At 72.7% G+C, this 112326-nt stretch carries 103 protein-coding genes, 10 pseudogenes and 1 riboswitch (1 of these 114 running past the window's edge); of the genes and pseudogenes, 55 read left to right on the forward strand and 58 right to left on the reverse strand.

The genetic code is table 11. The features are described 5' to 3' along the window. Positions 1–351, forward strand: partial view of a hypothetical protein gene (locus AC069X_RS21170; RefSeq protein WP_478730214.1) — the final stretch only. 519 nt of this gene lie to the left of the window's left edge; the window shows 351 of its 870 coding nt (coding positions 520–870); its start codon lies beyond the left edge, outside the window; the stop codon is at positions 349–351. A 32-nt stretch (positions 352–383) separates the two neighbouring features. On the opposite strand, the gene AC069X_RS21175 is transcribed toward AC069X_RS21170, so the two are convergent. Next, positions 384–1334 (reverse strand): amidohydrolase family protein, encoded by a 951-nt coding sequence (locus tag AC069X_RS21175; RefSeq protein WP_478730216.1) that lies wholly within the window; start codon positions 1332–1334, stop codon positions 384–386. Positions 1335–1558: 224 nt separating this feature from the next. Between AC069X_RS21175 and AC069X_RS21180 the strand changes: the two genes are divergently transcribed. Together AC069X_RS21180 and AC069X_RS21185 are read left to right on the forward strand one after the other, a co-directional pair. Continuing rightward, entirely contained in the window at positions 1559–1942 is a 384-nt protein-coding gene (locus AC069X_RS21180) for a hypothetical protein (RefSeq protein ID WP_478730218.1), read from the forward strand. A 105-nt stretch (positions 1943–2047) separates the two neighbouring features. Next, positions 2048–2671, forward strand: coding sequence for a flavodoxin family protein (locus AC069X_RS21185; RefSeq protein ID WP_478730220.1), 624 nt, complete (start codon positions 2048–2050; stop codon positions 2669–2671). A 76-nt stretch (positions 2672–2747) separates the two neighbouring features. Here the strand turns inward: AC069X_RS21185 and AC069X_RS21190 are convergent, their stop codons facing one another. Then, complete coding sequence (locus AC069X_RS21190; RefSeq protein WP_478730222.1) at positions 2748–3110, reverse strand: nuclear transport factor 2 family protein; 363 nt, start codon at positions 3108–3110, stop codon at positions 2748–2750. Here AC069X_RS21190 and AC069X_RS21195 point away from each other — a divergent pair. From AC069X_RS21195 to AC069X_RS21220, 6 genes are all read left to right on the forward strand, one after another. Continuing rightward, positions 3067–3321, forward strand: a complete 255-nt coding sequence (locus AC069X_RS21195) for a LysR family transcriptional regulator (RefSeq protein WP_478730224.1) — start codon at positions 3067–3069, stop codon at positions 3319–3321. The genes AC069X_RS21190 and AC069X_RS21195 overlap by 44 nt on opposite strands. Beyond that, entirely contained in the window at positions 3318–3452 is a 135-nt protein-coding gene (locus AC069X_RS21200; protein WP_478730226.1) for a hypothetical protein, read from the forward strand. Before AC069X_RS21195 ends, AC069X_RS21200 begins: the two co-directional genes overlap by 4 nt. 180 nt (positions 3453–3632) lie before the next feature. Beyond that, positions 3633–4373, forward strand: coding sequence for an IclR family transcriptional regulator (locus tag AC069X_RS21205; protein WP_478730228.1), 741 nt, complete (start codon positions 3633–3635; stop codon positions 4371–4373). A 197-nt stretch (positions 4374–4570) separates the two neighbouring features. Next, the gene (locus tag AC069X_RS21210) at positions 4571–4897 is read left to right on the forward strand and encodes a putative quinol monooxygenase (protein WP_478730230.1); all 327 of its coding nucleotides are present in this window, start codon (positions 4571–4573) and stop codon (positions 4895–4897) included. Positions 4898–4974: 77 nt separating this feature from the next. Further along, positions 4975–5634 carry a hypothetical protein gene (locus AC069X_RS21215; RefSeq protein ID WP_478730232.1) on the forward strand — a complete coding sequence of 220 codons (660 nt, stop codon included), beginning with the start codon at positions 4975–4977 and terminating at the stop codon, positions 5632–5634. A gap of 34 nt (positions 5635–5668) precedes the next feature. Further along, a complete protein-coding gene (locus AC069X_RS21220; protein ID WP_478730234.1) occupies positions 5669–7000 on the forward strand; it encodes an outer membrane protein assembly factor BamB family protein in 1332 nt (443 codons plus the stop codon). A 39-nt stretch (positions 7001–7039) separates the two neighbouring features. Here AC069X_RS21220 and AC069X_RS21225 read toward each other — a convergent pair whose 3' ends face one another. After that, a complete protein-coding gene (locus AC069X_RS21225; protein WP_478730236.1) occupies positions 7040–7414 on the reverse strand; it encodes a hypothetical protein in 375 nt (124 codons plus the stop codon). 189 nt (positions 7415–7603) lie between these two features. Between AC069X_RS21225 and AC069X_RS21230 the strand changes: the two genes are divergently transcribed. The 4 genes from AC069X_RS21230 (at position 7604) to AC069X_RS21245 (ending at position 11068) form a co-directional block, all read left to right on the forward strand. After that, entirely contained in the window at positions 7604–7969 is a 366-nt protein-coding gene (locus tag AC069X_RS21230) for an antibiotic biosynthesis monooxygenase family protein (RefSeq protein ID WP_478730238.1), read from the forward strand. 304 nt (positions 7970–8273) lie between these two features. Then, entirely contained in the window at positions 8274–9065 is a 792-nt protein-coding gene (fabG, locus tag AC069X_RS21235; protein WP_478730240.1) for a 3-oxoacyl-ACP reductase FabG, read from the forward strand. Positions 9066–9258: 193 nt separating this feature from the next. Next, a complete protein-coding gene (locus AC069X_RS21240; RefSeq protein ID WP_478730242.1) occupies positions 9259–9954 on the forward strand; it encodes a class I SAM-dependent methyltransferase in 696 nt (231 codons plus the stop codon). A gap of 184 nt (positions 9955–10138) precedes the next feature. After that, positions 10139–11068 carry a hypothetical protein gene (locus AC069X_RS21245; RefSeq protein WP_478730244.1) on the forward strand — a complete coding sequence of 310 codons (930 nt, stop codon included), beginning with the start codon at positions 10139–10141 and terminating at the stop codon, positions 11066–11068. Positions 11069–11223: 155 nt separating this feature from the next. Here the strand turns inward: AC069X_RS21245 and AC069X_RS21250 are convergent, their stop codons facing one another. Together AC069X_RS21250 and AC069X_RS21255 are read right to left on the reverse strand one after the other, a co-directional pair. Further along, positions 11224–11739 carry an RICIN domain-containing protein gene (locus tag AC069X_RS21250; protein WP_478730246.1) on the reverse strand — a complete coding sequence of 172 codons (516 nt, stop codon included), beginning with the start codon at positions 11737–11739 and terminating at the stop codon, positions 11224–11226. A gap of 204 nt (positions 11740–11943) precedes the next feature. Next, complete coding sequence (locus tag AC069X_RS21255; protein WP_478730248.1) at positions 11944–12498, reverse strand: TetR/AcrR family transcriptional regulator; 555 nt, start codon at positions 12496–12498, stop codon at positions 11944–11946. A gap of 76 nt (positions 12499–12574) precedes the next feature. On the opposite strand from AC069X_RS21255, the gene AC069X_RS21260 reads away from it, so the two are divergent. Continuing rightward, entirely contained in the window at positions 12575–13477 is a 903-nt protein-coding gene (locus AC069X_RS21260; RefSeq protein ID WP_478730250.1) for an SCO6745 family protein, read from the forward strand. Positions 13478–13697: 220 nt separating this feature from the next. Here AC069X_RS21260 and AC069X_RS21265 read toward each other — a convergent pair whose 3' ends face one another. Next, a complete protein-coding gene (locus AC069X_RS21265) occupies positions 13698–14111 on the reverse strand; it encodes a carboxymuconolactone decarboxylase family protein (RefSeq protein WP_478730252.1) in 414 nt (137 codons plus the stop codon). A gap of 54 nt (positions 14112–14165) precedes the next feature. On the opposite strand from AC069X_RS21265, the gene AC069X_RS21270 reads away from it, so the two are divergent. Both AC069X_RS21270 and AC069X_RS21275 read left to right on the forward strand, forming a co-directional pair. Further along, positions 14166–14693 (forward strand): MarR family winged helix-turn-helix transcriptional regulator, encoded by a 528-nt coding sequence (locus tag AC069X_RS21270; RefSeq protein WP_478730254.1) that lies wholly within the window; start codon positions 14166–14168, stop codon positions 14691–14693. Positions 14694–15067: 374 nt separating this feature from the next. Beyond that, complete coding sequence (locus tag AC069X_RS21275) at positions 15068–15673, forward strand: dihydrofolate reductase family protein (protein WP_478730256.1); 606 nt, start codon at positions 15068–15070, stop codon at positions 15671–15673. A 116-nt stretch (positions 15674–15789) separates the two neighbouring features. Here AC069X_RS21275 and AC069X_RS21280 read toward each other — a convergent pair whose 3' ends face one another. Next, positions 15790–16662 carry a helix-turn-helix transcriptional regulator gene (locus AC069X_RS21280; protein ID WP_478730258.1) on the reverse strand — a complete coding sequence of 291 codons (873 nt, stop codon included), beginning with the start codon at positions 16660–16662 and terminating at the stop codon, positions 15790–15792. 324 nt (positions 16663–16986) lie between these two features. Here AC069X_RS21280 and AC069X_RS21285 point away from each other — a divergent pair, with 324 nt between their 5' ends. Both AC069X_RS21285 and AC069X_RS21290 read left to right on the forward strand, forming a co-directional pair. Next, positions 16987–18420: an MFS transporter gene (locus AC069X_RS21285; protein ID WP_478730260.1), complete on the forward strand. Its 1434-nt coding sequence runs from the start codon at positions 16987–16989 to the stop codon at positions 18418–18420. 324 nt (positions 18421–18744) lie between these two features. Continuing rightward, positions 18745–19131 (forward strand): annotated as a pseudogene (locus AC069X_RS21290) (phosphatase PAP2 family protein); the annotation flags it as partial. A 42-nt stretch (positions 19132–19173) separates the two neighbouring features. On the opposite strand, the gene AC069X_RS21295 reads toward AC069X_RS21290, so the two are convergent. The 7 genes from AC069X_RS21295 to AC069X_RS21325 form a co-directional block, all read right to left on the reverse strand. After that, a complete protein-coding gene (locus tag AC069X_RS21295) occupies positions 19174–19869 on the reverse strand; it encodes a response regulator (protein ID WP_478730262.1) in 696 nt (231 codons plus the stop codon). Continuing rightward, positions 19866–21365 (reverse strand): sensor histidine kinase, encoded by a 1500-nt coding sequence (locus AC069X_RS21300; RefSeq protein ID WP_478730264.1) that lies wholly within the window; start codon positions 21363–21365, stop codon positions 19866–19868. Before AC069X_RS21300 ends, AC069X_RS21295 begins: the two co-directional genes overlap by 4 nt. Before the next feature lie 118 nt (positions 21366–21483). Beyond that, the gene (locus AC069X_RS21305) at positions 21484–22461 is read right to left on the reverse strand and encodes a DUF4344 domain-containing metallopeptidase (protein ID WP_478730266.1); all 978 of its coding nucleotides are present in this window, start codon (positions 22459–22461) and stop codon (positions 21484–21486) included. A gap of 106 nt (positions 22462–22567) precedes the next feature. Continuing rightward, the gene (locus AC069X_RS21310; RefSeq protein ID WP_478730268.1) at positions 22568–23074 is read right to left on the reverse strand and encodes a GNAT family N-acetyltransferase; all 507 of its coding nucleotides are present in this window, start codon (positions 23072–23074) and stop codon (positions 22568–22570) included. A gap of 114 nt (positions 23075–23188) precedes the next feature. Beyond that, positions 23189–24490 carry a hypothetical protein gene (locus tag AC069X_RS21315; protein ID WP_478730270.1) on the reverse strand — a complete coding sequence of 434 codons (1302 nt, stop codon included), beginning with the start codon at positions 24488–24490 and terminating at the stop codon, positions 23189–23191. After that, a complete protein-coding gene (locus AC069X_RS21320) occupies positions 24487–29409 on the reverse strand; it encodes a ricin-type beta-trefoil lectin domain protein (protein WP_478730272.1) in 4923 nt (1640 codons plus the stop codon). The genes AC069X_RS21315 and AC069X_RS21320 overlap by 4 nt, the downstream gene beginning before the upstream one ends. A gap of 494 nt (positions 29410–29903) precedes the next feature. Then, on the reverse strand, positions 29904–30890 hold the full coding sequence (locus AC069X_RS21325) for a LysR family transcriptional regulator (RefSeq protein WP_478730274.1): 987 nt from the start codon (positions 30888–30890) through the stop codon (positions 29904–29906). On the opposite strand from AC069X_RS21325, the gene AC069X_RS21330 reads away from it, so the two are divergent. Both AC069X_RS21330 and AC069X_RS21335 read left to right on the forward strand, forming a co-directional pair. Then, positions 30889–31785, forward strand: coding sequence for a hypothetical protein (locus tag AC069X_RS21330; protein WP_478730276.1), 897 nt, complete (start codon positions 30889–30891; stop codon positions 31783–31785). The two genes, AC069X_RS21325 and AC069X_RS21330, sit on opposite strands and share 2 nt — an antisense overlap. 275 nt (positions 31786–32060) lie before the next feature. Further along, the gene (locus AC069X_RS21335) at positions 32061–32429 is read left to right on the forward strand and encodes a 5-carboxymethyl-2-hydroxymuconate Delta-isomerase (RefSeq protein WP_478730278.1); all 369 of its coding nucleotides are present in this window, start codon (positions 32061–32063) and stop codon (positions 32427–32429) included. A gap of 5 nt (positions 32430–32434) precedes the next feature. Here AC069X_RS21335 and AC069X_RS21340 read toward each other — a convergent pair whose 3' ends face one another. The 3 genes from AC069X_RS21340 to AC069X_RS21350 form a co-directional block, all read right to left on the reverse strand. After that, a complete protein-coding gene (locus tag AC069X_RS21340) occupies positions 32435–32854 on the reverse strand; it encodes an SCO4225 family membrane protein (RefSeq protein ID WP_478730280.1) in 420 nt (139 codons plus the stop codon). Positions 32855–33081: 227 nt separating this feature from the next. Further along, positions 33082–33963 (reverse strand): oxygenase MpaB family protein, encoded by an 882-nt coding sequence (locus tag AC069X_RS21345; protein WP_478730282.1) that lies wholly within the window; start codon positions 33961–33963, stop codon positions 33082–33084. Positions 33964–34189: 226 nt separating this feature from the next. Continuing rightward, positions 34190–34792, reverse strand: a complete 603-nt coding sequence (locus AC069X_RS21350) for a TetR/AcrR family transcriptional regulator (protein WP_478730284.1) — start codon at positions 34790–34792, stop codon at positions 34190–34192. Between the two features lie 69 nt (positions 34793–34861). Here AC069X_RS21350 and AC069X_RS21355 point away from each other — a divergent pair, with 69 nt between their 5' ends. Then, on the forward strand, positions 34862–35386 hold the full coding sequence (locus AC069X_RS21355; protein ID WP_478730286.1) for a DUF3995 domain-containing protein: 525 nt from the start codon (positions 34862–34864) through the stop codon (positions 35384–35386). A gap of 9 nt (positions 35387–35395) precedes the next feature. Here the strand turns inward: AC069X_RS21355 and yczE are convergent, their stop codons facing one another. Continuing rightward, positions 35396–36166: a membrane protein YczE gene (gene yczE / locus AC069X_RS21360; RefSeq protein ID WP_478730288.1), complete on the reverse strand. Its 771-nt coding sequence runs from the start codon at positions 36164–36166 to the stop codon at positions 35396–35398. A gap of 61 nt (positions 36167–36227) precedes the next feature. On the opposite strand from yczE, the gene yczR reads away from it, so the two are divergent. Together yczR and AC069X_RS21370 are read left to right on the forward strand one after the other, a co-directional pair. Further along, complete coding sequence (gene yczR / locus AC069X_RS21365; RefSeq protein WP_478730290.1) at positions 36228–37646, forward strand: MocR-like transcription factor YczR; 1419 nt, start codon at positions 36228–36230, stop codon at positions 37644–37646. Between the two features lie 145 nt (positions 37647–37791). After that, complete coding sequence (locus AC069X_RS21370) at positions 37792–38409, forward strand: hypothetical protein (protein ID WP_478730292.1); 618 nt, start codon at positions 37792–37794, stop codon at positions 38407–38409. A 123-nt stretch (positions 38410–38532) separates the two neighbouring features. Here AC069X_RS21370 and AC069X_RS21375 read toward each other — a convergent pair whose 3' ends face one another. After that, complete coding sequence (locus tag AC069X_RS21375) at positions 38533–40008, reverse strand: MFS transporter (RefSeq protein WP_478730294.1); 1476 nt, start codon at positions 40006–40008, stop codon at positions 38533–38535. 315 nt (positions 40009–40323) lie between these two features. Between AC069X_RS21375 and AC069X_RS21380 the strand changes: the two genes are divergently transcribed. Then, positions 40324–40815 (forward strand): VanZ family protein, encoded by a 492-nt coding sequence (locus AC069X_RS21380; protein WP_478730296.1) that lies wholly within the window; start codon positions 40324–40326, stop codon positions 40813–40815. Between the two features lie 22 nt (positions 40816–40837). On the opposite strand, the gene AC069X_RS21385 is transcribed toward AC069X_RS21380, so the two are convergent. The 4 genes from AC069X_RS21385 to AC069X_RS21400 all read right to left on the reverse strand — a co-directional run bounded on the left by AC069X_RS21385 (position 40838) and on the right by AC069X_RS21400 (position 43726). Beyond that, a complete protein-coding gene (locus AC069X_RS21385) occupies positions 40838–41344 on the reverse strand; it encodes an allene oxide cyclase barrel-like domain-containing protein (RefSeq protein WP_478730298.1) in 507 nt (168 codons plus the stop codon). A gap of 157 nt (positions 41345–41501) precedes the next feature. Beyond that, positions 41502–41840, reverse strand: coding sequence for a hypothetical protein (locus tag AC069X_RS21390; RefSeq protein ID WP_478730300.1), 339 nt, complete (start codon positions 41838–41840; stop codon positions 41502–41504). Positions 41841–42014: 174 nt separating this feature from the next. Next, positions 42015–42308 (reverse strand): hypothetical protein, encoded by a 294-nt coding sequence (locus tag AC069X_RS21395; protein ID WP_478730302.1) that lies wholly within the window; start codon positions 42306–42308, stop codon positions 42015–42017. A 455-nt stretch (positions 42309–42763) separates the two neighbouring features. After that, entirely contained in the window at positions 42764–43726 is a 963-nt protein-coding gene (locus AC069X_RS21400) for a LysR family transcriptional regulator (RefSeq protein WP_478730304.1), read from the reverse strand. Between the two features lie 158 nt (positions 43727–43884). Here AC069X_RS21400 and AC069X_RS21405 point away from each other — a divergent pair, with 158 nt between their 5' ends. Together AC069X_RS21405 and AC069X_RS21410 are read left to right on the forward strand one after the other, a co-directional pair. After that, a complete protein-coding gene (locus AC069X_RS21405; RefSeq protein ID WP_478730306.1) occupies positions 43885–44814 on the forward strand; it encodes an NADP-dependent oxidoreductase in 930 nt (309 codons plus the stop codon). Between the two features lie 156 nt (positions 44815–44970). Beyond that, positions 44971–45438: a nuclear transport factor 2 family protein gene (locus AC069X_RS21410; protein ID WP_478730308.1), complete on the forward strand. Its 468-nt coding sequence runs from the start codon at positions 44971–44973 to the stop codon at positions 45436–45438. A 170-nt stretch (positions 45439–45608) separates the two neighbouring features. Here the strand turns inward: AC069X_RS21410 and AC069X_RS21415 are convergent, their stop codons facing one another. Both AC069X_RS21415 and AC069X_RS21420 read right to left on the reverse strand, forming a co-directional pair. Continuing rightward, complete coding sequence (locus AC069X_RS21415; protein WP_478730310.1) at positions 45609–46700, reverse strand: GNAT family N-acetyltransferase; 1092 nt, start codon at positions 46698–46700, stop codon at positions 45609–45611. A gap of 339 nt (positions 46701–47039) precedes the next feature. Continuing rightward, positions 47040–48155 (reverse strand): NAD(P)-dependent oxidoreductase, encoded by a 1116-nt coding sequence (locus AC069X_RS21420; protein ID WP_478730312.1) that lies wholly within the window; start codon positions 48153–48155, stop codon positions 47040–47042. Between AC069X_RS21420 and AC069X_RS21425 the strand changes: the two genes are divergently transcribed. Beyond that, complete coding sequence (locus AC069X_RS21425) at positions 48054–48416, forward strand: winged helix-turn-helix transcriptional regulator (RefSeq protein ID WP_478730314.1); 363 nt, start codon at positions 48054–48056, stop codon at positions 48414–48416. The genes AC069X_RS21420 and AC069X_RS21425 overlap by 102 nt on opposite strands. Before the next feature lie 179 nt (positions 48417–48595). Here the strand turns inward: AC069X_RS21425 and AC069X_RS21430 are convergent, their stop codons facing one another. The 5 genes from AC069X_RS21430 to AC069X_RS21450 all read right to left on the reverse strand — a co-directional run bounded on the left by AC069X_RS21430 (position 48596) and on the right by AC069X_RS21450 (position 53550). Next, complete coding sequence (locus AC069X_RS21430; protein WP_478730494.1) at positions 48596–49480, reverse strand: ABC transporter ATP-binding protein; 885 nt, start codon at positions 49478–49480, stop codon at positions 48596–48598. After that, complete coding sequence (locus AC069X_RS21435; protein ID WP_478730496.1) at positions 49450–50508, reverse strand: FecCD family ABC transporter permease; 1059 nt, start codon at positions 50506–50508, stop codon at positions 49450–49452. The genes AC069X_RS21430 and AC069X_RS21435 overlap by 31 nt, the downstream gene beginning before the upstream one ends. A 35-nt stretch (positions 50509–50543) precedes the next feature. Next, positions 50544–51533 (reverse strand): ABC transporter substrate-binding protein, encoded by a 990-nt coding sequence (locus tag AC069X_RS21440; protein WP_478730317.1) that lies wholly within the window; start codon positions 51531–51533, stop codon positions 50544–50546. Positions 51534–51866: 333 nt separating this feature from the next. Continuing rightward, entirely contained in the window at positions 51867–52310 is a 444-nt protein-coding gene (locus tag AC069X_RS21445) for an acyl-CoA thioesterase (RefSeq protein WP_478730319.1), read from the reverse strand. Positions 52311–52379: 69 nt separating this feature from the next. After that, positions 52380–52604, reverse strand: a riboswitch (cobalamin riboswitch). 184 nt (positions 52605–52788) lie between these two features. Beyond that, entirely contained in the window at positions 52789–53550 is a 762-nt protein-coding gene (locus tag AC069X_RS21450) for a hypothetical protein (protein WP_478730320.1), read from the reverse strand. 183 nt (positions 53551–53733) lie between these two features. On the opposite strand from AC069X_RS21450, the pseudogene AC069X_RS21455 reads away from it, so the two are divergent. Beyond that, a pseudogene (locus tag AC069X_RS21455) lies at positions 53734–53886 on the forward strand (WYL domain-containing protein); the annotation flags it as partial. A 252-nt stretch (positions 53887–54138) separates the two neighbouring features. On the opposite strand, the gene AC069X_RS21460 reads toward AC069X_RS21455, so the two are convergent. Further along, entirely contained in the window at positions 54139–54561 is a 423-nt protein-coding gene (locus tag AC069X_RS21460) for a hypothetical protein (RefSeq protein ID WP_478730512.1), read from the reverse strand. 471 nt (positions 54562–55032) lie between these two features. Here AC069X_RS21460 and AC069X_RS21465 point away from each other — a divergent pair, with 471 nt between their 5' ends. The 4 genes from AC069X_RS21465 to AC069X_RS21480 all read left to right on the forward strand — a co-directional run bounded on the left by AC069X_RS21465 (position 55033) and on the right by AC069X_RS21480 (position 59783). After that, on the forward strand, positions 55033–56043 hold the full coding sequence (locus tag AC069X_RS21465; RefSeq protein WP_478730322.1) for an iron ABC transporter substrate-binding protein: 1011 nt from the start codon (positions 55033–55035) through the stop codon (positions 56041–56043). Between the two features lie 38 nt (positions 56044–56081). After that, the gene (locus AC069X_RS21470; RefSeq protein ID WP_478730324.1) at positions 56082–57602 is read left to right on the forward strand and encodes an ABC transporter permease; all 1521 of its coding nucleotides are present in this window, start codon (positions 56082–56084) and stop codon (positions 57600–57602) included. Between the two features lies 1 nt (position 57603). Further along, positions 57604–58644 carry an ABC transporter ATP-binding protein gene (locus AC069X_RS21475; RefSeq protein ID WP_478730326.1) on the forward strand — a complete coding sequence of 347 codons (1041 nt, stop codon included), beginning with the start codon at positions 57604–57606 and terminating at the stop codon, positions 58642–58644. 257 nt (positions 58645–58901) lie between these two features. After that, positions 58902–59783: a GNAT family N-acetyltransferase gene (locus AC069X_RS21480; protein ID WP_478730328.1), complete on the forward strand. Its 882-nt coding sequence runs from the start codon at positions 58902–58904 to the stop codon at positions 59781–59783. A 149-nt stretch (positions 59784–59932) separates the two neighbouring features. Here AC069X_RS21480 and AC069X_RS21485 read toward each other — a convergent pair whose 3' ends face one another. After that, the gene (locus AC069X_RS21485; RefSeq protein WP_478730329.1) at positions 59933–60706 is read right to left on the reverse strand and encodes a glycosyltransferase family 2 protein; all 774 of its coding nucleotides are present in this window, start codon (positions 60704–60706) and stop codon (positions 59933–59935) included. Positions 60707–60922: 216 nt separating this feature from the next. Between AC069X_RS21485 and AC069X_RS21490 the strand changes: the two genes are divergently transcribed. The 3 genes from AC069X_RS21490 (at position 60923) to AC069X_RS21500 (ending at position 62961) form a co-directional block, all read left to right on the forward strand. Further along, complete coding sequence (locus AC069X_RS21490) at positions 60923–61105, forward strand: hypothetical protein (protein WP_478730331.1); 183 nt, start codon at positions 60923–60925, stop codon at positions 61103–61105. After that, on the forward strand, positions 61102–62304 hold the full coding sequence (locus tag AC069X_RS21495; RefSeq protein WP_478730333.1) for an enoyl-[acyl-carrier-protein] reductase FabV: 1203 nt from the start codon (positions 61102–61104) through the stop codon (positions 62302–62304). The genes AC069X_RS21490 and AC069X_RS21495 overlap by 4 nt, the downstream gene beginning before the upstream one ends. 99 nt (positions 62305–62403) lie before the next feature. Next, positions 62404–62961, forward strand: coding sequence for a PH domain-containing protein (locus AC069X_RS21500; RefSeq protein ID WP_478730335.1), 558 nt, complete (start codon positions 62404–62406; stop codon positions 62959–62961). A 75-nt stretch (positions 62962–63036) separates the two neighbouring features. On the opposite strand, the gene AC069X_RS21505 is transcribed toward AC069X_RS21500, so the two are convergent. Further along, positions 63037–63870 (reverse strand): SDR family oxidoreductase, encoded by an 834-nt coding sequence (locus tag AC069X_RS21505; protein ID WP_478730337.1) that lies wholly within the window; start codon positions 63868–63870, stop codon positions 63037–63039. A gap of 80 nt (positions 63871–63950) precedes the next feature. Here AC069X_RS21505 and AC069X_RS21510 point away from each other — a divergent pair, with 80 nt between their 5' ends. Together AC069X_RS21510 and AC069X_RS21515 are read left to right on the forward strand one after the other, a co-directional pair. After that, on the forward strand, positions 63951–64547 hold the full coding sequence (locus AC069X_RS21510) for a TetR/AcrR family transcriptional regulator (protein WP_478730339.1): 597 nt from the start codon (positions 63951–63953) through the stop codon (positions 64545–64547). A 111-nt stretch (positions 64548–64658) separates the two neighbouring features. After that, on the forward strand, positions 64659–64886 hold the full coding sequence (locus AC069X_RS21515) for a DUF5133 domain-containing protein (protein WP_478730341.1): 228 nt from the start codon (positions 64659–64661) through the stop codon (positions 64884–64886). An 81-nt stretch (positions 64887–64967) separates the two neighbouring features. On the opposite strand, the gene AC069X_RS21520 is transcribed toward AC069X_RS21515, so the two are convergent. From AC069X_RS21520 to AC069X_RS21575, 12 genes and pseudogenes are all read right to left on the reverse strand, one after another. Then, entirely contained in the window at positions 64968–65978 is a 1011-nt protein-coding gene (locus tag AC069X_RS21520) for a hypothetical protein (RefSeq protein ID WP_478730343.1), read from the reverse strand. Positions 65979–66116: 138 nt separating this feature from the next. Then, positions 66117–69341 (reverse strand): SAV_2336 N-terminal domain-related protein, encoded by a 3225-nt coding sequence (locus AC069X_RS21525; protein WP_478730345.1) that lies wholly within the window; start codon positions 69339–69341, stop codon positions 66117–66119. 1 nt (position 69342) lies between these two features. Continuing rightward, positions 69343–70257 carry an AAA family ATPase gene (locus tag AC069X_RS21530; protein WP_478730347.1) on the reverse strand — a complete coding sequence of 305 codons (915 nt, stop codon included), beginning with the start codon at positions 70255–70257 and terminating at the stop codon, positions 69343–69345. Beyond that, the gene (locus AC069X_RS21535; protein ID WP_478730349.1) at positions 70254–72440 is read right to left on the reverse strand and encodes a vWA-MoxR associated conflict system protein; all 2187 of its coding nucleotides are present in this window, start codon (positions 72438–72440) and stop codon (positions 70254–70256) included. Before AC069X_RS21535 ends, AC069X_RS21530 begins: the two co-directional genes overlap by 4 nt. Beyond that, on the reverse strand, positions 72437–73903 hold the full coding sequence (locus AC069X_RS21540) for an esterase/lipase family protein (RefSeq protein WP_478730351.1): 1467 nt from the start codon (positions 73901–73903) through the stop codon (positions 72437–72439). Before AC069X_RS21540 ends, AC069X_RS21535 begins: the two co-directional genes overlap by 4 nt. A gap of 501 nt (positions 73904–74404) precedes the next feature. Then, entirely contained in the window at positions 74405–75556 is a 1152-nt protein-coding gene (locus AC069X_RS21545; RefSeq protein ID WP_478730353.1) for a hypothetical protein, read from the reverse strand. A 201-nt stretch (positions 75557–75757) separates the two neighbouring features. After that, a pseudogene (locus AC069X_RS21550) lies at positions 75758–75967 on the reverse strand (NlpC/P60 family protein); the annotation flags it as partial. Positions 75968–76114: 147 nt separating this feature from the next. Further along, positions 76115–78337 carry a protein kinase domain-containing protein gene (locus AC069X_RS21555; protein WP_478730355.1) on the reverse strand — a complete coding sequence of 741 codons (2223 nt, stop codon included), beginning with the start codon at positions 78335–78337 and terminating at the stop codon, positions 76115–76117. 479 nt (positions 78338–78816) lie between these two features. Continuing rightward, a complete protein-coding gene (locus AC069X_RS21560; RefSeq protein WP_478730357.1) occupies positions 78817–79005 on the reverse strand; it encodes a hypothetical protein in 189 nt (62 codons plus the stop codon). A gap of 169 nt (positions 79006–79174) precedes the next feature. Further along, positions 79175–79807 carry a hypothetical protein gene (locus tag AC069X_RS21565; protein WP_478730359.1) on the reverse strand — a complete coding sequence of 211 codons (633 nt, stop codon included), beginning with the start codon at positions 79805–79807 and terminating at the stop codon, positions 79175–79177. A 269-nt stretch (positions 79808–80076) separates the two neighbouring features. After that, positions 80077–80739 carry a response regulator gene (locus AC069X_RS21570; RefSeq protein WP_478730361.1) on the reverse strand — a complete coding sequence of 221 codons (663 nt, stop codon included), beginning with the start codon at positions 80737–80739 and terminating at the stop codon, positions 80077–80079. Next, a complete protein-coding gene (locus AC069X_RS21575) occupies positions 80714–81895 on the reverse strand; it encodes a sensor histidine kinase (RefSeq protein WP_478730363.1) in 1182 nt (393 codons plus the stop codon). The genes AC069X_RS21570 and AC069X_RS21575 overlap by 26 nt, the downstream gene beginning before the upstream one ends. Positions 81896–82070: 175 nt before the next feature. Here AC069X_RS21575 and AC069X_RS21580 point away from each other — a divergent pair, with 175 nt between their 5' ends. Further along, complete coding sequence (locus tag AC069X_RS21580) at positions 82071–84386, forward strand: MMPL family transporter (protein WP_478730365.1); 2316 nt, start codon at positions 82071–82073, stop codon at positions 84384–84386. A gap of 86 nt (positions 84387–84472) precedes the next feature. Here AC069X_RS21580 and AC069X_RS21585 read toward each other — a convergent pair whose 3' ends face one another. Together AC069X_RS21585 and AC069X_RS21590 are read right to left on the reverse strand one after the other, a co-directional pair. After that, positions 84473–85687 carry a PucR family transcriptional regulator gene (locus tag AC069X_RS21585; RefSeq protein ID WP_478730367.1) on the reverse strand — a complete coding sequence of 405 codons (1215 nt, stop codon included), beginning with the start codon at positions 85685–85687 and terminating at the stop codon, positions 84473–84475. Positions 85688–85748: 61 nt separating this feature from the next. After that, positions 85749–85931 carry a hypothetical protein gene (locus tag AC069X_RS21590; RefSeq protein WP_478730369.1) on the reverse strand — a complete coding sequence of 61 codons (183 nt, stop codon included), beginning with the start codon at positions 85929–85931 and terminating at the stop codon, positions 85749–85751. 238 nt (positions 85932–86169) lie between these two features. Between AC069X_RS21590 and pgfA the strand changes: the two genes are divergently transcribed. From pgfA to AC069X_RS21630, 8 genes are all read left to right on the forward strand, one after another. Beyond that, positions 86170–87198, forward strand: coding sequence for a cell envelope lipid trafficking protein PgfA (pgfA, locus tag AC069X_RS21595; RefSeq protein WP_478730371.1), 1029 nt, complete (start codon positions 86170–86172; stop codon positions 87196–87198). Between the two features lie 264 nt (positions 87199–87462). Continuing rightward, positions 87463–88689: a glycosyltransferase family 4 protein gene (locus tag AC069X_RS21600; RefSeq protein ID WP_478730373.1), complete on the forward strand. Its 1227-nt coding sequence runs from the start codon at positions 87463–87465 to the stop codon at positions 88687–88689. Continuing rightward, the gene (locus AC069X_RS21605; RefSeq protein ID WP_478730375.1) at positions 88682–89431 is read left to right on the forward strand and encodes a class I SAM-dependent methyltransferase; all 750 of its coding nucleotides are present in this window, start codon (positions 88682–88684) and stop codon (positions 89429–89431) included. The genes AC069X_RS21600 and AC069X_RS21605 overlap by 8 nt, the downstream gene beginning before the upstream one ends. Before the next feature lie 22 nt (positions 89432–89453). Beyond that, positions 89454–93743 carry an alpha-(1->3)-arabinofuranosyltransferase domain-containing protein gene (locus AC069X_RS21610; RefSeq protein ID WP_478730377.1) on the forward strand — a complete coding sequence of 1430 codons (4290 nt, stop codon included), beginning with the start codon at positions 89454–89456 and terminating at the stop codon, positions 93741–93743. Further along, positions 93740–95260: a condensation protein gene (locus tag AC069X_RS21615; protein ID WP_478730379.1), complete on the forward strand. Its 1521-nt coding sequence runs from the start codon at positions 93740–93742 to the stop codon at positions 95258–95260. Before AC069X_RS21610 ends, AC069X_RS21615 begins: the two co-directional genes overlap by 4 nt. Further along, the gene (locus tag AC069X_RS21620; RefSeq protein WP_478730381.1) at positions 95257–96051 is read left to right on the forward strand and encodes a class I SAM-dependent methyltransferase; all 795 of its coding nucleotides are present in this window, start codon (positions 95257–95259) and stop codon (positions 96049–96051) included. The genes AC069X_RS21615 and AC069X_RS21620 overlap by 4 nt, the downstream gene beginning before the upstream one ends. A 3-nt stretch (positions 96052–96054) precedes the next feature. Further along, positions 96055–96960: a DMT family transporter gene (locus AC069X_RS21625; protein WP_478730383.1), complete on the forward strand. Its 906-nt coding sequence runs from the start codon at positions 96055–96057 to the stop codon at positions 96958–96960. Next, positions 96957–97163, forward strand: coding sequence for a Trm112 family protein (locus AC069X_RS21630; protein WP_478730385.1), 207 nt, complete (start codon positions 96957–96959; stop codon positions 97161–97163). Before AC069X_RS21625 ends, AC069X_RS21630 begins: the two co-directional genes overlap by 4 nt. Before the next feature lie 151 nt (positions 97164–97314). Here AC069X_RS21630 and AC069X_RS21635 read toward each other — a convergent pair whose 3' ends face one another. Further along, complete coding sequence (locus AC069X_RS21635; RefSeq protein ID WP_478730387.1) at positions 97315–97800, reverse strand: phosphate-starvation-inducible PsiE family protein; 486 nt, start codon at positions 97798–97800, stop codon at positions 97315–97317. Positions 97801–97927: 127 nt separating this feature from the next. Here AC069X_RS21635 and AC069X_RS21640 point away from each other — a divergent pair, with 127 nt between their 5' ends. Then, positions 97928–98296 carry an ArsR/SmtB family transcription factor gene (locus AC069X_RS21640; RefSeq protein ID WP_478730389.1) on the forward strand — a complete coding sequence of 123 codons (369 nt, stop codon included), beginning with the start codon at positions 97928–97930 and terminating at the stop codon, positions 98294–98296. Positions 98297–98354: 58 nt separating this feature from the next. Beyond that, positions 98355–98510, forward strand: a pseudogene (locus AC069X_RS21645) (N-acetyltransferase family protein); the annotation flags it as partial. 5 nt (positions 98511–98515) lie between these two features. On the opposite strand, the gene AC069X_RS21650 reads toward AC069X_RS21645, so the two are convergent. The 4 genes and pseudogenes from AC069X_RS21650 to AC069X_RS21665 all read right to left on the reverse strand — a co-directional run bounded on the left by AC069X_RS21650 (position 98516) and on the right by AC069X_RS21665 (position 101047). After that, complete coding sequence (locus AC069X_RS21650; protein WP_478730498.1) at positions 98516–99460, reverse strand: arsenic resistance protein; 945 nt, start codon at positions 99458–99460, stop codon at positions 98516–98518. A 171-nt stretch (positions 99461–99631) separates the two neighbouring features. Further along, positions 99632–99850 (reverse strand): annotated as a pseudogene (locus AC069X_RS21655) (pyridine nucleotide-disulfide oxidoreductase); the annotation flags it as partial. Between the two features lie 46 nt (positions 99851–99896). Next, the gene (locus tag AC069X_RS21660; protein ID WP_478730391.1) at positions 99897–100691 is read right to left on the reverse strand and encodes an aquaporin; all 795 of its coding nucleotides are present in this window, start codon (positions 100689–100691) and stop codon (positions 99897–99899) included. A 41-nt stretch (positions 100692–100732) separates the two neighbouring features. Continuing rightward, positions 100733–101047: an ArsR/SmtB family transcription factor gene (locus tag AC069X_RS21665; protein WP_478730393.1), complete on the reverse strand. Its 315-nt coding sequence runs from the start codon at positions 101045–101047 to the stop codon at positions 100733–100735. 103 nt (positions 101048–101150) lie between these two features. Between AC069X_RS21665 and AC069X_RS21670 the strand changes: the two are divergent. Further along, positions 101151–101571: pseudogene (locus AC069X_RS21670) on the forward strand (arsenate reductase ArsC). Between the two features lie 259 nt (positions 101572–101830). Here the strand turns inward: AC069X_RS21670 and AC069X_RS21675 are convergent. After that, positions 101831–103789, reverse strand: a complete 1959-nt coding sequence (locus AC069X_RS21675) for an APC family permease (protein ID WP_478730500.1) — start codon at positions 103787–103789, stop codon at positions 101831–101833. A 219-nt stretch (positions 103790–104008) separates the two neighbouring features. Between AC069X_RS21675 and AC069X_RS21680 the strand changes: the two genes are divergently transcribed. Next, on the forward strand, positions 104009–104563 hold the full coding sequence (locus AC069X_RS21680; RefSeq protein ID WP_478730395.1) for a hypothetical protein: 555 nt from the start codon (positions 104009–104011) through the stop codon (positions 104561–104563). A gap of 565 nt (positions 104564–105128) precedes the next feature. Here the strand turns inward: AC069X_RS21680 and AC069X_RS21685 are convergent. After that, the gene (locus AC069X_RS21685; protein ID WP_478730397.1) at positions 105129–105749 is read right to left on the reverse strand and encodes a hypothetical protein; all 621 of its coding nucleotides are present in this window, start codon (positions 105747–105749) and stop codon (positions 105129–105131) included. A gap of 348 nt (positions 105750–106097) precedes the next feature. Continuing rightward, positions 106098–106271, reverse strand: a complete 174-nt coding sequence (locus AC069X_RS21690) for a hypothetical protein (RefSeq protein WP_478730399.1) — start codon at positions 106269–106271, stop codon at positions 106098–106100. A 533-nt stretch (positions 106272–106804) separates the two neighbouring features. On the opposite strand from AC069X_RS21690, the pseudogene AC069X_RS21695 reads away from it, so the two are divergent. Both AC069X_RS21695 and AC069X_RS21700 read left to right on the forward strand, forming a co-directional pair. Beyond that, positions 106805–107588, forward strand: a pseudogene (locus tag AC069X_RS21695) (IS701 family transposase); the annotation flags it as partial. A gap of 119 nt (positions 107589–107707) precedes the next feature. Then, positions 107708–108013, forward strand: a pseudogene (locus AC069X_RS21700) (IS481-like element ISMva2 family transposase); the annotation flags it as partial. Positions 108014–108147: 134 nt separating this feature from the next. Here the strand turns inward: AC069X_RS21700 and AC069X_RS21705 are convergent. Next, a complete protein-coding gene (locus AC069X_RS21705) occupies positions 108148–108435 on the reverse strand; it encodes a hypothetical protein (protein ID WP_478730401.1) in 288 nt (95 codons plus the stop codon). Then, positions 108399–108950 carry a hypothetical protein gene (locus AC069X_RS21710; RefSeq protein ID WP_478730403.1) on the reverse strand — a complete coding sequence of 184 codons (552 nt, stop codon included), beginning with the start codon at positions 108948–108950 and terminating at the stop codon, positions 108399–108401. Before AC069X_RS21710 ends, AC069X_RS21705 begins: the two co-directional genes overlap by 37 nt. Positions 108951–109854: 904 nt before the next feature. On the opposite strand from AC069X_RS21710, the pseudogene AC069X_RS21715 reads away from it, so the two are divergent. Next, positions 109855–110058: pseudogene (locus tag AC069X_RS21715) on the forward strand (hypothetical protein); the annotation flags it as partial. Between the two features lie 598 nt (positions 110059–110656). Next, positions 110657–110935 (forward strand): hypothetical protein, encoded by a 279-nt coding sequence (locus AC069X_RS21720; protein WP_478730405.1) that lies wholly within the window; start codon positions 110657–110659, stop codon positions 110933–110935. A gap of 63 nt (positions 110936–110998) precedes the next feature. Here the strand turns inward: AC069X_RS21720 and AC069X_RS21725 are convergent, their stop codons facing one another. Next, on the reverse strand, positions 110999–111136 hold the full coding sequence (locus AC069X_RS21725; RefSeq protein WP_478730407.1) for a hypothetical protein: 138 nt from the start codon (positions 111134–111136) through the stop codon (positions 110999–111001). A 448-nt stretch (positions 111137–111584) separates the two neighbouring features. Here AC069X_RS21725 and AC069X_RS21730 point away from each other — a divergent pair. Beyond that, a pseudogene (locus tag AC069X_RS21730) lies at positions 111585–111965 on the forward strand (DPP IV N-terminal domain-containing protein); the annotation flags it as partial. Between the last annotated feature and the right edge of the window lie 361 nt (positions 111966–112326).

The raw sequence follows: 112326 nt of genomic DNA on the forward strand, positions 1-112326 counted from the left end.
CGGCAATACGATCGGGCCACATACCAATGGCAGCGCAGCAGGATCCGCGGCCGCTGGCGTGGGCGCAGGCAGGACGGCTCGGCTGAGGCTTTGAAGCATCCCTTCCTGGCCACCGAACCACTTCTCCGGGACATGGTGACGACGCTCGTGGACGGAACGATGTCCGACGGGGAGATCGTGGTCGAGTCGAGCAAGGACTTCGGATTCACCTCGGAGGTCGTGGTGAAGGTGGAGAAACTCGGATTCAAGGTGGGTGGCGCGTTTCGGCGGAAGACGGAATCCCGGTTGGTCGTGCGAGTGGCCCGGGGCAGACGCATCGGTCGGCTCGACCGGACAGGCGGCAGCCGGTAGCGGCTCCCTTGAGGGCCGTCCGGGAGTGGCTGTCAGGTACCGCTCAGGCCGAGCAGACGGGCCGCGTTGGTGTCGAGGATCATCTCCGCTTCCCGCGCTGCGAGCCCCGACCCGCTGATGTAGTCCACGGCTCGCAGGAACGTCTCCCCGTCCTCGTACGGGTAGTCCGTGCCCAGGACGAGGCGTTCCGCGCCGAACGTCGCGGCGGCGGCCACCAGGGCCGGCGGGTGCACATGGCTGACCGTGTCGTACCAGAGGCGGCAGAGGGCCACCGACGGCGGTTCGGGGGTGTGGGGGGATTCGAAGGCGAGGTGGTCGTCGAGGCGCGGGGGCAGGAGCGGCAGCGCTCCGCCCAGGTGTGATGCCAGTATCCGAAGCCGGGGGTAGCGGGCGGGGATCCCGGCCAGGATCAGGTGCGTCATCGCCACCGTGTCCTCCACGGGTGCCCCGACCATCCACGTCATGCCGTGACCGGTGATCAGAGGACTGGCGGCGCCCTCCCCGGCCGGGTGCACGCAGAGGACGGCACCACGCCTGTCGAGTTCCGCGTAGAGCGGCCGGAACAGCGGGTCGGCGAGGGTACGGCCGAGTACGGTCGTGGTCACACCGACGCCGACCGCGCCGAGCTCGTCCAGGGCCCGTGCCGTCTCCTCCAGGGCGGCGTCGAGGTGCGGCAGCGGAACCGCGGCGAAGGCCCGGAAGCGCGTGGGGAAGCGGGCCACCAGCTCCGCGTACGTGTCGTTCACCGCGCGGGCGAGCGCCACCGCGTCGGACCGTCGCTCCAGGTGGGGGCACTGCGGGGCCGGCGACAGCACCTGAAGGCCGATCCCGGCCCGGTCCATCAGCGCGAAACGGTGCTCCAGGTCGGCGGCGGTGGCATCGGCGCCGATGCCCCGTTGGGTACCCGTGTCCGTCTTTCCCAGCCGTTCGAGGCGATCGAGGTACTCCGCCGTCCACAGGTGGGCATGCACGTCGACACGCAAGGACACCACCCTGTCATTGAACGCCGCCCCCGGGGCCGGTGCCAGCCGGTCGCCCGGACGCCGGTCGGCTACGGGGTTCTCCGAGTCCCCGTCCGGCGGTGGCGGGGCGGCGTAGGGTGGGTGCGCACGGATGGCGGGCCGGTGTTCGGGGGTGCGGGCCGGTGGGGCACGGAAACCGGGAATTCCCGGGTGTGTTACCCGGAGGCGGGGACGGGGACGGGGACGTGCTGGACCAGTACCTGGCGGCGTTGGCCGCCCGGTGCGGTCCGGCGGGCTTCGCGGCGGTCGTCTCCGCCGTACGCGACACCTGCGTGATGCTCGCCGAAGGCCATCCCGCGGTGCTGGCGGGCCCGGACGGGGAGGCCTTCGGGCCCGTGATGCAGCGGGAGTACCTGGCGCTCCTGGCCGTGCTGATGACGGGCCGCACCGACCTCGCGGTCATCGACGTCCCCACCCAGGCCGGCGCGCCGGGCTGGGCCGTCGTCGAACCCGACGTCGCAGCCGACCCCCAGGCCGCCGATGCCGTCCGCGACCGCGTGAGCGCCCACGAGACCGAACGCCTGAACACCCTCGAACAACTCCACACCGCCTACGGCTCCACCCCCTGACCCACCGGGTCCGCGTCCGGCCCACCGGCGCGGACCCGACGCGACCACATGTGCCGCATCCTGAGACGCCCCGGTAGAACCCGGTCGCCGGGGCAGGCGGGCGGCATGGAAGCCAACGAAACCACGCCGCTGCGCGCTGTCGCCCTCGTCTGCACCCTGTCCCCGTCCCCGAAGCCGTCGAGTTCCCAACTGCTGGCCGAGCAGACCATGGAAGCCCTCGCCGGCCACGGGGTGAGCGGCAAGGTCATCCGCATCGCCGACCACGACGTCCGGACCGGCGTGGCGATCGACATGGGCGAGGGGGACTCCTGGCCGGAGATCCGCGAGACGGTGCTGGGCACCGACATCCTGATCCTCGCCACCCCGATCTGGCTCGGGCACCCCTCCAGCGTCGCCCAGCGCGTCATGGAGCGCCTCAACGCGGAGATCGGCGAGAGCGACGAGGAAGGCAGGATGCTCACCTACGGGAAGGTCGCCGGAATCTGCGTGGTCGGCAACGAGGACGGTGCCCATCATGTGAGCGCCGAGCTGTTCCAGGGCCTCAACGACTGCGGCTTCACCCTGCCGGCCAACGCCGTCACCTACTGGGTGGGCGAGGCCATGGGGGGCACCGACTACCAGGACCTCGACAAGACCCCGGCGAAGACGGCCGCCACCACCGCCACCCTCGCGGCGAACACCGCCCACCTGGCCCGCCGCCTCACGTACGCGCCCTACCCCCCGTCCTGACCCCGCGTGCCCCGCCACCGCCCTCAGCCGGGCCGTGGCGGGGCGCACGTGTCGCGGCCACGGCCGCCGGCGAGCGTCAGACGTTCCCCTGCCCGGGGTGCCGGGGCGGCGCGCCCGTGAGCGGGGTGGAGTCGACGTATCTGACCTCGTAGACGCGCTCGCTGAACTTCCAGCCGTCGGACGTACGCTGGTAGCGGTCGTGGTAGAGGGCGTAGTTCAGGTGCGAGCCGCCGTTGCGCATCCGCCCGAACTCCTCGATGTGCACGATCCCGACCGCGGTGTCGCCGTCCAGCCGGATGGCGCCGGGGTGGGCCTGCTGCACGAAGAACTCCCACAGCCCCTGTCCCCACGCGAGCCCCGCGCGGATCTCCTCCCGGCCGGTGAACTCCTTCGCGATGTGGGGCCATCGAAGGGTGCCGTCAGGCGTCAGCCAGGCCATCGGCAGACAGGAGCGCCGGCTCGGCGTGACGCTGTTCGACCGCACGAGCCGACGCGTCGCCCTGACCCCGGTCGGCCGACGCCTGCGCGAAGACCTCCAGCAGGCCCTCGACCTCCTCCACGCGGGACTCGCCACTTCTTCCTCCAGCACTGGCTGCGCGAACAGGCGGAGGTGGACGGCGCCCCTGAATCCCTCAGCCTGCGGCTGGTGATCGTCATGAGCGTCGCCCTGGGGCTGCTGGTCACGGCGACGGCAGTGTCGATCCACAAGCCGTGGGGCAAGACCCGCCGCGGCGGCGGCCGCGGCCGCCGCCGCCCGGCGGCCAAGAGCACCCGCCGGTGACGTGCCCGCGCAGCAGCGGCACCGGCTCATCCGCCGCGGAAGGGGGATCGGGGGCGGGACATGGGCCCGGCTCGTCACGACCGTCGCACTGATGCCGACGGGGTGCCTCTTCCGGCAGGGGAGGAGGTGCCCCGTAGGCTCGTGGGGTCCGTCCTGTCGCTCATCCCGGGGGATCCCGCCATGCCGCACGCCGCCGGTCCGCAGTCAGTCGACCGTGCGCTGGAGATCCTGGACGCCGTGTCCGACGCGGCCGGGCCCGTCAGCGCCAAGGCGCTGGCCCGCCGGACGGGATGCTCGCTGTCCACCGCCTACCACCTCCTGGGCCCGCTCACCGCACGCGGTTACCTGGCCCGCACGGCGCGGGGTTACGTGCTGGGGCCGCGCATCCCCGGGCTGCACCGGAGCCTGCTGGAGCATCTGGAGCCCGCTCAGCGCATCACCGACCTGCTGGCCGGGCTGCGCCGTGCCACCGGTGCCGAGGCGTACTACACCGCCTACCAGGGCGGCCAGATCACCGTCGTCGACACGACGGCCCCGGTCACGGATTCCGGGAACCCGTTCACGCCGGGGCGCGAGACCCGGGCGCACGCCACCGCCCACGGCAAGGCGCTGCTCGCGGAACTGCCCCGGCCGGTCCGCCGCCGCTACCTCTCCGAGCACGGGATGGCCCGCCTGACCGATGCCACGATCACCAGCGCCGACCGGCTGGAGGCGGAGCTGTCGCGCGTGCGCGGGCAGGGCTTCGCGATCTCGGTCGGGGAGGCCGACCCCGCGTACACCTGCCTGGCGGTCGTCCTCCCGCAGCCGAGGGAGGACGACGCGGTGCACGCCCTCTCGGTGTCGCTGCCGAGCGGGGAGTTCCGGCGGCGCCCGAGGGAGATCCGCTCCGCGCTCGCGCGGGCCGCGGCCGGCGCTCCCTGACAGGGCCGGGCGGTACGGAGCCTCGCGGCGCGGGGCCGGGCGCACGGAGCCTCGCGGGCGGGCGGCGGGACCCGCGCGGGCCTCTCCCGTACCGGGTCTTCCCGTACCGGGTCTTCCCGTACCGGGTTTTCCGGCTCTGCCGGAATCCCGGCCCGCCGGGGGCACGGGGGCGGCGGCCGCGTGCCAGGCTGGGCCGCATGATCTTCATCGCCGTCAGGTTCGACGTCCGTCCGGAGCACAGCGACAACTGGCTCACCATCGTCGACGACTTCACCCGAGCCACCCGCAACGAGCCGGGCAACCTCTTCTACGACTGGTCGCGCAGCGTCGACGACCCGAACAAGTACACCCTCCTGGAAGCCTTCACCGACGCGGAGGCGGGCGCAGCGCACGTGGCGTCGGAGCACTTCAAGGCCGGCATGGAGACGCTGGCCGGCGCCATCGCCACGACTCCGGAGATCATCCACGTCGAGACGCCGGGCCAGGGCTGGAGCGCCATGGCGGAGCTCTCTCCCCGCGCCTGACCCCTCGTCCGTCCTCGATACTGATCACAGACCGCCACGTACACGACCGAAGTGCCGAACCGACGGGGGATTCCACGGTGGAGCTCCTGCCGGACGACCATGTGCTGGGCGGCATGCGTCCCGTCCTCGAAGCGGACGAGGCCCTCCTGGGGCATGAGCCGCAGGAGGGTTTCGCGGACCGCTGCTGGGTCCTGCACGCGGTCACGGTCGGAGGGGAACGGGCCCGTTGGGGCGACGTGCTGGCGCATGCCGGCAAGCGGCTCGAGGACTGGCAGTACACCCCCTCGTTCCGCGTCTTCGAGGGGCTGGACCTGCCCGGGAGGCGGTACGGCCCGGACCTCGGGGAGCTGGACCCCGACAGCCTGGCCCGCCTGCTCGACGTCCTTGCCCGGCACAGTCCCGAGGGGCCGCGGACGGAGTGCTACTGGGCCCAGGCGGCGATCGAGGACCTGGGCCGCCCCGTTCCGGCCCGCCGGGGCCGGCTGGAGGAGGCCCTCGCCCACCACGCCGCCCGCACACGGCCCGGCCCGGCCGCGGGGCTCAAGTTCCCCGCCCACTGGTGGCCGGTGGAGGGGGCCTGGTTCGTCCTCACCGAGTGGGACCTGAGTGCGACCGAGGTCTTCGGCCCGCCGGCCCTCATCGCCGATCTGCTCGCCGACGAGGGGCTGGACGCCGTGCGCCACCCGAGCATCGCCGAGGTCCAGGGCGGCCTCGCCCGATGGCGCGAGCGGGCGTGACGATCCCCGTCCCCGTACCCCCTAGTCTGCCCCCATGGGCACAACGGGGGGACAACAGCAGGAAGTCGGCCGCCGCCGGGTCCTGAAGCTGGCGACCGCGGTGGTGGGCGGGCTCGCCCTCACCACCTCCGCGTGCGACGTCGCCGGCGGGGCGGCGGAGGAGGCCGGGCCGCAGGTCCTCAAGCCGCTGTGGACCGTGCCCCTGCTGGACGAGGACGGCAGCGCCACGGGTTTCGACCACGCGGTGCCCGTGCACCAGGACGGCGTGCTCTACGTCAGGTCGAAGAAGGGCGGGCTGTACGCGATCGACGCGGCCACCGGGCGCGAGCGCTGGCGCGCCCCGCTGGCCGGCGCCGTCCCCGGCGCACCGGCCGTGACGTCCCGCGCGGTGTTCGTCGCCACGGACGGCGGCGCCGTGCACGCCCTGCGCACCGCCGACGGTGGGCAGATGTGGCGCCAGACCCCCGGGAGCCGCCTGAGCGACCCGGGCGCGGGGGCGGTGTGGACCAGCGGCTCCACCGCCCTGGTCAGCTTTCTGCCGTACACCCACGACGACGATCCCGCCCCGCCGCCCGCGGTGCTGTTCGCGCTCGACACGGCGAACGGCGACCTGCTGTGGCAGACCGAAGCCACGCTGCTGGAGGTGCGCGACGGCCTCGCGTACGTCAACCCGCCGGACGCGGCCCTGACCGCGCTCGACCCGCGCACCGGCGCCGTCCGCTGGTCGGCGCCGCCGGAGAAGCCCGGGGGCCGGTGCACCCTGGACGCCTCCGCCGCGGGACTGCTCTTCGGACGCAACGGCAACGTCGGCACCGGCTCGAAGCTGGTGGCGTACGACCCGCGCACCGGCGGGGTCCGCTGGACCGCACCGGCGGCGCACGCCTCGGCGGCGGTGGCGCACGGTGACGCCGTCTACATCAGCGCGCCGGGCCCGGGCAAGGGCGACGCGCAGCGGCTGCAGGCCTTCGACGCGGCGTCGGGCACGCTCCGCTGGACCGCGCCCGCCTTCTCGACCACGCTCAACGAGAGCCCCGCCATCGCCGTCGACCAGGACGGCGCGTACCTGAGCTGGAGCGAGGACAGCGGCTTCGACGACGACCGCACGACGCTGCGGGCCCATGACGTGCGCACCGGACGTGAAGTCTGGCGCGGCGAGCGCCCCGAGGCCTCCTACGCGGCGGGTACGGCTCCGGGGAACCGGCTGTTCGTCTGTTACCTGCGGGACTGGTACTGCCATGACACCCGCACCGGCAAGGCCCTCTGGCGCGTGAGCGCGGGGGAGAGCACCTCGGGTCCCCCGCCGCTCGCCGCCGGCGGACTGCTGTACTTCGCGAACGAGGCGGGCGTACGCGCCCTCCGCCCCTGATCCCTCCGGCCCGACGGGAAGGCGGGCCACCTCGCCGGATCAGGCGGTCCGCGGAGCGAGCAGTTCGGCCCGGGCCCGCGCCCAGACGGCGTCCGCGTCGAAGGTGTCGGAACTCCAGGTGGCCGACGCCAGTTCGCCCCTGCCGTGGTAGGCCCGCATGATCTCCCGGTGCGGCGGCCAGCCCACGAACCCCTGCAGCGCGGCGTGGTCGCGCCAGACGGCCACGGCCCCGCACCTGCGGCCGAGGCGCTCGGCCCACAGCCACATGCCGTGGGCCCCGTCCAGCTCCGGCCAGCCGGAGGCGAGGCGCCGGGCGGCCCGGTAGATGCCGGGCAGGTCCGTGACCCTGCGGGGCGTGAAGTCGGTGACGCTCACCAGGACGGGGCCGAGAGGGCCGCCGGCCGTTCCGGCCACCCACGAAGACCTCAGAATTTTAGTACGCATGCACTTACGATCTACGTGCGCCTATCAATTGTCAACGCCCGTCGACCCCGACACCACGCCCGCCGCCCGGGAGCACCCTTGACCTCAACAGCACTTGAGGTACCAAGATCGTGCCCAGCGGGGAACACCCGCCGCACGGACAACGGCAAGGAGCGCCTCATGAGCGGCAGCACGGCGGAGTTCGTCTCGATCATCGACTACACGGTGGAGGGCGGTGCGCAGGCCCAGGACGAACTGGTGGCGGCGTTCGCCCCGCTGCTGGAGGAGTGGGTGGCCTTCTACCCCGGATACGTGTCGGCCCGCTTCCACGTGAGCACCGACGGCACCCGGGTCTACAACGTGGTGACCTGGGAGAGCGAGGCGGACTACCGGAACTTCGTGGAGAACTCCGACACCGACGGCCGTATGGCGGCCATAGGCGCTGCGGTGGAGGGACTGACCTCGGGGAGGGCGGAGCCCAGGATGACGGGTGCGCCGACGTACCGCATGGTGCGCCAGGTGGGACCGGCGGCGCCGCGCGGGTGACGGACGACGGGGTGAGGCGTCCGGTCTCGACAGGCCCGCCCGATGCCACCCCCGCCCCGCCTCTGCCGCCGACGGCCGGGCCGAGTCCGTGCCCACGGGGTAATCCGTTCGGGTAGGCCCTCGGCGCCCCGCGGCCCGGCGGCGCCGTGCCGTTCGCGGGGCGGAGACAGGTACGCCTGCCCACCAGCGGGCGACGGCCGGCGTGCGCTCCGGCACCGGTCCGCTAGGGTGCGGCCGCGTAACCGGACCCGGCCGCGGCCGGACGGCCGCAGGACCGGCCGACGGACGAGGAAGCAGGCGAGCCATGAACTCCACCCCCTGGCAGGACCGGTCCGTCGTCGTGACGGGCGGAACACGCGGCATCGGGCGGGCGATCGCGGGCTTCTTCGCCCGCCGGGGCGCGGCGGTGCTCCTCACCGGCCGGGACGCGGCGACGGCCCGCGAGGTCGCAGCCAACCTGGCCCGGTCCACGGGCGGGCGCGTCGCGGGAACGGGCCTGGACCTGCGCGACGCCGACGCGGTCGAAGAGACGGCGGCCGAAGCGGAACGACGCCACGGACACGTCGACATCCTGTGCGCCAACGCCGGGATCTTCCCCGAGAAGCCGCTGCGCGAGATGACCGCGGCCGACGTCGACGACGTCCTGTCGGTCAATCTGCGCGGCTCGATCCTCGCCGTGCGTGCCTGCCTGCCCGCCATGGAACGCGCCGGCCGCGGCCGGGTCGTCCTCACCTCCTCGATCACCGGCCCCACCACCGGCTACAGCGGCTGGTCCCACTACGGAGCGAGCAAGGCCGGCCAGCTCGGCTTCCTGCGCGGCGCGGCCCTGGAACTGGCGCCGCTGGGCATCACCGTCAACGCCGTCCTGCCCGGCAACGTCCGCACCGAGGGCCTGGAGGAGATGGGCGAGGACTACCTGCGGAGGATGACCGCCGCCATCCCCCTGGGCCGGCTGGGGGAGACGGACGACATCGCCCGCGCCGTCGGCTTCCTCGCGTCGGACGAAGCGGCCTTCATCACCGGCCAGACCCTCACCGTCGACGGCGGCCAGACCATCCCCGAATCCCTCGACGCCCTCACCTCCGCCGCCGTGTGACCCGTCGCTCCGAAGCCGTGCGGCCGGACGGCCGCGGGGCGAGTCGTCGTGGCGGGTGACGGCGATGGACGACCGGGGGAGGCCGGGCTTCACCGGCGGGCGCCGCGGCCGGCGCCGGGGGCGTGCGCCGGGACGCATCCTCGATGACACGAAACCGCTCGCGGTCGGCAGCCGTTGACGCGATGCTGTCACGGTGCCTGCAAAGACCGCATACCACGACGAACTCGGCGACTTCTTCGCGAAGCACGCCGACACCAGCCCCTACAACGCACACACCGACAGGCCGGCGATGCTCGCACTGGCGGGGGACGTTGCCGGACTGAGGCTTCTCGATCTCGGCTGCGGGGCCGGACACTACGCGGCCGAACTCCTGGCAAAGGGTGCCGAGGTGGTCGGAGTCGACGGCAGTGCGACCTTGCTGAGGCATGCGCGGAAGCGACTGGGCAGCCGGGTCGACCTGATCACGCACGATGCCGAGAAGCCGCTGGACTTCTTCGACGACGCGTCGTTCGACGGAGTCGTGTGCGCGTTGATGCTCCACCACATCGCCGACCGGCCGCGCCTGCTCGGCGAGCTACGACGAGTCCTGCGGCCTGGTGGATGGCTGCTGGTCTCGACGACCCACCCCACGGCTGACTGGCGGAAGTTCGGCGGCTCGTACTACTGCGAAGACTGGGTCGACCTCCCAGTCGCCGGGGGATCGTTGGCAGTCCACTACCAGCGCATGCCGCTGGAAACGTTCCTGAACGAACTGCTGGCCGCCGGATTCCTGCTCGAAAAGCTCACCGAGCCCCGCCCGGCTCCGGGCCTGCGGGAAACCGACGAAGCGGCCTACGACAGGCTCCACCAGGCTCCGTGCTTCCTTGCGGTCAGGCTCCTGCGGCCCTGACCGCGTGCGATGCCGGCCTGGACGAGACGTTTCCACAACCTCCTGGGCCGCGGCGGGCGGGCTGCGGGCCGGGAGCCCACCGCCCAGGACACGGCGGCGGCGCAGCAACCGGCACCGAACGACGCGGCCCGATCGTGGACTATGCTCGCGACTCGAACACCTTCCCGCATGAGAAGAAGTACCAGTGGACGCAAGGATCACCCGGATCCAAGCCAAACTCGCCCTGCTCCCGAGCACGGAGAAGGCCGCACTCGGCCCCGTGCTCACCGAGGCGCAGGTCTCCGATTTCGAAAGCCTCCACGAGGTCCGGCTGCCAGAGGACTTCCGCCGGTTCCTCACCCGGATCGGCCACGGCGGATACGGTCCCACGTACGGGCTGCTGCCGATGGAGCGGTGGGTCGGGCAGGCCGGCACGGGGCGGCTCGCCGAACCGTTCCCGATCGTGCCCGATCAGCTCGTCCCCGCAGGCCCGGATGCTCGAAGCGAGCTCGCCGAACCGTTCCCCGGCACCATCACGGTCGTCTACCGGGGTTGCAGCGACTTCACGCTGCTCGTCGTCACAGGTCCCGGGCGCGGGCGCTTGGTCGAAGTCAACGAAGACGGCTTCTTCGCTCCCCGCTTCCACACCGACCCCGACTTCCTGTCCTGGTACGAGCGGTGGCTCGACTTCGTCCTGACCGGACACCGGAACCTCCACTGGTTCGCCGACCAGATGTCCGGCGATGAGCCTCAGCTCGCGGCCACCCTCCTGAACGACGAACGCCCGGCGAGGCGGCGAGCCGCCGCCTACACCTTCATCACCCACCCGGCCCCGAGCCCCGACCTGCCCGGAACACTGCTGGAGGCGCTGCACGCGGAGGGTCACGCCGCCGTCAGGGAAACGATCCTCCGCGCACTCGCCGCGCAGGGAGAACACGGCCGGGACCTGCTCACCACCGCACTCGCCGATCCGGTACCCGACGTCCGCTCCCTCGCGGCCATCCTGATGACGACGCGCACTCCCCAGGGGCGGACCCTGCCCGCCCGGCGACGCGAGGCCCTCGGCCGGCACCTGGCGAACGAGACGGACGACGCGGTACGCGACGCCGTTCAGCGCGCACTCGACCTGACGTGACGCCCGGCCCGGGGCCCACGACCGACGGGGAGGCCGCCGGGCCCCGGCCCGGCCGCGACCTGCACCTGGAGCATGCGGTCAGGGGTTGTGCGTACGACGTCCTCGGCTGTCGTCGCCTGTGGCGATGCGGGCGCGCTCGGGGCGCGCCGGCCCGGCTAGTACCAGCGCTGGTTTTCGCCCCAGTGGCAGTCCCACTGGGTGGCGGGGGCGCCGTTGTCGGTGCGCCAGCCGCCGATCTCCAGGCATTTGCCGCTGTTCACGTTGACCAGGGCCACCGTGTAGTCGCTCGTGGCGCGCAGCTGCCACAGCTGGTTGGCCCCGCCGTGGCAGTCCCACTGGTCGATGGTCGCGCCGTTGGCGGTGGACCAGCCCTTGACCTCCAGGCACTTGCCGCTCTGGGCGTTGTAGATGAGCCGGGCGTTTCCGTAGGTGGCCCCGAACCATTGCTGGTTGGCCCCGCCGTGGCAGTCCCACTGGTTGACCCCGGCGCCGTTGGCGGTGGACCAGCCGCTCACCTCCAGGCACAGCCTGCTGTTGAGGTTGAGCACCAGGTCCCACTTGGACAGGTCCACGGCGGCAGCGGGGGAGGCGGGCAGGGTGACTGAGATGAGCACGGCGCCGACGGCCGCGCCCAGGGCGCGGCGGACGGACTTGACGATGTTCAGGCGCACGAAGAATTCCCCCCATAGGGCCGGTCACGGCCCGCACGAAATCGAGGCCGACCATACTTGATCTTGAGGCTGCCACCAAGGTGTCTCATGCCTCGGTCGTTGCCGACCGGCAGGTACGGCCGCAGCCGCTTCATGTCGGCTCCGAGCGGGAGAAAGAGACCGTCCGCAAGAGCGAGGGCGGCCCCCACTCACAGGGCGCGGGGGCTACGGAGCGAAGAGCAGGCCCGTCAGGGAGCGGAAGTACTCCTCGGGCTCCCGGTCGCCCACTGCCGCGTCGACGTTCCCGGTGAGGAGCAGGGTCGCGAAGCCGTGGGCGAGGGACCAGGCGGCGATGCCCGCCGTGCGGGCGTCGGGGACGTCCGGCAGGCCCGCGACGCCCGCGCGCAGTTCGGCGGAGGCCCGTTCCCTGGCTGCGAGGAGTTCCGGATCGTCGGTGCGGAGCAGGTCCGGCTGGAACATCACCTGGAAGTGGGCGGGGTGTTCCGTCGCGAAGCGTACGTAGCGCACGCCGCGTTCACGTAGCTCGGGCGTACCGGCGAGGGCGGCGGCCAGCCGGTCGTACCCCTCCGTGGCGATCGCCGTCAGGAGCCCCGTGCGGTCCTTGAAGTGGTGGGCGGGGGCGGCATGGGAGACGCCGGCGCGGCGGGCGAGGTCGCGCAGGCTGAGCGCCCCGGGGCCCTCGGCGGCGATCACGTCGAGGGCGGCGGCGAGGACGGACTGCCGCAGGTCACCGTGGTGGTAGGGCTTCCGGCTCGTCATGGCAGCAGCTTAGCGGATATCTAGTCATTGACAAGTTTGCTGACCGGCGTGCAATCTTGTCAGTGACAAGTCGTGGATGAGTGAGTCGATCACGAGGGAGACCGCCGTGGAATCCGGACGCGTACGTCAGATGTGGCACCTGCTCGAACCCCTGCACGCCCTGCTCTACTACGCCCCCGAGGCCTTCGACGAAGCCGCCGCCCTCGGCTACGACACCGCCGAGCGCTGGCCCTCCTACTTCGCCTGGCGCTCCGCCCCCCTGGGCGCTCCCGGCCCGGCCGGGGTCGCCTCGGCCTTCTACAGCTTCAGCCCCGGCATGGTCGCCCGGTACGTGCCCGGCGGGACGCCGTCCGTGCCCCCCGCCGACGTCCTTGCCGCACGCCTGCGCGCCGTCGACCGTACCTACCGGGCCGTCCTCGGCGAGGACACCGTCAAGGGTCCCGAGCTCGCCGAGGCCGCCGCCCTCGCCCGCCGTGCCGCCGAGGCCGCCGGGACGGCGGGGCGCCCCCTCGCCGCCGCCAACGCCGCCCTGCCCTGGCCCGAGGCCCCGCACCTCGTCCTCTGGCAGGCCGCGACGGTCCTGCGCGAGCACCGCGGCGACGGTCACCTCGCCGCGCTCCTGATCGCCGGGCTCGACCCGGTCGAGGCGCTCGTCTCCTTCGCGGCGGTCGGCGCCGCTCCCGAGCCGGTCTTCGAGAGCCGCGGCTGGTCCGCCGCCGAATGGTCCGCGGCCCGCGCCCGGCTCGCGGCCCGCGGCCTCGTCGCAGCGGGCGGCGCGCCCGTGGAGGTCACCGACGCGGGCCGCGAGCTGCGCGCCGAGGTCGAGCGGCGTACGGACGAACTCGCCGCGGCCCCCTGGGACGCCCTCGGCCCGGACGGCACCGCACGCCTCGCCGAACTGCTCGGAGGCCCCTGGCTGTCCGCGATCGGCTCCGGTCTGCTCCCCGGCGAGAACACCCTCGGCATCGGCAAGGTGTGACGCCGTCCCCTGGCGTCCCGAAGGCGGGATGCGCTGCTCGGGCCTGGCCGGCCGCAGGGCGCCACGGCCCCGCGCGACCGGCCGGCCAGGCCTGCACCGGGCCCGTGGCACCGGGCCCGTGGCGGCGGGCCCGTGGCGGCCGGGGCCTGCGGGGCCTGCGGGGCCCTGGCCGTTCACGGTGACGGTCGGGCTCATGGGTTCTTGTTCCTGCGCGTTGTTCCTACGCGGCGCCGGTCAGCCGGTTGGCGAAGGTCGAGACGGTGTACGTGCCGATGCCCAGGACGACCTCCAGGGCGTTGCGGCGCGTGTAGCCGTAGGCCTGGAAAGCCGCCAGCTCCTCCTCGCTCACCGCGCCCGCGGAGGCCAGGACCTGGAGGGTGAACCGGCGGATGGCGTCGAGGCGTTCGGGATCCGGCGCCGGGCCGAGGGTTGCGAGCTTGGCCTCGTGCATGTCGACGCACAGGTGGCACTGGTTGCGCGCGGCGACGGTGAGGATGACCGTCTCGCGGGAGTGCGCGTCCAGAGTCGTGGACTCGAACATCTCGCTGAGCTTGAGGAAGCCGTCCAGGGTCTGCGGGGACTCCCGGAGCAGGGCGACGGCGCGGGCGGTGCGGGCGGGCAGGTCGGTGGCCATGAAGACTCCCGGGAGACGGGTGCGGAGGGGTGGGGGCAGGCTAGTATCGACAACATGGTTGACCGTGTTGACGAGGTAAAAGTAAACCAGGTTGTCGATCGGGGCAATGGGTCTGGTGATACGCCCGGCTACGAGCTGCCCCTGCTCCTCTTCGGCGGCTTCCGCACCCTCATCGACCGACTGCACGCCCGGCTCGCCGAAGAGGGCCACCCCGGCCTGCGCCCCGCCTACGGCTTCGCGATGCAGGCCATCGGCGCCGACGGCGCGACCGCGAGCGACATCGGACGGCGCCTCGGGGTGTCCAAACAGGCCGCCGGCAAGACGGTCGACCGGCTGCTCGCCCTGGGCTACGTGGAGCGCACCGACGATCCCGGGGACGCGCGGCGCAAACTCGTCCGGCTCACCCCGCACGGCCGCGCCGCCCTCGCCCGCTCGGCCGCCGTGTTCGACGACCTGCGCGCCGAGTGGACCGAGGTGCTGGGCGCGGAGCGCATGCGGGAGATCGAGGTCGCGCTGCGGAGCGTCGTCCCCGCGGAGACCGCGTTCCGCCTCGACGCCACCAGCTGGCTGGGCGGCGCCTGACACCCCACCGGGATCGGCCGCCGGGGGACGCCACGCCTCGGGCGCCGCAGCACCTCCCCGTGCTCGGCCTGCCCGCGACGGTCAGCCTGTACGTGTGGGAGCGCCGGGCCGGAGTCCGGCCCCGGCCCCCGTGCCACCCCACGAACCAGCGGGCGGGCAGCGGGCGGGCAGCTGCGCCGCTCGGCGTCGCCATCAGGCCGGTCCCGGGCATCGAGACGTCCATCGGCAAGTCGGCTGGCCCCCGAGCGTCGCACGTGGCCGGGCTGACCGTGACGGTGGGCCCGGGCCGCTTCCCCGTTCCTCCACAGCGCGGCCGATGAGTTTTCGGCTTCCGGCCGGTCCAAGCTGGTGACACCTGAGGAAAGGACACCGTCATGTCGGAGCTTCTCGTCGACTTCATCACCTCCCTCGACGGCCACGCGTCGGGCGAGGGCTGGCCCGGGTTCTGGGGCCTCGAAGGACCGGAGTACCTCGCGTGGCTCGGCGAGCAGCCCGAGGTCACCTACCTGATGGGAGCGAACACCTACCGCCTGATGTCGGGCTTCGCCGCAGGCGAGGTCCCGTCCGGGCAGGACGAGTTCCGGCCCGAGGAGGAGGCGTCCGTCGACGAGCTCACTCAAGCGCCCAAGGTGGTGTTCTCCTCCTCGCTCAAGGAGCCGCTGACGTGGGCCAACTCCACGCTCGTCCGCGACGACGCCGTCGAGGCCGTCCGCGCCATGAAGGCGAGTGGCCCGGGCGTCCTCAGCACGATCGGCAGCCTCAGCCTGTGCCGGTCCCTCCTCCGGGCCGGACTCGTCGACCGCTTCCGGGTCGTGATGTTCCCGGTGATCACCGGGGCCACGGGCGCGGAACGCATCTACGACGGCTACCCCGACGTCGCCCTCGAGATGACCGGGCACCGCACCTTCGACGGCCGCATCCAGCTGGTCGAGTACAAGCCCCGCGTACTCGACCACCCGCCCCTCCACGTGCCCGCGTGACGTAGCGCCCGCTCGCCGGCCGGGCAGCCGCCGGGCCGGCGCCGACGGGCGCGGTGCCGATGACGGGCCGGCGGCCCCCGGGCCGCTGCCGCCGCTCCGCGCCCGCACACAGGTCGTCAGGGGCGGGACCGACCACCCGGCCCCGGGCTCCCGGAGGTCTGCGGGACCAGCGTCCGCAGGGCGTCGGCGGAGGCGGGGTCGTTCGGGGTGTAGAACTCCAGGCGGTGGTCGGGGCTGTCGGGTTGGAGCCAGACCTGGTAGGTGACGCTGAGGGCGCCGGCGGTCGGGTGGCGGAGGTGCATGGCGGCGGTGGTGCAGTCACGGACGTCGCCCGCGGCCCACAGTCCGGCGAACGCGTCGCTGCCCATCGTGATCTCGCCGAGCAGAGCGGCGAGCCGCGCGTCGGTGGGGTAGCGGCCCGCGGTGAGCCGCAGGTAGCCGACGTGGATCTCGGCCAGCTCGGACCAGTTGCGGTAGAAGTCGCGTGCGAGCGGGTCCAGGAAGAACTCCCGGGGGACGGACGGCCGGCGGTCCGGGTCCTGCGGGGCATCGAAGGCGAAGCCGTGGCCCAGCAGGGCGTGCCCGGCGCGGTTCCAGTCCAGGATGTCCCCGCGACGGCCGAGGAGTACCGCGGGCGTGGCCTGGTCCAGGGAGGCGAGGAGGGCCAGGACGCGTTCGTGCGGCGTCTCGGCCGGGGGCTCGCTCAGGCCGGAACGGCCGGACTGCCGGGTGAGGTTGTGCAGGTGGGCGCTCTCCACCTGATCCAGGCGCAGTACCCGCGCCAGCGCGTCCAGCACCTGTCCGGAGGCGGACCCGGCCAGCCCCTGCTCCAGGCGCGTGTAGTAGCCGGCGCTGACCCCGGCGAGCTGGGCGAGCTCCTCGCGCCGGAGCCCGGGAACGCGGCGCGAGGTGCCGTAGGTGTGCAGTCCGATCTCGGCGGGCGTGATCCGGTCCCGACGGCTCTTCAGAAACGCTCCCAGGCTTTCCATGCCCTCGACAGTAGGCCGTGGACGGTGCCGGGTGGAGCGCCGAGGGTGTACCTGCCGGGTGTACCCACGGGGGTGGGATGGCTGCGAGGCGCGCCTGCGCCGAGCGTGGTGGCCATGAGGAAGACACAGCCCCATACACAACCCCAGCCCCAGCCCCATACACAGCCCCATACACAGCCACAGCCACAGCCACAGCCACAGCCACACCCCCATCCCCAGACCCGGGAACGGCGGAAGCGCACGCGTCCGATCCTCGCCGGGCGGTCGGAACTCCGGTCCTGGCTCGGCCTCCTGGCGGTTCTCGGGCCGGTCCTCCTGGTCTCCATGGACGGATCGGTCCTCTTCCTGGCGATGCCGCGGATCTCCCAGGACCTGTCCCCGACCGCCGACCAGGCCCTGTGGATCCTGGACGGCTACGGCTTCGCCGTCGGCTCCCTGCTGATCGCCTTCGGCAGCATCGGCGACCGGTACGGACGCCTGCGGCTGCTGACCCTCGGCACGGCCGTCTTCGGGCTGGCCTCCGCCGCTGCGGCGTTCGCCCCGACGCCCGGACTGCTGATCGCGTGCCGGGTGCTGATGGGCATCGCCGGTGCCACCCTGCTGCCCTCGGCACTGGCCGTACTCAGTGAGCTCTTCCCCGAGCCGCGTCGCCGGGCGCGGGCCATCGGGATCTTCGCGGCCGCGTTCGCCGCCGGTTTCGCGGTCGGTCCGGTCGTCGGTGGGCTGCTGCTGGAGCGGTTCTGGTGGGGCTCGGTGTTCCTGGTGAACCTGCCGGTCATCGTCCTCTTCCTGGTCTTCGCGCCGGTGCTGCTCGGCGAGGTCCGCGCTGCCCGCCCCGGACGGATCGACGCGCTCAGCGTGGTCACCTCCGCGGCCGGGCTGCTGTCCACCGTCTACGGCCTGAAGCACCTGGCTGCCGAGGGGATCGCCGCCCTGCCGGTCGGAGCGATGGCCGGCGGTGCCGCTCTGCTCGTCTGGTTCGCGGCCCGACAGCGCCGGCTCGACCACCCGCTGATCGACTTCTCGCTCTTCCGGGACCGCGTCTTCACCATCGCGATCATCACCGGGCTGCTTCCGCTCGCGGCCTGGTCGGCAGCCGCCTATCTGAGCGGGAGCTACCTGCAGTCGGTCCTCGGCCTGGACGTGCTGCACGCCGCCCTGCTGGCGCTCCCCGGGGCAGCGGTCCTCACCGTCACCTCCGTCGTCGTCCCCGGCGTCGTCGACCGCGTCGGCAGGCGGGCGGTACTGATCACCGGCCATTTCGCCATCGCCGCCGGCCTGCTGGCGCTGCTCGCGGTCACCGCCACCGGCGGCATCGGCTGGTACGTCCTGTCCACCGCCGTCGCCGGGATCGGCTACGGCATCTCGTTCGCGGTGGTCGCCGACACCGCGGTCGGAGCGGTCCCCGCGGAACGGGCCGGAGCGGCCGGCGCCATCGCCGAGACCAGTAACGAGATCGGCAACGCCCTGGGCATCGCGCTCCTCGGCTCGCTCGCCGCGTTCGTCCTCCGCCTGAACGGCCCCGGCCTGGCCCCCACCCTCGACGAAACCCTCCGGCTCCCGGGCCTCGGCGCGGCGACGGCCGCGGACGCCAAGGCGGCCTTCGTGACCGGCCTGCACGTCGTCGCGATCACCGCCGGCGCACTGCACGCCGCCCTCGGCGCCGCAGCCCTGCGCTGGCTCCCGAAACGGCAGCCGGGCGGTACGCCGCCGGCACCAGCCGGTCCCGTCCCTTCAGCCTGCGTCGGTCAACCCTGACGATCGTCGGGGTACCGGGCTGCCGTTCGGCCAGGGCATCCGGCCTGCGGTGTTCCTACCGTCGCAGGCATGGAATCGATCAAGCGGTACGGGTGGGGCCGGCGACTGCCGGCGGCGGTCGCGTCGGCCGGGGCGGGGGCAGCGTCCGTGGTGTGGCTGGCACCGGACGGCGCAGTGGACACGAACGGACCGGTGCACGTCACGGCGGGCCTCTCGGCGAGGGCCTACCGGGCGCTGACCGGGAGCGTGGCGGACGGGCCGGCGTGGGCCGGCACCGCCCTGGAAGCCGCGAGCGAGAGCACTTTGCTGTTCCTGGGCCTGCTGATGGCCTGGGTCGGATGGAGCGCCCTTCGCCGCCGTGACGCGCCCGGCCTGGCCGGGGTGGCCGTGGCCGCCGCCGGGACCGTCGTCGCCTACGGGCTCAGCGAGGCGATCAAACTCCTCGTCGACGAGGAACGGCCGTGCCGGGCCCTGCCAGGGGTCTCGGCCCTCGCGGCGTGCCCCGAGCCGGGCGACTGGTCGTTCACCAGCAACCACGCCACCCTGGCGGTCGCGTTGGCAGTCGGCGCGACCCTGATACGCCCCCGGCTCGCGGTCCTGGTGCTGCCGGTGGCCGGGGCGGCCGCCCTGTTGCGGGTGCTGGTCGGGGTGCACTACCCGCACGACGTCCTGGCCGGCGCGGCGCTCGGCGCGACGGCCGTGGTGACCGTGTGGCTCCTCGTACTGCCGATCGCCGTCGCCGTACGGCCGGTGTCAGCCTTCCTCGTACCCCGGCCGGCCGGACGGCACCGGGACCACGCCGGCCTCGTGCGCGACCACGGCCGCCGCAGCCCGGTTGTCGACCCCGAGACGCGCGAGGATCGAGCTGACGTGGGCCTTCACCGTCCCCTCCGCCAGCCGCAGACGGCGCGCGATCTGCCCGTTGGAGAACCCGCTGCCGAGGAACCCGAGCACGTCCCGCTCCCGGGCCGTGAGCGCCTCGACGCGCGCGCGGGCCGCGGCGCGACGGCCGGCCTGGGCGCCCGCACCGCCGGCGGCGAGGTGCGCGACGACCCTGGCCGCGACCTTCGGTGACAGATAGGCGGCGCCGTCGGCGACCGCCCGGACACCGGCGATCAGCTCTTCCGGCTCACCGGACTTGATCAGGAAGCCGGCGGCCCCCTCACTCAGGGCGCGCAGGATGTACTCGTCCTCGCCGAACGTCGTCAGCATCACGATCCCCGTCTCGGGGACGGTCCTCCGTATTTCGGCGGCGGCTTCCATACCGCCGGTCCCCGGCATCCGGATGTCGAGGACGGCCACCTGCGGGCGGTGGCGCTGGACCAGCTCCACCGCCCGGTGGCCGTCGGCCGCCTCGGCGACGACGCTGATGCCGGGATCGGTGGCGAGGACCGCGCGGACACCTGCGCGGATCATGGGTTCGTCGTCGGCGATCAGGATCCGGATCATCGGACGTCCTTCCCGGTGTACTCGTCGGTGGAGACCAGGCGGCCGGCCCGGAAGCAGAGACGGTAGACGTCCCCCGAGTGGTCGTCGAAGGGGTCGCCGGTCCGTACGTAGAACTCGCAGGCCGCATCGTGGGGTGGGGGCGTGGGCGCCGCCGGGCGGCGGGTCGTCTGGCGCTCGGGCAGGTACGGCGCCACCTCCGCGCGGGGCTGGCCGATGTGCAGCAGGGCGTAGTCCTCGGGGGCGAGTACCGACTGCCGTGCCGTCACGGTGTCCCACACCCGCACCCCGCCGATGAGCAACGCGGAGGTGCACAGCGGCACCAGGACGGCCGCGGCGGCGGTACGGCCCAGCCGCCGACGGGCACTGCGGTGCTCGGGAGGCAGTACGTCACCTGCATCACCGGACTCGGCGCGGCGCGGCGGGGGCACGGCCCCGGGACGGTGCGGGAGCCTGGCCCGGACGGCGAACCCGCCGCCCTCGGGGCCCGATGTGAACGTGCCGCCGGCCAGTCGGACGCGTTCATCCAGGCCGATGAGCCCGAAGCGGTGGCCCTCGCCGGCTGCGGCGGCCCGCGACCCGGGTGCGGGACGGGCGGCGTGGTCATGGTGGGCCGCAGACGCGGCGGACACCGGCTCGTTCGTCACACTGACCTCGGTCCGTCCATCCACGTACCGGACGACGACGGTCGCCCGGTGCCCGGGCGCGTGCTTGGCAACGTTCGTCAGCGCCTCCTGGACGACGCGCTGCACGGCCCGCTCGACGACCGGCAGGGCGTCACCGGCCGCCGCTTCGCCTTCCACACGCAGCCGGACGTCAAGCCCCGCCGCGGCCGCCCGGTCCACCAGGCGTTCGAGTTCGGTGAGCCCGGCGCCGGGCTCGGACCCGGCAGCCGGATCCGACGGCTCGCGCAGGACGCCGATCACCTCGCCGAGCCGGTCCACGGCGGCTCCCGCCCTGGCGCGGATGTCCCGTGCGGTCGCCCGGTGGTCCTCGGACAGGCCGGGCGCCAGCTTCAGTGCCCCCGCGGACAGGGCGATGAGGCTGAGGTCGTGGCCGAGGAGGTCGTGCATGTCCTGCGCGATCCGGGTCCGCTCGCGCAACCGGGCCTGTTCGGCGACCAGATGCTGTTCCCGCTCCAGCCGCGCGGCCCGCTCCCACCCGGCGCGCACCAGTTCGCGGTACTGGCGCAGGAACCGGCCCGCGAACCACGGCAGCATCGCCGCCACGAGCAACAGCCCCACGAACCGGCTCGCCCAGCCCAGCCACGCCGGCACCAGGAGCACGGCCACGACAGCGGCCGCGAGCACTCCGGCCAAGGCGGCCCCCGTGCTCCGGTTCCGCCCGGGCTGCCGGCCCGCGAGGAAGGCGCAGACCGCCGCCGGTATGCCCCACCACAGGGTGGCGACACCTGTGCCAACGCCCGCCACCGCCCCGATGAAGAGGCCTGCGGACAGTACCGGTGCCCGCACCTGGGCCTTGATGATCACGGTTTTCACGAACGCGACCCTACGGAACTCCGCGCCCCCGCGGCACTGCCGAAAGTCCACTACCGCAGGCCCGGGATCCCCACGTCTGTGGTCCGGGAGATCCACCCGGGCCGGGTGGAGGCACTGGTCACTGGCTGGTGCGGAGCTCGTCGAGCTGCTTCTCGAAGGCCTTCGTCTCCGCGATCAGCCGCGCGTGCGCCCTCCGCTGCTCCTCGTCCCCCCGCGCCTTGTACGCCCCGGCGAAGTGCGGCCGGAGCTGGGTCCACCAGCCGTAGTCCAGCATCGCCCACGCCTGCGGGCACAGCGGGGCGCGGGTCTTCGGGAGGTAGCCGTCGTCCACCAGGGGCCGGTGGTACTTCCCCGGGTCGCTGCCCTCCAGGTAGCAGAGGAAGTTGAAGACCCGCTGCTGGGTGACGGGGTGGTCGCTCGCCAGGTTCTCCAGGGTCAGCCGGCCCTCCTTGCGGGCGATCTCGTCGAAGAGCATCGCGGCCGCCAGCGACGGCCCCGGGCCGACCTCGTTGACGGTGTAGAAGGACGCGAACCCGTCGGCCGCGTCCTCTTCGAGGCCGAGGTTGGCCAGCGGGAACTGCCGCTGCAGGGCGTGGCCCATCTCGTGGCCGAAGATGAACTCGGTCGTCAGCACGGTCAGGTCGCCCGTGTTGTACGCGGACGCCGGGAACGGGGAGGGCCGTTCGACCGTCTTCACGATCCCGGCGGAGGTCTCCTGGAGCTCGGTCAGGAACGAGGGCGGGATGAAGATCGTCCCGCCGTCCGGCTGGGTGACGGCGTCGGTGACGCCGGGCGGCACGGCGGCGGTGACCTTCACGACCAGGTCGTGCGGGAGGGCGAGCGCCCCGTTCACCCAGTCGGCCAGCCGCTCCAGCACCCGGGAGTCCCGTACCAGCGCGACGGCCTTCCGGTCCTGCGGTGCGACCGTCCGGTCCTCGTAGACGACGGTGACCCTGCCGGTCTTCGCCGCGGCTCCGGGGCCCCGCGCGGTGCCGAGGTCCTCGCCCCCGCATCCGGCGGCGGCGATCCCGGCGAGGAGCAGTACGCCCGCCAGGGCGCCGCGCGCCCCGTACGCACGACCAGTGGTGTTCGGCATCCTGCTCGGCTCCCGTCGCGTACCCCGGCCCCCATCCTCCGGCCGGCCGCGGGCGCCTGCCCGCCGGGCGGCCCGTCCGGGGGACGCTCCCACGGGCGCCGGGACGTCACAGGTCCCGGCGCATGCAGGCCCTCGGCCACCGGTCCAGGCCGTGCGCCGCTTCGCGCTCGCGGATCCGCCGCAGACCCGGAGTGAGGCCCTCGTCGTCCATCAGGCGGAAGCCGCAGCGCGCGTAGTAGGGGGCGTTCCACGGCACCCCGGTGAACGTGGTGAGCGTCAGGGCGGGCACCCCCTCGCTCGCGGCACGCTCCGCCAGATGCTCCAGCAGCAGCCGGCCCACTCCCCGGCGCGAGCTGTGCGGGTGCACCGACACCTGCTCGACGTGCAGGTTGCCGTCGACCCGGTCGGCGATCAGGTAGGCCGCCGGCAGGTCGGCGGCGTCGGCCGCGACCCAGGCCAGCCCGGCGCGGTGGTAGCGGGCGAGCTCACCGAGGGGGAGCGGTTCGTCGTCGGCGATCTCCGGCATGCCGATGTCCCGGAAACACTGCCCGGCGGCCCTCTCGACGTCCTGGAGGAGCGGCAGCTCGTCCGGGCGTACGGCTCTGATGCGCATGCCCGCATTCTCCCGGGCACGCGCGACGGCGCCACCGAATATGGCCCCGACCACGCAGAGCGCCCCTCCGGGGGAGGGGCGCCCTGGTCGTGCGTACCGGTTCGGGCAGGTCGGTCAGGTGTGCCGCACCAGGTGCCGGACCGAGAAGAGGAGGTGGTCCTCGCCGTACCGGAAACGGTCGGCGAGGCCCTCGTAGCGGGCGTACTGCTCCTCGGTGAGCGGCAGTTGCAGATTCCCCACCACCCGCAGGAACAGCCGGAACCCGAGGTCGGGGTCGACCCGGGTGACGACCTGTTCCAGCGCTTCCATCACGTCGGCGCCCTCCAGGGGATGGAAGCCGGGGCTGATCACCGTGCCCGCGGCGAGGGGGGCGAGGTCCCTGAGCTCCCGCAGGACCGCCTCCCCGCCGTCCGTGCGCACGGCGGGGAGCCCGGGGACGTAGGCGGGTGCCACCTCGGCCAGGTGCCGCTCGCACACCTCGACGACCTGCTCCAGCCACTCCCGGCCGCCGACACCGAACTGGTCGATGTTGTGGCCCCGCTCCGTCGCCGCCAGCCACAGCAAGGTGATCGTGGCGTCGGACAGACCGGAGCCGAGCAGCCGCCGGGTGTCCTCCCACAGGACGGCCGCCTCCGAACCGGGAGGGCGTTCGTACCCGTCGTCCGTCAGGGCGTGCGCGACGGCCGCCCGGGGAGTGCGGTGGTGCCACCCCGCGGCGAACAGCCAGGAGAGCCGGGAGAGCCCGAAGTCCCCGTCCATGCCCTGCCGGGTGGTGCTGACCGGAGGCCAGACGACGGCCAGGCCGTCGTGGACGACGGCCGGCGGGAAGCCGAACCGCCAGCCCAGCGCCAGCAGGCGACGGTACCGCTCGTACGGCACGGGCACGGAACGCGCCTTGAGCGCGCGGAGGAACAGCCGTGTGCCGAGGTCACCGTCGGCACCGGCCACCACCTGTTCCAGCGCGTCGACGAGGTCCGGCCCCAGGGCCGGGGCCGCGGCCCCGAGCTCCGCCACCACCAGCCGGCACAGCTCCGCGTCCCGCACCGGCCGGACCGGCGGCGGAGCGTAGGAGCGCCCGTCCTGGCGGAGCCGTGCCGTGGAGATCTCCGAGACCCGCTCCAGCCAGGCGCGGCAGGTCATGCCGTGGCCGGCCGGGTCGAAGGGCTGACCGGAGGCGGCCAGCCACACCGTGGACAGGACGTGTTCCGGCAGACCCGAGGCCAGCAGGCGGCGGGCGTCCTCACCCAGTTCCACGGCCTCCTCGCCCTCCGACCGGTCGGCGATCCCCTCCGCGCACACGACGGCGGCGGCAAGACCGGTGCCCGGGCCGGCGAGTCCGATGTGCTCGGCCAGGGCGGTCAGACCGAAGTCCTCGCCGTAGCCGAGCTCGTAGTAGGCGGGGCGTCCCTCGGTCATGCCAGCCCCGTGGGGAATGCGCTCATGATGGTGTATCCGTTGGTGTGACCCTTCACCTTCATCAGTCTCAACGTCACGCCGTTACCGGTGTTCCTCACCGTGCTGCCGTCCGGGTAGTACGTCTTCCCCAGGGACGTATGGGCAGTCCACTTGCCCTTGATCTCCGCGAACATCTGGCCGTCCCTCGCCTTGGCGAGCTTCTGGTTGAAACTCTTGAGCTTATCGGTGTCCACCACCCTCTTGCCTTCCTTCATGACGGTGAAGTACTCCTCGAAGACGTGCTGGATGGCCTGCTGGGCGATGTCCTGGCTGGTCCACACCGAGTTCGGCCCATCCTTCCGCGCGGCATGCCCGAACGCTTCCGTCGGAGTCGGGTTCACGTGCTCGCGGAGCGTGTGCATCTCGTCCTTGTACGACGAGAGCTTCGGCAGGAGTTCGTCGCCGAGGTTGAGGCAGTTGTGGACCAGCACGTCCGACGCGCGAGGACCCTCGGTGCGGACGTAGAAGGTGTGCAGGCCGCCGACCGTGAGGTCGTAGACCTGCCGGCCGGCCCCGTCGGCCGCCCCGCGGACGTCCGCCACCGCGACCAGTTCGCCGCCCGGACGGCGCAGCAGGTCTCCCGTACGCAGTTCGGAGGCGGGGATCCAGCCGCGCTTCTCGGCGTGGATCTTGTGACCGGGCGTGGTGTCCAGGCTGCTGCCGTCGGCGAGGCCGATGGTGACCATCCGGTCGGCCGGGTGCTGGAAGGTGTCGGTGACCGGCTCGGCCTGCACGGTTCCGGTGGCGGGGTCGCCGGCCAGTACCGTGTCGCCGACTCGGAGGGAGCTGATCGGGCGGTGTGATCCGTCGGCCATGAGCACGGGTGTGGCGGCCGGGAAGCTGTTCGTCTTGCAGGAGCCGAAGATGGCCTGGGCCAGGTTGACCTCCTGTTCGATGACCGCCAGGGCCTCCGGGTTGAGCCTCAGCTGCCGCAGCGCCTTCAGGGCGTCGGCGACGCCGATCCCGGTGCGCAGGGCGGCGTCCACGGCGGCGATGCCGTCGGCGATGGGCTTGAGGATCTTCCCCGAGAACAGCAGGGCGACGTCCAGGGCCGCCCAGGCGCACCCGCCCCAGCTTCCGCCCTCACCACCGGGCCACATCTGGGCGCACTTGATCCAGTGACCGAAGAGGATGTCCACCGGGTCGACGCCCGACTGGTACTCGCCGATCGAGATGGTGCGCGTGATCTCCTGGGACAGTTCGTCCGTCGGGTACTCGCCCAGGTAGAGCGTCGCGCCCGGCGGACACGTGCCCATCTTCGGGTCCGCGGTGTCCGAGGTGCACAGGTACAGGTCGAGGAAGGCCTTGTACCGGATCTTGACGGTCATCGTGCAGTCGCCCTTGTAGAAGAGCGCGTCGATCCAGCCTTCGCAGCCGTCCGTCTTCTTGAGGGTCTGCGGTTCACCGATCTGCTCGGTGCGGTTGATCAGGTAGAACATCCTGCCGATGGACCCGCCGACTCCGTCGGGGACGGTCCCGGTGTCGATCTGCCTCGCCTTGGCGGCCTTCTCGGCCCGGTCCGCGGCTTCCTGGGCCTCCTTGGCGTACTTGTCGGCGTCCTTCGCGGCCTGTTCGGCTTCGGTCGCGGCGATCGCGGCGCGGTCGGCGGCCTCCCGGGCGGCCTTCGCCTCCTGTTCGGCACGGGTCGCCGCCGCGCGGGCGGCGGAGGCGTCGAGGGCCGCCTGGTCGGCGGAGTCGCGGGCCGCCTTGGCGTGGCCCTCGGAGCGTCCGGCTGCCTGGTCCGCTGCCACGGCGTCCGCCGCGGCCTGACCGGCGTACTCGGTACTGCGGGCCAGCGACGCCGAGGCCAGGGACGCGGACTTCGCGGCGTCGGCCGAGTAGCCGAGCGCCTCCTTGGCGTAGGTCCGGGCGTCCGAGGCGTACTTGGCGGCGTTCGCGGCGTGCTCGTACGCGGCCTTCGTGTCGCCCTTCGCCTGGTCGGCGAGGGCCTTGGCCGAGGCGGCCTCCTCCTGCGCGTTCTTGGCGTGGGCGTCGGCGACGGCCTTCTGCTGCTCCGCGATGGTCTTCGACGCCTGCCCGGTCAGCACGACCAGGCTCGCCGCCGAGTCGGTGGTGACGTAGGGCGAGCCGAGCTGGACGGCGTCGTTCGCGGGCTTGGCGACCTGCGCGGCCGCCTTGCCCGCGTCCACCGCCGCCTGGGCCGTCACGTACGCGTGACCCGCCGCCTTGGCGGCCGCGGCGCGGGCCTTGCCGGCCTCCGTCTTGGCCTTGTCCGCGTCGGTCTTGGCGGTCTTGGCCTGCTTGTCGGCCTCGTTGGCCTGCGAGACGGCCGCCCGCGCCGAGAACGCGGCACGCTCGGAGGCGTCGATCGCGTCGGCGGCGGCACTCGTCGCCGTCCGCACGGCGGCGTCCGCCTTCAGCTTCGCGGCCTGTGCGCCGTCGGCGTCCGAGCGTGCGCGCTTGGCCGCCGCCTCGGCGCGGGTCGCGGCCGCGTCCGCCTCGGAGGCGGCCTTCGTCGCCGCGTCGGCCTCGCCTCGCGCCTTGCCGGCCGCCGTCTCCGCCTGGGTGGCGTACGTGTCGGCCTGGTCGGCGGCCGCGCGTGCGGCGGTGGCCTCCGGGCCGGCCTCGACGGCCGCGGCGTAGGCGGCCTTGGCATCGGCCTTGGCGCGCGCGGCGTCGGCCTTCTGCTCCGCCTGCCAGGCGTCGTCGCGCTTGGCCTTGGCGGTGTCGCGGGCCTTGACGGCCCCGTTCTTCCGCTCGACCGCGGTCTTCTCGGCGGCCTCGGCCTTCGTCCGGGCGCTCGCCGCCTTCGTCGCCTCCGCCTCCGCGTTCTTCTTGTGCTGGGCGGCCTCGGCCTGCTTGGCGGCCGCGGCCTCCTTCTCCTTCTTCGCCGTGGCCTCTTCGGCCTCGGCGGCGAGCCGCTTGGCGTGGGCGTTTGCGGCAGCCGTCTTGGCGTCGGCCTCCGCCTTCAGCGCGTCGCCGAGCTTCGCCTTCGCGGTCTCCGCTTCCTTCTTGGCGTTGTCCCGGTGCGACTTCGCCGACTCGGCGGCGGCCTTCGCCTGGAGCTCGGCCGTCTGCGCGGCCTCCCGGCGGAACTCGGCCTTCGCCTGGGCGGCCTGGGCCAGGGCGCGCTGGGCGATGGTGTCGCTGTCCGCGCCGGAGGCACGGGTGGCGGCCTCGGCGGTCTCACCCGCCTTCACCATCGCGTCGAGCGCGGCCACCGCACCCTTGGTGACCTGTGCCTTCTGCTGACCGACCAGCAGACCACGGCCCCGCGGCGCGCCGGCCGCGTCCGCGGCCGCGTAGGCGGCCTGCTCGGCGGTGTCGCTGGCGGCCGCGGCCTTCTTCGCCGCCGCGGCCTGCGCCTTGAGGACGTCGAGCTGCTTCTTCGCGCCCGTCTGGGCGTCGGTGACGGCCTTCTTCGCCTTGTCGAACTCCGCCTTGGGCGGCACGGAACCGGTGTTGCCGGACGGCTTCACGTCGAACTTCTGCGGGCCCGACCCGTTGCAGTCCCACAGCCGCGTGTTCGTGCCGTTGTCGTACTTCGGAAGGTCCACGCACTTGCCGGTGCCGACGCTCTTCAGGCCGGTCGTGGCGCGCAGGTTGAAGTCCCAGGTCTGCGCCGGCGAGCTGTCGCAGGTCGCGATCTGGATCCGGGTGCCGTTGGCGTTCTTGTTCGACGCCACCTCCAGGCACTTGAAGGACTTGGAGTTCCGCAGGTGCAGCCCGTGGTCGTCGGCGAACAGCTGCCACGACTGCGCCCCGGAGCCCGTGCACGTGTACACCTGGACCGGCGTGCCGTCGGCCGTACCGCCGCCCTCCACGTCGAGGCACTTGCCGCTCGCGCCGTCGACCTGGATCGTCGTCGGGCTCTCGCCGACCGCCCCGACGCCGCCGGGCGACCAGTAGTCCTGGAAGCGGGCGGCGTGGTCGGCCACCCACGAGTGGCCGAGGAGTTCACCCAGGGCCTTGGCGCCCGCGCTCAGGGACCGGGTGGCGTCCTTGTTCGCGGTCAGGATCTGGTTCCGCTGCGTCTGCTGGGAGGCGATCTCCTTCTGCCACTCGGCGGCGGCCGTCTCGGTGATCCCGCCCAGCACCTTCGCCGGGTCGATCGGGTCGCGCCACGCACAGGAGGCGAAACGGGACTTCAGGTCCTCGACCGCGATGCGGTACTCCGCCGTCCCCGCCTTCGGGGCCGTACGGGCGAACCCGCCGGACGCCAGGAACAGGCGGGCGTTGTCCGCGCCCGTCGGCTCCAGGGACCAGTCAGTGAGGTGCTTGTACGCGTCGCGTTCCGCGATCGCCCGGAGCCAGGCGTCGCCCGTGACCTGCTGGGGGTCCGGGTCCTTGCCGTACAGGGGCGCGCCCAGGCCCTTCACCGCCGTGACGGTGGCCTTGGGCGCCAGGGGCGTGGGGTCTTCGTAGAAGTCGCTCTCGGAGGTCCAGAACCGGTCGGCGGTCCACTTGGCGAGCCCGGTCTGGGTGTAGAAGTCCTGCTTGCCGTCACCGGGCGAGCCGGGCGGCCAGTGGAAGTCGGCTTCGTTGATGCCGCCCGGGGTGGTCAGCCCCTCCAGGGGCTTCTTCCACGTGTCCCGCAGGGAGCTGAGCGCCGTCATGGCGCTGCTCGCCGCGTCCTTGTCCTTCTGGTACGCGGCCGCGAGCGGGGTCTGCTCCCAGTGCTTGCGGTCTGCCAGGGCGTGGAGCTTGTCCTGCGGCTGGTTGAGGCCGTCCTGGGCGACCTGCGCCATGGCCGGCCCGCCCAGGCGCAGGACGTCGGCCATCAGGCACTGGTCCTGGCGCCACTGCTCGGCGGCGGTGTCCGTCAGCCAGTCCTCTGAGCTGCCGGCCGCGGCGGCGCGCAGCGCGGTGGCACGGTCGAGCACGGCGGGCTGAACGGCCAGACCGGCCAGAACGGCCATCGTGCCGATGGATGTGACGGCGGGAGTGAAGAGCCGGGATCTGAACGATCTCCGGGAGAACATGCCTGGTCTTGAGCGCACGAATGCTGTCCTTCACGGCGGATGAAGGCAACCCGAGGAGCGGATCGAGCCAGAGGAGGCAGCACGCGGGCCGGTCCGCGGACCGGCAGGCACAGACGACAGCACCGGACGGTCCGGTGCTGGTCGGCGGCCGGTGTCGCGGCGAAGCGAGTTCTTCTCATCCCCCGAAGCGGCACCGTTCCCCCGGCCGCCGATGACGCGCGCCGGTGCGGCCTGGTCAGGGCCGCCATCGACGCGGTGATCACCTTACCCGCGGTTAACCTGAATCAGCCACATGCAATTGGCCGGCCATGAGGTCGCGTTCGGGGTGGCGGGAGACGGAAGGCGACGCCCGGACCCCTGCCGCTCACTCAGGGGCGGGCCCCGGCACCCGTGGACGTGCCGGCACCGCTCCGAGCCCTCACACCCCTGCCCTACCCGAGGCCGCGGCAGGCGTCCAGCAGCGCGACCAGGGAACGGGACGGGGGATCGGGCCGGACGGCCAGGGAGGTCAGGACGGTCGGTGCGGGGGCGGTGAAAGGGCGGAAGGCGACGTTCGGAGCCGGCTGGATCCCGGCCTGGGCGGCGTAGTAGACGGTCCAGGTGCTGCCGCCCGCCCCGATGGCGGCCAGGGTGTCCTGGTCGTTGGTGAACGGCGGGCCCAGGACCGGCTCGAAGCCCGCCGCACGGCAGACCGCGGTCACGGCGTCCACCAGCGGCGAGTTCTCCTCGCGCGTGACGATCCGCAGCGGCAGCCGGGCCAGGTCCGCCGGGGCCACCTCGGCCGCCGCGGCCAGCGGATGCCGCCCGGGCAGGGCGGCGACCAGCTCCTCCTCCCACAGCGGCAGCAGCTCCAGGCCGGGCACGCGATGCGCACCGCGCACGAAGGCCGCGTCCAGCTCCCCGTCCCGCACCTGCCGCAGACGCGTCGCCAGGGGCAGCCCGACCGGCTCCACCGGCAGCGCGGGCACGCGCTCGGCCAGGCCGCAGAGCAGCTCCTGCAGCCGAGGGCCCAGACCGGTGCTGGTACCCAGCCTCAGCGTGGTCTCCCGCCGCGCGCGCAGCCCGGACGCCGCCTCGGACAAGGCCCGTCCGGCGTCCAGCAGGGCGCGTGCGTGCGGCAGGAGCGCCTGCCCGGCGGGTGTCAGAGCCACCCTCCGCGTCGTGCGGTCGAACAGCTCCAGACCGAACTCCCGCTCCAGCCGGCGGATCTGCTGGCTGACGGCCGGCTGACCGACGTACAGCCGCTCGGCGGCCCGCCCGAAGTGCAGTTCCTCGGCCAGGACGGCGAAGTACCGGACCTGCCATGCCTGCGGCGGGGAGGTCAGTGCCTCCCGAAGGGAACCCGGGACGCGCTCCCGGCCGGCCGCCCTCGCGCTGCCAAAGACGAGTTGCGGGACAACCCTTAGCCTGCGGTTCATGAACCTGGATGCCGAACTGAGCGCTCTTGCCATCCAAGAGGATCTCCCCGCCGACCTTCTGTGGAGATTGCTCCAGCACCCGCAAGCCCGCCGCTCGGCGGCTCTTCTGCGCAAGGACCTGACGGAGGAGACGATAGAGGAGGTCATCAGGCTCGGGTCCATACGTACTCTCGCTGCGAACGGCCACGTGCCTGCGACGGTGAGGGCTCGCTTGGCGGAGCATCCGGAACCGTCAGTCCGGGCCGCGGTCGCGGCGAACGTCGCGGACGAGCCGCCTGGGCTTCTGGCCCGCCTGGCGAACGACGAGGATGCCTTCGTGCGCTCGTTCCTCGCGATGAACGAGCATCTGTCCCCTGAACTCCTGGCCGTTCTGGCCGAAGACGCCGAGCCGAGTGTGCGGTCGTACGTCGTCCAGTACTGGAGGGACGCACCGGAGCCGGTGCGCCGGGCTCTGCTGGCAGACTCCGAACCGGAGGTCCGGAGGTCTGCCGTATCGGCGTACTCACCGCCGGCGGACCTGTTGCCCGTTCTCCTTGCCGATCCGGAGACCCGCGCCACCGCCGTCCGCCATGCCGACCCGACCCCGGAGCTGGCGGGCGACCCGGATTCCGCCGTTCGCAGGGCCGTGGCAGCCCATCCGAACCTGCCCGCTGAGCTGCGGGACGTGCTGGCCTCAGACGTGGACGACTCCGTCCGCAACACGATTGCCGCCCGCCCGGACACCCCCGCGACTTTGCGCGAGAGCCTCGTGGCCGCCCTTGCGACTGACGACCCTTTGACTGAGTGGTTTCTGTCCTTCCAGAGAAACACCCACACGTGCCCTCCACGCGCGTCTGCGCCACCAAGACTCACGCGAGAGCAAGCGGAGGACCTGCTCGTCCGTGCTGGTCTGTAGACGTACGGTCTCCGAGTCGGGCGGCCTGGATCGTCTGGCCGACGCGCCGGGACGCGTCGTCCACTGGTCACGGGGGCGGGTGTACGACGTACGTCCACGGGATCCTGCACGGGCGCCAGCCCCGACGCGTCCGCTCTCCGGCTGTCCAGCGCACTGGGCGGCCTCAGCCCCGTTCGCACCGGTCCTCCAGTCCATCCGGATGATCCGGGCGCCCGACGGTCGGGGAGAATGCCGGGACATCCTGCCGATCGGCCCCAAGGGAACAGGACTGCCTGATGCCGCACATCACCATCGACTATTCGGCGAACCTCTCCGACATCTTCGCGCGACGCCCCTTCGCCCTTGCCCTGCACGCGCTGACCGCAAAGGTGGCCGGGGGCTCCGTCGCCGACTGCAAGACCCGCTTCAGGCGCATCGAAGAGGTCTGCGTCGCCGACGGCGCGCCCGAGAACGCCCTCGTCCACGTGCGACTGGGTCTGCTCGCGGGCCGGACCGAGGCGGTCAAGGCCGAGCTGAGCGCAGCAGTGGTCGACCTGCTGCGCACCCACATATCCGGCGCGACGGACGGCCCTCGCCCGGTGGTGCACGCCTCGGTGGACGTGGTCGAACTGGGCGCGGCCTACCGCAAGTACGTGGAGGCCTGAGGCGTTCAGGTGGCCTGGCGAGAGGATCGGCGATCGGCGGACCTCTGGGACGTCCCTTCCAGGAGGTCTCCCCGCTGCGGCGCCGTGGCGCGCCGTCGGCCGGCCCGCCGGACCGCCCGCTGGGCCGCCCGTCGGACTGCCCGCGCGACCAGGCCCAACAGGAAGGCGTGGAAGACGTACGAGAACAGCAGGATGACCCAGATGATCGCGTCCGACTCAGGTGCCCAGTCCCCGGCGGCGTTGACCATCGCGATGAGAGCGACCCCTGTGGGAACGGCGAGCAGCAGCGCGAGCAGCCCGGCGGCAAGGCTGGCGTCGTCCCCGGAGCCGATCAGCAGCAGGAGGACTGCGAGGCAGAGGTAGGCCCGCGAGAGCCAGTTGCCGAAGGTGATGCCGGCGATCGTGCGCAGCTTTCCGGAACGCAAAGGGGTTCTCCTGGTGATCGTGCCGGGGCAGGCTGACAGCCCGAGCGTGTTCATCATGGTGGTCCCGTCCGGCCGGCCGCGTCAGAGTACGCGTACTCAGACCGCTCGGCTCTCCTACTCGTTCGGTGCCGGAGCGCGGGGCCCATGGACTCGGCACCCGGCCCGCCTGAACGGCCCACCACGCAGCAGCGACGGGAGGGGAGCGACTCCCCGGCCACGACGTCCCGTCAGCCCCGTTCCGCGGACCTGGGCAGCGGCGGCGTGACCCACCGGATTCCGCCGATCACCGCGCGGCCGCCGGGAACGGCCAGCGGCAGCAGGATCCGCGGCACGGCGGGCAGGGACAGCTGCTCCCGGGCCCAGGACGGCAGCAGATCCACGGCAGCCGCCGCCAGGAAGGCGTACGGGATCCGCACGGCCGCGGGCACCGGGGGGTGCGACAGCAGGTACCTGGCCGTCTCCCGTGACTCCGGGGTGGCCCCGAGCTCCTCGCGGAACCGGGTGAGGCGTAGGGACAGGTCCCGGCGGGTCTCGGGCGGTTCCTCGGCGCCCAGCCGGCGGGCGACCTGCGCCATGTCACGCACGTAGGCGTCCAGTCCGGCTGCGTCCAGGGGCTGGCGCCCGTAACGCTGGTAGGCCCGCAGGAAGCATTCCGTCTCGGCGACGTGGACCCAGGCCAGCAGGTGGGGATCGGAAGCGCGGTAGGGGATGCCTTGCGGGGTGACACCGCTGATCCGGGCGTGCACACCGCGTACCCGGCGTACGGCCTGGGCGGCGTCGTGTTCCGTCCCGAACGTGGTGACGGCCAGGAAGGTGCTGGTGCGCTGGAGCCGGCCCCAGGGATCGCCTCTGAACCCGGAGTGTGCCCAAACCGCTGCCATGGCCAGCGGGTGCAGTGACTGCAGCAGGAGCGCGGCGAGCCCGCCGACGTACATCGACGCGTCGGCGTGCACCAGCCGGACCGGACTGCGGGGTGCGAACCACCGCGGTCCGGGAGTGTTGTGGATGCGGGCACGCTTCTGGTGCGCCGAGGGTCCCGCGACCCGGCGCAGGAGCTCCTCTCCCGCCCGGTCCCGCAGCGCGTTCAGTGCGGGAGGCGACCAGACCATGCTCGGATCATCCCACGGTCCGCCGGGACGCGGGGTCCTCCCCGGCCCACGACCGCAGGACGCGGCAGGTCGCGGCCGACTGTCACGGGCCCGGCCATCGTGCGCCCGGGCCGTCGTGCGCCCGGGCCGTCGTGCGCCCGGCCGTCGTGCGCCGGGCGCGACGGCGAGGGCAGGTCCGGCCCGTCAGGGTGCGGCTGCGGTGTGGCGGGGCGCTGCGGGCTCGTTCTCAGGCCTCTGACCGGGCGCGGTGGTGGGGCGTCCCCGCGACGAGCAGGTCGATCAGATGGTCGAGGGCCCTCTGGGATCCCTCGCTGTCCGTCACCGTCTCGGGGGCTGCCTGCGGGACGGCCCGGCGGAGCTCGATCCAGCCGAGGTACGCGGCATACGCGGCCAGGGCCCGGTCCCGGGCGTCCGGGCTGGGCATGCCGAGATCGCTGAAGACGCGGGTGAGGTAGTCGAGCCGCGTCCGCGTCACCCGGTCGAGGACCTCGGCGACGGCGGGATGATCGACCTGCGCGACGATCGCCGGCTCCAGCCCGGCGATCTCCTCGTCCCCGAGTGCCACGGCGAACAGCTTCCTGGCCCGGATCAGAGGGTCCGGTTCGGCGTCGACGTCGTCGATGACGTTGCCGGTCGCCAGCCGCTCCCACGCCTCCAGGGCGGCCACCAGCAGGGCGTCCCGGTTCTTGAAGTGCCAGTAGAAGCTGCCCCTGGTCACGGCCAGCTGTTTGGCGAGTACGTCCACGGCCACCGCGGCGACTCCGCCGCGAGCCAGCGCCGCGAGTGCCGCCATCGTCCAGTCCTCGCTGGTCACTCTCCCCTTGGCCATGTCCATACGGTACTGTATGGAACATCCATACAGTGCTGTACGGAAAGCTTCCAGGGGAAGGAGCTCACCATGTACGCCAAGACGTCCGACACCTCCACGGTGGCCGATCGGTCCGGCAGGGCCGAGAGCGGAAGGGGGACCGACGGCGCGACCCGCACCGCCGCGGCTGCCGCGGCCACCGGGTTGATCGCGGCGGGAGCGCTGCACGCGGTCTGGGTGTTCACGCCCTGGCCGCTCGCATCGGCCGCCGAGTTCGCCGAGACGGTCGTCGGAGTGACGGAGGACCGGCTGCCCTCCGTCCCCTTGACCCTCGCGGTGGCCGGGGCGCTGGGAGCGGCCGGCTACGCGGTCCTCAGCACCGGCCGGCTGGCCCCGACCGTCGGACCGGACAAGCTGACCCGCGGCGCCGTCTGGACACTGGCCGGGGTGCTCGCCGCCCGCGCGACCCAGGGCCTGGTCCAGTCCGGCCTCGGCCTGGGCGACGCCCCGGACTCGTACCGGCACTGGGACGTGGCCCTGTACTCGCCCCTCTGCCTGACCCTGGCCGGCCTGACCGCCTTCGTCGCCCGCCGCACCCGCCCCGGCCGCCGGTAGCGCCGGCGTTCACCGCGCATCCCGGCCGCCCGGACCGGCCACCACCCCGACGCCCGGGCGGCCCCGGCCCGCGCTCCGCCCGGCGGAGCCGTGGACATCGGGGAGGAAGACAGTGACGCGGGGAAGGAAGTAACCGATCAGGGGGCCGAGGCTCAGGGAGATCAGGACGGTTCCCACGCCCACCGTGCCGCCCAGAAGCCAGCCCGCGGCCGCGACGGTGACCTCGATGGCGGTGCGCACCGCGGCGATCGGCAGGCCCGTCAGGCGCACCAGGCCGGTCATGAGGCCGTCGCGGGGCCCCGACCCGAACTGTGCGCCCAGGTAGAGCGCGTCGAAGAAGGCGAGGGCGACGAGGCCGAGAGCGAGGTAGGCGACCTGGGCCGGGAGGCCGTGTGGGGAGGGAAGCATCCCGGCGGTGGCGTCTGCCGCGAAGCCGACGATGGCGACGTTGAGGAGCGTGCCGAGGCCGGGCAGTTCCCTCATGGGGATCCAGGCGAGAAGGACGAGGAGCGAGATCAGGTTCGTCGCCCAGCCGAAGGAGATGCCGAGCGTCCGGGCGGCGCCCTCGGTGAGGACGTTCCAGCTGGCCGCCCCGAGTCCGCTGTGGACGAGCAGCATGACGGAAGCCCCGTAGCCGACCAGGCCGACCAGGAGCTGCGGGACGCGACGGGCCTTGCGGCCCGCCCGGAGCTGCGCCGCGAAGTCCAGCCGGGCGTGGGTGTGGGAGCGGGCGGGGGAAACGGGAGGAAGAAGAGGAAGCAGGGGAGGCGGGGTCGTCATGCGCCCACCCTCCGTGGCATCTGGTCCTGGAATCCATAGCCAGATTGGCTAGGCTGGCCGGGTGAAGATCAGTTCGTACACGACGGCCCGCATGCTGGGGACTTGGCAGGAAGGGGCCGGCCCCGCGCACCAGCGCCTCTCCGACCGGCTGCGGCTGCTCGTCCTGGACGGCCGGCTCTCCCTGGGCTCGGCCCTGCCCAGCGAACGCGACCTGGCCGGCGCCCTCGGCATCAGCCGGACCACCGTGGGAGCCGCCTACAGCACGCTGGTCGAAGGCGGGTACCTCGTCACGCGGGCCCGCACCCGGGCCACCGTCCGGCTGCCCGACGGCATGCCGGCCGAGCACAGCGCCGGTACCCGCGCCGGCGCCGACCCGGCGGTCATCGACCTGTCCATCGCCGCCCCGCCCGCGCCGGTCGGCATCCTCCACACCGCCTTCGCGGCTGCGCTGGAAATGCTGCCCCGGCATCTGGAGAAGCACGGCTACGACCGGTACGGGACCGCGGAACTGCGTGAGGCCGTCGCCCGCTGGTACGAGCGGCGCGGCCTGCCCACCGCGCCTGACCACATCCTGATCACCAACGGGGCACAGCACGCGGTCGCCCTGCTCTCCCGCGCCCTTCTCTCGCCCCGCGACAAGGTCCTGATCGAGCACCCCACCTACCCGCACGCCATCAGGGCCTTCACCGAAGCGCGTGCCCGCCTGGTGCCCGTGCCGGTCGTGCCGTACGGCTGGGACGCCGAGCAGTTCCGGGCAGCCGGCCGCGCCGCGCATCTCGCCTATCTGATCCCCGACTTCCACAACCCGACCGGCCTGTGCATGCCGGCAGAGGTGCGCCGCCGCCTCGGACTGGCCTGCCCCACCGTCGTCGACGAGACCCTGACCGATCTCGCCCTGGACGGCGAACCGGGCCCGGAGCCCTTCGCGTTGCACGGCTCCGTGTCCGGCCCCGCGGTGATCAGCGTCGGGTCCGTCTCCAAGAGCATCTGGGGCGGCCTGCGCATCGGATGGATCCGTGCGGTCCCCTCCCTCCTGAAGCGTGTCGAGCAGGTCCGGCCCGCGACGGACCTCGGTACGCCGGTGGTGGAGCAACTCGCCGCGGCCGTACTCCTCAACGGGGGGCAGACCCGACGGGCCGGCGCGCTCGCGCAACTGGCCGTCCAGCAGGACGCTTTGCGCCGAGCGCTCGCCGAGCACCTTCCGGAAGTCCACGCACCCCGGACCGCCGGCGGTGTGACGCTGTGGGCGGCCTTCCCCGAGCCCGTCAGCTCCCGGCTGGCAGCCGTCGCGCCCGACCACGCCGTGGTCATCGCGGCCGGCCCGCGCTTCGGAATCGGCGGCGCGTTCGAACGCAACGTCCGGCTGCCCTACACCCTCCCTCCCGACCAGCTGAGCGAGGGAGTACGCAGGCTCGCGGAAGCGGTACGCACCCTCAGCCACGGCGGTGCCGGAACCCACACCCCTGCCCCGGTGGTCTGACCCCGAAGCCAACGAGAAGCGTGCGCCGCCTGACGACGGGACGTTGATGGCCCTTCAGGCTGACTACCAGCTGCTCAGGTTCCGGACGGCGATGCGCTGCAGGAAATGGATCTTCGTCCGCTGCCGGCTGTGGCAGGGTGCTCCCATGTCCAGCCCCATCGCGTACCCGATCTTCCGCACCACCGACCCGGTGCTCGCTCTGCGCGTGGCGCGTCAGCTCGTGGCAGTGGGTGACCGGCAGTACGCGGAGGTGTCAGTGAACGTCGAGCTGTGCACCGTCCCGGAAGTACTGCGGATACGCGACGCACTGCCGGATGCCTGGTTCCGGAAGGAGGACGTCGAGGACTGGGCGCGGGATCCTTCCGACCCGACGGGTTTGCACAGTGGAGTCCACTCGCCCGAGCTGTCCGACGATTCGGACTTCCTCTCCCCGCACCTGCCGCTCTGGGCGTCGATGGAATACCGGCCCGTGGGCAGCGTCGAGGAGGAGTTCGCTGCCTTGGTGGGCTCGAACATCGGCGAGATCTGGTGGTCCGGCTTGATCTGGCCTGATGTGCCGGACCGTGACATAAACGGCGAAGCCAACAACGCCCGGGTCTCTTTGCTGTTCAACTGCCGGACCCAAGCCCTCGACCAGCGCTCCGGTGACCACACCGTGCTCGTCCACGTGCGCCGCAGGAATCGTGACGGGTCCGAGGAACGGCACGCCTCCTGGCTGGCAGAGCAGATCGGGCAGTCCGTCATCGGCCCACCCCAGGTCTGATCCCCCGATCGGTTCGGGCAGCGAACCCAAGCCCTGGCATCAGCCGCGTAGACAACGCTGCGGGGCAATACACCCAGCCGGTCCTGGAGAAGATCCGCGTCCCGGCTCTTCCACGCGGAAGGCTCAGGCGGTGTCGGCCCGCACGGAGAGCGGGGTGGCGATCCGCTCCAGCGAACGCCCCTCGGCGGCCACCGCGAAGAACACGGCCACCAGCCCCGCCGCGACCATCAGCGCGGCCCCGACGCAGAAGGCCAGCACCGTGTCGGCGCGCACCCCGCTGGAGGTGAGGTCCGCGAAGACCAGCGGCCCCGAGATGCCGCCGGCCGCCGTACCGACGGCGTAGAAGAACGCGATCGCCATCGCCCGGGTCTCCATCGGGAAGATCTCGCTCACCGTCAGGTACGCCGAACTCGCCCCCGCCGAGGCGAAGAACAGCACCGCGCACCAGCACGCCGTCATGGTCACCGCCGTGAGCCTGCCCGCCCCGAACAGCCAGGCCGTGCCGAACAGCAGCAGCCCCGACAGCACGTACGTACCCGCGATCATCGGACGCCGGCCGACCGTGTCGAAGAACCGGCCCAGCAGCAGCGGCCCGAGGAAGTTGCCGAAGGCGATGACGGCGAAGTAGTAGCCGGTGACACCCCTGGGCACGTCGAAGAAGCGGATCAGGATGGTGCCGAACCCGAAGGTGATCGCGTTGTAGAGGAACGCCTGTCCGATGAACAGCGACAATCCGAGCACGGCGCGCCGCGGATAACGGCGGAACACGGTCCGGGCGATCACCCCGAAGCCGACGCTCCGGTGCTGGGTCACGGTGATCGCCTCCTCGGGCTCGGGCAGCCGCTCCCCCTTCTCCGCCTCCACCCGCCGCTCGACCTCGCCGACCAGCTCCTCCGCCTCGCGCTCCCGGCCGTGGAGGAACATCCAGCGCGGGCTCTCGGGCACGTGGCGGCGGACGAGCAGGATCACCAGGCCGAGGACCACACCGAGCGCGAACGTCAGCCTCCAGCCCAGCCACGCCGGGAACACGTCCTCGTCCAGCGCGACCACCGACAGCAGCGCACCGGCCACCGCCCCCAGCCAGAAGCTGCCGTTGATGATCAGATCGACACGCCCCCGGTACCTGCTCGGGATCAGCTCGTCGACCGCGGAGTTGATGGCCGCGTACTCGCCTCCGATGCCGAAGCCGGTGAGGAAGCGGAAGAGGAAGAACCACCACGGGGAGAAGGAAAGGGCGGTCAGCGCGGTCGCGGCCAGGTAGAGGCCCAGGGTCACCAGGAAGAGCCTCTTGCGGCCGAAGAGGTCGGTCAGCCGGCCGAAGACCAGCGCCCCCGAACAAGCCCCGGCCACATAGAGCGCGGCGGCGACACCCGTGACCTGGGCATCGGTGACGGACAGGCCGCTGCCCTCCTCGGAGAGGCGCCCGGCGACGTTCCCGACGATGGTCACCTCGAGCCCGTCCAGGATCCACACGGTGCCCAGCCCGACCACGATCATCCAGTGCCAGCGCGACCACGGCAGCCGGTCCAGCCGCGCCGGCACCTTCGTGGTGACCGTTCCCCGATCCGGGCTTCCGCGGTGATCCCTGAGGTCAGCCATGCCCGCGCTGTTGCCCACCGCCCGCCACCCCAAACCGCCCCCCGGGCGCTGCCGTCCGCGGGCGCCGCCCGAGGCCCCGGGCGCCGGGGCGCGTCGACCCCGCCGAGCGGGGGTACACGGGCCCTGCACGCTACGAACCGGTCACGGAGGGAGCGGTCCATGGACCTACGCGGGAAACTCGCCGGAGCGCGCCGCCCGGAGCGCCCGAAGCGCCAGCGCCCGAAGCGAGCGGAGGGGACAGACCGGACGGAACGCGGGCAAGGGCCCGTCCCCGAGGTCCGGCCTCCCGTCCGACCGGCGTTACGGGCCCTCGCGATGCTGGCGGCCTTCGCCGGGACCGTCCTGTTCAGCCTCGTCCTCGCGCGCGTCACGCTGGAACCGTCGGCCGCCTCCGCCGGAATCGCGCACAGCAACGTCCACCCCGGCGCCTCGATCGGCCTGTACCTCGACGGCACGTCCGTCAGGGAAGCCGCCGAACAGCTCGGCGGGAACGTGCTGCTGGGCGTCCCCTTCGGAGTGCTGCTCCCGGTCCTCCTTCCCCAGGCGCGCGGGCTGCTGAGGGTGGCGGCGGTGACGGCCGTCGTGATGACGCTCGTCGAACTGATCCAGGGCGCCTTGGTCGAGGGCCGCGCCTTCGACGTGGACGACGTCCTCCTCAACACCGCCGGCGCGCTGCTGGGCTACCTCCTCCTCGGCCGCCGGCTGGGCCGAGCCGTGCACCCGCGCCGCCGCCACTGGTGGCACTCCCTGACCCGTCGCGCCGGCGGCACCCCGGCTCGCGGCTCCGCTCCGCCGCCGGGCGGTTAGAACGGCTCCCGGGCGGGGGCGGTCAGCGCTTGAGGTGGATCGTGAAGACCCTCTTGCGGTCCACGACCGGGCCGGCGTGGACCCAGCCACGGGCCTGGTCGAACTCCCCGGTGCCGCCCGTGATCGCGTTGACGAACTCCCCGGGCGGGCCCGGGACGATGTTGAAGAGCATCCCCTGCACGGAGAGCTGGCCGCCCGGGAGGATGTAGGTCACGACGCACGCCTCCGCTCCGCCGTCGGTGACCCGGGTGGTGGTGCAGGTACCACCGGTCTCGCCGACGACGTTGCCGTCCTCGTCGCGGAGGACCGAGCGGAAGACGGTCCGGTCGCCCTGGGAGGGGCCGTTGGGGTTGACGCGGAAGAACGACTGCTGGGCGAGTTCGCCGATGAGCGTGATGACACGCTCCTTGCCCTTGTCGTGGTCGGAACGGCCGTCCGTCCCGGCGGCCGCCGCCGCGACCGGGGCGCAGGTGAGGAGGGCGGCCAGCGCAGTGGCCGTGCCGAGACAGGCTGCTCTGATGGGGCGCATCGTGTGGCTCCTGAGGGTGACGCCGAGGGATGATCAGGTGATCCATTCATAGCCTCGGCTCCGGCGCCGCCCGGAGCGGTCCCCCGCGACCCACCGGCAGATCCGCCCCATCGGAGCAGCCTTCGCGCGGGGTCGCCGGGCCCGGTGCCCGCTGCCGTCAGCCCGCCGCCCCGGGCAGAGCCGTGAACGTCGCGCTGGCCGACCGTGAGGACACGGCACCTTCCACCGCGAGCTCTCCGTCGATGGAGATCGTGCACTGGAGCCAGCCGTCGGGATACTCCGGGTTGGACGTGATGATCGTGAGCATGGGCATCGCGCCGATGCCCGACATCACGACGTCCTGCTTCCACGGCGCGACGACGGCCTTGACCTGCTTCTCCTCCCCCTTGAGAGGGTCGCCGACGGCATAGGTCACCTCGAAGGAGCCGGAACCGGTCACCTCGTAGGTGACCTTGGTCCCGCGTTTGCGTCGGAAGGGGAGGAACGTGCTGTTCATGTGCGGCCTCTGCGAAAGCGGACAGGGCGAAACTCCCGGTCATCCTCGCACGTGCTGCGAGACGCCCGCAGAGGCAGCGGAGCCCGAGCGGTGGGGTATCAACGGCCGGCATCGGGCCGTTGAGTCGTCGAGCCATTGAGCCCTTGAGCGCTGGGGCCGACGGGGGAAAGGGCGTCAGCGGGAGGTCGTATTCGGGTGGTCTCGGGACTCGCCGCGCGTCCTCACGAAGACCGACGTCGCCATGCCGGTCACGGTCTTGCCCCCGCATGCCGGGCAACCGAAGGTCTCGGCCGTCCACACCCCGAAGGCGGGTCTGCCGTAACGACGGAAGCCGCCCGTGTGCTGGATGTGCCAGGGCTCGACCGGGGGCGTGAGCGGGACGGTCCCGGGTGGGCCCGCCGAGGCCGGCGCGGCGAACAGTGCGATCAGATCGGGGAGCAGGGCCTCGCCCGCATCTGTCGGCGCCACCGCCGGGCCGTGAGGCGGGCCAGTACGCGTGCGGCTGCTTCGGAGTCCGCTGCGGCAGGGCGCCAGTCCCCGGCGGCCAGGAGCTGTCGTGTCCGTTCGGCCCCACGGGTCAGGGCGCGCGTCTGCAACGGCTGCCGCCCGGAGCCCGTCCCGTACGTCTGGTGTTCGTGCGTCATGTCCCTGTCCCTCGTCCCCTTCCCTCGTTCGGTGCCGCGGCGTGTCCCGCCCTCCGTGCACATGCGTGGACATCCTGCCCCAACACGCCGCCCGGGCCGAGGGGGTTGTTGATCCCTCCTCAACGGTCGTTGACCGGATCGTCATTGATCGCGCAGGGCCGGAAAGGCATCGTTGACGCCGTGGGACGCCGCCCCCGAGGGCGACGCCCTGCCCCCGCAGACCCCCGCAGCGCCGCCCCGAACCTCGTGTTCGACGACGAGGAACGACATGGCCGCCGACTACACCGTCCCGCTGACCCTCGGTTCACCGGGAGCCCCCGGGACGCCCGGAATCGTGCCCGGCACCGCCAGGGCGGGCGCGACCTCCAGGACGACGTCGGCGAAGGCCCGGACCCGCTCGTCGGCATCGTCGCGCGTACGCCACACCAGTCCGTGCTCGACCGGCGGCATGTCGGTCATCTCGACGAACCGGATGTCCGGCCGCTGGTACAGCACGGGCAACTGGCCGTCGCCGGGGACGATCGCCCGCCCGGCCGCGACCAGCGCCAGCGCCTCGGCGTACGTGGCGCAGGGCTCGGGATACCTGCCGATCACCCGTCCACCGGGCGTCCGCCGGGGCGTGTGGAAGTCGCTCCAGTACTCGGGGGCGGAGCCCGCCACGGAAACGAAGGTCTCGCCCGCGAGGTCCTCGAACGACGCCGAGCCGCGCCCGGCGAGGCGGTGGTCCGCGGCCAGGCAGACGTACCTGGGGCCGGACGTCACCACCGCGCCGACCGTCAGGTCCGGCTCGGCGACCGGCAGCGCCGTGAGCAGCAGGTCGGCGTGGCCGTCGCGCAGCTGCGCCACGTGGTGGTCCAGCCGGGTCTCCACGATGCGCACGCCACAGTGCGGGTTGCGCTGCTCGAAGACCCCGCGGGCGGCGGAGAGGACGCGTCCGGCCTGGGTGCCCATGAACCCCGCCGTGAGCGTGCCCCTGATGCCGCGCCCGGCCTGCTCGGCACGGTTCACCGCGCGCCTGATGCCCTCGTACAGCGGCAGCAGATCGTCCCGCAGGTCACGCCCGATGGGCGTCAGGGCGACGTGGCGGCTGGTGCGTTCGAACAGCGGCGCGCCGATGCGGCGCTCGATCTTCTTGAGCGTCTTGCTGACCAGGCCGGTGGTGACGTGCAGGCGCTCGGCGGTGCGGCCGAAGTGCAACTCCTCGGAGAGCGTCAGGAAGACCTCCATCTCCGTGCGTTCCATCGCGTATTGCCCGCTTCCGCTGATCCCTTGAACGACGTCCACGATCTTGCCGCATGGGTGGCGCCCCCACGACGACGGGGTGGCGCGGCGCCGGCCTCGCCGGAACCCTCCCCGATCCCCCTGGCCCACCTCCCATCGAACTGTTCCGAGGAGTACACATGCGCGTGGTCATGCAGAGTTCCGTAGGCGGCCCGGACGTGCTGGAGGTCGTGGAGACGGACCGTCCCGCTCCCGCGCCCGGCGAGGTGCGCGTACGCGTGCACGCCACGGGAGTCAACCCGGCCGATGGCAAGGTCCGCTCCGGGTACGTGCGGTTCTTCGGCGAGCCGCCCTTCGTCCTGGGGCACGAGTTCAGCGGAGTCGTCGACGAGGCGGGCGAGGGGGTGAGCGCCTTCCGGGCCGGTGACGAGGTGTTCGGCTGGGTGACCCCGCCGAACGGCAGCCACGCCGACTACGTGATCGTTGCCGAGACCTCCATCGCGCCCAAGCCCGAGACCCTCGACCACGTCCACGCCGGAGCACTGGGCATCGCCGGCCTCACCGCCTACCAGACCCTGGTGAACATCGCCCGCGTACAGCCGGGCCAGCGCGTCCTGGTGCATGCGGCGGCGGGCGGCGTGGGGCACCTTGCCGTCCAGATCGCCAAGGCACGCGGGGCACACGTGATCGGCACGGCCCGGACGAACAAGCACGCCTTCCTGCGGGAGCTCGGCGCGGACGAGCTGATCGACTACACGACGACCGACTTCACCGGCCTGCGCGACGTGGACGTCGTCATCGACACGATCAGCGGCGAATACGGGCCGCGTTCGGTCCGTACGATCAGGTCCGGCGGCATCCTCATCGACGTCGTGGGCGTCGGGGTCGACCGGACGGCGGTGCGGGAGCGGGCCCAGGCCGCCGGGGTGCGGTTCGTCGAGTACTTCCTCCAGCCGGCCCCGGCCGACCTCGTGGGCTTCGCCCACCTGATCGACCACGCCGGGGTGCGCCCGTTCGTCGAGGAGACACTGCCCCTGACCGAGGCGGCCAAGGCCCACGAGCTGATCGAGAGCGGACGTGTACGCGGCAAGATCGTGCTCGTACCCTGAGCCACGGGCCCGGCCGCCGGCCACCCGGTGAGCTGATCCGGCCCTCCTCGTGACACCGCGCAGGCTCCCGCCCGGCCGCCCTCGGGCGGCCGGGCGGGGGACCGGTCGCAACATTCGTCCAAGACACCGGGAGGCGCGGGCGGTGACAGTGGGCGCATGAGCGACCTCGTCATCCAGAACGCCTTCCAGGCGTTGGCCAGCCATGACCACGACCGGATCTCCGCGGTCCTCACCGAGGACGCCGAGTGGCTGTCGCCCCCCGGGAACGCCACCGCCACCGTGCTCGGGGCGACCCACCACATGGTCGGCAGAGGGGCCATCGCGCGCTTCTTCGCCGAGGACTTCCCCCGTGTCTTCGTACGAGACGTCACCGTCGCCTTCCTGGGGCTGCACGCCGACGGCGAACGGGGGGTGGCGGAGTTCACCATGACGGCGACGCTGGCCAACGGACTCCACTACAGCAACGACTACTGCTTCGTCTTCGAACTCCGGGACGGGTTGGTCCACCGGGTCCGCGAGTACACGGACACAGCCCGCGGGCACCGCATGCTCCGTGGCGACGCTCCGCACGAGATACCCCGAACCGGCCGTGAACCGGCCGGCCCCGGCAGCCGGCAGGAATGAACCCTGGCCGCTGACCGGCCCGGGCATCAGGCCGGTGTGGTGAAGGCGAGCCCCCGCCCGAAGAGCTCACGGGCGCGGCCCGTGCCCCCGGGCGCCTGAGGGCAGGGCCCCGCTGCGAGCGTCGGCCCACCCTGGATACCGGGAGAGCGAGGCCGTCGCCCGCATGCCGTTCACGGGCAGCGGTCCCGCATCCTGCCGACTGCCCGCAGGGTGTGAAGGGCCGTCTCCTTCAGCCGCGGCCGCTCCCTCACGAACCGCCGGACGGCACGCGACGGCTCACGGCTGAGCCAGTGCAGGGCCGCACCGGCCCCGGGCCGCAGCACCGCGCCCTCGTGCACGACCAGCTCCCGCGTCTTGAACGAATCCTTGTACGCGGCGTCGCCCCTGCCGAGGTCGACCAAGTCGATTCCGGCGGAGGCGGCCGCCTCGATCATGCGGCGGTAGAGCACGAGGCCGGGGGAGAACCTGGCGACCTCCCGGTCGTAGGCGGGGAACCAGCACGACAGCACCGTGCGTGAGCGCAGCCCGAAATGTGCGGCGACGAGCCGCTCGCCCGCGTACAGAACCGACAGCACGCCCGAGCAGGCGGGTGCGTCGGAGGCGGCGAGATCGCGCACCAGGCCGCTGATCCAGCCCTGGGCGAAGCGGTCGCGGCGGCCGGTCCGGCGGTACTGGGCGGACTTCCACTCCATCAGGGTCCGCAGGACCGCCGGGTTCCGGTCGTCGAACACGAACCTCAGGGGCCCCACCCGCCGCGCCAGCCGGCGTTCCTGCGCCAAGGTCGACTTCAGGAACCCGCTCGACCCCGCCCGGAGCCGCTCCTCGTAGCGGGCGTAGCCGCCGGTCAGGTCGATGACGGGCGACGCGAACTGCCCCGTCGCGTACGGCAGGAACAGGTCCTGCTCGCTTTCGAGGTGGTTGAACTCCCAGACGGACAGGGAGCCGGCGCGCAGCAGCTCGTGCGGATCGACGCTCACTCCCGGACGCAGGACAGCGCCCTGGCAGTCGGACACGCCCAGGCCGATTGCACGGCCGCGGCCCCACCTGCCCCGCTCGAACGGGAAGAAGCCGACCGGCTCGCCGCCCTCGCGCACCACCGCGACCCTGGCACCGGGCCGGACGCGGCCGACCGCCCGGCAGAACTCCGGGCTCATGAAGGGATTGGCCACCGGTGCCGTCCCGGCCCGCAGCTCGCCCCACAGTTCGAGGTCGGCCCGGCCCATGTCGGCGGGGTGAATCACGTTGATGCGTTGGACGGACACTTCGGCTCCTGGTTCGTCGGACTGCTCAAGGGGCCGCGGCCGGTACCACCGGGCCAGCGCGGAGGCAGGCCGGATCGAACGGCGCGCAGCCGTGGCCCCCGCCGTCTCAACGACCCGCAGGGCCTCACGGGCCCCCTGCACGGCGGTAAAGGCGGAGACGATACGTGTGAGCGTCCACGGTTTCAGGGCCGGAGCCGGTCGGGCAGCCACAGGCGAAGCCTCCCGAGCCGGGCCCCGGCGCACCACCGCATCGGCCAGAAGTACTCCGTAAGAGGACCATCCCTGTGCCCTCCTCGGAACCGTCGGACCGTCACACCGGCCCCAGCCCCCGGCCCCCGGTCACGCGGCCGGATGCTTGATGCTCTCGATGATCCGGGCGAACCCCTCCGCACCGTGGCCGGCGTCCACCTGGCGCTGGATGAGCTGCTGGACCATCGCGATGGGCTCGGCGCTCACTCCCTGCTCGGTGCTCGTCTCGATGAACAACCCGAGGTTGGAGAACTCCAGACTCTGCTGCCCGGGGACCGTGTAGTCCCCGCCGTCCACGACCTCGGCGAACCGCGCGAGCTCGCCGGTCATCGCGGTCAGCCACGGCGCGGCCATCTCCGCGAACCGGCCCGCGGACACCCCGGCCGGCGCGAGCAGTGCCGCACCGTGCATGAACCCCGCGAACATCACGTACATCGACGAGAGCAGCGCGAAGTCGTAGAGGGACGCCAGCCCCGCGTCCTCGCCGTAGTAGGTACTGGTCCCCCACAGGTCGAGCAGCGCCGCGTGCTCACGGAACACCTCTTCCGAGCCGCTGTACAGGACCGAGGACCCAGGCTGTCCGATCATGGACGGCACCGCCATGATGCCGCCGTCCAGGTAGGCGATCCCGGCGTCGGCGGCCCAGGCGGCCAGCTGCCGTGCCTGCTCGGGCTTGGTCGTGGTCAGGTTGATCAGCGTCCGTCCGGCCAGGTCTCCGACGAGCGGGTCGAGTACCTCGTGCACCGAGTCGTGGTCGAAGAGGCAGGCGATCACCAGCCGGCTCGCCCGGACCGCCCCGGCAGCCGAGGCCGCCTCCGTGGCCCCCTGCGCGACGAGCCTGTCGGCCTTCCCCGCCGAGCGGTTCCACACCGTGGTCCGCAGCCCGGCCTTCACCAGCACCTCGGCGAGCGCGCTGCCCATCGCGCCGAGTCCGAGGACGCTCACGTGGGTGTCGTGGTTCTCCGTCATGTCATTCCTCCGTCGGGTCTTCGTCGATCTTGTCGATGCCTCAATCCTCCGCAGGGTCAGTAGAGTTGACCAGTACGGACAAAATAGTGCGGTACTCACCCGAGAGTGAGTACCCCAGTTGACGCGGAGGCTCGCATGGCGGCATCGGCACGACAGGGCCCCTACTTCTGCGGCGTCGACGCGGCGATGGACGTGGTCACCGGCAAGTGGAAGTCCCTGATCCTCTGGGAGCTCCATGAGCACGGAACGCGCCGCTTCGCGGAGCTGCGGCGCGGCCTTCCGGGTGTCAGCGAGAAGATGCTCGTCCAGCACCTGCGGGAGATGGAGGAGGACGGCCTCGTGCACCGCGAGGTGTACCCGGTGGTCCCGCCGAAGGTCGAGTACTCCCTGACGGAGCACGGCGTCTCCCTCAACGCCGCGCTGGAATCCCTGGCGGTGTGGGGGCAGGAACGAATCGAGCGGATCGGCGCGGACAAGATCACCGTCGAAGCCGCCTGAGACCTGCCGCGACAGCGCCGGGCACAGCCGCTCGTTGACGGATGTGGACCAGGCGCTGTCGCTTCCGATTCCCTTGGCCGGACGCGGGACCCTCCTCGTTCGGGAAGGAAGGCGGATCCCGTGGAACTCTCGGCCGTCCGGCCTTCGCACGCGGCGCCACGCTGCGGTCGGGCCGCCATTCAGCCACGCCGGTCCCTGCGAACGGCTGATGCTCCTCCTTCCAGCGCATCGTCGGCCGGCCGTTGCCGGCCGGGCAGGACGCTGATGAAGGGGAGCCCGGTCCGCGGATGCTCGATCACATCGGCCTCGACCCCGTACACATCGGACAGGAGCGCGCCCGTCAGTACCTCATCGGGCGTGCCGGTGGCGACGACACGACCGCCGGCCATGACGCAGATCCGGTCGCAGAACGCCGCGGCCAGGTTCAGGTCGTGCAGCGCGACGACGGCGGTGACGCCGATTCCTCGTACGAGCTTCAGGGCGTCGAGCTGGTGGCGCAGGTCCAGGTGGTTGGTCGGCTCGTCCAGGACCATGTTCCCCGTGCCCTGGGCGAGCGCGCGGGCGATCAGGACCCGCTGCTTCTCCCCGCCCGACAGCCGGTCGAAGGGAGCGTGGGCGAGGCCGTCGACGTGGAGTTGTGCCAGGGATCGCATGATGACGTCGCGGTCGTCCGCGTCGTCGCCCGCGAAGGGGCGCTTGTGCGGGGTCCGGCCCATGGCGACCACGTCGTACACGGTCAGCTCGAAGTCCCCGGAGGTCTCCTGCAGGACGGCCGCGAGCCGCTGGGCGAGACGCTTGCCCGGCATCCGCCAGACGTCCTCGCCGTCGAGCAGGACCCGGCCCGATGTCGGGCGCTGCGCCCGGTAGAAGGTGCGCAGCAGGGTGGACTTGCCGGCCCCGTTGGGTCCCACCAGGCCCAGCACCTCGCCGGGCGCCACGTGCAGCGATGCCTGGTGGACGAGGGTCGTGCCGTTCACGACGACGCTGACGCGCTGGGCGTCCAGACGACCGGGCGCGCCGGTCGGTGTGTTCGTCACCGGGCCGCCCTCCGTCGCATGAGCCAGAGGAAGAACGGGCCGCCGACCAGGGCGGTGAGGATGCCCACGGGTATCTCCTCCGGGCTCATGAGCGTGCGCGCGGCCAGGTCCGCGGTGATCAGGAAGGCGGCCCCCAGGAGGGCTGCGGCGGGCAGGGCGCGCCGGTGGTCGGCGCCGACGAGCAGCCGCACCACGTGCGGCATGATCAGCCCGACGAAGCCGATCTGCCCGCTGACCGCGACGATCGTGCCGATCATCAGGGCCACCAGCGTGAACAGGGCGGCGCGGAAGCGGTGCACGTCCAGACCGAGGGCCGCCGCGGCCTCCTCTCCGGCCAGGAGGAGGTTGAGCGGACGGCAGACACCGAGCAGGACCGCCGTACCGGCCAGCACCGCGGTCACCGGGATCCAGACCGTGGCCCAGGTGGTGCCGGCCAGTCCGCCGAGCATCCACCGCAGTGCGGACTGGGTCTTGTGCGGATCGTTCGAGGTGACGATCAGGAAGCTGGCCAGCGCCGACAGCACCTCCGCCGTGGCCACACCCGCCAGCACGAGCCGTACGGTCGTCATCCGCCCGCCTGAGCGGGCGAGGAAGTAGACGGCGACCAGGGCGGCCAGCGCGCCGCAGAACGCCGCCACCGGCAGGGTGAACAGCCCGAACACGGTCAGGTTCAGGACCAGGACGAGCACCGCGCCGACCGACGCCCCCGAGGACACTCCGAGCAGCATCGGGTCGGCCAGCGGGTTGCGGACGAGCGCCTGGAGCGCCATTCCGGCCACCGACAGGCCCGCGCCCACCACGCCGGCCAGGATCACCCGGGGCAGGCGGACGTCGACGACGATCGTCTCGCGCACCGGGGTCCACGTCGGCTCGGCGAGGGCCGGGTGCAGGCGGTGGAGCAGGATGCTCCACACCTGGTCGGCCGGGACGCTGATCGAGCCCGCCGCGATCCCGGAGGTGGCGGCAGCGGCCACCAGGGCGCCCAGACACACCAGCACCACGGCGTAGGGGATCCCCGGGCGCCGCGCGGGGACGGGTCGCCCCTTCCCTTGCAGGCCGGCTCCCCCGGCCGCCGGGGCCTTGACCCCGGTCACTGAACGCGGCCCGGGTGGAGCTGCTTCGCCAGGGACTCGACGGCCGCTGGCATCCGGACACCGAGCACCGTGGAGGACAGCGGCAGGACCGCGAACCGCTGGTTCTTGATCGCGGGGACGTCCTTCAGCGCAGGGTTGGCGAGCAGGAACTTCTTCTTGTCCTCTACCGACTGGTCGCCGTAGTCGTAGATGACGATGGCCTCGGGGGCGCGCTCCGCCACCTGTTCGAACGAGACGTCACCGAAGGCCTTGTCGAGGTCCCCGAAGAGGTTCACTCCGCCGGCCCGCCGGATCATCTCGTTGCCGATGCCCTTGCCGCCCGCCGTGAAGGCCGTCTTGTCGCCGCTGTCGTACACGAAGAGCTTGACCGGGCTGACGCCGCGCAGCTGGGCCTCGACCTTGTCGAGGGTGGCGTGCAGCGTCCCCAGCCTCTCCTCGGCCCGCTCGGGCACACCGAAGATCTTGGCGAGGGTACGGATCTCCTCGTCCATGGAGGCGACCGTCACCGGGCCGGTGGGGCACTCCTCGATGTTGAGGTGGGTGGCGATCCCGGCCTTGGTGAAGGAAGCCCGGCTGCGTCCCTCCTTCTCGTCGAAGGTGGACGTCCACCCGCCGTAGACGAAGTCGGGCTCGGCCTCCAGGAGGGCCTCGAAGGAGGGGTACTCCTTGGAGAGGACCTTCACGCTGTCGTACGCGGGCTGGTACTCGGCAAGGATCTTGTCGTCGAGGTAGCCCGTGCCGACCATCGACTTCTCCAGGCCGAGCGACAGCATCACCTCGGTCGCGTGCTGGTTCAGCGACACCGCGCGCTGCGGCGGACGCTGGTAGGTGGTGCTCACCCCGCAGTTGTCGACGGTGACCGGAAACCCCTTGACGGCCGCGCCCTTCGACGAAGTGGCGGGGGAGGTGGAGCCGCCCGCGCAACCGGACATCAGCAGGGTGACGGCGAAGGCGGACAGCAGGGCTATCGGGTGGTTGCGGGGCATGGGTGGTCCTCTCACCGCAGATCGGTCGGAAGGTGTTCAGGCCTCGTCGGGGGGACGAGGGCGAGCGGGAGCCTGTGGCCGGTGTGCCGGGATCCGGCCGGCCCGGCAGGTCCTGCCGAGACTGTTCCTGCAACGTATGGGCAGCTGCACATCGTATGCAATAAGCATCGGCGGCGCGGGAAGGGCCCGCAAGGACGCACGGGATCGCGCGCGCGAGGGATCGCGCCGCGACCACGCGGGGGCGAGGCGGAGCCGCTGCCCGAACCCGACGTGCCGGGAAGGGCAGGGCAGGACAGGGCGCCTCACAGGCCGGCCGGTGCGACGGCCCGTCGCCTACGAGGGGTCCGGCCCCGCGATGTCGAGGGCGGGAACGGAGCGCGGCCTGCCGTCGGCGTCTATCGCGACGAAGGTCAGTCTCGCGGCGGCCACTTCGGAGGTGGGGCCCGACGCGTTCCAGCGCTCGGCCCGGACGCGGACGGCGACCGTCATCGACGTCCGGCCGGCACGTACCAGTTCGGCGTCGACGCTGAGCAGGTCTCCGGCGCGCACCGGTGCGATGAAGGACATCCTGTCCACGGCCACGGTGACGGCCGGCCCATCGGCATGACGCCCGGCCGCGGCGGCGGCCGCGTCGTCGATGAGCTTCATCACCACGCCGCCGTGGATGGTGCCGTAGAGGTTGGTGTCGTGCTCGCTCATGATGTTCGCGAGCGTCACCCGGGAGTCACCCGGATTCTTGGAGACGCGCCCTGCTGTGGTGACGGTCGGGTCGGCCACGTCAACTCTCCTTCGCGAGTCGCGGCGAACGCATCCCGGAGGGTGTTCTTCGGGACACCGCATGACGCTTCGGCATGCGGGCAACGGGCAGGTCTTCGGACTCGCGGGCACGCCTGCCGGTCTCCCGGCGGGCACCTACTGGCCGTCGCTTCCCAGGACCGGCTCCGGTCCCAGTGCGTATGACGGCGGTCGTTCCCGCTCACCGCTGCGGGGCAGTCCCGGATTCCCACCGGGTTCCCTCTTACGACGCATCCCGCCTGGCGGACGGGGCGAACCAGCTGCGCTCACACCCTACCTGTGCGGAGGGCAGGCCTGGCCGGCCCGTCATGCCGTCTCCGAGACGCTCACCGCGGCAGCGACGTCGCGGACAGTGGCGATTCGGTGGCTGCCTGAAAGCACGTCACGGGGTCCGGACCGCTCCAGGGGCTGGACGTGACCGTCGCCCTCGGCCCGGGCCGGCCTCCGTATGCGGGGGCGGTCAGCGGAGGTCGTGCAGCCGTCGCACCTGACGTGTCATGAGTTCGGCCGGGAATTCCATGGTTTCCACCGAGGGAGAGGGACTCAGGTTGAATGCGGCGGTCACGGAGCCGACGCGCACCGCCGTGAACTTGCGGAGACTGCGGACTTCCTTCGTCTCGGGGTTGATGTCACTGACATCGGTCCAGAACGTCAGGCTGTAGGCCACGGCCTCGTCGCCTTGCGCGGGCGCCTGTACCGCGGTGAGCGAGACGCGGGTGCCGTTGCCCTTGCCGTCGGCCTTGCCGCGCAGGTGGAAGTCCCGGCAGCCCTGCACGGCCTTGCGGAGCCGGTCGAGCTCCGCGGCTGCTGCCGCGGGGCTGGGGTGGGCCGTGAGTACGGTGGCCCCGGACCACTCCAGGTTCTCTTCGCTGTTGAAGCGCTGTACCACGGTGGCGGGCTGCGGTGTGTCCCGGTACGGGTCGACGAACGGGACGCAGTCGGGATCGCTGACGGACGTGGGGGCCCACTCCGGGTCCCGTTCGGACACCTTCTTCTCCGCCGAGCCGGCGGGCCCGATCTGGTCGTCCGGCAGGGCGGCCGTGAGCAGGTCCGCTGTGGTCAGAGCCCGGGGTGCGGGCGCCGGCGCGGGCGAGGCGGCGGGTGCCGCCGGGAGTGGCTTCGGGGCTGTGGCACCGCAGCCGGTGGCCAGTGCTGCCGCCAGCACCAGCCCCGCGGCCGCCGTCCTTCGTCTGCCGTCTGGTCTTCCGCCTGCGCCGTTCACGCGTTCTCCCCGGGTGGATCGTTTTCCCGGGATGCTACTGGGGCGTGAGTGGGGGAGGGGGTGTGGGAGGGGGTGTGGGAGGGGGTGGTCGGGCGGTCGGCGCCGGTGACCGCCGGCCGCATCGCCCGCACGCGTCCGGGACCGGCCTCCTCGGGCCGGTCGATCGGGTCGCCGACCACGCAGATGAACCCGGGGGCCGACGCCTCCGCGCTGGCCGTCCTGGCCGCGGCCTGCCGCGACCACGAGATCGTCACCTTCACCTACGCGTCCAGGAGAGGCGGTACGGCACCGCGCCGAGTCGAGCCCCACAGCCTGGTCGTCGCGGGCAGCCGCCGGCACCTACGAGGGGAGCCCCGAACTCGCCCCCCACCTGGAGGCGTTCGCGCAGCTGCTCCAGGACGTGGCCCGCGCCCTCACCGCCGGCGAGTCGTACGCCATGAACCGACGCTGACCTCCCACTCCGTCCCCCGCCCTCCCACCGGGCGGGCCCAGAAGCGGATCGGCCAGGCGGTCTGCAGGCATTACCGCGGGGCTACGGGGGTCCGGCACGCTGCCGAGCGTGCCGGACCCCGCCGGGGGGTGCGCCTTCTATGCGGGGCCGTAGTCCAGGGTGTAGAGCGCGTCGTCCAGGTTGAAGGTCAGGGTTCCCCTGTCCCCCTCGACCGTGTCGCTGCCGAGGTGATCGTCGGCGTCCGGGAAGTCGCCTTCGTACAGAGAGACCGTGTCGCCCGTCCGGACGAGGCGGTTGACCTGCCGAGTCGTCGGGGCGTTGTGATCGCATTCGATGGTGTCGGCCGAGCTCCAGACCGTCGTACCGTTGATCTGGAGGTAGACCTCGTCTCCGCCCGACACGGTCTCGTTCTCGTAGCACGTGAGCGTGTGCAGGTTCACGGTCGCGGCCATGGTGTGGGGCCTGGCCGCGGCGGTCGTGGGGCCGGTGAGCGTGGCGAAGAGCGCGATGGCGCCGCCGAGAGCCGACGCAGCCCTGCCGATTGAGTGGATCTTCTTCATGGCCGGCTAACGACCTGCTCAGACAATGGTGACTGCACAGGACTGGACGTCCGGTTCGCCCCGGCAACCGGTTGGCCCGCCCGAAGCACGACCCGTGAACCCAGTTTCCTGACGCCTCGATGTACGAAGGCCCGTCTACCAGGAGATGCACCTCACGGACGAGGGCGTCGAGGTGTTCGGCTACCCGGCGCGCCGCCGCCGGCGCCCTCTTCTCCGCCGCCGAACTCTCCCGCAGCCTCTCCCTGCGGGCCGCGTCCCCGGCAGCCGGCTCCGGCGCTCCCGGCCGGCCCGCGAGAACGAGATGATCCCGCGTGCCGCGCGCATCCCGCACCTGCCGGGCATTAAGGTTAGCCTGTCCTAATGGGGCGGATATGCCCGGTTCGGTTTGTGTCGAGTGCTCGACGGCGGAGGAGTCGGATCGTGCGTTGCTCCCGTATGAGGCACCTGTTCCTGCCGGCCCTCGGAGGCCTGATGGCTCTGGGAGTCACGGCCTGCGGATCGGCATCGGGCGGCCAGGCCGAAGCGGGCCCCACGGCCGCCTCCGACAAGAAGATCACCGTGTACAGCGGCCGCAGCGAGTCGCTCGTCAAGCCCGTGCTGGAGGACTTCCGCAAGGCCACCGGGATCACCGTCCAGGCACGGTACGCCGACACCGCGCAGACGGCGGCCCAACTGGTGGAGGAGGGGGACCGCAGCCCCGCCGACGTGTTCCTCGCCCAGGACGCCGGGGCGCTGGGCGCCGTGGCGGCCAAGGGGCTGTTCGCCGCGCTGCCGGCCGCAGTACTGGACCGGGTGCCGTCGGCCTACCGGGCTCAGGACGGGGCCTGGGTCGGGGTCACCGGCCGCTCGCGCGTCATGGTCTACAACACCGATCAGGTACCCGCCGCAGAGCTGCCGAAGTCGGTGTTCGAGCTGACGGAACCCACGTGGAAGGGCAAGGTCGGCATCGCACCCACCAACGGGTCCTTCCAGGCGTTCGTCACGGCCATGCGCGTCGAGCACGGCGACGAGAAGACCGAGGAGTTCCTCGCCGGGCTGAAGGCCAACGACGCCCAGATCAGGGAGGGCAACGCACCCATCGTCGCCGACGTGGACAAGGGCACCTTCGCCGCCGGCCTCGTCAACCACTACTACGTGTACGAACTGGCCAAGGAGAAGGGCACCACCGTCAACGCCCTCAAGGCGAAGAACCACTTCTTCCCCGGCAAGGACACCGGCTCCCTCGTGAACGTCTCCGGGGTGGGCGTGCTGAAGAAATCGGCCGACGATCCGGACGTGCGGGCCTTCGTCGACTACCTGCTGGGCAAGGAAGCCCAGACCTACTTCGCCACCGAGACGTACGAGTACCCGCTGGTGGCCGGCGTTCCCTCCGCACCCGGACTGCCCGCACTGTCCTCGCTGAGCGCACTGGACGTCGACCTGAACGAGCTGGCCGATCTGGCGACCACAGTCAGGATGATCAAGGAATCGGGGCTGGTCTGAGCACGCCCGCCCGCACCCCGCGCAGGGCACCGAGGCGGGTGCCGCGTCCGGCTCTGGCCTGCGCGGCGCTGCTCGCCGTCGGCGTGGCGCTCATCCCCGTGGCCTATCTGGGCGTACGGGTCGGCGAGGCGGGATGGACCCGCATCGCGGACGAGTTGTTCACGTCGCGTACCGCGGAGCTGGCCGCCAGGAGCGCGGCGCTCGCGGCCGTCGTCACCGTCGCCTGCACCGCGGTCGGAGTGGTCGCCGCGTTCCTGGTCACCCGTACGGACATACCGGGGCGACGGCTGTTCGGGGTCCTCTCGGCCCTGCCGCTCGCGGTCCCCAGCTACGTGGCCGCCTTCGCCTGGGTCTCCACCGCACCCCGCTTCGAGGGCTTCTGGGCCGCGGCACTCGTCCTCACCCTGGTCTCGTACCCGTACGTCTACCTGCCCGTCGCCGCCGCGCTGGCCGGCGCGGACCCGGCACAGGAGGAGGTGTCGCGGTCGCTCGGCCGGGGGCCGTGGCGCACGGTCCGCGGCGTGACCCTGCGCCAGGTCCGTCCCGCCGTGGGCGCCGGAGCCCTGCTCGTCGCCCTCTACGTACTCTCCGACTTCGGCGCCGTCTCCATCCTCCGGGCCGACGTCCTCACCCGGGCCCTCTTCACCTCGATCAACCTCGGCTTCGACCCCACCGGCGCACTCGTCCTCGCCACCGTCCTCGTCGCCCTCTCCGGAATCCTGCTCCTGGCCGAACAGCTCACCCGGCGGCGCGGGGCCCGCTACGCCCCGCTGGGCGGCGCACCCCGCCCGCCGGGGAGGCTGGGGCTGGGGCCGCTCCGGTGGCCGGCCGCATGCGCGCTCACCGGGCTGACCGCCACCGCCCTCGGCGTGCCCGCGGCCGGCCTGGTCCGCTGGACCCTGGAAGGGGTGTCACGGCCCGGTTCCCTCGCCGACCTGGCCACGGCCGCCCGCAACTCCCTGACCGTCGCGCTCCTCGGCACGGCCCTCACGGTGCTGCTCGCCCTGCCCGTGGGGCTGCTCGGCGCCCGCGCACCCGGCCCCCTCGCCATCGCCCTCGACCGCCTGACCTACCTCTCCCACGCCCTGCCCGGCCTGGTCATCGGCCTGTCCCTGGTGTTCCTCGGCATCACCGTGGCCCGCCCGCTCTACCAGACCGTATGGCTGCTCACCCTCGCGTACGCGGCCCTCTTCCTGCCCCTCGCCGTCGCGGCCGTCGGCGCCGCCGCCGCTCAGGCGCCACCCGCGCTGGAGGAGGTCGCCCGCTCACTCGGCCGGGGCCGCGCGTACGTACTGCGCACCGTGACCGTGCCCCTGGCCGCACCCGGCATCGGCGCCGGAGCCGTCCTCGTCTTCCTCACCTGCATGAAGGAACTGCCCGCCACCCTGCTGCTGCGCCCGACCGGTCTCGACACCCTCGCCACCGGCCTCTGGACCCACACGTCCGTCTCCGCGTACGCCGCCGCCGCACCCTACGCGGCCCTCCTGGTGCTGATCGCCGCCGTGCCCGCCTGGTGGCTGTCGGCGCGCACCGGAGTCCTCACCCGGGGAGGCGGCTGACATGGCCGAACTGCGGATCACCGGCGTGCGCAAGGCATTCGGCACCGTACAGGCCCTCGACGGGGTCGACCTCACCGTCCGCTCCGGGACCCTGACGGCCGTACTCGGCCCCTCCGGCTCGGGCAAGACCACACTGCTGCGCTGCACCGCCGGATTCGAGCTGCCGGACGCGGGCGAGATCCGCGTCGGCACACGCCGCGTGGCCACCCCCGGCAGCGCGGTGGCGCCCGAACACCGCCGCATCGCGGTGGTCCCCCAGGAGGGCGCGCTCTTCCCGCACCTGACCGTCCTCGGCAACGTGGCCTACGGACTGGACCGGGCCGCCCGCCGGGCCGGGCGCGCCGAGTCGGTACTGGAGCTGGTGGGTCTGGCCGGCTTCGAGGACCGCATGCCCCACCACCTCTCCGGGGGCCAGCAGCAGCGCGTCGCGGTCGCCCGCGCACTGGCCCCCCGGCCACCGGTCGTGCTCCTCGACGAACCGTTCAACGCACTCGACGCCGCCCTGCGGACCGGACTGCGCCAGGACGTCTGGCAGGCACTCCGCGCCGACGGCGCCACCGCCGTCCTCGTCACCCACGACCAGGCAGAAGCCCTGTCCATGGCCGACGACGTCGCGGTCATGCGCGACGGCCGGATCATCCAGCACGGACCGCCCGAACTCCTCTACCACGCACCGGCCGACCCCTGGGTGGCCGGCTTCGTCGGCGAGGCCGTCTGGCTGCCCGCGGTACTGGACGGCGACCTGGCCCACACCCCCCTCGGAACCCTTCCCGTCACCCCGACCGGCACCGCGCCGCCCCCCGGGCCCCGTCGCGTCCTGCTGCGCCCCGAACAGATCTCCCTCGCCCGGCCGGGGACCCCCGGCGCGATCACCGCCACCGTCGTACGCCGCGACTTCTACGGCCACGACACGGTGCTCGCCCTGCGCCTGCCCGACGGCACGACCGTGGCCGCCCGCATCTTCGAACCGACCGCCGCCCCGCCCGCCGTCGGAGACGAAGCAACCCTGCGCGTGCACGGCCCCGCCCGGGTCTTCTCGTAGGCTCAGGGCGCTGGCCGAGCAGCCGCGACGTGCCGGTCGCGGCCATCGGCGAGTGGCCGTGACCGCACGCCCTCACCGGTCTGCCGTCGATCGTCAATCCTTTGCCGAGGAGCCGGTGGCCCGGCTAGGTTTTCCCAGCCGTCCGATGCCGGTCGGGACCGGCGCCGTCGACGAGGAGGTGTGGAGCACATGCGCAGGAGTGCCCAGCAGTCGAGTCCGCGTACCGACCTTCGCCCCTTCCTCACGACGGAGACACCTTGTCGTCTCGCATCACCCCACTGACCGACCCTGCTCACGGCCCGAACAGCCGGCGTCTCGCATGGCTGGCGTCCGACGCCGATTCCATCCCCACCGGAACCGCCTTCCTGCGCCTGTTCGACAGTCCCGGACAGGAGCACCTGGCCGAACTGACCCTCCAGGTCCATCCGGCCGAGCGACGCCGGCACGTCGGCTCACAGCTCCTCAACGCCGCCGTGGCCGCCGCCCGGGACAACGCCCGCCGCCGCGTCATCGCGCAGGCCGAGGCCGGCGCGCCCGGCGACCGGTTCCTGGTGGCGCGCGGTTTCCGCAAGGTCCTCACCCTGCGGTTCTCCCGCCTGGCACTGGCCGACGTGGACACCGCCGCCCTCGCCGGGATCATCGAGCAGCCGCATCCCGGCTACCGGCTGGCGGCATGGCAGGGAGCCGTCCCCGACGACCTCGCCCACACGTTCGCCGCCTCACGCCGCGCCATGGACGACATGCCCATGGAAGACACCGACTACGGCACCGTGGCCTGGGACGTGGACCGGGTCCGGGCCGCGGCGAAGGCGGTCGAACGGCGAGGCGACCACCTGCACACCGTCGCCGCCATCGACACCTCCACCGGCTCGGTCGCCGGATTCACAGAACTCGTCATTCCCGGCAACGGCACCGGTGACGGCCAGCACTACGGCACCGGCGTGCTGCCCGAGCACCGTGGACACGGCCTCGGCCGATGGATGAAGGCCGAGTCGATCCGGCACGCCCGTGGGTCCCATCCGAACCTCGGCGGTCTCCTCACCGACACCGCCGACAGCAACACGCACATGAGACGGATCAACGACCGTCTCGGCTACACACCCACGCACACGACGCACCAGTACCAGCTCGACCTCTAGCAGCCGACGGACGGGCCGGAGCCAGACATCACGTCTCCGGCCCGTCCATGCTTCCGACACACGAGGTGGGATTCGTGCAGGTCCAGCGGGTGCCTTCCCCCGCCCACGCAGGGACGCCCCAAGACTGAGGCTTGAAGATGCGACACCCCTCAGATGCGGGAGTTGCGCACCGACTGCCACACGGCACCGGCCAGCGCCCGCGTCGCCCGCGGGACCGACAGGTGCTCGTGCTCGCGGTACAGCGCCCAGTTGTACCGGACGAGGGAGAGCTTGTTCGAGGACAGGGAGCCGGCCTGGTGGGCCCGGTACACCGCCAGCGGCTCCGCCAAGCCCCGGGCGTCGGCCCCGTCCCGCATGATCGACAGCCAGAGGGCGTAATCCTGGCGCTTGCGCATCTCCGGCATCAGCCTCGTGCCCAGGGCGTTGCGGTCGTACATGGCGGTGAGGGCACCGATGTGGTCGCGGACCAGCATCGCGCGGTAGTCCACGTGCTCCCGCGCCCGCACCACGCGCCCGTTGGGGACCCAGTCGGTGCTCTCGCCGGCGTAGTCGGCGTCCATCTTGTAGTACGAGGTGAACGTCAGCGGCGCGGTGGCCTGAGCGGCGAAGGCGAGCTGCTTCTCGGTCTTCTGCGGCAGCCACATGTCATCGCTGTCGAGGAAGGCGACGTAGTCCCCGCGGGCCCGCTCGATCGCACGGTTGCGCGCCCGGCCCGCGCCGCCCTGCTCGGGCGCCCGCTCCGGCAGGACCCGCTCGTCCTGCCGGGCGAACTCCGCGAGCAGGTCCATGGAGCCGTCGGAGGACTGGTCATCGGTGACCAGTAGCTCCAGGTCGCTGTGGGTTTGGGTGAGCACCGACCGGACGGCCGCGCCGAGGGTCGCCGCCGAGTTGTACACGGGCATCACGACAGACACCAGGGGCACAGCACTTCTCCTTGCCAGAACAGAACCGACCCCCATTCAAGCACCGCAACGGAGCGGGAGCTGCCACGCACACCGTCGTCGCCGGTCAGGGCTGCGTACGTCGCCGACGCCCGATGAGGACACGAGAGGTGTCAATGCCGAAGACGACAAGGACCGAGCGCATTCTGCGTGACGCACTGTCAGGAGGCCCTGACCGTCCCGTGGATACGATCACTGATGACGGACGGCTGGAGCAGTACCTCGGCATCGACAGCCTGGCCCTGGCAGAGCCGGTCACCGCCCTCGATCACACAGCTGTCCGTCGTCATCCCGGACGAGGAGACCCGCCGCCTGCGCACCATCGCGGACCTGCACACCCTCCTCGCCCGCCTCGTACCGGACAGAACGGACACCACGTGAGCCTTCGCGAGATCGAGCCCAAGCAACGCGGATTCCTCATCGTCAACTCCCACCCCGAAGGCGCCGCACAGACCGTGCACCGCATGTGGGACGGCATCGAGGCCCGCACCGACGGCCGCAAGCCAGTCGCGCTCATCCTCGGCCACTCCGCCGGGTACGGACTCGCCACCCTCCTCACCGGACTGCGACAGCACGGCATACGCGGCATCGGTGTCGCCTTCGAGACCCCCGACAACGGGCGGCGCACCGCGAGCGCAGGCTGGTACCGCACCGCGGCCGCAGCCCGGCTCGCAGCCGGCGACGGCCACGACATCCGGTTCGTGAACACCGACGCCTTCTCCACCGACGCCAAGACCCACGTCGCCGACCTCCTCGAACAGCACTACGGACCGGTCGACTACCTCATCTACAGCCTCGCAGCCCCCCGCCGCACCGACCCGGCCACCGGCACCGTCCACCACTCGGTGATCAAGCCGCTCGGCGCCCCCTACGAGGCCCCGGCGCTGGACTTCTCCGCAGCCGACCCCAAGGTGTCCTGGGCCCGGATCGAGGCCGGCACCGAAGACGAGACGCGGGCGACGGTCGCGGTGATGGGCGGCGACGACTGGAACCTGTGGGTACGCGCCCTCGCCGCCCGCCACCTGCTCGCGGACAAGTTCACCACCGTGGCGCTGACCTACGTCGGATCGGAGGTCACCGCACCCGTGTACCGGCACGGCACCATCGGCGCCGCCAAGGAACACCTGGAACAGACCGCCCACGAGCTGAGTCACTCGACCCTGCTCAAGGAGAAGGACGGCCGCGCGTTCACGGTTGTTGCCGGCGCGGCCGTCACCCAGGCATCCAGCGCGATCCCCTCCATCGCCCTCTACACCGCCTTCCTCCGCACCGTCCTGGGCGAGCACGGATTCCGTACCACGGCCCAGCAGGCCACGGACCTGTGGGACCAGCTGGAGGGCCACGTCCCCATGCTCCTGGACGAGGCGGGAAGGATCCGGCTGGACGGCTGGGAACTCGACGACCACATCCAGGACCGCGTCCGCGAACTGTGGGCGGACCCTGAACACGGCCTCGAAGCGGGCAGGGCAGGTGCGGACTGGTTCATGAACCAGGTGCGGCAGCTCTACGGCTGGGGCCTCGACGGCACGGCCTACGGCCGGCCGGTCGAGACCGATGTGGCCTGGCCCGCACCGCGGTAGCCCGGCACGCACGGGTGGCGGGTCCGCGTACGGCTTTCAGCAGCCGACGCAGACCCCGCCCGGGGCGAGTCCCCTGCGGTACGGGGCGTTGGCCAGGGCATGGAATCTCCTCAGGCCGCCCTGGCTGACGCGGCGCCGACGGTTGGCCGGACGGTCGGGCAACTGGTCTTCCTCGGCGCGGCGTCGGTCGCCCTGCTCGTGTACATCTGGGTGCTGGAAGTCTTCTCCGCCGGGAGCGGCGTATTCGTCACCGCCGTCGTGACGGCGAACCTGGCGACGGCGTACTTGCTCATACTGCGGCCACGCACCACGGCGGACCGCGAAGGTCTCCGGATCCGGCGCGCGACCGGCTCGCGCCGGCTCGACTGGGCGGAGATCGACGACATCACCGTGCAGGACGACCCCGCACCCGGACGCAGACGTACGCGCTACGCCTGCGCCGCCCTGTCCGACGGGCAGCGCGTCGCGCTCCCGTGTGTGAACGAGAAGTGGTACGACCTCGATCAGGAAGTCGCCTTCCTGCGCGGTATGCGGGCGACGGGCGGAGCACGCGGAAGTCGGGGCGGCGCGCCGCACGGCACCGACGCGGTGTCGCCCCGTGCTCCCCGGACCCCCCGTGCCCCCCGCACCACCGGACGGAGCCGCGGTCCGGCGTGACCGTCCCGGGCTCCGAGCCCGGCCGGCCTCTTGCCCGCCGCCGACCCGCAACCGTTCAGGATGAAGACGGCTCGGTCACGCGAATGCGGCGGCGTTGCGCTTGGCCCAGTCGGCGAAGGTGGTGGCGGGGCGGCCGAGGATCCTCTCGATGTCGGGGCTGACGGCCTGTTCGCGCGGGGTGGGGGTGCCGATGATGTCGAGGGTGGTGTCGGCGACCGGGGCGGGCATGAAGGCGAGCATCTGGGCGCAGGCCTCCTCCCGGGTCTGGCCGATGAAGGTGACCGGCTCGCCGATGGCGGCGGCGATGGCGGCGGCGCGCTGGAGCGGGGTGGTCGGGGCGGGGCCGGTGAGTTCGTAGCTGGCCCTGGTGTGGCCGGGCCGGGTCAGGACGGTGGCTGCCACGGCGGCGATGTCGTCGGGGTCGACGACCGGGAGGCCGACGTCTCCGAAGGGTGCGGCGACCGTCCGGCTCGCCTTGACCGACGGAGCCCAGGCGTAGGCGTTGGAGGCGAAACCGCCCGGGCGCAGGATGGTCCAGTCGGCTCCGGAGTCCATGACGGCCTGTTCATAGGCGGCGAAGGCCCGGCCGTGCGAGAGGGAGTCCGGGCGGGTGACCACGCCCTGGGAGGACAGCAGGACGATCTTGCCGTAGTCCGCGAACGGAGCGACGACGGCTGTGGGGTCGCCGGTCATCATGAGGTCGCCGCCGACGAGCAGGAAGACCGCGTCCGCGGTCGCGGGCAGGTCGGCGACCGGCTGGGAGAGGTCGGCGGTGACGGCGCGCACGCCGGGCGGGACGTCGGCCCGGGTGATGCGGCGCGAGACGGCGGTCACCTCGTGTCCCTCTTCGGCCAGCAGGCGGACGAGCGTACGGCCGACATTTCCGGTGGCACCGGTGACAACGATCACGAGGGTCCTCGAATCCGAGTTAGTTAGCTGACCAACTGACTCGGGGAGCCTAGCACGGCCGAGGCCGTATAGTCAGTCGGGTGACTTACTCAAAGGGGTCCGCTCGCGCCCAGGCCGCCGGAGCGAAGCGGCAGCGCCTCATGGAAGCCGCGGCCGACGTCGTCCACCGGCAGGGCGCCGAGCGCACCACCATCGCCGATATTGCGCGCGCGGCCGAGGTGCCCGTCGGCAACGTCTACTACTACTTCAAGACCAAGGACGAACTCGTCGCGGCCGCACTGTCCGAGCACGAACGACACCTGAACCTGCTCGTCGGCCACCTGAGCCGGCTCCCCGATCCCCGCGAGCGCCTCAAGGGCCTCATCGAGGGCTGGGTGGGCCAGCGTGACCTCGCCGTCCGCTACGGCTGCCCTACCGGTACCCTCGCCGCGGAGCTGGGAAAGCGCGACCAGGGTGGCCTGGACGTCGAAGCGGGCAGGGTCGTCCGGCTCCTGCTGACCTGGGTGGAGAGTCAGTTCCGAGAGCTCGGCCAGCCGGCGCCGGAGGGCCTGGCCCTCACCTTGGTGGGCGCCTATCAGGGCATGTCCTTGCTGGCCAACGTCCTGCGAGACCCGGGGGTCATGGAGCGGGAGGGGGCTCGCTTGATCGCCTGGATCGACTCCCTCGATCCCGCCTGAGCCCGCCTGAGCCCGCCTGGGGTGCCGGGTGCGCGGTCCCCGAGAGGGATTGCGTGGTGATCATCCGGGTAGGCGACGGACCTGACCGTCCGATGGAGAAAGGAACCATCCATGCTGATGGCGCACCCGGCCGTGCTTCCCCGTCTCGTCGACCGCTACTGGGCCCTGGCCGTCCTCGATGCCACGGATGCCGAATCGCCCGTCCGCCAGGAGATCGAGGACGTCGAACGGGCCCTGTGCGTGGCCACCGGCACGACCGACGTGCACGCCGCGCTGATCGCCGCCCGTCACCAGCTGCCCGGCGCGGGCGCCCTCGACGACTCGGTCCTCGCTCCCTGATCCGGCCTGAGCCAAAAGACACGGCCTGACCGCCGCGGGCCGGGGCAGGAGTGCCCGGGCGGGGCTCCTCGGGTGCCCGTCTCAAGCGCTCCGTGCGCGTTCCCACAGGCTCTGAGCGAGTGCGAACGCCGCGAGGTCCGCTGTGGTGGCGAGGGAGAAGTGGACCGGAGCGGCGCCACGACGGGTGATGACGGCGAGTGGGTGGCCGAGGCTCTGCGCCTGCTTGCTGAGCTTGGTGATCTGGGACCAGGGGACGAGGCGGCTCCCGCCCGCCTCCAGGCTCGCGAATCCGAATGCGGTCAGCAGCACTTGGGGCTGGGGGTCCAGGCTGCCGCCCATGCTCAGCAATGCGCCGAGGCTTGAGGGGGCGGGTGACAGGCGGAACGCGCCCGTGTCGTTCAGGGCGTCGTACACCTTCGGCTTCGCGGCCTCCGCGGCGAACTGGCCGACCTTCGAGACGAACTCCTGGTCGCCGGTGAAGCCGTCGACCTTCAGGGGCTCCACGTTCCCCTCCACGTGGACCCAGAGGGTGTAGTCGTAGAGGTCGGCCTGCCGCAGACGGTTCCGGTTGTCCTCGACCCCGGTGACCTGGTCCCACCGCGCCCATTTCTCCCCGGAGGCGGAACGCGACGGGGAGCCCGTGCCGGGTCTGTAGCACAGCGCGTGGGTGTAGAGCTCGACCCGGCCCCCGCCCGGGAGCTCCTGCGAGCGGCCCTCGAACCGGCCGGGGTCCGGTGGGCGGTCCCACTTGTCCTGGGCGGCGCGGGCCCGGTGCCGGGCGTCCGCCCTGCGCCGTTCGCTGGCGTACCGCAGATCGTCAGCCCCGGCGCGCAGGGCGAAGCCGAGGGCGCCGAGGACCACGACTCCGCCGATGGAGGAGAGGATCACCCTCTTGTTCTGCCGGTTCTCGGCGTCCTCGGCCGCGATGTCGTCGTAGCCGTACACGCCGTCAGACGTGGTGCAGGAGTCGCCCGGCTTCATGTCGTGCCCCGCGCACTCCTTGGCCCCGTCGCCTAGATCGGGTGTGAACCCGAAGAGGACGATCAGCACCCCGATGGCGCCCGCCACCAGAGGCTTGGTGTACCCGCTCACGGTCTCTCCCCTCACTCTGCCACGACGCGACAAGGACCCGATCATCATGTCAACCGCCTTGCATGACAAGGGTGGTGAGGACCCCGGTACGGCCCGCCACCACCCGGTGGCGGCCCGCGTCTCCGTGTGCCCGCAGCCTCACGGGCGGCCTGCCGAGCCGCCCGGGGGCCGCTGTCCGCCGTAGTGGACGAACAGCGGGGTCTGGCGGGTCCGGCCGCGCACGCGTTGCCGCGCGATGCGCTCGCGCACCGTCTCGTACAGCGTTGACGGCGCGCCCGCGTCCCAGGGTCTGACCTCACGCAGCGCCTCGATCAGCTGGAGGGAGAACAAGCCGCCCCTGCCGGGCTCCTCGACCGCGTCGTTCTCCGGCCCGCTCGCCAGGTAGACGTACTGACGGCGGCCCGGGTACGGGCGGCGTCCGGGGAGGTCGTCGTCCCCGGGGGCGGGAGGGTCCGGGAGGACCTCCTCCTCCTGGACCCGGGCCCGCCCGGCGGCGGCGCAGGCGTCGATGAACCAGAACTGCTCCTCGCACGTGCTGACCTGCGGGGAGCGGAAGCGGCGGAGCAGGTCGGTGAGCGAGACGCCCGGCCCGTCGGCGTCGTCGGCGGTCAGCAGGTACTGCGAGCCGTTCGCGTCCGTCCTGCCGTGCCCGCTCCAGAACACCAGGAGGAGGTCCGCGTCGGTGCGTGCGGCCGTCTCCTGGAGCAGGGCCGTCATGACGTTGGCGGTGGTGGCTTCACGCGCCCGGACACCCATCCCCTCCGTCACCTCGCGGTTGTCCTCCACGGGCGAGACGAGGGCCGTGATGTGGTCCGGCGGCACGCCCTCCGCGAGGAGCCAGTCGGTGATGCCGCGGGCGTCGTGCGCGGGGCCGTTCAGGTCGTTCCGGTCGGCGTACGCCTCCACCCCGACGACGACGGCGTACGTGCCGCTCCGGGGCAGTGGCCCGGGCGCCGCCACCGCGGATGCGGCGGGCACGGGCGCGTCCAGTGCGGGGTCGTTCCAGACCAGGGCGAGGGGGGCGATCGTCCCCGACGCCAGCAGTGACCGCCGGTGGAGGTCCTGCAGGCTCTCGGGCAGGCTGATGGGCATGGCGAGCAGGAGGTCCACGTACTCCCGGAAGGGCGCCCGGTCCCCTTCCTCGCGGCTCCACACCACGACGGGGATCCCCTCCTCCTGGGCGATGCGGAACTGCTCGGTGTAGAGCGGGTCGCTGGTCGGGGGGCCGTCGAGCACGACGCACATGAGCCGGCTGTCGGCCCGCAGCGCCCGCACGAGTGCCGACGACGCGTACCCCTCGCCGGCCCAGTACGCCTCGTGGGGGCGGACCTGCCCGCCCGCCCTGAGCAAGCGGTCCCAGCGGTCGTGCCAGGTGTGCCGCGCACTGTCCGGCGGGGCGCACCGGAGCACCACGGGGTGGAGCACTCCGTGCGGCTCGTTCCCGGGGCCGGCCCACGTGTCGAAGGGCATGTCCAGCAGTTCCCAGGGCACATCGATCGTGATCATGTTCCCGGGGGCCTCCGGGTCGAGCGCCGCCCAGCCCTGGTCCATGACGCTCGCCACCCGGCCCCGCAGCTCCTGGAATCCCGGGACGTGTTCCGCGGTGATCAGGCTCCGGTCGCCGAGCGCCCACGCCTCCAGCGTGTAGGCGGCCGGGTCCGCCCCGCTCCTGCCGATCCGGATCCACAGTCCGTCCCGCGGGACCGGACGGGCCGTCACCGCGTCCGGCGGCGCGGCCTCCGACGCCCCACCGAGCAGGCGCAGCACGGCCCTGCTCGCCGCCGCGAACGGCGGCAGCCCGCCCGGGATGCGGGCCGTGCCCCGCTCGGCGGCGACCGCGACCGGGTGGCCCGTGCCCGGCGCGGCCTCCGCGTCGGCGAACCGGCTGAGGGCGAAGTAGACCTGCCAGGCGTCCTCCGCCGACAGGGACGTACGCAGTTCCTCGCGCACCCCGGGCCGGAACCGCAGCCGCAGCTCCCCGGACTCCGTACCGGGGACGTGCTCGAAGAGGTCGCTCACGACCAGCTCGGCGAGGACGTCCACTCCCGAGCCGGGCTCCATCGCCGCCTGCACCGCGCGCAGGACGGGCAGCGACAGCTCGGTCTGGGGGCTGCACAGGACGGCCAGCCGGCGGGCCTGCGGGGACGAGACCTGGCGGAAGGCATCCACCAGCAGCTCGGCTTCCGCGACCGGGAGCACCGCGTCCGGGTCGGAGTACGGGTCCGGATACGGATACGGATACGGGTAGACGTACGGGTACGGTTCGTCTTCGTCCTGCGGGTCGGGCGGGCGGCCGTCCGGGGGGATCAGGACCCCCTCGCAGGCCGCCTCCCCCACGGCCATCAGCGTCCCGGCCCAGGATCCCGCCGCCGCGGCCGAGATCCCCGCCACCGGGCAGGGCAGCCACGGGCCCGTCACCTCCGGGTAGGCGGCGGCGAGGAGCTGCCGCAGCCCGGCCGGGACCCCGGCGGCCAGATCGGCGGAGCGGGAGCCGCGTCCGCGCGCCTCCAGGGGCACCACGGGGCCGTCCAGGCCGGTGTGGGGCCACAGCGTCCGCGGGAGGGGGTTGAGCAGGACCGTGGCCGTGGACCGGGTCCAGTCGCGAAGCATCCGCCAGGTGTCCGGCGCGTGCCAGCCGTCCGCGACGCAGTCGGAGAGCACGAGCAGCAGCGCCCGGCCCCGCGGTTCCCGGAGCAGCGCGTGCGGTACGGGCCCGCCGGCCGGGCCGTGGAGGACGGGGGCGCCGTCCGGGCCGGGGCGCAGGGCCCAGCGGCGCACGGTGCTGAAGGCGCCCAGGCGGCGCAGCAGGACGTGCAGGTCGTCGGCCGTGTCCCGCCAGACCTGCATGGAGGGCGAGGCGTCCACGACCAGGTCGAGCCGGAACCAGCGTTCGGGCAGGGGGGTGAACACCGGCGTCAGCTCGCCGGTGCGCGTGTACAGGTCGACGGTGGCGTTGACGTCCAGCCCGCGTTCCCGGCCGCCGGGACGGCGCCGTCTGAGCGGGCGCAGCGCCCGGGCGAGGGCGGGGCCGTCGGGCAGGGCGCTGCCGCGCCGGACGCGGCCCGTGACGGCGGCGAGGGTGCCGGGGCCGTCCGGGACGCCGCCCGTGTCGTAGGTGCCGGGTTCTGGCCGGGAGGGGTACGGAGCGGGGGGTTCCGGCGTTCCTTCCGGGCCTGGGCCTGCGGGGTCCTCGGACGGCTCCTGGCCGGGGCCCGGTCCGGACGGGGCGCCGGCCGGGTCCGGGTTTCCGGTCCGGCCGCCGGCGTCCCCCATGGCGCGGGCCAGCCAGAGCGCGTCGGCGAGTGCGACGACGTCGACGTCGGCGCCGGCCCGGCGCAGTCCGCGGATGAGGGGTTCGAGCACGTCAGGGGGCGTTGAGGTCGTGGAGGAGGAGGTCGACCAGGCCGGCGCGGAGCGGGTCGTCGGGGCCGAGCTCCCCGGTGACGAGGTGGACGGCGTTGAGGAGCTGGTCGGTGGCCAGGCTCTCGCGGCGTGCGATCCGGGCCTCGAACTCGGACAGGACGCCGCCGGCTTGCCGGGCGGCGGCTCCGCCGAGGTGTGCTTCGAGGATCCTGACGAGCTCGCCGTGGTCGGGGTCGGGCATCCGGAAGCGGATGCAGCGGCGCAGGAACGGGGCCGGGAAGGTGCGTTCGCCGTTGCTGGTCATGACGATGAACGGGAACTCGGTGCAGGTGACGCCGCCCTTGCGGACGGTCGCGGTGGCGTCCGACTCCCACAGCCGGACCTCGACCTCGGGTTCCGTGTGCCGGGTGAGCTCGGGGATCTCGAAGTTGCCGGACTCGATGACGTTGAGGAGGTCGTTGGGCAGGTCGATGTCGCTCTTGTCGATCTCGTCGACGAGGAGCATCCGGGGCCGGCCGGCCCCCGCCAGGGCGGTGCCGAGGGGCCCGAGCCGGAGGAACCGGCGGATGTCGTCGTCCTCGTCGCGGCGGGTGGCTTCCAGGCGGCCGAGGGCGTCGTAGCGGTAGAGGGCTTCGGTGAGGGTGCTGTGCGAGGTGACGTGCCAGTTGAGGACGGGGCCGAGGGTCAGTTCGTGGGCGACGGCCGAGGCGACGGTGGACTTCCCGGTTCCGGGCGAGCCGGTGAGCAGCAGGGGGCGGCGCAGGCACAGGGCGGCGTTGACGGCCTCCGGGAGCCCGTCGGGGGGCCGGAAGGTGGCGGCGGCGGTGGCCTGCGGGGCCAGCCGCCAGGGCGGAGGGCCGGGCAGGTCTTCTTCGCGGGCCGTGCCGTCGCCGCGGTAGTACGGGGTCCAGTTCATCGTCGTCCTCTCGTGCGGCGGCCGCCGGCGGCCGTCCCGATACCGGCCGTGTGCGTGCTGGTGGTGCGGCAGAACGCGAGCCAGTGGCCGTCGTCCCAGACGGCGCGGAGCCGTGCCAGCGGGGGCGCCGCGTCCTCGTCGCAGGTCCAGGCGGTGCGGTAGGCGTGGGTGAACCCGCCGGGCAGGGTCACCCAGCGGTCGCGTACGTCCTCTTCGACGGCCGGCCAGGCGGTCACGGCGCGGTCCTGCCACAGGAGGATCGGGAACCGGGCGAGGAGCGCCTCGAACCGGCCGTCCGGATCGGGGTCGGCGGGCGCGAAGCGCAGGCCGAGGGCACCGGGGTAGTCGTTCCTGGCCAGCCGCTCCTCGAAGTCCTCCCGGTTCCCGGCGGTCGCGGGGTCCACCCAGTCGACGCTGCCGTACACGGCGTCGCCGCCGTCCTCGACGTGGCGCAGCCGGTACGCGGCCTGGCGGGAGAGCCGGCGCAGGTGGCCGGGCGGGTGGATGCGGGCGCCCCAGTGCAGGACGACCTGGTGGTGGGCGCCGAGCCGGATCCCGACGTCGGCCTCCTCGGGGCGCCAGTGCAGGAGGGTCGGGGCGGGCAGGGCGATGTCCACCCGGTGGAGCAGGGCGGTTCCGAGGACGCCGTCCGCCCAGTCGAGGATGTCGGCGAGGGTGCCGGCGAGGCCGTCGGGGTCGGGCCGGCAGGCTGTGGTGGGGCGGATGTGGGTGGGGCGGCCCCTGTCGTCGAGGAGCCAGGCGTCGGCGGAGCCGGGCTGGTCGTCGGCCGGTGTGGTGCCGCGCAGGTGGACGACGAGCCGCCGGCGGGCGTCCTCGGCGAGGTTCCTGAACTTCCGGTGCAGCAGTTCGGCGGTGGCGAGGTCATGGCCGGCGCGGTGGCACCAGTGGGTGAAGGCCTCGTCCCGGGTGTCGAGCCCGGCGGTGGCCGCGAGGCGGACGACGAAGCGGAGCAGGGTCGCGCGGCCGTCGGGGTCGTCGACGGGCCGGTGCAGGACGGCGGCGTCGAGGTGTTCGGCGAGTCCGCCGGGCCGCAGTCCGGGGGTGTCGGCGACGCAGTCGAGGAGGGCGCGGCGCAGCGCTGCCGGGTGGGCGGCCTGGGGCATCCAGGTGGCGATGAAGGCGTGGGCGTCCAGGGCCAGGGCGAGGGCTCCGGCGAGCTGGCGCAGCCGCCGCAGCTCCGGGGCGGCGGCTGCCGTGCCGGCGGCGTCGAGGACGCGGACCAGTGCCCCGGGGGTGTTGTGGCGGGCCGGGTCGAGCCGGGCCGCGAGGGCGGGGTCGGCCGCTGTGGCCTGGCGCAGGGCCGTGTCCAGGGCCTGTTCTCCGAGCGCGCTGGGGCGTTCGGGGTCGACCGGTGCCGGTGCCGGTGCCGATGCCGGTGCCGCTGTGGGGTGGGCCGCTGCGGGGTGGGCCGGTGCCGGCGGTCCGGGCGGGGATGGCGGGGCGGGGATCGCGTAGGGCGGGTAGAGCTTGCCGCGGTGGTGGAAGGCGACGTCGACGAGGCCGACCAGGCTTCCCCGTCCGGTGCGGTGCAGTCCTTCGGCGACCGCTTCGTCGAAGGTGCGGCGCAGCGAGCGCGTCCCCGGCTCCCCCTCGGCCGTGACACCGGTGCACTCGACCAGGAGGTAGGTCCCGTCGGCGACGAGTTCCGTCAGGGTGGTCCGTACGGCCGTGGAGCCGGCCGCCTTGTTGATCAGGCCCCCGTCCATGATGAGGTGGTCGCGCGCCGCGGGGCGGCCGTGCGTCCACAGGGCGTCGAGGTCGCCGCCGAGCCAGACGGCCGCCAGGGCGTGGTCCTCCAGCAGGACGACGAGGGCGCGCAGTTTGCCGGCCAGGCACAGGCCGACGAACAGCAGCGTCAGTTCGAGGCAGTTGCCGCCCTGCTCAGCCATCTCGGCGGGCGTCCGGACGACCTGCTCGGCGGGTTGGAAGCCGCCGAAGTCGATCGTGGCGGTCTCGTAGCGCAGCCCCTGCGCGGCGAGCCCGTCGTAGACCGTCCCGACGGCGGCGCGGAGGTCCGCCGTGCGCTGGAGGTACGTCGGCCCCGGCCCGGGCCCCCCGTACCGGCGGGCGATCTCCTCGGGGTCCACGTAGCAGGCGAGGCGGGCCGGTTCGGTCTTCTTCCACTTCTCCCACCGGCCGGGCGCCGGCGTCGGTGCGGTCACCAGATCTCGAAGAAGTCGGTCACCGCTCGCCCCGCGAAGGACACCGTGGCCTCGTGGGTGCCGGGGGCGAGGCCGGTGACGGTCCAGCGTGCCGCACCGTCGTGTTCGTCCAGGGTGACCCGGTCGGGTGGGCAGGGCGGTGAGAGGGTGAGCGTGGGCGGGTGGGGGCCCGTGGTGATTCCGCGGGCGCGGCAGGTGAGGACGACGGGCCGGCCCGCGGCGTGGACGTCGCCGACTTCGAGTCCGAGGGCGAGGGGGTCGGGCGAGAGGGGGAAGACGCCGCGCACGTCGTCGGTCCCCGGCGGCGGGTCCCCGGGCGACTGGAGGTCCGCGAGTCCGTTCCCGCCGAAGGCGAGCAGGCGCAGGAGCCGCTCCAGTACCTCGTCCGTGGCGTGGATCGTGGAGTGCGTGGCGTTCTCCCAGCCCCAGGTGGAGAGCTCGGACAGTTCGACGGGGATCGCGGCCACGGCCGGGACGGTCCGGTCTCCGGTGGCGAACTGCCGCCTGTCGCCGCCGAGGGCGGCCGGATCCGGCGTGACCCGCAGCCGCGTCCCGTCGAACACGGCCGTCTGCGCGGTGCGGTGGCCGTACCCCACGATGGGCAGCAGCGGGACGGCCGGGCCCGGGGAGTGCCGGTCCATGCAGCGGTGGAAGTGCTTGTAGGCGTCCGTCGCGCGGGCCGGGTCGAGCGCGCCGAGACGGCCCGGGGAGCGGTGGACGTGGCCGGGGCCCTGCCCGGGCGGGGTGCCGGGGCGCCGGTCGAGGAGCACGGGGTAGCGGGGGAGGAGCTGGTGGACGGAGGTGAAGGCGCCGAGGATGTCGGAGACGGCGTTCAGGCGGGTGCCGAGGGCGTGCACGCCGTTGGCGAGGACGTCCAGGGCCGCGAGCGAACCGCGGAAGGGGGTGCCGAAGGTGATCAGCGCGCGGCAGTGCTCCCAGCCGCCGAGGACGTCGAGGTAGTACTTTGCGACGAGGCCGCCCATGCTGTGGCACAGGAGGACGGTCTTGGGGCGGCCGTAGGGCAGGGTGGTCGCCCATTTGGGCAGCTCGCGGTCGAGGAAGGTCTTGAGCCGGAGCGCGGAGACCCGGTTGTCGCGCCGCCAGTCGTAGGCGAACTCGAAGTGGTTGGCCGGGGGCCCGTCGACGGCGCAGTCGCCCGGGACGAGGTCGAAGCGGGCCCGCAGGGCGCGGCGCAGCCTGCCGTACTGGTTGAGCTTGGCGAGGCCGGGGATGGTGACGGGGAGTCCGATGAGGCCCGAGGGGACGATGCCGTCGTCGTGTTCGGGATCGTCGAGGAGGCGGGGCTCGCCGGCCAGTTCCTCCAGGGCACGGCCGGAGGGACGCAGCGCGCCTCCCAGGGCCAGCGGCGGCTTCCACACGGGGACGTGTCCGCGGTGGAGGGTGCTGCCGCCGATCCCGGGCAGCACCACGAGAAGGTCGTCGAAACGTAAGCGGCCGTGCACGGTTCCCCCCTGGTACTCCCGCCCGGCCCCCATCATGCCGCGCCCGATGGCGTGCGGGGAGGCTCTTGGCGGATCCGGCGGCCCGCACGCCTCCACGACCGCTGCGGTCCGCGGCACGGCCGTCCGCGCCACCAAGCCCATCTGGCGCGCCTGGACCCAGACCTTCACCGCCCCAAGCGCGGGGGGGGGGGGGGGGGGGGGGGGGGGGGGGGGGGGGGGTGCGGGGGGGGGGGGGGGGGGGGGGGGGGGGGGGGGGGGGGGGGGGGGGGGGGGGGGGGGGGGGGGGGGGGGGGGGGGGGGGGGGCCCGACCCCACCCCCCCCCCCCCCCCCCCCCCCCCCCCTCCCTCCCTCCCCCACCCTCCCCCCCCCCCCCCCCCTTCCCCCCCCCCCCCCCCCCCCCCCCCCCCCCCCGCTTCCCTGCGGGGTCCGGCGATGCGCGCCGTCAAGGGGCGGCGGTCACCGGTGAAGCGGATCGGGGCCTGGCGTTTCCCAGGCCGGTGTCAGCTCGACAGGACCTTGACGTCGTCGATGGACATGTGGGCGGCCGCGCCGACGCCCCAGAAGCCGGCGAAGGCGGTGACGGTGGTGTTGGCGCCGGAGTTGAAGCGGACGGTGACCTGGCTGTAGCAGGTGGGCGTGGTCGACGGGCACCAGCCGGGTACGGGGCCGAAGTGGCGCTCGACGGGCGGCCATACGCCGGGCAGGCGGACTCCGAAGAAGGCCGTGTTGACGTTGGGCGAGGTGCGGAAGAAGCCGGTGATCGCGTAGTCGGTGTGGGGCCTGACGGGGATGGGCTGGGTCAGGGCGTTCCACACGCGGGTGCCGGGCGAGCTCAGGACGGCGGCGTTGTTGCCGGTGTGGGCTCCGCCGGGCCTGTTCACGATGGTCTTGACGTCGGGGCCTTCGAGGTTCCAGGGCTGGGAGACGGTGGAGGTGCGCTGGCCTTCGAACCCGCCGTCCTGCAGGGGGTTGCGGTAGAGCTGGACGTCGACGTTCCAGGCGCCGAAGTTGTCCCAGTCCTGGGGGTCGTTGATCCGCAGGTCCAGCTGCCCGGAGACGCCGACCTGGCGGCAGCCGAGACGGCTCAGGACCTCGAACGGTCCGGCACCCGTGATGCGGCCGATGAGGCCGTACGTGTTCAGGCCGGGCGCGGGGAAGCCTGCGGGGGCGGGCTGCCGGGGGTTGGCGCCGGCGGGGGTGACCCAGTTGGAGCCGTCGGCGGGCTGCCACCAGAAGCCGGTGGTGGAGACCTGGTCGGTCGTGCGGGGGACGATGCGGATGACGTCGCCGGGGCGCAGGCCTCGGGCGTCTGCGGGGAAGGTGGTGCCGCGGCCACCGGACAGGTGCAGGGCGGCGGAGGCGTCCGGGTCGAATCCGTGGGTGCAGCGGGTCATGGCGGTGGTGGGCACCGGGCTGGGCTCGGCGTGGGCCGGCACGCTCTGCAGGAGGGTGGCCAGGAGGGCGAGGAACAGGGCGGCGCCCAGGCCGCGGACCGTGCCGGGGCGGGTGCGGCGGCCCGTGACGGCCGGGGTGCTGCTCCGCCGGAGGCGGATGCCGGGGCGCGGACGGGGCACGGCGCGGGTTCGTGGCCGGCCGGATCCGGCGGAGACGGGAAGGAAGGCGGCGCGGCAGCGCTGCCACGGGTTGTTCATGCTGTTCTCCTCGTTGCGGTGAAGGGTTCCGCCGGCACCGGTCGGCGCGGCGGCATCGGCACCCGGCGGCCCCGGCGGCCCCGGCGGTGAACCGAAGGAGCCGGGACAGCCGGATGTCCGGATGTCCGGATGTCCGGCGTGCGGGTCAGCGCCGTCCGGCAGGGAGGCGACCTGACGATGGCTCCCTGTTCGTGCGGGCGTTCAGGGCTTTGCGGCCCGGGCGGCCAGCGGCGCGGGGCGGACGTAGGCGGTGACGCTGCCGTCGGCGGGCAGGGCCGCGTAGCGCACCACGGGGCGGGTGGCCTCGAGGACCCGGCCGTCTCCGGCGTAGAGCTGGACGTGGCCGAGGCAGCGGGTGAAGACCAGATCCCCGGGACGCAGGTCGCCGCGGCGGATACGGGTGCCGGCCTGGACCTGCGTGTAGGCAAGGGGGCAGCTTCACCCCGGCGGGCGTGCCGCGGCGTGGCACGCCGCGCGCCGGGAGGTGAGGGTGACGGAGGTGCCGTCAGGGGGCAGACCCGGGGACGGGCCGCACGCGGGTCTGCCCTGGACGGGGCGTCAGGAGCAGGTCAGGTGGAACTGGTCGGCGACCTTCTGACGGTCGATCTTGGGGGAGTCGACCTGTACGGCCATCTCGCCCTGCACCACCTGGCCGGACTGGGTGCCCTGGAGCCGGACCTGGAAGGTGTCGTACTGGGTGTTGGGCGTGGTGAAGGTCATGCTCCCCGTGCGGGGCCGGTAGCCGCGGTCGGCCAGGCGCTCGTCGGGGTACCAGGTGTAGTTGATCGTCCCGGTGCGCCGGGCGCTCGCGGCGAAGGTGAACGTGATCGGCTTGGTGCAGTCCACGGTCTCCGAGCGGGGCTGGACGTAGACGGAGGTGCCCGTCAGGATCGGCTCCGATGGGTTCTCGACCTTGCCCGCGCCGTCCGAGGGGCCTGCCGAAGTCCCTCCGGACGGCTCCCCGGAGCTGCCCTTCGAGGTGCCGGGCGCCGGCCCGCCGTCCCCGGGACCCTGGGTGCTGCCGGCCGTCTTGCCGGAGTCGGTCCCGGTCGTGGCCCCGGCCGTCCTGCCGGCCGTGATCCCGGTGGTCGCGCCCTGCGTGGACCCCGTCGACGCGCCGCCGGCCGGCTCGCCGCTTCCGCCCGTGGCCCCGCCGGCCGGACCGCCGGTGACCGTGCCGGCGGCCGGACCGCCGGCCGGCCCCTGATGGGTGCCCCCCGAGGTGCTGCCGCCCGACCAGGAAGGGACCGGCACGACGGCCCCGCCGGACGGGGCGACCGTGATTCCCCCGGTCGGGCCGGCCGTCGCACCGCCGGTCGCACCGCCGGTCGGCGTACTGCTGCCGGGCGGACTGGCCCCGTCCCGCCATGACGGCGGGTCCAGGTTCAGCACCGCTCCCACCAGGGCGATCACCGCTGTCACCGCCGCCGTGGCGAGCGCCACCCGGGCGATCCGGGGCCGGGGCCGCTCCACGCCGCTCTCCCGGTCGGTCACGCGGACCTCGTCGGCCTCCCGGGCGCGCTGCCGGATCATCCCGGTCAGCGGGGCGGGCAGCCAGCCGGGGCCCGGCTGGCCGGCACGCTCACAGCACCAGTCGATCACCTGCTGGGGGCTCGGCCGCTCGTCCGGGTCCTTGGCCAGACACCGCGCCACCAGGTCCCGCAGCTCCTCGGGCACCGGCTCCAGGTCGGGCTCACCGTGCACGATCCGGAAGCTGATCTCCGACGGATCGGTGCCGAACGGCAGCCGTCCCGTCGAGGCGAAGGCCAGCAGCGCGCCGAGGGAGAAGACGTCGCACGCCGGCCCCACCTTGCCCTTCGCCAGCCGCTCGGGCGCCACGTAGCCGGGCGTGCCCACCAGCATCTGCGTCCGGGTCAGCGTGGTGGCGTCCCGGGTGCGGGCGATCCCGAAGTCGATGACCTTCGGCCCGTCCGTGGCCACCAGCACGTTGCCCGGCTTCAGATCCCGGTGCACCACGTCCGCGCCGTGGATGGCCGCCAGAGCCTCGGCGATCCCGGCGGCCAGCCGGATCACGGTGTCCACCGGCATCGGACCCTGCCCGCCGACCATCTCCTGCAGCGACGGCCCGGGCACGAACTCGGTGGCCAGCCACGGATCCTCGGCGTCCGGATCGGCCGCCACGACCGCCGCGGTGAACATCCCGTGCACCCGGCGGGCCGCGGCGATCTCCTGCCGGAACCGGGCCCGGAACTCCGCGTTCCCGGACCGCGACCCGTCGATCACCTTGATCGCGACCTTACGGCCGCCCAGGCTCTCCCCCAGGTAGACGCGGCCCATCGCGCCGGCCCCGAGGAACCGCAACAGCCGGAAACCGCCCACCTCACGCGGGTCGTTCGGACCCAGCGGGCGCAGCGTCTCCTGCCGCGTCCCCTCCCCGGCGGCCTCCGGGCGGTCGCCGGCTCCGGGACGGCCGCCGGCCCCGAGGTGCTCCTCGGCACCGCGCTCGGCCGCGTCCCGCGCGTCCGTTTCCTCCAGGCCCTCCTCCAGCCGGGCCTTCACCGCCTCCCAGCGCCGCGCCCACTCCCGTACGGCCCGCTCGCTGCCGCCACAGGCCCGCACGAACGCCAGCGCCACGTCCTTCGACGGGAGGCTGTGCCCGCGGGCCGCCGCGTGCAGCGTCGCCTTGCCGTACGTGACCCGCTTCGACATCACCTCGTACGAGGGACGTCCCGCGTCCTGCCGCAACCGGCGCAGCCCCGCGGCGAACTCCACGACGGGGCCCCCGCGCGGATCCAACGGCCGTTCCCTACGCCCCACCATCGCTGCCTCCCCTGGCTCCGCGTACGGGCCGAACCCCGCCCCGCGGTCGTTGCCACCGCGCCCACCGGCACCGGCGGCGCGGACTTGCTGCCTCCATGAGTAGCGGCAAATCCGCCCCCGCGGACAGCGATCCGGCGTCTCGGGACGTCCATGGATATCCGGACCGCTCCACCGCAGGTCAACGCCGTCCGGCGGACGCTCTCCGGACAATCCACGGCGCCGCGTGGACACGTCCGACAGAGGCCGATTCACACAGGACACAGCAGAGTGCCCGCGGCCAGAGTGCTGGTCCGCGGGCACTGTCGGTCGTCACCGGATGCGGGCTGCCGCGCCACCACCCCGAGGAGCAGCGGGCGGGTGGCGCGCGACGGGGCCGCGCCGCACCGCCCGGCAGCTGTGCCAGGTGAAAACGGCCGGAGCGGAACGGACTCAGAAGTACAGGCAGTGCGGCCGTACTCCTCGTACTCACCCCTTCAGCTTCAACGCCAGCCGCTATAGCCGCCCGGGGTCGCGGGGCCGGTGCTCGTGTCCGTGAGACCGACCAGGAAGAGAACCACCACGATCAGCGCGAGCAACACCATCCAGAAGATGTCCGCGAACTCCGAAGCACCCGGGCCCCGCGCCCGATCGTCGTCCCGGCCCTCGGCGTCCTTGTCCTCGTCGGTCACCCCGCACCCCCTCCATCCGTACCCATGGCACTGCGCCGCACGGTCGGCGTCAAGCCGCCCGGTGCCCGGGATTCGAGACGGCGGGGAGCGACGTCGGCGATGGGACCGATCAGGTAGTCGAGTTCCCTTGAACACCGGCACCGGTATGGCTGAGTGACGGTTCCTATGGTCAGGGGGCGTTGATTCCGAGGTTCTGGTGGGTGGTGTTCGTCGCGCCGGGGCTGAGCAGGTTGTTGTTGGTGCTGATGTTGTTGAACAGCGTGACGACCCCGCTGAGGTTGACGGGCAGGATCGAGCCGCCGTCGCCGTCACCGTCCCCGTTGGGGCAGCCTGTGCCGGTGATGGTCGTCGTATCGCTCGCCGAGATCGAGATGTTCTCCGCCGGCTCCCTGACGGTGACCTCGTTGGTGACGGGGCCACAGGGAGCGTCAGCGGCGATGTCCGCGGTGACGTCGAACGTCAGGGTCGAATTGGCGGGGAAGTCGTAACTGCAGGCGAACCCCACGTCCTGCAAAAAGCAGTTGAGGTCCGCTGGATCTGCCGAGGAGTCGAGCCCGCTCAGGGTGAGTCCCTCGGGGAGGATGTCCTCGATGGCCACCGCGCCCGCCGATCCGGTGTTGGTGATCACGATGTGGTAATCCGCCTGTCCGCCCCGCGCGAAGTTCCCCTCGTGGGTCTTCGTCACCTGGAGATCCGTGACGGCGTACGCGGGAGTGGCCCCGGTGGCGATCGGCAGGGCGATGCTCAGCGCGAGGACGGTCCCGAGGCCGGACATCCGTCGCCTCAGCTTGGACATGAACATGGTCGGTCTTCTCCTGTCGGGTGGTTCGGGAGGCACTCCTGGCAGTACGACAACGCGCAGCGAGCGCCGGCGCATCGGGGTGCGGTTGCCGCTTCACCCGTTCGCCCCGGCATCGGAGGGAGCTGCCCCGCCGGTCGCCCGGGGGCGGTCACCTCCGCTGCGGTGCCGGCGTCGTGGCGCGCACCTCCGGGACGTACAGGTGGGTGCCGTCTTCGAGCGAGCAGACCGTGACCGGGCGGGAAGGCATGGGACATGGCCCGGCGCCCGGCTCAGGTGCCGGGGAGGATGCGGCGCGTTTCGTAGGCCCACATCGCGATCTCGACCCGGTTCCGGGCGCCGAGTTTGGCCATCAGGCTGGCCAGGTGCGTCTTCACCGTGCTGAGGCTGATGTGCAGCGCGTCGGCGATCTCGGTGTTGGTCAGCCCGCGGGCGACGGCGAGGAGCACCTGCTCCTCGCGGGCGGTGACGGGGGAGACCGGCTGGGCCACGGGCCGGCCGGCGGGCAGGTCCGCGAACGCGTGGAGCAGACGGACGGTGACGCTGGGCGCGATGAGCGCCTCACCGTCGGACGCCGACCGTACGGCCTGCGCCAGCAGGTCCGGTCCCGTGTCCTTGAGGAGGAATCCGCGGGCGCCGGCGCGCAGCGCGCCGTAGACGTACTCGTCGAGGTCGAACGTGGTGATGACGACCACGGCCAGCGGGTCGGCGACGCCCGGGCCGGCGACCAGCCGGGTGGCGTCGAGCCCGTCGAGTACGGGCATGCGGATGTCGAACAGGCAGACGTCGGGGCGCAGTTCGCGGGCCAGACGTACCGCTTCCCGCCCGTCGGCGGCCTCGCCGACCACCTCGATGCCGGGCTGGGCGTTCAGTATGATCCGCAACCCGGTGCGGATGATCGTCTGGTCGTCAGCGACGAGGACGCGTATGGACACCGCTCTCGCTCCTCGCTCTCGGCAGTTCGGCTTCCACATGCCAGCCCCGGTCAGTACCCGGGCCGGCTCGTAGTGTCCCGCCGAGCAGGGTCGCGCGCTCGCGGAGTCCGGTAAGTCCGTATCCGTCGCGGCCCCGGCCGGTGCGCCGGCCGTTGTCGCGCACGCTCACCCGTACCGTGTGCCGTTCCGCGGCGACCCGGACGACGAGCTCGGTCGCGTCGACCGCATGGCGCATCGCGTTGGTCACCGACTCCTGCACGATCCGGTAGACGGCCGCGTCCACGGCCGGGGGCAGCGCGTCCAGCTCCCCGTCGAGCCCCAGGTCGACCCTGAGGCGACCACCCGGGGTGCGCACCAGGCGCTCCAGATCCACGACTCCGGCAGGGGGCGCCAGCTCGGCGCCGATCCCGCGGTCGCGCAGCGCGGCGACCATGGCGCGCATCTCCTCCAGCGTGCGCGCTCCTTCCTCCTCGACCCCCTCCAGCGCCTCGACGGCGGCGGACGGGTCGGTGCCCGCGAGCACCCGGCCCGCCTGGGCGATGATCACCATGGCCGACACGTGGTGGGCCACCGTGTCGTGCAGTTCCCGGGCGAGCTGCTCGCGCTCGCGGGAGCGCACCTGCTCCAACTGCCGCTCGCGAGCGGTCCCCCGGAACCGCACGGCAGCCCCGAGCACGCCGGGCAGCAGCAGGAAGACGAGGCCCAAGACCTTTTCGACGACCGGGGTCCCGTCCATGACGACACACAGCGTGCCGACCGCGAGGATCACCGCGCCGCCCAGCACGATCTCGCGTCCCGATCCCCACCGGGGCAGCGCGTACACCAGCACGAGGACGACGGCGCCGGTGTACAGGCCGACGGGCTCGCGCGGTGCGGCGACGAGCGCGGCCACCGGAAGCAGGCTCACCGAGCCGAACGCCAGCGTCACCGTCGCCAGCGGTCGGGTCCGGCGCCACAGGGGCAGCAGGCACAGCCATACGGTGAACACCACCGCCACCGGCCGCCACACGACGTTCTCGCGCAGGGCGGCCTCCAGCGCCACACCGGCCAGGCCCGCGGCGAGCAGCGCCCAGTCCCGCCGCACCCGGGCGGGCGCGTCGGGCGGCCGGGGTTCGGTCCACAGGGTTCGCAGGGTCCGCAGGTCGTCTCGGAGCACGGTTCTCAGGGTAGGCACCGCGCCGTGCCGCGCATCGGCCGAAAGGACGGGACGTCACTCCGACTTGAGGCCGACGGATCCACGGCCCGCGGGCCGATGCCGCGGAGCGCCGTGGCGGCGAGCCTCGGCATCGGCGGCCGTACAGCGACGGCCGACGTAGTGGTGGGAGAACCCGATGTACTCGAAAGCCCTGTTCCGCCTGGGCGCAAGCGCCGCTCGCCATCCCTGGCGGGTGATCGTGGCATGGCTGATCGCCGCCACGCTCGCCGTCCTCGCCGCGACCGCCTTCGGCGGGCGTACCGCGGACTCGATGACCGCTCCGGGACTGGACTCCCAACGGGCGGCGGAACTCATCGAGCGGGCAGGCACCGGCCAGGAGGGGATGACCGCCCAAGTGGTCGTCACCCCCCTCGACGACGGTGTGACGTTCTTCGACGACGACGACGGCGCGCGCACCGCGCTCACGCGGCTGCAGACCGAGGTGGGGCGGCTGCCGCACGTGCTCGGCACGAGCGACCCGGCGGGGGCACTCGGCGCACGCGGGGACACCGCCGTGCGCGGCGGCCTCGTCTCGGCCGACGGGCGGATCGCGGTCGTCCGGGTGCAGTACCCCGACCAGAGCCGGCTGTCGGCCGAAGACCTCGACGCCCTCGTCGCTCTCGGCGACCGGCTGCGCGCCGAGCTGCCCCTGCGCATCGAGATGGGCGGGAACCTCTTCTACGCCTTCTCCGACCCCGACGGCGGCGCGAGCGAGCTGATCGGCCTCCTCGCCGCGGCCGCGATCCTGTTCCTGGCGTTCGGTTCGCTCGTCGCCGCCGCGCTGCCGATCGGCATGGCGGTCTTCGGGCTGACCATCGGAGTCGCCACGATGACGCTCCTGGCGGGGGTGACGGACGTCCCGGCCTTCGCCCCCGTCCTGGGCAGCATGGTCGGGCTCGGAGTGGGCATCGACTACGCGCTGTTCGTGCTGGCCAGGCACCGGGAGTACCTCGCGCGCGGGCTCGATCCGCACGAGGCGGCGGGGCGGGCGGTGGCCACGGCGGGGCGGCCCGTGGTCTTCGCCGGCGTCGTGGTCGTCGTATCGATCCTCGGCCTGGCGGTCGCGAACGTGCCGTTCATGACGGTGGGCGGGTTCGCCGTCTCGATCGTCGTCCTGATCATGGTCATCGTGTCGGTGACGCTGCTGCCGGCCTTCCTCGGCGCCGCCGGCCCGCGCCTGGCCCGGGCCGGCGGGATCGGCCGGATCGGCCGGATCGGCGGGATCGGCCGGATCGGCCGGGCTGTGCAGACCGGGAAGCCGGGCCGGCCCGCACGGCGGCGGGACCCGGCGGCGGGCGCCGCCGACGCCGCCGGGTGGCGTCGCTGGATCGGGCACGTCAGCCGGCACCCGGTGCCGTACGCGATCGGCGCGGCGGGGCTGCTGCTGACCGCGACGCTGCCCGTGCTCGGTCTGCGCGTCGGCCTGCCCGACGACGGCTCACTGCCCCACAGCCGTACCGAGCGCCGCGCCTACGACCTCGTCGCCGAGGGGTTCGGCCCGGGCACCAACGGTCCCCTCGTCATCGCCGCGGACCCCACCGGTGATCCGGGAGCGCTGGACCGGCTCGTCGCGACGGTCTCGGCGGATCCGGGCATCGCGTCCGTCGCGCCGACGCACATCGATCCGGCCACCGGCATCGCCACCCTCGTCGTGTTCCCGACCACCAGCCCTCAGGACAAGGCCACGGCCGACACCATCGCCCGGCTGCGCGCCGACGTACTGCCCACGGCGATCGGGCACGGCCCGGCAAGGGCCCACATCGGCGGCGCCACCGCGAGCCTGTCCGACGTGGGCCGGCGCACCAGCCAGCGCCTGCCGGCGTTCGTCGCCGCCGTGCTGGCGATGTCGTTCCTGCTGCTGATGCTGGTATTCCGCTCGGTCCTCGTACCGCTCAAGGCGGTACTGCTGAACCTGCTGAGCATCGGCGCGACCTACGGCATCATGGTCGCGGTCTTCCAGTGGGGCTGGGGCGGCGCACTCATCGGGCTGGAATCGACGGTTCCGATCGTGTCGTTCATCCCGATGTTCCTCTTCGCCATCCTGTTCGGCCTGTCGATGGACTACGAGGTGTTCCTCCTCTCCCGCGTACGCGAGGAGTACCTGCGCACCGGCGACAACGGCACGGCGATCGTCGAGGGCGTCTCGCGCACCGCCCGGATCATCACCTCGGCCGCCCTCATCATGGTGGCGGTCTTCCTGTCCTTCGCCGTCGCCGATGACCCCTCCGCCAAGATGTTCGGGCTCGGCCTGGCCACCGCGATCTTCATCGACGCCACGGTCGTACGCATGGTGCTGGTACCGGCGACCATGACACTCCTCGGCCGGACCAACTGGTGGCTGCCGAAGTGGCTGGACCGGATACTTCCCCACGGCCCGGCCGGCACCGACGGCACCGACGCGGCCGCGGAACCCATGGCTGGGACCCCTGGTCCACACCTGGGCAACCGCTGACTCGACTCCTGCCCACCCTTGGCGTCCGGCACCTCAGAGCGATGCGGCGCCCCCCATGAGCACTTCGCGTGGTCCGCCGGAGCGGGTCAGTCGGGCGGTGGGGCGAGGTCTCCGCGCAGTCGGCGGGTGCGAAGCACCAGTTCCAGTTCGAATCGGCGGTCCGGGTCGTCCAGATCGTCGCCCCACAGCTCGCGGAGCTGTCGCAGCCGGTAGCGCACCGTCTGCGGGTGGACGCCGAGCCGGGCGGCCACCTCCGGGGCACCACCTCGCGTTTCCAGCCAGGCGAGCAGTGTTTCGGCGAGGCGGTGGGCGTGCGCCGGACCGCCGGCTTCGTCCAGCCGCGCCAGCCGCCGCCGTGCCAGATCGTCGATCAGCCCGGCCGCGGGCAGCAGCACCAGTGCCTCGCCGTGCTCGGCGCAGTTCAGGAGCCGCCCTCGTGGCAGGACACCCTGTCTGATCATGCGGACGGCGGTCTCCGCCCAGCGCAGCGACGTGGCGGCTTCCGCCACCGGAACCGAGGGGCCGATCGCGCCGGACCAGCCGGTGACGGCCCGGTTCAGCAGCTCCGCCCGTCCGGGTGCGTCCGGGTCCGGTACGACCAGGCGCGGCTGCTCGCCCTCCATGTCGACCAGCACCTCGTCACCCACGGCAGGGGCGACCGCCTCCGCGGCAGGGCGGAGCAGCACGGCCACCGCCACCCTCTCGGGCAGCTGCCAGCCCACGTCGGCCGCCCGGTCGGAGAGGACGGAGGACGGATCCGAGCGGTGCTCGGAGAGCAGCAGATCGACGAGCAGACGCTGCAGGCGCAGCCGCTCCCCGGCCTGGCGGGCGATGGCCTCGGCGTAGCCGCGTACGGACTGGGCCACCATCACGTCGAGGTACTCGAACGCGGACTCGGCCAGCTCGTACATGGCCGAGGACGGAATATCGGCCTCCTGGCCGAGCTCCGCCATGCGACGCCAGGAAAGCCGCACGCCCAGCCGGTAGATCCCCTGCAAGGAGTCCAGGCTGCGCCCGTGCGCGACCTCGCCGCGTCCGAAGTCCCTGAACATCTGGGGAAGGGTGCTCGGGCGGTCCGAGCCGGTGGTCATCTGCTCCACGAAGAGCCGCAGTGCGTGCCGGATCGCCACCAGCGCCTTCGGCTCTCCGGACCCGTCGACGATGAACACCAGGCCCGGGTGTTCCCGCCGGATCTCGGCGAGGATGTCCTGCGCCAGCTTGGGCATTTCCTCCAGGGCACGGTCGGCGAACCGCCGGATCCGTTCCCGTGGCACATCGCGCCACGCCGACGAGGCTTCCAATCCACCGCTCCTGGATCTCCGGTCTCCACGGGGCAGGCCGGCCGGCCTGACCCCCCACACGTCATTCAGCCCCGGGGCCCTGGGTCCCGGACGGCCCGCCGGCGGGCGGGTCGGGGAACGTCACGAGCGGCACGTTCTGCTGCTCGGGCGTGGCATCGAGGGAGGCGACGATTCCGAACGCGGCGCCTGTCGCCAGAGCGGCGGCGGCGATGCAGGTCAGGCAGGCGGCGAAGAGTCTGGACATGGGGATGATCGGCCTCTCAGTCGATGAGGTCGGCCACCCAGCGCGCCGGCCCGGTCCGGCGCGGTCAGTATGCGAGGCGCATTGACAGGTGGTCAAGCTCCACCTAGCTTCGCCGTTCACGGCAGTGTTACCGCCGGGTAAGTCGCCTATCGCCCCGGACGGGTTGTGATCCGTACGCGCGGCCGTTCCCGCACCACCCCGAAACTTCCGCTTCTCGCGTCCGTATCGGAGTACCCGCATGCGTCGTTCCGTATCGCCCTTCTCCCTGGTCCTGCTGGGTACCGGCGTCTTCCTGCTGGTGCTCGCACCGCTGCTCGCCTGGTACGTGGAGCCGCGCGCCAAACGCACACCGACAGACACCGTCTCCACGACGGTCTTCGAAGGCCGGGGCAGCTATTTCGACACCGATTCCGTGTCCACGGTCAAGGACCAGGAGCTCACGATCACCCGCCGGGTGGTGGGGGACGTCGCCGGCAGCGAGCGCAGCGGCAACGCGGTCTGGGACGTGTCGACCCAGATCGACACGCCGAAGACGCTGCCGCTGTCCGACCCGCGGAAGTCCCTGCAGTGGACCACCGAGCGCTGGGTGACCGACCGCCGGACGAACCTCCCGGTGCACTGCTGCGAGGAGAAGCCCCGGTTCGAGGGCGAGGCCTACCTGAAGTTCCCGTTCGACGTGGAGAAGCGCACCTACGCCTGGTGGGACAGCAGCCTGGGCGCCACCGTGCCCCTGGAGTTCGACGAGGTCACCAGGATCGACGGGCACGAGGGCTACCGCTTCGTCGGCTCCGTCAAGGCCACCGCGACGGGCGTCCGCCTGGTGCCCGGCGTACTCGTGGGCAGCTCGCAGCCGGGTCAGGTGGCGGCCGAGGAGTGGTACTCGAACGCACGGATCGAGCTGACCGTGGACCCGCGGACGGGCCGGATCATGAACGCCGTGATCGCGCCGACGAAGACCCTGAGGGCCCCCGGTTCGCAGGAGGACGCGGTCACGCTGCTGTCGAGCGAGCGGCTGGAGTTCACCGAGGAGACCCGGCGCGAGCAGGTCGAGCTGGCCGCGGAGGGCAGTGGCCTGCTGAAGCTGCTCGGTGAGACCGCGCCCGTGGCGGGCGGGATCGCGGGCGGTCTGCTGACCGCCGCCGGCGTGGTGCTCCTGATGCGGGGCCGACGGCCCGGTACTCATCGGAGTGATGAATCCGCCCCTCTCGAACGCCCCGAACTTGTCACCACCGTGAGTAGCCGGAACGAATCGCGAAACGAACACTGACGTTACCCCTCGGTAAGGCCAGTGTTACCTGGCGAAACCGCCTGTCCACCAGCGCCGCCACCCGCACGGCACCACGGCACCGAGCACCACGGCACCGCAGCACCGAGCACCACTGCACCGAGCACCACTGCACCGCAGCACCCGCACGGCACCGCAGACCGCAGCACCCCCGACCGCACACCGAGCCAGCCCAGCGCTTCATCCCCGGAAGCCCGGCCATCCCTCACCCGCCTGCCTCCCGCAGCCGCCGAGTTGGAGCACTCCATGCCCCAGCGCGTGTCCGCTCTGGCCCCCGGCCAGACGGATTCCCCATACGTCCCCGCTCAGTCCCGCACCGGCGGTCACCTCGCCGGCCCCCTCGCCGCGGACCAGTACAGCGCACCGTCCACGACACCCCCGCCGCACCGGATTGCCTTTCTCGCCCGCCGGGACCTGGCCAATCCGGCCGCCGGCGGCTCGGAACTGCTCATCGACCGCATAGCCGACGGTCTGACCGCCGACGGCCACGAGGTCACGCTGGTATGCGGAGGCCCGGCCGCCGCACGCGGCTACCGGGTGGTCTCCGCGGGAAGTGACGCAGGTCACTTCCTGCGTGCCAGGTCGACCTTCGCCCGCGAGGTCGGCGACTGCGACCTGCTGGTGGAAGTGTGCAACGGCATGCCCTACCTGGCGCCGCTGTGGCACCGCGGACCGACGTTGTGCCTGGTCAACCACGTGCACACCGATCTCTGGCAGATGCGTTACCCGGGCCCGGCGGCCCGGCTCGGACGCCGGCTGGAGCACTGGGCCCTGGCGGGCACGCACCGGGACAACCTCATGGTGGCCGTGTCCGGGTCGACCGCCGCCGAGCTGCGCGGCATCGGCGTTGCCGCGGACCGCATCCGGATCGTCAACAACGGGGTCGAAGACCCCGGCGACCTGCTGCCCGAGGCGAAGGAACCGCTGTTCCTGGCCGTCGGCCGGCTGGTGGAGTACAAGCGCATCGACCTGCTCCTCAGGCTGTGGGAGCGGGTCCGCCCGGTCACCGGGGGCCGGCTCGTCATCGTGGGGGACGGGCCCGAGCGGGAGCGGCTGGAGGCCATGGCCGGCCCCGGCGTGACGTTCGCGGGCCGGGTCACGGACGCCGAGAAGCACCGGCTGATGTGCGAGGCGTGGCTCCTGCTGCACCCCTCGCTCGTCGAGGGCTGGGGGCTGGTCGTCACCGAGGCGGCCGCCCGGGCCACCCCCGCGATCGGATTCGACATACCCGGCCTGTGCGACTCCGTCGTGAACGGGGAGACGGGAGTGCTCGTCCGGGGCGAGAGCTCGTTCGCCGCGGCGTGGTGCGCCCTGTCCCTCAGCGGCGAGCGCCGCGCGGCCATGGGACGTGCCGCCGCGCAGCGCGCCGAGCGGTTCCGCTGGAGCGCGACGGTCCGCCAGTTCCAGGCGGTCGCCGCCGAGGCCGCCTCACGCGCCGCCGCGCCGGGACGCGGCAAGGGCGGTCATGGCTGAGATCACCGAACGCGGGTTCAAGGACCCGTCGCTGAGGCGCTCGGCCGCCCTCTTCCGCGCGTTCATGCGCGAACCAGCCGATCCTGAGCGGTGCTACACGCTGCTGGCCCGCGACTCGGTCGCGCAGGTGGCCCGCCACATCGACCTGACCGGCAAGATCGTCGTCGACATCGGCGGCGGCAGCGGCCACTTCACCGAGGAGTTCCGCCGCCGCGGCGCGCAGAGCTACCTCTTCGAACCCGACCCGCGGGAGCTGGGTGCCCGCGGACGTCCCCCCGAGGACGCGGTACTCGCGGACGGCTACCTGCTGCCGCTCGCCGACGGGGCCGCGGACGTGTGCTTCTCGTCCAACGTGCTGGAGCACGTGGCGGACCCGCAGACCTTCATCAGCGAGATGGCCCGGGTCACCCGCCCCGGCGGACTGATCTACCTGTCGTTCACCAACTGGCTCTCCCCCTGGGGCGGTCACGAGACCGCGCCCTGGCACTACTTCGGCGCCGACCGGGCCCGCGCGCGCTACAGACGGCGCACCGGCCGCGAGGCGAAGCACACCCTCGGCGAGAACCTCTTCGCCGTCCACATCGGTCCCACCCTGCGGCACGTCCGCGGCCGGGACGACGTCCAGGTCGTCACGGCCCGATCGCGTTACTGGCCGTTCTTCGCGAGCACGATCACCCGGGTGCCGGGGCTCCGCGAGATCGCCACCTGGAATCTGCTGCTGATTCTCAGGCGAAGCCCATGAGCATGCGAAGCGAGGAACGGTCATGACCACTGCGGTCCAGGCGCCCACCCGGGCGCCGCAGCCCGGCCCGACGCCGTCGGAGGCATCCGGCGAGCCGCGCGGAAGACGCCTGCTGTTCGGCTTCTGGGCCGTCGTGCTGCTGGCGTTCGCGTCGGTGTCCCCGGGGAAGATGACGTTCGAGACCAAACTCGGCGTCGCCCTCGACCCCTGGCGCTTCCTCGGCGACCTCGGTTCGCTGTGGAACGGCAACGTGGGCCTCGGCGGCATAGCCAACCAGTACGTCGGCTACGCCTTCCCGGCCCTCCCCTACTACGCGCTGACGGACCTGGTCCGGCTGCCGGTCTGGATGGCCGAACGGCTCTGGCTGTCGATCATCGTGACCGCCGCCTTCTGGGGCGCGCTCAGGCTCGCCGAACGGCTGCGCGTGGGCAGCCCCGCGTCCCGCGTCCTCGCCGCGGTGGTCTACGCGCTGTGGCCCACCTTCACCATCGTCGTCGGATCCACCTCCGCCGCCGCGCTGCCCGGCGCCCTGCTGCCCTGGGTGCTGCTGCCGCTGACCTCCGCGGCCCTCGCCCCCCGCATCGCCGCCGCGCGCTCCGCGCTGCTCATCCCGTTCATGGGCGGCGTCAACGCGGCCTCGACCCTGGCCGCGCTGCTGCCCGTGGGCCTGTACCTGCTCAGCCGTCCTGCCGGACCGCGCAGGCGCGCCCTCCTCCTCTGGTGGATCCCCGGGGTCCTCCTGGCCACCCTCTGGTGGGTCGTACCGCTGCTCCTGATGGCCGCGCACGGCGAGAACTTCATGCCGTACGTCGAGCAGGCCGACACCACCACCGCCACCATGTCCGCGACCGAACTGCTGCGCGGCGCCGGCAACTGGGTCGCGTACCTGAACTTCGGCGAGGCCTGGCTGCCCGCCGGCTGGACCGTCGCCACCTCCGTCCTCGCCGTCCTCGGCTCGGCCTTCGCCGCAGCCCTGGGCCTGGCCGGCCTGGCCCGGCGCGACCTGCCGGAGCGCCGTTGGCTGCTCCTGACCGTCCTCGCCGTCGCCCTGGTCACCCTCGCCGGATACGGGGGCGCCTTCGGCGGCCCGTTCCACGGAGTCGTCCAGGAGTGGCTGGACGGGCCGCTCAAGCCGTTCCGCAACGTCTACAAGTTCCAGCCCGGACTGGCCCTCGCGCTCGTCCTCGGCCTGGCCCACCTGACCGCCGTACTGTCCGCCGGCCGGGGCCTGCACGCCCGGCTGCGCGGCACCCGCTGGGTGCCCGCCGCCGCCGCGGCGCTGGTCCTGCCCGGCCTGGCGCTCCCGTACGCCACCGGCGCGGTCCTCCAGCCCGGCGCCTTCGGCAAGCTGCCGGGCCACTGGGCGCAGGCCGCCGACTGGCTCAAGGAGAACGCCCCCCAGAGCCGCGCCCTGGTCGTCCCGGCCACCGCGCACGGCATCTACACCTGGGGTTCGCCCATCGACGAGCCCTTCGACGTCCTGGCCGAAACCCCCTGGGCGCAGCGGGACTTCGTCCCCTTCGGCACCCCCGGCGCCCGCCGCATGACGGACGCCGTCGAACAGGCGCTGCTGACCGGAACCGAGGTTCCCGGCCTCCAGGCCTACCTGGCACGGGCCGGCATGCACGAGGTGGTCGTCCGCAACGACCTCGACCCCGACCAGATCGGCTGGGTCCCGCCGCAGACCGTCAAGCGGACCCTGGAGTCCTCCGGCTACCGCAAGGTCACCGGGTTCGGGCCGCTGGTGACCGGCGGACGCATCGCCCCCGACACCCCGCTCCAGGTGCAGGGGCACTACCCGCGGCTCCAGGCCGTGGAGATCTACGAACCGCAGGACGGCACCGCCCGGCCCGGCAGGGTCGGAGTCTCGGCCGTCGCCGACACGGCTGTGGTCAGCGGGGGGCCCGAGGCCCTGCTCCAGCTGTCCGCCGACCCCTCGATGGCCGGCCGGCCGGCCGTCCTGGCCGGGGACGGGCTCCCCAAGGACCTGGTCGCACCGGTGAAGGCAGTCGCGGACGGGCTGCGCCGCGCCGACACCCGGTTCGGCCTGGTGAACAACAACACCTCGTACACGTACACCGCGCAGGAGCGCAACCACTCCGGCAGCCTGCAGAACCCCGGCGAGCAGCCCAAGCAGATCCTGCCGCGGCCGGGCACCGACCACCAGACGACGGCGGTGCTGCGCGGCGCCCGCACCGTCACGGCCTCCAGCAGCGGCAACTGGCTGTTCCACCTGCCGCAGTTCGACCCGGTCCACGCCTTCGACGGCAACCCCGGCACCGCCTGGGCCGAGGGCAGCCCGGGCGAGCCGGCGGGGCAGTGGCTCAAGGTGGAGTTCGAGCGGCCGACCGAGGTCCCCGACTCGCTCCAGCTGACGCCCCTGCCGGGTGACGCCATGCGCGCGGCACCGACGCGGGTGCGGATCGAGACCGACCGCGGGTCCGCCGACAGCCCGCTGAAGACGGACGGCCGGCCGCAGGCCGTCAAGGCCCCCGCCGGCGAGGCCTCCTGGATGAAGATCACCATCCTGGCGGCGCAGCAGTCCCGCCCGGGTCTGTCCGGTGCCGGATTCTCCGAGGTCTCGATCCCCGGAGTACAGGTCACGCGCATGCTGGTGCTGCCCGCCGACGGGCAGCGCACCGACGCACCGGCGAGCGTGTACTCCGTCCACCGCGGGACCGACGCCGGCGGCTTGTCGCCCGCATCGGCCGAGGCGGGCCTGCACCGCCGGTTCACCACCGGCGAAGCGGGCGAGTACGCGGTGTCGGCACGGGCCGTCGGCCTGCCCGGCGACGCACTGGACGCACTGCTCGACCGCGCGGCCCCCGGACCGCGGGACCGGCTGACGGCCACGGTGGACTCCACCAGCCACAACGGCACGGCACTCGGCGCCCGCAACCTGGTCGACGGCGACCTGACGACGGCCTGGATCGCGGGCGCCCGGCCCGTCGTCCACCTCTCCTGGCCGGGGATGCGGAAGATCGACGAGATCATCCTCGTGGCGGCGGGCGGGGTGTCCACCCGGCCCGAACAGGTGACGATCACCTCTCCGCACGGCGCCGCGATGGCCGACGTGGACGGGAACGGACGCGTCCGCTTCCCGGCGATCGAGACGGACCGCCTCGACATCACCATCAGCCGGGCCGCCCCGCTCACCGTCCACAATCCGGTGGCGGACGCGCGGGTACAGCTGCCGGTCGGGCTGAGCGAGGTGCACGTTCCCGCCCTCGCCGACCTGAGGGTGCCGCGCCCGCCGGCCTCCGCCCGCTTCTCGCTGGAGTGCGGTCAGGGCCCGGACCTCGCCGTGGGCGGTGTCCTGCACAAGACGAAGGCGTCCGGATCCGTCCGCGACCTCACCGACCGGCGCCCCGTCACGGTCTCCCTCTGCGCCGGGCCGGAAGCCGACGGCACTCTGGAACTCCCCGTCGGCGACCACGAGGTGGAGGCCGCCGACGCCGGCCCGCTGGCGATCACCGACGTCACCCTGACCCGGGGCACTCCGCAGGCCCTGACGGGAGCGGCGGGCCGCGAGGCCACCGTCACCGGCTGGACCGATGACAAGCGGACCGTCGCGGTGTCGGCGGGCTCCGGCGGGGCCGCGTACCTGCGGACCTACGAGAACGCCAATGACGGCTGGAAGGCCACCCTCGACGGCAAGGAGCTCCAGTCGGTGCGCCTCGACGGCTGGCAGCAGGCCTGGGTGGTCCCGGCCGGCGCGTCCGGCACCGTCACCATGGAGTTCGAGCCCTCCGGCACGTACCGGGCCGCCCTGATCGTCGGCGCGCTCGCGCTCGCCGCCCTGGCCGCCCTGGCCTTCGCGGGCCGCAGGCGGGCCGACGGCCAGACCGCGGACGCGCAGCCCGAACCGCCGGCCCCGGGGATGATCCTCGGAACGCTGGCCCTGACCGCGGTCGTCGCGGTGGCGGCGGGGCCGCTGGCCCTGGCCGTGCCCGTACTCGCCGTGGCGGCGCGGTTCCGGCCGGCCGTGCTGGGGCCGATCGCCGCGGCGGCCATGGCCGGAGCCGGCCTGGTCGCGGCCATCGGCGCCGGGGAGCCGGTCGCCGCCGCGGAAGGCGCGTTCAGCGGCCTCGCGCAGGTGCTCGCGCTGGTGGCGCTGTCCGCCGCGCTGGTGACGGCGGTCCGTCCGGCGGCCGGCCCCTCCGGGCCGCCCGACGCACCCGGGCGGGACGACGACGGCGCCCACGAGGAGCCGGAAGGCGGACCGGCGGTCACGGCCGCCCCGGCCGGCACCGGTGTCGAGGGCCCGCCCGGGCCGTCCCTCCGGAAGCCGGACGGAGGGGCCTCTTCGTGACGGCGCCGTGGACCGCCGCCGGGAGGGGTTCCGCGACCCCTCCCGGCGGGGTCCGTATCCCCTTCCCCACCGTCGACGAGGTGTCGCGCCACTGCCTCAGCACCGACGAGCCGGAGAGCGTGCACATCGAGGTCCACCTCCCCGGACGGCCGGACCCGGCCCGCCTGCGCACCGCGTTCCGCCAAGCCCTGCTCGCCCACCCCAGGGCGCTGATGCGGGAGGTGCCCGGCCGCGGGCACCGGCGGACCCTCGCCTGGGAGCTGACCGGCGAACCGGACGGCGAACCGGTGCGCTTCGCGGGCCGGGGACCCGACGCCCTGGCGAAGGCCAGGGCCCTGGCCCTGGCCGACTGCCCCTCGCTCGCCCTGTCACCGCCGCTGCGCCTGGACGTCGTGGAGGAGGCCGGGGGAGCGGCCGCCGGCGGGCCGCCGCCGCAGGACGGGGACCCCGGCCCCGCGACCGGGACCGTACTGCTGCTGACCCTGCACCACACCGCCCTCGACGCCCCGTCCGGCCTGCGGATCCTCGCCACGACCGCCGAACGGTACGCCGGCACGGCGGCCCTCCCGGTCCCCCGGCGTACCCGCCCGGCCCGGCCCGGCCACCCCGGCCCGGTCCCGAGCGGGGCCCGCGGCACCGGCCGTACCGTCCTCACGCGCCCGGTACGGGTCGCACCCGGCCCCCGGCCCGAGCCGGTCCCCGGCCGCGCCACGGGCAACGGCATGCTCCAAGCGGACCTTCCCGTTCCGGTACGTGCGGCGCCGGCCGGAACCCCCCCGCCGTGGACCGTCAACGACCAGCTGCTGGTTGCCGTGGCCCTGACGGTGGGCCGCTGGAACGCCGCGCACGGCCGCCCGGCCGGCCCCGTACGCCTCACGATGCCCGTCGACGACCGCCCCCGCGGCGCGGAGATGCCGATGGGCAACGGAACCCGGCTCGTCGAGGTGGCCATGTCCGCCGAAGACCCCCGCGACACGGACCTGCTGCGCGGCGCGCACCCCGACCCGGCCGCCCTGGACCGGCTGCTGCGCACCACCGCCCGGCGCACCCGCGCCCTGACCGCGGTCCACGGCGCCCCCCTGGGCGCCGGGACCGGTCTGCTGACCGCACCCGTGCTGCCGGTCGGCCTCCGGGGCGCTCTCACCCGCGGCGCCCGGCGGGCGGCCGCACCCTGGACCTCGACGGCTCTGGTCACCAACATCGGACGCGTGCCGTACGCCCTCGACTTCGGCGACGCGGGCCGGGCCACGGCCGTGTGGTTCTCCGCACCGGCGCGGATGCCGCGCGGGCTGAGCGTCGCCGCGGCCTCCACCGGCGGGCGGCTGCACGTGACGCTGCGCTGGTCGCGGGCGCTGCTCCACGACTCGGCCGGTGCGGACCTGGCGGGCCTGTTCGAGGAATCACTGGCCGCGACCTCCCTCGCCCCGGGCGGCCCGTACCACCACCCCACACGGCATCCGGAGCCGGCGGCGGGCGGCGCCCGCCCCACCCAGGACCCCCACGAAAGGCCGTCATGACCTCTGCAGCCACCGGCTCCCCGGCAACCGGGAATCCTCCCGGGGCGGCGGTGACCTCGACCGGCCCGCGCCTCCCCGGCCTGCGCGACTTCTACGAGAACCCCGCCGTGCCCGTCGCGTCCGGGGAAGCCCGCACCCTGCGCCAGGCCCGGATGCTGGCCGCCGCTCTCGGCCCCGTCGGGCCCGGCCGCCCGGCCGCGACCGTACTCGACGTGGGCTGCGGCGACGGCACCGCCGGCGCGACCGCGGCCCGCGTGCTCGGCGGGCACAGGATCGTGGGGATCGACTGGTCGCAGGACGCCCTGCGCCGGGCGGCGCCGCGCCTGAGCCAGGTCGTCCGCGGCGAACTGACCGGCAGCGGACTGCCGTTCGCCTCCGGCAGCGCCGACGCCGTGCTGTTCAGCGAGGTCGTCGAGCACCTCGTGGACCCCGACAGCGCCCTCGACGAACTCCACAGGGTGCTGCGGCCCGGCGGGCACCTGATGCTCTCGACGCCCAACCTCGCCGCCTGGTACAACCGCGCACTGCTGCTCGCCGGAGTCCAGCCGGTGTTCTCCGAGGTGAGCCTGCGCGGCATCCACGGCAGACCGGGCAGCGAGGTCGTGGGCCACCTGCGGCTGTACACGGCACGCGCGCTGCGCGAGTTCGTGACGGCGTCCGGGTTCGAGGTGGTGTCGTTCGCCGGTGCGCCGTTCCACGGGGTGCCGCGCCCGCTCAGGCCGCTGGACCGGCTGGCCTGCGGGATGCCGTCCCTCGCCTCCATCCTCCTCGTCCACGCGCGGAAGGCATAACCGGTGGTGTGGGGTGTGGCCGCCGCCCTGGTGGCGAACGTCCTCTACAGCACCGGCTTCGTCCTGGAGAAGCGGGCGCTGGCCGCCATGCCGCCGCTGAGCATCGCACAGCCCGGCCGAGCTCTGCTGCTGCTGGCCGGCCGACCCCTGTGGATCTGCGGTGCCACGGCCCTGGCCCTGGGCTTCGCCGCCCAGCTGGCGGTCTACCGCACCCTCCCCATCGCCGCCGCCCAGGGCCTCTTCCTCACCGGACTCGTCCTCCTGCTCGCCCTCTCCTCGACGGTGCTCGGCGAGCGCCCCTCCGGCCGTGAACGGCGCGCGGTGGCCGTCATCCTCCTGGCCCTGGTGATGGTGGTGTCATCCCTGTACGGGACCGGCGAGGACATCAGCCGCACCGCACCCACCGGCCTCCTGCTGGCCCTGTGCGTACCGACCCTCGCGGCCGGGCTCGTGCTCTACACGACCGCCGAACGGCGCGCCCGCCGCCGCCACCGGCAGCCGACCAGCGGAGTGGCCTACGCGGCCGCGGTCGGTCTCATCTACGGCGTCAGCTCGCTCGCGATCAAAGGCGTCTCGGGGCACCTGGACACCTCTGACCTCCTGGGCTCCGCCCCGGCCCTGCTCGCCACCCCCTACCCCTACCTGCTCCTGCTCACGGGGGTCAGCGGACTCGTACTGTCACAAACCGCCTTGCAACGCTGCAGAGCATCACTCATCGTCCCCGTCTGTTCGACGGTCGCCTGCGTCTACGCCGTGGTGACCGGCACCATCGCCTTCGACGAACCCCTCCCCGACGACCTGCCGCGCCTGCTCCTGCGCCTCGGCGGCACCGTGCTCGCCCTGACCGTCCTCCTCACCCTCCCGCGACACGACGCGGACCACACCTCTCCCGAAGGAAACCCGCCGTGAACCCCGACAACCCGCTGCTGAAGATCCTCGCCTGCCCCCTCGACAAGGGCCCGCTGATCCTCGACGAGACGGGGGGCGCCCTCTACAACCCGCGCCTGCGCCGCAGCTATCCGATCGTCGACGGCATTCCCCAACTGCTCCCTTCCTCGGGCATACCCGCCCCCGCGGAGGAACCCACCGCCGGGAACACACCCGACGCGTGACCGCCGTGCTGTACTGGGTCACCCCCCGCCCAGAGCCCGGAATGTAGGGATCCCGGGCCTCACGTCCCGCTCGAATCGTCGGTCGAACCGGGTCGCTCACCTGGGCGTGCGCCGCACGCCAGGGCAGCCGTCGCCTGGTCGAAAGACAAGCTCATCCGTCCGCCAGCTCGGTGCCCGACCGCCGTTCTGCGGCCAGTGCCCGCCGCCAGATCAGGAGCGACAGGGCCATGACCAGGATCAGCGCGGTCAGGATGAGCAGTTCGACGCCCTGGACCTGCCACTTGAAGGACTTCTCCGACTCGGCCGTCACGATGAGCACCTTGCGGACGCCGGCGATCACGCCGACCACGAGGAACGGTTCGGCGTTGAGCGTCCGGTTCAGGATGGTCAGCCTGACCGTGTGCAGCAGCTCCGCCACGATGAAGAGCACCAGGCTGCTGTCCAGCGCCGACAGCACGATCGTCTGCTCGTCGTAGGGCCCCCTGATACCCCTGACGACGTCCCCGACGACCCCCACGGTGAGCAGTGCGGCGAGCAGGAGCAGGAACGCGGCGACGACCAGGTGGATACCGTCCTCCGCCCTCTCCAGGAAGCGCTGGATCCGGGAGCCCTGCCGGTTCTGGGGAGCGGCCGTCATGCAGCGCAGGCTAGACGTGCGCCGACGGGCCGGGGCGGATGCACGCCCTGTCCGAACGGGTGACGGACCATCCGGCCCCGGGCAAGCGGCCCTCCCCCCTTGGTTCGACATATGTCAACATAGACGCATGTCGAATGCGAAGGTGTTGCCACTTCTGGAGCCCGAGGCCGTCGCTGCGTGCTGCCCGCCGCTGACCGAGCGCCCGATGTCGGCGGAGGAGGCCGAGGTGGCGGCGAAGATGTTCAAGGCTCTCGGCGATCCCGTGCGCCTTCGGCTGTTCTCCGCCGTGGCCTCCCACGAAGGCGGGGAGGCGTGCGTGTGTGACATCTCCGACGTGGGGGTGTCCCAGCCGACCGTCTCCCACCACCTGAAAAAGCTGAAGGAAGCGGGCCTGCTGTCGTCGGAACGCCGTGGGACATGGGTGTACTACCGGGTCGAGCCGACCGTCCTCGCCGCGATGGGCGCGCTGCTGGCCGGCGCCGCGAAGGCCGCGTGACGATGACGCACGTCACCCAGATGCTGCCCGAGCACGCCGGACCGGTGCTCGCGATCAGATCCAGTCCGGGATCTTCCCCGAGAACGCCGCCAGCCTCGCCCTGCACCAGCGGGCCGGGTTTCGGGTGATCGGGACCCGTGAGCGGATCGGCCGCCAGCACGGCGCCTGGCGCGACGTCGTCCTCCTGGAACGCCGCAGCCCGCTGATCGTCTGAACCGGTCAGCGCGTTCCGGGCACGAGGCGCGGCACCGCGCGAACGTAGACGACCATCCCGACGACCTCCACCAGGGTCTGGGTGACCACGACGACGGCGGCGACGGCCAAGTCGTCGGGCAGTGCGAGGGCGAGCGGGAGGACGACGAGGGAGTTGCGGGTGGCGCCGGTGAAGACGATCGCGCGGCTGTCGGGTGCGTCGAGGCGGAAGAGGCGGGCGACGGCGAGTCCGGCGAAGGCCATCACGATCAGGAACGCGGCGTAGACGGGCACAACCGCGGCGACGTCGGCGAGGTTGCCGCCGAGCTTGGGCACCTGGGAGGCGACCACGGTGAACAGGGTGGCGGCCATCAGCGGCACCATGGCCGCCGTGGCGGCGTCAGAGGCCCTCCGGCCGGCCGGGCGGCGGGCGGCCCAGCCCTGGGTGAGCCAGGCCAGGGCCAGCGGAAGCACGATGAGGAAGACGAACGCCTCCAGGAACGGGCCGGCGTCCACCACGTCACCGAGGTCCGGTCCCATGAACAGCCACAGCAGCGGCGGCAGGAGCAGCATCTGCGCGATCAGCAGGAGCGGGGTCGCCGCCAGGAGCCGCCCGCTGTTGCCGCCGGCCAGCCCGCTGAAGACGATCACGTAGTCCACGCACGGCGCCAGCAGCACCAGCAGCACCCCGATGCGTACCGCCTGGTCGTCCGGGAGGAACGCGAACAGGCCCGCGACGACCGCCGGCACCACTGAGAAGTTCACGACCAGAGCAGCGGCCAGGAACCGGCCCGCCCGCAGCGAGCGCAGCAGTTCCTTGGCCGGGACCTGGAGGAAGGTGACGTAGAGCAGGGCGCCGAGGACGGGACTGATGGCGTGCTCCAGCGGCGGCCCGGCCGCCGGGGCGGCCAGTCCGACAGCGGCCCCGGCCGCCATCGCCCCCAGGTAGACGGAGACCTGGTGCTGCTCCATCGCGGCCACCAACCCCTGGTCCTGCTGCTGTGCCACTGCTTCCTCCCCGTACGGTCCCCGCCGCCTGGCGCCTCTTGTCCGGCCCGGGCGCAGAAGACCCTACGTGTCCCGAGGCGGTCAGTGCTGCCGCGGGTCGGGCGCCTCCGAACAGCCGCAGCCCGGCACACCCGGGTCGCCGTAGCCGAGGAAGTGGGATCGAGGGTCCCCCACCGACCGGGTGCCGCTGGTGGCGACGTGCCCGCGGGTGCCGCGCAGGGGCAGGCCGGCCGTGTGGGCCAGGGCGGGGCGGAAGCCCGTGCATCAGATCACCGCGTCGGCCTCGGCCCGGGTGCCGTCCGACCATTCCACGCCGCCGGCGGTCAGCCGGGAGAACATCGGCCGCGCCGCCACCGGGTCCAGGACTCCCAGGTGTGCTGCCAGGCCCCGCCGGGCTGCGTCATGCCGCGGAAGCCCCGGTGTCCGTCTTGCCGCGCATGAAGATGACCGCCACCAGCGCCAGACCGACCACGACGCCGATCAGCTGCATGCCGATGAAGCCCGGCACCGAGGCGGGGGCGATACCGGCGAAGGTGTCGGTGAAGGAACGCCCGATGGTCACGGCCGGGTTGGCGAAGGAGGTGGAGGAGGTGAACCAGTACGCGGCGCCGATGTAGGAGGCGACAGCGACCGGCGCGAAGCGGAGCCGGTCGGTCCTGGCCAGGCCGAAGATCAGCAGGATCAGGCCCGCGGTGGCGACGACCTCGCCGAGCAGCAGATTCCCGGCGGAGCGGTCATGCTGCGACCACTTCACCAGCGGCTCGCCGAACATCGCGTCCGCCAGGATCGCGCCGCCGATCGCGCCGGCGATCTGGGCCGGGACGTAGACGGCGAGCTCGCGGGCGTTGACGCCGGCGCCGCCGCAGCGGGCGGTCCACCACTCGGCCAGGGTGACGGCCGGGTTGAAATGCGCGCCGGACACCGGGCCGAGCAGCGAGATGAGGACACCGAGGCCGAAGACCGTGGCGGTGGAGTTCGCGAGCAGCTGCAGCGCCACGTCGTCGGTGAGCTTGGTGGCCTGGATGCCGGAGCCGACCACGATCGCGACGAGGGCGGCGGTGCCGACCAGCTCGGCGGCCGCGCGGGCGATCAGCGGCGTGCGGGGCGGGGTCGCGCCGGGGGCGGGCTGCGGTGCGTCGGCGGCTATGGCCGACTGCCCTGCGGGGGCGACGCCGACGGGCTCGGTGGCGGTCAAGGCGGGTTCTCCTCGGGCAGGTGAGGGCAAGAGAGCGAGGCTTAGGGGCAGGACCGCTTGAGGTTCGCTTCGGCGGTGGCGCGCGCGGTCGCCGCGAGATCGGCGAACTGACCGGCGATGCCTTCGATGACTTCGGGGCGCAAGCGGTAGTAGGTGAACCGTCCGCACGGCTCCGTCTCGACGACCCCGGCCTCGCGCAGCACCTTCAGGTGGTTGGAGAGGTTGGTCTGCTTGGCGCCCGTCTCCTCCACGAGGTGGGTGGTGCAGAGTGTCTCCTTGGCGAGGAGGGTCACGATCCGGAGCCTGAGCGGGTCGGCCAGAACCCGGATCAAATCAGTGTCGACTGACGTCATCATGGACTGATACTGTCACATCATCGAGGGCTGACACCAGCCCAGACTGAACCATGCCACGGGGCTGTGGCCTGGCGAAGCCGCGCCCGCCACGAAGGAAAAGCCGATGTCCGCGAACCCGCTCGCGTCCGTTCTCTTCGTCTGCATCCACAACGCCGGCCGCTCCCAGATGGCCGCGGGCTTCCTGCGCCACCTCGCCGGCGACCGCGTCGAGGTCCGCTCCGCCGGATCCATGCCCGGCGACCAGATCAACCCGTCCGCCGTCGCCGCCATGGCCGAGCTCGGCATCGACATCTCCGGCCAGACCCCCCAAGGTCCTCACCCCCGAGGCCGTCCAGGCGTCCGACTACGTCATCACCATGGGCTGCGGCGACGCCTGCCCCTGGTTCCCCGGCAAGACCTACCTCGACTGGCAGCTCGAAGACCCCGCCGGCCAGGGCGTCGAGGCCGTCCGCCCCATCCGCGACGAGATCAAGGGCCTCATCGAGGGCCTGATCGCCGAGATCGACGCCAAGACGAAGGCCTGAGGCTGAGGTGACCGAACCTCCGGCCCCGCCGGACACACCGCCGCCCTCTCCACCGCCCGCGCCCAGCTGAAGCCACCGGCTGACCGGCCGCGGCACCGAGCCGATGGCGGGCTCGGAGAGCCTGGCCAGGGCCAGTAGACCAGCTCCGCCAGGAACGCGACGATCATTCGGCGGTCCGGGGTGGAGGTCGTGCTCTGGCAGGCCTTTCGTTCTCCCCCACCCGGGCAGCCGGGGAGGTGGCGGCGTGCTGCCGCCTCGGTCAGCCCCCTACGTGGATGCCGGGGCGGCGTGCGGGGTCGGGCTCATGGCTGCGGATGATCTCGCGGGTGACCGGTGCGGTGTCACCGCGGCCGAGGAGGAAGTAGCGGACCATGTGCACCAGCGGGCTGCCCTCGGCCCAGGCGAAGTAGCAGTGCGGCTGCACACCGGTGGCATCCCGCAGGGCCAGCAGGACCGCGGCGATGGCGTTCGGTGCTGCCGGCGCGCAGGCGCGCAGGATCCGGTGTCCGTCCACCTCGACGCCGCGGACGGTGAGGGTGTCGCGGAAGTCGGAGGGGTCGACGACGTCGATTTCGAGGAAGATCACGTCAGCGCTGCCGGGCACCGGATTGACGCCGCGCTGCTCGCGTTCCTTGGCGCTGTACTCGGCGAGGTCTCCGGCCTGACGGCGGTTGGCGATGAGGTTGATGGCGTTGTCGTGGGTGAGGGTGTCGTCGATGAACCGGCGGGCGTCGGCGTCGAACACGATCCGGTCGGCGCGCAGCTCGGTGGTGCGCGAGACACGGGAGATGAGCGAGACGATGATGATGCCGGCGATGAAGAAGGCGGAGATGACGATGCCGTCGGGCTTGTCGATGATGTTGGCGATCAGGGCGTAGAGCAGGACGGCGGTAAGCAGGGCGAAGCCCGCGGTGGTGGCTCGTCGGCGGCGGCGTGCGGTGGAGACGGTGACGGCGAAGGCGCCGGAGACCATCATGGCGAGGATGCCGGTGGCGTAGGCGCCGGCCTGCTCGTCTACGTCGGCGTCGAAGGCGATCGTGATGCCGACGCACAGGAGCGTGTAGACGATCACGACCGGGCGGACCGCGCGGCCCCATTCGGGGGCCATGCCGTAGTCAGGCAGGTAGCGGGGGACGATGTTGACCAGTCCCGCCATGGCGGAGGCGCCGGCGAACCACAGGATCAGAATGGTGCTGATGTCGTAGACAGTGCCGAACGCCTCACCGACGTGCTCGTGGGCCAGCCACGCCAGGGCGCGGCCGTTCGCCGCGCCACCCGGTTCGAACAGCTCGTGCGGGATCAGCACGGTGGTCACGAAGCTCGCCGAGAGCAGGTAGACGCTCATGATCAGCGCGGCGGTGGTCAGCAGCCTGCGGGTGTTACGGATCCGCGAACGCAGCCGCTGCTCCGCGTCCGCGCCGTCGGCGGCGACCAGCGGCATCATGCTCACCCCCGTCTCGAAGCCGGACAGGCCCAAGACCAGCAGCGGGAACGCCAGCAGCGCCGGGCCCACGAGGTCGCCGAGGCCGCCGCCGCCTCCGACGAGGGCATCGGTCCAGGCCGCATACGCGCTGGGGGTGGCGATGACGTGGGCCAGGCCAACGCCGATGACGACGGCGTTCAGGGCGAGGAACACGGCGACGAGCGGGATGGCCACGCTGACGGCCTCGCTGAAGCCCAGCAGGAACACCCCGCCGAGCACCAGCAGGAGCGCGACGGTCAGGGCGACCTCGTGGCCGTGCAGGGCGGCCGGGAAGAAGGGATTCTCCACCACGTGCACGGATGCGTCCGCGGTGGACAGGGTGATGGTGATGATCCACGACGTGGCGACGAAGCCCAGCAGGACGAGGACGAACAGCTTGCCCCGCCAGAACGGCAGCAGGTCCTCCAGCATCGCCACCGACCCGGCGCCGTGCGGACTCTCCTTCGCCACCCGCCGGTACATCGGCAGCATCCCCAGCAGCGTCAGCGCCACGATCAGCAGCGTCGCCAGCGGCGAGACGGCGCCGGCGGCGAGTGCCGCGATCGCGGGGACGTAGGCGAGGCTGGAGAAGTAGTCCACGCCGGTCAGGCACATCACCTTCCACCAGGCGTGCGGCTCGGCATGCGCCTCTCCGGCCGCCGGACCCACCGGCTGTACCTGGTGCTGCAGCAGCCACCGCGCCAGCGCGCCGGACGGCTCGGCGCGCGGCGCAGGGCTGTCCACCACCTCCGGCATCACCGGCTGATCCGCTTCCCTCACGGCCCCATCAATCCCTTCCGGCCAACCCGGGACACCCACGACACTCGGGGCCCCACGACGATCACCGAGTATGCGCCCGCCACCAGCGGCCACCGCACCCGACAAGCGGGCCCCCGCAACGCCCTCCCCGCACATCCACGCATCGCCCGACCACCGGTGGCATCTCCTCCATGCCGTCATAAACCGGCAAAGAGAGTGCAGATCGTCCGCCGAAAGGCCTCCACGGCTGCCGATCCCGCGCTCTTGCGGCACGTCCCGATCGCCGAAAATCTTGACGCATCCCTAACGGCCACCCTGTGCAACAAGCCCGTCAACAGGCGAACCCGATCAGCCCACACAGCAGCCGGCCCCGGCTCCGGCTTTGAGACGCCGCCGAAAGAAGCCGGGCAGCGCGAGGAATACGACGCCGACACGACCAGGAGGAAGATCAGCAACCGTCGCCCGATTTTGGCGCTCGCACTGGCCTTCCCGCTCGCCGTGGCCTCGGCAGGAGCCTCCGCCCCGACCACCGCCACCGCGGCGGCAAGGGACAGAAGATGCGCGGCGTCCCGGCCGCACAGCGTTCCAAGCAGATCCACTTTGGTCGGTGCGCAGTCCATCACGACCTGCCCGGGTGTGCCCCTGGGCGCGCTGGGCGGCGGCGTACTCTTCGGCGGCGTCGACTACGTCGTCGGCAACTCCGCCCTCACCGGCCGCGAGCGATCCAGCACATCGAAGCGATCATGGACGCCGCCTACACGGAGGACGTGACCCGAGCCTCCCCGCTCACCCCCCCGGGCGCGCGAGGCCACCATCTCGCATGCCGTCGCCCTGACCCGGACCGGAGACACCAGCGATATCAAGGGAGCCACCATCCTGCTCGTCGACGACGTCTTCACCAGAGGATCGCAGCTCCAGCACGTCGCGCTCCGGCTCCGGGCGACCGGCGCCGCCGACGTCCGGGGCCTGGTGCTCGCCCGAGTCCCCTGGAGCGGATGAACCCCCAGACGCGCCGTCTCGACCTCGCGCGGCCTGTTTCGGACGGTAGTCATGCGGCGGCTGAGGCCCGGGCACCCAGGTCCTGGAACAGAGCCTCGACTACGACACCGACCACCTCTACACCGGCCTCGCCCCCTCGACCTCATCCTCCGGCGCCGCGGCCGCAATGGCGCCACCCCATCAACAGACCCCACCGGCGCCACGGCACCCCCTGACCCACCACGCGCCGGCTGGGGTTTCGCCGAACGGACTTCGACCTGATCGCCGGCCGGATTGGGTCGCTGTCCCCCGTCGCCGTCTGACTGAGCGGGGAGAGTCGGCATTGGAAGCGGTCCGACTAGAGGCGCTGGACGAACTCGCAGCCGGGCTCGACGAAGTCGCGGTCCGCTCGGTCGGCGACCAGGATGTCGAAGTTGGTGCCGCAGTCGATGTGGTCGAAGCCGCCGTTGCGGCTGATGATGGTGTCGTTGCCGCCGCGGCCGATCATTGTCAGGGTGAGCAGGGGCACGGTGTTCCTCCAGCCGTCCGGGTCGGTGAGCCGGTCAGGGCCGGGGCCGCCGACCAGGATGTCGTTGCCCTGCCCGCCGACGAGGTCGCTCGGGAGGTCGGTGTCGTTCTGGGCCGTGTCGTCCCGGTCGCCGAGGTTGGCGACGATCCGGGTCACGCCGTCGACCGCTCCCGCGCAGACCACCGTGTGCCCGCTGCCGTTGCAGCCCGTGCCCGCGGTGAGATTGCTCGTCGTGTCGGTGACCCGGATGGTGCCGGCACTGAAGTCGTCGAACGTGACGGTGTTGGTCTCGCCCGGCAGGGCGGTGAAGGTCAGCCGGCCGTTGATGACCGCCACGAAGGCTGGGCTCGCGGACGCGGGGCTCGCGAGGGTCATCGTCAGGGTGAGTGCGGCCGCGGCGGGGACTCCCATGCGGGCAGCTGTCTGGAAGAGTGAGGTCTTGAGGGGCATCGTGCTGAGATCCCTTGAGTCGCCGGTCGCGGGCCTGGTCTCGAACCCGCCAGCGGCTCATTACCCGGGGCGACCGGTGCTTTCGTAGGGTCCGCACCGATGTAACTCCTCTGCCCCACAGCCGCCCACGAACGGCCCCCTCACGTCATCCAGCGGTCCTCCCGGGCTGAAACCCGGGAGGTTCGAGAGCGGGCCGCCTGGGCGTGCAGGAGCGGCGCCCCCGGGCGTCGGCAGCAGCCGGGCGGTGACCCTTCCGTTCGCGACGGCGCCCAGGTGGACGCCGCCCAGGCGCGGGTGGTTGTCGCCATCGCCGCGGGTCGGGCTGGCCCCCGCGTGCCGGGCGCAGGTTCATCCAGCCGCTCCTTCGCCCCGGGCGGCAGCGTCAGCGGAGACGGCGTTCTGCTGCACGTTGTTGAGGCGGCCGACCTGGCGCTCGATCAGGCCGGCAGGGAAGGAGGAGCTTCCTTCAATGTCGAGCCGCGTGAAGGTCGCGATGGTGTTCCCGGCCTGTACGACGGTCACCTGCTTGTCGGCGGCAGGTCCGTCCGGGAGAGGGACGTGCTCCCGCAGGGTCACCGTCTCGGCACGGCGGCATGATCCCTGCCTCCCACCGGTGACGGTCCTTCCCGCACAGCTTGGCCGTCCGCCCCGGGGGCACGGTGCGGCACGGCCGGTTCATACGCCCGGCCGGACGGCATGAGGGCCGCATGGCCCGGGAAGTGGTGTATCCACCGAACGCCCGCTGGGTTCCGGGCCGCTACTGGGCCCGCCTGCGGGGAGTCGGGCGGGTATGGAACGGGTGAAGCCGGGGCGTGCTCGTCGGGCGAGGCTGGAGTGCGGGCGCTGCGGTACGCGCGCCGAGGGACTGGACATCGGCGCCCGCCGAGGACTGGAGCGGGCGTTACGAAGGCGGCCGCCTGGTGCTCGTCGTGTGCCCGCCGTGCCACAGCCTGGTGGAGACGGCGGCGGAGGTGAACGCGGCCGCCGTGACGGTGGGGAAGGAGGCCGGGGGGCGGTTCGCCGCGCAACCCGTGGTCTCCCTCACCGCTAGGCAGGCCTGGCGGCTGTTCCTGCCACAGTCGTGGGACAGGCCCGAGGCGGCCGCACGCCGGGCTGCCTGCCGGATCCCCCAGGACGAGCATCACCGCCCGAAGTGGCAGCTTGCCCTGGAGATGCTGGACGAGCTGTCGGGGATCGGTCTGCGGCCCGCCGCGCTGGTCGCCGACACCGGCTACGGCGCGAACGCCGACTTCCGTCACGGACTGGAGGAACGGGGGCTCGCCTACGTTCTGCAGGTCAAGGGCGAGATGACCCGCCCACGGTGAAGATGCCGTGCCGCACCAGCCCGCCTGCACCGGCCTCGGGCCCCGCCCGCTGCCCCGCTACCGCACCCGGCCGGTCTCCTTACGCGAGCATGTGCCGGCCGCCGGACGCCGGCGGGGCCGGGCCGTGACCTGGCGCAAGGGCTCCAAAGCAGCGTTGAGCTCACACTTCGTCCTCCTGCGGGTCCGCCTGGCAGGCCGGCGGCCCAAGCCTGCCGAGGACGGCACGATCGGTCTGGTCTGGCTGATCGCGCAGTGGCCCGAGGGCGAGGCCGAGCCGGTCAGGTACTGGATCTCGAACCTGCCCGCGAACATCCCCGCCAAGGACCTGGTCCGGCTGGCGAAGTCCCGGTGGCGGATCGAGCACGACTACCGCGAGCTGAAGACAGCCTTGGGCCTGGACCATTTCGAAGGGCGCTCGTTCATCGGCTGGCACCGGCACGTCACCCTGGTCACCGCCGCCCACCTGTTCCTGACCGAACAGCGGAGCAGCCCAAAAGCCCCTGCCAGGGCCTGACCCTCTACCAGGCCCTGGACCTCCTCCAACACCTCATCGCCACCTGGACCGGCACCTGCCCCACCTGCCAGCAGACCGTCCCACCGCAGCCCTACGACACCGGCTAACAAAGCACTACTAGGGCGGTCGCCGACGTGTTCGTGCGGGCCATGCGGATCCACGGGGTGCCGGCCGAGGTGCTCACGGACAACGGCAAGCAGTTCACCGGCGGCTACACCCGGCCCAGGCCCGCGGAGGTGCTGTTCGAGCGGGTCTGCCGGCAGAACGGGATCGGCGCGAAGCTGACCAAGCCGTACTCGCCGACCACCACCGGCAAGATCGAACGCTGGCACCGGACCCTGCGCTGGGAACTGCTCGACGGGTCAGCAGGACGAGCTGGCACCCCGCGTGCCGCTGGCCCGCGGCCGCCATGGCCTGACCCCTACCGGAGGCGGGCTGCCCGCCCGCCAGTACCAAGACTGGCTCGTCCTGAGGGGTGTAGCCGGAGAACACGAAGTCGCGGACGCGGTCCTCGAAGCGGGCACGCAGCTCTTCTTCGGAGAGGTAGTAGTCGCTCGCGTCAGCCACGGGCATGACGCAGCTCGGCGAGGGCCGCCGTCCACAGCCGGATGTGCTCGATGAGCTGGGCGCGGTCGGTGGCCGGCACTGCCCGCCTCGTGTCGCGCAGCACGATCACCTCCCGCCACCAGGCCGCTCGTTCCTGCGCGGTTGCGGCCGTGTCGGAGAGCCGGGTGTAACGGGCGGTCAGCCGATTGGCGGCCTCGGTGAAAGCGTCGTAGACCATCGCGGTCGGGATGTCGGCGTACGGATCTATCGAGTGCTCGTCAGGCGTGCTGTTGGGCGACACGCTGTCTCCTGTTCAACGGGATCGGTGACGCTGGGCACGGTTCGTCCCCCGAAGGCTTCGGCCGTCAGGAATCGGCGCGCGCTGCCGTCGGCCAGCTGGTCGAAGGCCTGCCGGAAGACGGGCACGTTCTCGTCGGCCATCCGGTAGGCCATGGCCTTCTGCCAGCTGGGGTGGTCCGGATCGTCCTGCGGGGTGATGGGCGCCGCGGTGCCCTCGGGCCACCACCGCATGCGCACACCGCGCGGCAGTGCCCGGGTTAGGGCGATGGTCGGGCCGCGCAGTTCGCCGCCGAACTCGCCTCGCAGCGTCTCGGCGTCCAAGACCCCGTCCTCGGTTCGGACGACGAGCCGGGCGCACCGCAGCGCGTTCTCCGGCAGGGACGTCAGATAGAGCACGGCCCGCTCGACATCCCACTCGGTGCCGACGGTGAGGGTCAGCTCGTGCCGGTGGTCGGCGTACAGGGCGAGCAGATTGCGCTCGAACTCCGGGGAGGCGCCCTCAGTGGTGATCTTCATGAGCGCTCCCGGTGGATCTTTACCCCGTTCTCCTTGCTCTGCACAGAGCGATCATGCCCGAGCGTGGGCGGCCCTTTACGGGCCCCGGAGGATCTGGCCGAAATTCTCCACGCGCTCGGTCGCCGCGGCGGCCCTGCCGGGGCTGATGTCCCTGTACGAGCAGCGCGCCGTCGCCCTCCGGGTCGCGATGCTCCTCCTGCGCCGGTGAAGGCGTCTCGGATGGCAACGGTCACCTCGTTGTGCTTCGGGTCCCTCGCGGCCGGACAGCGCCGGCGGGCCGAAGCGGGCTCCGCGGGGCCGGGGCGCTGTCTGCTGTGTCAGTCCTCGATGTTGGCCAGGGCGCCGGCGACATCGGCGCTGAGGGCGTAGCCCGGGCTGTCGTCGAGCAGTTCTCTGCGGGCGTTGTAGCGCTGGGTGATGCGCTGACACCCCGACCACGGCGACTGCTACCAGCACCTCGTCCTTGACCTTGCCCGGCCTCGAACGGACTGGCTGGAGCGGCTCCTCGACTCCTGCCTGCTGACGGACGCCGCGTACACGGCGGGTCGTGAAGCCTGGAAGGACGACGCCGCCTGACACGCGTGTACGAACCCGATCACGTTCGTACAAGGATACCCCCATGGTCCGACGCACCCCACCCCGCCAAGCCGCTTAAGTCCCGCCGGCCGGGACCACAATCGACTACAAGGACACCGACCTGGTCCGAAAGCGCATCTCCGACCGCGGCAGGATCCGCGGGCGACGCGTTAACCCAGGTCGCGGCCCAGCAGCAGCGCGCCTTCGCCGCCGCCATCAAGAACGCTCGCGAGAAGGGCCCGTCAGCTGGGCACGCTGGAGAGCTGCGCGGCGCAGGGGGATAACCCAAGTGATTGCCGTTTCGCTGCCCCCGCGTAGGGAGGACGTTATGCGTCATGGCGTGTCGCCCCGCGCACCAGCAGTGGTTCCGGGGCTCTCACGGGCGTTGGTCTGCGCATGGAGCGGACCTGCACACGCGAGCTCCGAACCGATTCCGGTGGTGGCTTCGACGAACGTGTACGGCGATGTCGTCCGGCAGGCCGGTGGCGGGCGCGTCACTGTCGTGTCGATCATTACTGATCCAGCACAGGACGCCTGCGGACAGCACGCCGACCCGGAGGCCCTGCCCTTCACGGGCAGCGCACTGCTCGACAACGCCGTCGAGTTCGACGCGTTCGGCGCGTACGGGCGCTGCGACCTGGAGGAATTCACCTGCGCGCGGGCCGAGTTCACCCCGCCCGGCAATCCGCTGGAGGTGACCTCGCCCGACGGGAAGACCGCTGTCTACCGCCACGGCCACGACCTGTGGGCGCGCTCGCTGTCCGACGGCGGCGAACGCCCCCTGACCACCGACGGCGGACCCGACCACGCCTACGGGCCGGGCCCGGACTGCACGGCCAACGCCACCCTGCTGCGCAAGACCGGCCTGCCGTACCTGCCGCCAGCCGTAGCCTGGTCGCCCGACTCCACGAATGGCTTCACGTTCAGCAGCAGCGTTTGTCCACCTCATCGGGAGGCGGTGGGCGATCAGAGTGCCTGTGATTGTTCACGGGAAATGACGTCGGGGATGTAGGCAGCTGTGTCCGAGGGGGTGTCGGCGGTGTGCTGGCCGCGGGCAGGTCTTGGATGCCGGAAGCGATGTGGTGGGATGGGCGGTGTAGTCAGGGACGGTAGTTTTGGGGGAGATCATCGTGGCATCTGAGTACTCATCGTTGGCGCATGCCCTGACCGAGGCCCTGGTCGACATGGCTTGGTTCATCGACGGCGCGGACGACGAACAGATGGATCTCGATGACGCGGTGAAGGCCTTGGAGGGTATGGCTGCGCGGCTCAAGCACATGTCGAGCGATCAACGGCGTGACCTGCTTGATGTGCTTGGCGGGATGGCTGAGGCAGAGGCCGATCCCGCCCGGCGGGAGTTCCTTGAGGCCTTCCCTCAGGACTTCGGCCTGGTCGACGAGGAAGCATGACGTCCGCCGACGGCCCCGCCGCCCTCCGGGCGGCGGGGCCGTCGAGGCAGGTAGCGGCAGGGGTCAGTCGGCCTCGGCCGTCTCCTCGGCGCGGGCTCGGGTGCTGGCGAGTCGGTAGGAGTCGATCTCCCGGATCTTCATGCCCCCGCAATGGTCCCGGCGGATCGCCGCGTACAGCTCGATCTTCGACATCTGCGGCATGACCAGGCCCTTTCACCAGGAGCATCCCGATGCTCCCGTGGCAAGCACCCTGGCGACTTCAAAACTCGTGAACATCACCCGACCGTGGATCTGGGCGCCTCCCAAACCCGTGGACAACGGGCTTCACAACCCGTGAATAAAGCCACCACGAAGGTCCTGGCCCACCGCACGGACCAGCGAGACGTCCGCCTGACCCATCTCACCGAGGCCAGGCCAGCCGACGGGAGCGCGCCCCGCACCCACACCCAGCGGTTCGCCCACCCCGGTGACGAGGCCGTACCTCGTGCAGAACGGGTCGTACTCGACGTCGCCACAGGCACACTGGCCCGCGCGCAGGGCGAGCCGCTGCTCATGCCGGTGATGTCGCCGATCGCGGCGGGGGGCGTGGTGGGCTCCGGACGGCTCGGCGGTCTACAACCTCGCCCGGCCCCGCGACCAGCGCACGCTCACCCTGTACCGGCTGGACCCAGCCACCGACCAGGTCGCCGAAGTGCTCAGAGACCGGGCCCACCCGGGTGGAGCCCAACCAGTGGGCGTACGAGCCGCCCATCGTGCACATGCTGGCCGAAGAGGTGCTCTGGTACTCGCAGAGGGACGGCTGCGCCACCTGTACCGGTACGACCTGCGCACCGGCGAGCTGCTCGGGCAGGTCATGTCGGGGCCGTGGGCGGTGCGCGGGATCCTGCGCGTCGACGAGGCGGAGCGGGTGGTGTACTTCGCCGCCTCCGGCCTGGTCGACGAGGACCCGTACCGGCGCACGGTGTGCCGGGCGGGCCTCGATGGCACCGGCTTCGCCAAGGTCACGGACGACGCATTGGACCACGTCGTCACCCTGCCGGACAGCCAGGAGTACTTCCTCGACTTCCCATCCACGGTCGACATCCCGCCGGTGACCACCGTCCGGAACTGGTCCGGACGGGTCCTGGTCGAGCTGGAGCAGGCCGACGTCAGCAAGCTCAGCGCCATCGGCTGGACGGCGCCGGAGCGGTTCCGGGTGAAGGCCGCCGACGGGGTGACCGACTTGTACGGGGTTTACCGGCCGCGGGGATTCGACCCGGCCCGCCGCTACCCGGTGATCGACAACATCTACCCCGGGCCCCAGGTCAACCGGGTCGCCCCGTCATTCGACCCCGACGGGATGGGCCTCGACGCGGAACCCCTCGCGGCGCTCGGCTTCGCCGTGGTGGCGC

The organism is Streptomyces sp. NPDC043896, assembly GCF_056435605.1.

Excerpts from the sequence above, each read along its gene's own strand:
- AC069X_RS21185 (WP_478730220.1), top strand. The coding sequence starts at position 2,048 with ATGGAAGCCAACGAAACCACGCCGCTGCGCGCTGTCGCCCTCGTCTGC.
- AC069X_RS21195 (WP_478730224.1), top strand. The coding sequence starts at position 3,067 with ATGTGGGGCCATCGAAGGGTGCCGTCAGGCGTCAGCCAGGCCATCGGC.
- AC069X_RS21190 (WP_478730222.1), bottom strand. The coding sequence starts at position 3,110 with ATGGCCTGGCTGACGCCTGACGGCACCCTTCGATGGCCCCACATCGCG.
- AC069X_RS21205 (WP_478730228.1), top strand. The coding sequence starts at position 3,633 with ATGCCGCACGCCGCCGGTCCGCAGTCAGTCGACCGTGCGCTGGAGATC.
- AC069X_RS21210 (WP_478730230.1), top strand. The coding sequence starts at position 4,571 with ATGATCTTCATCGCCGTCAGGTTCGACGTCCGTCCGGAGCACAGCGAC.
- AC069X_RS21220 (WP_478730234.1), top strand. The coding sequence starts at position 5,669 with ATGGGCACAACGGGGGGACAACAGCAGGAAGTCGGCCGCCGCCGGGTC.
- AC069X_RS21230 (WP_478730238.1), top strand. The coding sequence starts at position 7,604 with ATGAGCGGCAGCACGGCGGAGTTCGTCTCGATCATCGACTACACGGTG.
- fabG (WP_478730240.1), top strand. The coding sequence starts at position 8,274 with ATGAACTCCACCCCCTGGCAGGACCGGTCCGTCGTCGTGACGGGCGGA.
- AC069X_RS21255 (WP_478730248.1), bottom strand. The coding sequence starts at position 12,498 with ATGACGAGCCGGAAGCCCTACCACCACGGTGACCTGCGGCAGTCCGTC.
- AC069X_RS21260 (WP_478730250.1), top strand. The coding sequence starts at position 12,575 with ATGAGTGAGTCGATCACGAGGGAGACCGCCGTGGAATCCGGACGCGTA.
- AC069X_RS21265 (WP_478730252.1), bottom strand. The coding sequence starts at position 14,111 with ATGGCCACCGACCTGCCCGCCCGCACCGCCCGCGCCGTCGCCCTGCTC.
- AC069X_RS21270 (WP_478730254.1), top strand. The coding sequence starts at position 14,166 with ATGGTTGACCGTGTTGACGAGGTAAAAGTAAACCAGGTTGTCGATCGG.
- AC069X_RS21275 (WP_478730256.1), top strand. The coding sequence starts at position 15,068 with ATGTCGGAGCTTCTCGTCGACTTCATCACCTCCCTCGACGGCCACGCG.
- AC069X_RS21280 (WP_478730258.1), bottom strand. The coding sequence starts at position 16,662 with ATGGAAAGCCTGGGAGCGTTTCTGAAGAGCCGTCGGGACCGGATCACG.
- AC069X_RS21285 (WP_478730260.1), top strand. The coding sequence starts at position 16,987 with ATGGACGGATCGGTCCTCTTCCTGGCGATGCCGCGGATCTCCCAGGAC.
- AC069X_RS21295 (WP_478730262.1), bottom strand. The coding sequence starts at position 19,869 with ATGATCCGGATCCTGATCGCCGACGACGAACCCATGATCCGCGCAGGT.
- AC069X_RS21305 (WP_478730266.1), bottom strand. The coding sequence starts at position 22,461 with ATGCCGAACACCACTGGTCGTGCGTACGGGGCGCGCGGCGCCCTGGCG.
- AC069X_RS21310 (WP_478730268.1), bottom strand. The coding sequence starts at position 23,074 with ATGCGCATCAGAGCCGTACGCCCGGACGAGCTGCCGCTCCTCCAGGAC.
- AC069X_RS21315 (WP_478730270.1), bottom strand. The coding sequence starts at position 24,490 with ATGACCGAGGGACGCCCCGCCTACTACGAGCTCGGCTACGGCGAGGAC.
- AC069X_RS21320 (WP_478730272.1), bottom strand. The coding sequence starts at position 29,409 with ATGGCCGTTCTGGCCGGTCTGGCCGTTCAGCCCGCCGTGCTCGACCGT.
- AC069X_RS21330 (WP_478730276.1), top strand. The coding sequence starts at position 30,889 with ATGAACCTGGATGCCGAACTGAGCGCTCTTGCCATCCAAGAGGATCTC.
- AC069X_RS21325 (WP_478730274.1), bottom strand. The coding sequence starts at position 30,890 with ATGAACCGCAGGCTAAGGGTTGTCCCGCAACTCGTCTTTGGCAGCGCG.
- AC069X_RS21335 (WP_478730278.1), top strand. The coding sequence starts at position 32,061 with ATGCCGCACATCACCATCGACTATTCGGCGAACCTCTCCGACATCTTC.
- AC069X_RS21345 (WP_478730282.1), bottom strand. The coding sequence starts at position 33,963 with ATGGTCTGGTCGCCTCCCGCACTGAACGCGCTGCGGGACCGGGCGGGA.
- AC069X_RS21350 (WP_478730284.1), bottom strand. The coding sequence starts at position 34,792 with ATGGCCAAGGGGAGAGTGACCAGCGAGGACTGGACGATGGCGGCACTC.
- AC069X_RS21355 (WP_478730286.1), top strand. The coding sequence starts at position 34,862 with ATGTACGCCAAGACGTCCGACACCTCCACGGTGGCCGATCGGTCCGGC.
- yczE (WP_478730288.1), bottom strand. The coding sequence starts at position 36,166 with ATGACGACCCCGCCTCCCCTGCTTCCTCTTCTTCCTCCCGTTTCCCCC.
- AC069X_RS21370 (WP_478730292.1), top strand. The coding sequence starts at position 37,792 with ATGTCCAGCCCCATCGCGTACCCGATCTTCCGCACCACCGACCCGGTG.
- AC069X_RS21375 (WP_478730294.1), bottom strand. The coding sequence starts at position 40,008 with ATGGCTGACCTCAGGGATCACCGCGGAAGCCCGGATCGGGGAACGGTC.
- AC069X_RS21380 (WP_478730296.1), top strand. The coding sequence starts at position 40,324 with ATGCTGGCGGCCTTCGCCGGGACCGTCCTGTTCAGCCTCGTCCTCGCG.
- AC069X_RS21385 (WP_478730298.1), bottom strand. The coding sequence starts at position 41,344 with ATGCGCCCCATCAGAGCAGCCTGTCTCGGCACGGCCACTGCGCTGGCC.
- AC069X_RS21390 (WP_478730300.1), bottom strand. The coding sequence starts at position 41,840 with ATGAACAGCACGTTCCTCCCCTTCCGACGCAAACGCGGGACCAAGGTC.
- AC069X_RS21400 (WP_478730304.1), bottom strand. The coding sequence starts at position 43,726 with ATGGAACGCACGGAGATGGAGGTCTTCCTGACGCTCTCCGAGGAGTTG.
- AC069X_RS21405 (WP_478730306.1), top strand. The coding sequence starts at position 43,885 with ATGCGCGTGGTCATGCAGAGTTCCGTAGGCGGCCCGGACGTGCTGGAG.
- AC069X_RS21410 (WP_478730308.1), top strand. The coding sequence starts at position 44,971 with ATGAGCGACCTCGTCATCCAGAACGCCTTCCAGGCGTTGGCCAGCCAT.
- AC069X_RS21425 (WP_478730314.1), top strand. The coding sequence starts at position 48,054 with ATGGCGGCATCGGCACGACAGGGCCCCTACTTCTGCGGCGTCGACGCG.
- AC069X_RS21420 (WP_478730312.1), bottom strand. The coding sequence starts at position 48,155 with ATGGAGCTCCCAGAGGATCAGGGACTTCCACTTGCCGGTGACCACGTC.
- AC069X_RS21440 (WP_478730317.1), bottom strand. The coding sequence starts at position 51,533 with ATGCCCCGCAACCACCCGATAGCCCTGCTGTCCGCCTTCGCCGTCACC.
- AC069X_RS21460 (WP_478730512.1), bottom strand. The coding sequence starts at position 54,561 with ATGAAGAAGATCCACTCAATCGGCAGGGCTGCGTCGGCTCTCGGCGGC.
- AC069X_RS21465 (WP_478730322.1), top strand. The coding sequence starts at position 55,033 with ATGGCTCTGGGAGTCACGGCCTGCGGATCGGCATCGGGCGGCCAGGCC.
- AC069X_RS21475 (WP_478730326.1), top strand. The coding sequence starts at position 57,604 with ATGGCCGAACTGCGGATCACCGGCGTGCGCAAGGCATTCGGCACCGTA.
- AC069X_RS21490 (WP_478730331.1), top strand. The coding sequence starts at position 60,923 with ATGACGGACGGCTGGAGCAGTACCTCGGCATCGACAGCCTGGCCCTGG.
- AC069X_RS21500 (WP_478730335.1), top strand. The coding sequence starts at position 62,404 with ATGGAATCTCCTCAGGCCGCCCTGGCTGACGCGGCGCCGACGGTTGGC.
- AC069X_RS21515 (WP_478730341.1), top strand. The coding sequence starts at position 64,659 with ATGCTGATGGCGCACCCGGCCGTGCTTCCCCGTCTCGTCGACCGCTAC.
- AC069X_RS21530 (WP_478730347.1), bottom strand. The coding sequence starts at position 70,257 with ATGAACTGGACCCCGTACTACCGCGGCGACGGCACGGCCCGCGAAGAA.
- AC069X_RS21545 (WP_478730353.1), bottom strand. The coding sequence starts at position 75,556 with ATGAACAACCCGTGGCAGCGCTGCCGCGCCGCCTTCCTTCCCGTCTCC.
- AC069X_RS21555 (WP_478730355.1), bottom strand. The coding sequence starts at position 78,337 with ATGGTGGGGCGTAGGGAACGGCCGTTGGATCCGCGCGGGGGCCCCGTC.
- AC069X_RS21565 (WP_478730359.1), bottom strand. The coding sequence starts at position 79,807 with ATGTTCATGTCCAAGCTGAGGCGACGGATGTCCGGCCTCGGGACCGTC.
- AC069X_RS21580 (WP_478730365.1), top strand. The coding sequence starts at position 82,071 with ATGTACTCGAAAGCCCTGTTCCGCCTGGGCGCAAGCGCCGCTCGCCAT.
- AC069X_RS21590 (WP_478730369.1), bottom strand. The coding sequence starts at position 85,931 with ATGTCCAGACTCTTCGCCGCCTGCCTGACCTGCATCGCCGCCGCCGCT.
- pgfA (WP_478730371.1), top strand. The coding sequence starts at position 86,170 with ATGCGTCGTTCCGTATCGCCCTTCTCCCTGGTCCTGCTGGGTACCGGC.
- AC069X_RS21600 (WP_478730373.1), top strand. The coding sequence starts at position 87,463 with ATGCCCCAGCGCGTGTCCGCTCTGGCCCCCGGCCAGACGGATTCCCCA.
- AC069X_RS21605 (WP_478730375.1), top strand. The coding sequence starts at position 88,682 with ATGGCTGAGATCACCGAACGCGGGTTCAAGGACCCGTCGCTGAGGCGC.
- AC069X_RS21610 (WP_478730377.1), top strand. The coding sequence starts at position 89,454 with ATGACCACTGCGGTCCAGGCGCCCACCCGGGCGCCGCAGCCCGGCCCG.
- AC069X_RS21620 (WP_478730381.1), top strand. The coding sequence starts at position 95,257 with ATGACCTCTGCAGCCACCGGCTCCCCGGCAACCGGGAATCCTCCCGGG.
- AC069X_RS21635 (WP_478730387.1), bottom strand. The coding sequence starts at position 97,800 with ATGACGGCCGCTCCCCAGAACCGGCAGGGCTCCCGGATCCAGCGCTTC.
- AC069X_RS21640 (WP_478730389.1), top strand. The coding sequence starts at position 97,928 with ATGTCGAATGCGAAGGTGTTGCCACTTCTGGAGCCCGAGGCCGTCGCT.
- AC069X_RS21650 (WP_478730498.1), bottom strand. The coding sequence starts at position 99,460 with ATGGAGCAGCACCAGGTCTCCGTCTACCTGGGGGCGATGGCGGCCGGG.
- AC069X_RS21665 (WP_478730393.1), bottom strand. The coding sequence starts at position 101,047 with ATGATGACGTCAGTCGACACTGATTTGATCCGGGTTCTGGCCGACCCG.
- AC069X_RS21675 (WP_478730500.1), bottom strand. The coding sequence starts at position 103,789 with ATGCCGGAGGTGGTGGACAGCCCTGCGCCGCGCGCCGAGCCGTCCGGC.
- AC069X_RS21685 (WP_478730397.1), bottom strand. The coding sequence starts at position 105,749 with ATGCCCCTCAAGACCTCACTCTTCCAGACAGCTGCCCGCATGGGAGTC.
- AC069X_RS21710 (WP_478730403.1), bottom strand. The coding sequence starts at position 108,950 with ATGAAGATCACCACTGAGGGCGCCTCCCCGGAGTTCGAGCGCAATCTG.
- AC069X_RS21725 (WP_478730407.1), bottom strand. The coding sequence starts at position 111,136 with ATGCCGCAGATGTCGAAGATCGAGCTGTACGCGGCGATCCGCCGGGAC.